This is a genomic window from Roseovarius sp. SK2 (assembly GCF_028807495.1).
Classification (GTDB): Bacteria; Pseudomonadota; Alphaproteobacteria; order Rhodobacterales; family Rhodobacteraceae; genus Roseovarius; species Roseovarius confluentis.
This window is the reverse complement of record NZ_JARAMK010000001.1, coordinates 223,897-339,239: the sequence shown is the minus strand read 5'-3', so window position 1 is coordinate 339,239 and position 115,343 is coordinate 223,897. Positions and strand designations below refer to the sequence as shown.

The following is a 115,343-nucleotide window of genomic DNA, read 5'->3' as shown; positions in this document are numbered from 1 at the left end:
CTTCACGCCGGGCATGTTCCGCGAGTTGTTCCGCCGTCCCGCACCGAGCCTGCCGCAATCGACGCGGCCCGCGCAGGGCGGTCCGGCGAACGAAGGCAGGCCACAGTCGCAAGCACCGCAGAGCAACTCGCGCGTGCGCGACTTCGACAATCGTGAAAACGGCCGATGAAGCTGTCGGATTTCGATTTCGACCTGCCCGAGGCGCTGATTGCGACCCGGCCCGCAAGGCCGAGACCGTCGGCGCGGTTGCTGGTGGCGCAGGGGGACAGGATCACCGATGCGCGGGTCTATGACCTCGGTCAGTACCTTCGGTCCGGCGACCGGTTGATCCTGAACAACACCAAGGTCATCCCGGCGCGGCTGTCCGGAGTGCGGCGGCGCGAGAGTGCCCAGGGAAACACCGAGGCGCGGATCGAGGTGACGCTGCTGGACGCCACGCCCGAGGGTGACTGGCAGGCCATGATCAAGCCGCTGAAGAAGCTGCGGATCGGCGAGACCGTGCGGTTCGACGCGGGGTTGGAGGCGACGCTGCTGGACAAGGAGGACGGGCAGGGCGTGCTGCGCTTCAACCTGTCCGGCGACGATTTCGACGTGGCACTGAACGCGGCGGGCGCGATGCCGTTGCCGCCCTACATCGCCAGCAAACGCGCCGCCGATGACCGCGACCGGGACGATTATCAGACCGTCTTCGCCAAGGAGACCGGCGCGGTGGCGGCCCCCACCGCAAGCCTGCATTTCGACGATGACCTTCTGGCCGGGCTGGCAGCGCAAGGTGTGGCGTTCACCGAAGTCACCCTGCATGTCGGCGCGGGAACCTTTTTGCCGGTCAAGGTCGAGGATGTGACGACGCACCGCATGCATGCCGAGTGGGGCGAGGTCAGCGAGGCCGCTGCCGCCGAAATTGCCGCCACCAAAGCGGAGGGCGGGCGGGTCATTCCGGTCGGTACCACGGCACTGCGCCTGATCGAGAGCGCCGCCCGCAATGGGACGATCACGCCCTGGCGGGGCGAGACCGATATCTTCATCTATCCCGGTTTCGAGTTTCAGGTCACCGATGCGCTGATGACAAATTTCCACCTGCCCAAAAGCACGCTGATGATGCTGGTCAGCGCCCTGATGGGGCCGGGCCGGATTAAGGATATATACACTCACGCGATCCAGAATGAGTATCGATTCTTCTCCTACGGGGATTCGTCTCTGCTGGTGCCGCAGGACGGGAGGAGGACAGAATGAAACTCAACAAGGTGCCGGGATTCGTCAGCCGCGTCATGTGGGTGGGGTTGATTACCAGCGCGGCGCTGTTGATCCTGAACTACGTGATCGCGGGGCTTGTCTGTGCATCCATCGTCTTTGCCGCCAACCTTGCTCTCAAGCGCGAGCCGGTCAAGCTATGGGTGTTTCGCGTGCTTACAGGCATGTCGAAGGAAGAGCTGGAACGCGCGACATTGGCCGATGCTCAGGCCGGAGGATCCGCCTGGGACCGTGGCACGCGCGACCCCGACGACCCGCCCGCCAGCTGAAAACCCGGCCGGGACGCGCCGCCGCGCGGGGTTTCGCGCAGGGGCGTCGTCGGTCGGCGCGGGCGCTGTTGAAACCTCCGGAAAACACTGGCAAGGCCTGCATCAGCGACGGATCGAGTCGCGATTGAGGCAGACCCGTTGTGTAACGCCCCGCTAGACGGGCACAAAGTTATTGGAGCATCCGCATGTTTTCCGTTCTTTCCAGCGCCTGGGCCCTGCTCCTGGGCATGATGCTCTTGCAGGTCGGCAACGGCATGCAAGGCACGCTTCTGGGTGTGCGCGGCCAGATGGAAGGCTTTTCCACGCTGGAAATGTCGCTGGTGATGTCGGGCTATTTCCTGGGCTTCCTGTTCGGGTCGCGCAAGGCGCCGGACATGATCCGGCGGGTGGGGCACGTGCGGGTCTTCGCGGCTCTGGCCTCGATGATTTCGGCTGTGATGATACTTTATCCGGCCTTCGCCAACCCCTGGGCCTGGGGCGTGGGGCGCGTTCTGATCGGCTTTTGCTTTTCCGGCGTGTACGTGACGGCGGAAAGCTGGCTGAACAACGCTGCCACGAACGACAATCGCGGCAAGGCGCTGTCGCTGTACATGATCGTGCAGATGGTGGGCATCGTCAGCGCGCAGGCGCTGATGCTGACCGCCGATCCCGGCGGCTTTGTTTTGTTCATCATCCCGTCGGTACTGATCTCATTGTCCTTCGCGCCCATTCTGCTGTCGATCAGCCCGACACCGGCCTTCGACACCACCAAGCCGATGACCCTGCGCGAGATCATGAAGATCTCTCCGCTGGGCTGTGTCGGCATGTTCCTTTTGGGCGGGGTCTTTGCGGCGCAGTTCGGCATGGCGGCGGTCTACGGCGCCGAAGCTGGGCTGACCGTGGGGCAGATCTCGACCTTCGTCGCGACCTTCTATGTGGGCGCGATGCTGGTGCAGTACCCGCTGGGCTGGTTGTCGGACCGGATGGACCGGCGGTTGCTGATCCTGATCGCGGCGGCGATTGCGGCGCTTGGCGCGGTGATCGGCATGGCGCTGGGCAGCGTGTTCTGGCTGTTGCTGGTGGCGGCCTTCCTCGTGGGCGGGATGTCGAACCCGCTCTATTCGTTGCTCATTGCCTACACCAACGACTTTCTCGGCTCCGACGACATGGCGGCCGCAGCAGGGGGCATGGTGTTCATCAACGGGCTGGGCGCGGTGTTCGGACCCATCATCACCGGGTGGATCATGGGGGTGATCGGGCCGAGCGGATATTTCCTGCACATCGCGACCCTGTGCACGATGATGGCGGCCTATGCGGCCTACCGTATGACGCAAAGGGCCGCACCCTCGGCGGACGACACCGAAAGCTATACCGCCGTCATGCCGAGCGCGTCGCCCATGGCGGTGACCTATGCGCAGGAAGTTGCCATGGAGGCGGCGGAGGAAAACGACGTGGATGGACAGGCCGCGTGAGACTGCACATATGCACGGCACAGGCAGGCGAATGTCACGAAAGGTTGCCATTGTTGCAATTCTTTACTGTCCCTGGGGCCGGGGATGTCGTTAACCTGTTACATATGCGTGCTGCCCACTACGGGAGGATAGGATGACAGCGCCCGAAGATATATTGAGTTTCTGGCTCGACGAGGTCGGGCCGAAGGGCTGGTACGAGGCGTCCGACAAACTGGACAAGAGCGTGCGGGACAGGTTTCTCGATGCCTATCACCGCGCCTGCGACGGCACCAACGGGCTGTGGCTGACCTATCCCAACGGGACGTTGGCCTATATCATCCTGATGGACCAGTTCCCGCGCAACATGTTCCGCGATGACGCGCAGGCCTTTGCGACCGACAAGTTCGGGCTGGCCGCGGCCAAGGCGGCGATCAACAAGGGCTGGGACACGCGTATCGACGAACCGGCGCGGCAGTTCTTCTATCTTCCGTTGATGCATTCGGAAAACCTGTGCGACCAGGATCGTTGCGTGCGCCTGATCTGCGAGCGGATGCCCGAAGGCGGCGACGACAACCTGTTGCATGCGCGCGCGCATCGCGAAGTGATCCGCAGGTTCGGCCGCTTCCCGCACCGAAACGAGGCGCTGGGCCGCACGAGTTCGGACGCCGAGAAGGCCTTCATGAAAAAGGGCGGTTACGGCAGCGTGGTGCGCGAGTTGCAGGACGCTGACGCCGCCGCCTGACGTTCCATACGCGATACCCTGGAAAACATGGACAAACCGCGCTGGCCCGTGGCATCTTGTTGCGGGCAGGCTCTGCCGCGTTGTGGTGGGCCGCAAGATAGTTTAATATCAAACTATATTTTGAAACGGACCGGGAAACGGAGCATCGCATGGCCGCGCAATCCTTTGACATGATCGTAATCGGGGCAGGGCCGGGCGGCTATGTGGCCGCAATCCGCGGCGCGCAGCTGGGCCTGAAGGTGGCCGTGGTCGAGCGCGAGCACCTGGGCGGGATATGCCTGAACTGGGGCTGCATTCCGACCAAGGCGATGCTGCGCTCGTCCGAGGTGTTTCACCTGATGCACCGGGCCAAGGAATTCGGGTTGAAGGCCGAGAAGATCGATTACGATCTTGATGCGGTGGTCAAGCGGTCGCGCGACGTGGCCAAGCAGCTGACCTCGGGCGTGGGCCACCTGATGAAGAAGAACAAGATCACGACGATCATGGGCGAGGCCAGGCTGACGGGTAAGGACAAGGTCTCGGTCAAGACCGAGAAAGGCAGCGAGGAGCTGACCGCCAAGACCATCGTTCTGGCCACCGGTGCGCGGGCGCGGGAACTGCCCGGGCTGGAGGCCGATGGCGACCTCGTGTGGACCTACAAGCACGCGCTGAAGCCGCCCCGGATGCCCAAGAAGCTGCTGGTCATCGGCTCGGGCGCGATCGGGATCGAGTTCGCCAGCTTCTACAACACGCTGGGTGCCGAGACGACCGTGGTCGAGGTGATGGACCGCATCCTGCCGGTCGAAGATGCCGAGATCGCGAAATTCGCGAAAAAGGCGTTCGAAAAGCAGGGCATGAAGATCATGGAGAAATCCACGGTCAAGCAGCTGGACCGCGCCAAGGGCAAGGTCACCGCCCACGTGGAGAAAGGCGGCAAGACCGAGAAGCTGGAGTTCGACACGGTGATTTCCGCCGTGGGGATCGTCGGCAATACCGAGAACCTCGGGCTGGAAGAACTGGGGATCAAGGTGGACCGCACGCACGTGGTGGTGGACGAATACTGCCGCACCGGCGTCGAGGGGGTCTATGCCATCGGCGATCTGGCCGGGGCGCCCTGGCTGGCGCACAAGGCGAGCCACGAGGGCGTGATGGTGGCCGAACTGGCCGCGGGCGGGCACCCGCACCCGGTGGGCCCCGACAGCATTGCGGGCTGTACGTATTGCCACCCGCAGGTGGCCAGCGTGGGCCTGACCGAGGCCAAGGCCAAGGATGCGGGCTACGACGTGAAGATCGGCAACTTCCCATTCATCGGCAACGGCAAGGCCATTGCCCTGGGCGAGGCCGAGGGCATGATCAAGACCATCTTCGACGCCAAGACCGGCGAGCTTTTGGGCGCGCACATGGTCGGCGCGGAAGTCACCGAGCTGATCCAGGGATATGTCGTGGGCCGTCAACTTGAGACCACGGAAGAAGACCTGATGCACACGGTCTTCCCGCACCCGACGCTGAGCGAGATGATGCACGAAAGCGTGCTGGACGCTTACGGGCGGGCGGTGCATTACTGAAACGAGCGCCTGCGGCGCGCTGGTTTGGATCGCGTTCGGGCCACGCAGGCCAGTGGGGGACCAGTCCCCCACACCCCCTGGGATATTTCCGGCCAGAGGAAGCAGTGCAGGGCTTTCCGCATCGGATCGCATCTGAGATGGTGCGCTTGTCGGTGACGTTGAAAGTGTAGCGGAATGGCGAGCCTCAATCGTATCGTGATGTATCAAAGTTCCCGGAAATGGTTCGAGGATATGAACCTTTCCGAGATGGAGGCGGCCGAGGTGTCGGGCAAACATGGCCGGCGTTATGAGTTCAAGAGCTATGAACGCTTCCGCTTTCCGGCCTATGACATCTGCAAGGGGCCCTATGCCGACGAGGCGGGCACCGTGCGGCAGTTCGACATCGTGCTGGCCAACCAGGTATGGGAGCATCTGGACCGGCCCTATGCCGCGACGCGCAACGTGTTGGAGATGCTGCGGCCCGGCGGGTATTTCTGGGTCGCGGTGCCGTTTTTCATCCCCTATCACGGCGATCCGGTGGATTGCTCGCGCTGGACGGCGCGGGGGCTGAAGAACCTGTTGATCGAGGCCGGGTTCCCGGAGGACAAGATCCGGTCCGAGCAATGGGGCAACCGGCTGGCCGGACTGCGGAACCTGGGCGAGGACTGGCCGCCGGAATATGACCCGGAGCGCGACAATCTGGACAATGATCCGGCCTTTCCGATCTGTTCCTGGGCGCTGGCGCAAAAATAAACTGTGGATAAAGCAGGCGCTGCTGACAGCGGGTGACCCGTGTTCGCGCTATGTTCCGTTTTTCCCCTTGGAAGAATTGGCGGCGTAAACTATCTGTCAACGGGTGAGACACCGGGGGCAGTATGGCCGAGTTGAAGAACATCGAAGTACGGGGCGCGCGCGAGCATAACCTCAAGAACATCGACGTGGACATTCCGCGCAACGAACTTGTGGTGATCACCGGCCTGTCGGGGTCGGGCAAGTCGAGCCTGGCCTTTGACACGATCTATGCCGAGGGGCAGCGGCGCTATGTCGAAAGCCTGTCGGCCTATGCGCGGCAGTTCCTGGACATGATGGAAAAGCCGGACGTGGACCATATCAGCGGTCTTTCCCCGGCGATTTCGATTGAACAAAAGACGACGTCCAAGAATCCCCGCTCGACCGTCGGCACGGTGACGGAGATCTATGACTACCTGCGGCTGCTGTTTGCACGGGTCGGCACGCCCTATTCGCCGGCCACCGGCAAGCCGATCGAGGCGCAGCAGGTGCAGGACATGGTTGACCGCGTGCTGGCGATGGAGGAGGGCACGCGCGCCTTCCTGCTGGCGCCGATCGTGCGGGACCGCAAGGGCGAGTATCGCAAGGAATTCCTTGAGCTTCGCAAGCAGGGCTTTCAGCGGGTGAAGGTGGACGGCACGTTCTACGACCTCGACGAGCCGCCGACGCTGGACAAGAAGTTCCGCCATGACATCGACGTGGTGGTCGACCGGATCGTGGTGAAGGAAGGGATCGGCACGCGGCTGGCGGACAGTTTCCGCACGGCGCTGGACCTGGCCGACGGGATCGCGATTTTCGAGACGGCGCCGAAGGAAGGCGAGCCGGAGCGGACGACATTTTCCGAGAACTTCGCTTGCCCGGTCAGTGGCTTCACCATCCCCGAGATCGAGCCGCGGCTGTTCTCGTTCAACGCGCCGTTCGGGGCCTGTCCGGACTGCGACGGGTTGGGCATGGAGCTGTTTTTTGACGAGCAACTGGTGGTGCCGGACGCGGCGCTGAAATTATATGACGGGGCGCTGGCCCCGTGGCGGAAGGGCAAGTCGCCCTATTTCCTGCAGACCATCGAGGCCATCGCGCGGCATTACGAGTTCGACGCGAACACGCCTTGGCGCGACCTGCCAGCGCATGTGAAACAGGTGTTCCTGCACGGCTCGGGCGACGAGGAAATCCAGTTCCGCTATGACGAGGGCGGGCGGGTGTACCAGGTGTCGCGCGTGTTCGAAGGCGTGATCCCCAACATGGAGCGGCGCTATCGCGAGACCGACAGCAGCTGGATCCGGGAAGAGTTCGAGCGCTACCAGAACAATCGTCCTTGTGGCACCTGCGGCGGCTATCGCCTGCGGGAAGAGGCGCTGGCGGTGAAGATCGGCAAGCCCGACGACCTGCGCCATATCGGGCAGGTGGTGCAGATGTCGATCCGCGAGGCGTTCGACTGGTGCGAGACGGTGCCCGAGGCGTTGACCGCGCAGAAGAACGAGATCGCGCGGGCGATCCTGAAGGAGATTCGCGAGCGGCTGGGGTTCCTGAATAACGTGGGGTTGGAATACCTGACGCTGAGCCGCAATGCCGGCACGCTGTCGGGCGGGGAAAGCCAGCGGATCCGGCTGGCCAGCCAGATCGGCAGCGGTCTCACCGGCGTGCTGTACGTGCTGGATGAACCCTCGATCGGGCTGCACCAACGCGATAATGGACGGTTGCTGCAAACGCTTCAGAACCTGCGCGACCAGGGCAATACGGTGATCGTCGTGGAACATGACGAAGAGGCCATTCGGACCGCCGACTACGTCTTCGACATCGGCCCCGGGGCGGGCGTGCATGGCGGCGACGTGGTCAGCCACGGCAAGCCCGAGGCGGTGGCGGCGGATAAGAATTCGATCACCGGGCAATACCTGTCGGGTGTGCGCGAAATCGCCGTTCCGGCCGAGCGGCGGAAGGGCAATGGAAAGCAGGTCAAGATCGTCAAGGCGACGGGCAACAACCTGAAGGGCGTGGATGCCGAGTTTCCGCTGGGCAAGTTCGTCTGCGTGACCGGGGTGTCGGGTGGGGGCAAGTCCACCCTGACCATCGAGACGCTGTTCAAGACGGCCTCGATGCGGCTGAACGGGGCGCGGCAGACGCCCGCGCCGTGCGAAACGATCAAGGGGCTGGAGCATCTGGACAAGGTTATCGACATCGACCAGAGGCCCATCGGGCGCACGCCGCGCTCGAACCCGGCCACCTATACCGGGGCGTTCACGCCGATCCGCGACTGGTTCGCCGGTCTGCCCGAGGCCAAGGCGCGCGGCTACAAGCCGGGGCGGTTTTCCTTCAACGTCAAGGGCGGGCGCTGCGAGGCGTGCCAGGGTGACGGTGTGATCAAGATTGAGATGCACTTTCTGCCGGACGTCTACGTCACCTGCGAGACATGCAATGGTGCGCGCTACAATCGCGAGACTCTGGAAATCCAATGGAAAGGCAAAAGCATAGCGGACGTTCTTGATATGACGGTCGAGGACGCGCAGGAGTTCTTCAAGGCGGTGCCGTCGATCCGCGAGAAGATGGATGCGCTGATGCGCGTGGGCCTGGGCTACATCAAGGTGGGCCAGCAGGCGACGACGTTGTCAGGCGGCGAGGCGCAACGCGTGAAGCTTTCAAAGGAACTGGCCAAGCGGTCCACGGGCCGGACGCTTTATATCCTCGACGAGCCGACCACGGGGTTGCATTTCGAGGACGTGAAGAAACTCTTGGAAGTCCTTCATGAACTTGTAGAAAGCGGCAATACGGTCGTGGTGATCGAGCACAACCTGGACGTGGTGAAAACCGCTGACTGGATCGTCGATATCGGCCCCGAAGGCGGCGATGGCGGCGGCGAGATCGTGGCCGTGGGCACGCCCGAGGATGTGGCCGAGGTCGAGCGCAGCCATACCGGACGTTACCTCAAGGACATGCTGGCCGCCCGCAAGGTCGCCGCTGAATGAGGCTTGCCGCTGGTGTCCTGCTTGGGCTGATGCTGCCCTGCGGGGCATGGGCGCAAACCGGACCGGAGTGTGGATTTGCAGAAGAGCCGTGTTTCTGCGGTGGGCTTTATGCCGTGCTGGAGGTTGGCGACGGCGATGCCGCATTCGAGGCCGACTTGCGGGCCCGGGCCAACGAAATGCGAGCGCGTGTGCAGGCATTTCACGGGGAAACGGCTGGAAATATGCTTTTCGACGGCTGGGTGGCAGCGTGGCGCGACCTGCCTCAGGGCACTGATGGGCAGGTTCTGCTGGCGGAGGGGCTGGCGCGGTGCGAAGGGTATGTCACCGGCGTGAGCCGGCGACCGAGCGTGTCGGTCAGCCCGTAAAAACAAGTCTTCTGAAGGGCTTGATCAACGGTCCTAATTCAGAATACGGGCCGCTGCGCCGATAAGGTCAAGCACTTCCCGGGTGTCTCGGTCGACGCGAAGCACCTGGTCGCCGACCCGGTAATACGTACCGTAGGGGTCCAGCCCGTAGCGGCCCGGATCGCGGATGACGATATAGTCACCGCGGATCACGTCCCCCCGGCGATAACCGTCATAATAATCGCGGTCCCGGTCATAGCCGGAATGCTTCTTGGCCTGGCCCGGCGGCACGCAAGGCACGGCCTTTTTCGCTAGACCGGGCGGGCAGTTGGACTTGGCGGCCACGGGGCCGGCCAAAGACACGGCGACGACGGATGCGGTCAGGATGGGTTTCCACATTGGCGTTCTCCTTTTGCTTTAGCTGATAACACATGTGCAGAGGGAGCGTTCCTCACGATCAGGTGCGCTGGCGGTTTCGTGCCGGTTGGGCCAGAGCGTAGGTGCCGGGCCGGCGAAAGGGGCGCTGCCGTCGCACCGAAACGAGGTTTCGGCGCTCCCCCGGGATATTTTTGGCCAGAGGAAGAGGCGGCTTAGCCTTCGTGCCCGCGTTTCTCGAACCGGGGCAGCATCGCGCTGAAATCGCGGCCATTGCCGTCTTCGTCCTCGACGAAACGGCGATAGAGGTCGCGGGCGGCCTGGCCGATCGGCGTGTCGGCATCGGCGGTCTCGGCGGCCTGCATGGCCAGCGTCAGGTCCTTCAGCATCAGTTCGGCGGCGAAGCCGGGCTTGTAGTCGTTGTCGGATGGCGATTGCGGACCGATGCCGGGGGCCGGGCAATAGGTGTTCATCGACCACGACGAGCCCGAGGAGGTCGAGACCACGTCGAACATCGCCTGCCGGTCAAGGCCCAGCTTGTCGGCCAGCGCGAAGGCCTCGCAGGTGACGATCATCGTGGCGCCCAAAATCATGTTGTTGCAGATCTTGGCGGCCTGTCCGTTGCCCGAGGGGCCGCAATGCACGGCCTTCTGGCCCATGATGTCGAAGAGCGGCTTGGCGGTGGCAAAGGCGCTCTCGTCTCCGCCCACCATGAAGGTCAGCGTGCCGCCCTGCGCCCCGCCGATCCCGCCCGAGACCGGCGCGTCGAGCGCCCCGAGGCCCGCCGCGTTGGCCTGGTCGGCCACGGCGCGGGCGCTGTCAACGTCGACTGTCGAGCAATCAAGCAGGACCGCGCCGGGTTTCATGGCCGGGATCACCTGGTCGGCGACGGCGCGCAGGATCTGGCCATTGGGCAGCATGGTGATGACCACGTCCGCGTCGCTCGCGGCGTCGGTGGCGGACGTGGCGACGGACACGCCTTCGGCAGTTGTGCCCGCGGTATCAAAGCCCGCCACGTCATGGCCGGCGGCGGCGAGGTTCGCGGCCATCGGCGCGCCCATGTTGCCCAGCCCGATAAATCCGATCTTCATGTCAGTCCCCCCTGTTTCAGGCGTTGAATGTCATCTTGTGCTCGCCCAAAGGCAAGAGCATCTGAGTGGCCGCCATCGTGGGCGGTTTGTCCAGGGCATGCTGCCAGTTAGGGCTGCGGTCCTTGTCGATCACGGCGGCGCGGATGCCTTCCAGAAAATCGCCTTGTTCCATGGCGCGGAAGGTGAAGCGGTACTCCAATTCCAGCGCGCGGCGGATATCGGCTGCGGGCCCGCGCAAGCGGTGCAGGAGTTCCACGGCGCAGGCCATGGAGAGGGGCGAGTTGCGGCCCATGGCCTTGAGCGCGTCGGCGGCAAACGCGCTTTCGGACGCCTTGAGCGCATTGACGATGGATTGCAGGTCTTCGCCGGCGAAATGGGCGTCGATATCCGCTTGAAGCTCGCGCATCGCGCCTTGCGGGGGCGTCTCGCTGGCGGTGTCGATCTGGGCCGGATCGCCGGTTTCTTCCAACCGCTCGATGAGGGCAGGCCACGCGTCCTGCGGGATGAAGGTGTCGGCGAACCCTGCATAAATCGCGTCGGCAGGTCCCATGCGGGAGGTGGTCAGGCCAAGATATTCACCAAGCCGGCCCGGCGCGTTTGCCAGGATCAGCGAGCCGCCGACGTCGGGCACGAGGCCGATGCCGCATTCCGGCATGGCGATCTGGCTGCTGTCGCAGACGATCCGGTGCGACCCGTGGCAGGAAATGCCGACGCCGCCACCCATGGTGAAGCCCTGCATGAAGGCGACATAGGGCTTGGGATATTCGGCAACCTTGGCGTTCAGGCGGTATTCGTCGCGCCAGAAGGTCTGCCCATAGGCGAAATCACCCGCGCGTCCGGTGTCGTAAAGCTGCTGGATGTCGCCGCCCGCGCAGAAGGCCTTGTCGCCCTCCGCGTCGATGATCACGAGCGCGACGTCGTCATCGGAGGCCCAATTGTCCAGCGCCGCCTCGATGGCCAAGCACATGTCGTAGGACATGGCGTTGAGCGCCTTGGGGCGGGTGAGGGTGATGCGACCCGCGCGGCCTGTTTTGCGGATGGAGATGTCGGTCATTGTTCCGCCAGCATGTGCCGCGCCACGATCAGGCGCATGATCTCATTGGTGCCTTCGAGGATCTCGTGCACGCGCAGGTCGCGGACCAGCTTTTCGATGCCGTAATCGGCGAGGTAGCCGTAGCCGCCGTGCAGTTGCAGGCACTGGTTCACGATGCGGCTGCCGGCCTCGGTGACGAATTTCTTGGCCATCGCGCAGTATTTTGTCGCGTCGGGCGCCTTGGTGTCCAGCTTCCACGCGGCCTGGCGCAGGAAGACGCGGGCGGCCTGCAACTCGATCTCCAGGTCGGCGAGGCGGAATTGCAGGGCCTGGAACTGGTCGATACTTTGCCCGAAGGCCTTGCGCTCGCGCATGTAGGCCTTGGTCATGTCGAGCGCCTGTTGTGCAGCCCCCAATGAGCAGGCGGAAATGTTGAGGCGGCCGCCGTCAAGCCCGGCCATGGCATAGCTGAACCCTTTGCCTTCTTCGCCCACGAGGTTCTCGGCTGGGATGGTGCAATCGTCAAACTGCACCTGAGCCGTGGGTTGGCTGCGCCAGCCCATCTTGTCTTCCAGCCCGCCGAAAGAGAGGCCGGGCGTGCCGTCCTCGACATAGACGGTGGAGATGCCCCTGGGCCCATCCTCGCCGGTGCGGACCATGCAGACATAGGCATCAGAATAACCGCCGCCGGAGATGAACGCCTTGGTGCCGTTGAGCGTGTAGCCATCGTTGGTGCGTGCGGCGCGGGTTTTCAGCGCGGCGGCGTCCGAGCCGGAGCCGGGTTCGGTCAGGCAGTAGGAGAGCACCGTCTTCATCGGGATCACGTCGGGCAGGACGCGGGCCTTGAAGGCGTCGCTGGCGAAATTGTCGATCATCCGGGCGCACATGTTGTGGATCGACAGGAAGGCGGCGACGGAGGGACAGGCCATGCTGAGCGCCTCGAACACCAGCGTCGCGTCGAGACGGGAAAGGCCCGCGCCGCCGGACTCTTCGCTGACGTAAAGCCCGCCGAAGCCCAGCTCGCCCACCTGCGGCCACAGCTCTTTCGGGATGGTGCCCTGCGTCTCCCAGTCGCGGGCATGAGGCGCGATGGCGTCCTGTCCGAAGGCATGGGCCATGTCGAAAATGGCGGTCTGTTCCTCGCTGAGCGCGAAATCCATCGCGGGGTCCTCCTCGTCGTACCCGGTTGGGTAATTGAACGTGTGTTTAATTAACCTTTTCGCAGCGGCGTCGCAAGCCGCGATGACGGCCCGCACTCAGCTTGAAGAACCAGCGCCACCGATACAAGTGCGGATGCCCGAGGGATGTGCCGCGCAGTCCGCACCCCTAAAAAGAAAAAAGCGCCGCACCTTGGGTGCAGCGCCTTTGCGTTTAATCATGGGAGGGCCCGATCAGAGCACCAGCACCTTCGTGCCGACGGCTGTCTTGGCGAACAGCTCGGCAATATGCTCGTTGTACAGGCCGATGCAGCCCGAGGACGACCGGCGGCCGATCTTGCGCGTATCATGCGTACCGTGGATCAGGTAAGCGGGCCAGGCAAGGTACATTGCGTGGGTGCCCAAAGGGTTGCCCGGTCCGGCATCCATGAAATCGGGCAGGCTTGGGTCGCGCTCCTTCATGCTCTCGGTCGGCGTCCAGGTGGGCCCGACTTTCTTGCGCACGATCTCGGTATAGCCGCGGCGGGTCAGTTCGTCGGTCATCGGCACGGAGGACGGATAGAGCGAGTAAACGCCATCCGAGTTCCAGTGGTGCACGGCACGGCTGTTGATGTCGCAGACGATACGGCCCGCGCCGAGGCTGTCGAAATAGTCGTTCCAGTCGCGGGTGGTGAAAGACGACGCGTTGCGCTTGACCGAAGACGACAAAGGCGAATTGTCCTGCGCCAGCAGCAGGGACGGGGTGGCAAGGGTGGCGGCGGCGCCCAGAAGCGTGGCGCGGCGCGTGAAGCGTGTCTTTGACATTGGATTGCTCCGTGTACGAGAATTTTCGTTCTATTTAACTGGATCGACAGAAAGGTTAAGGGAAAACCCGCGCGATTTTGCCGCCTCACGCAGGTTTGAAGAGGCGGGCCGGCGATAAGGCGCCGATCCGTGCATTCGGGTCACAGGTCGGCGTGAAATTCTTCGACAAGGTGGCTGACGACGGCGCGAAGGGCGGCGTCCCGTTCGGCGCCGCCGTCCTTTGCCGTGTCGAAGGCCCGGCGCTGGCGAGTCGAGGAGGTGCCGGTGCGCATCACCTCGCGCATGGTCTCGACCTCCGTAATGCAGGCGAAATAGCGGGCGTCTTCCTCGATCAGTTCCAGCAGTTCCTCGGCCAGTTCCGCGACGGGCACGATCGCGCCGCGGCCGAAATCTATCAACCCTTCGCGCGTGCCGTAGCGTTGCGCGCGCCAGCGGTTTTCGTTCACCAGGAAAGGGTCATAGATGCGCCAGCGCTGGTTGCGCGTGGCCAGCCGCCACAGCATCCGCGTGATGCATTGCGTCAGCGCGGCCAGCATCAGCGTGTGTTCTAGCCGGGGTTGCACGTCGCAGATCCGGGACTCGATGGTGGGAAACTTTGACGACGGGCGCAGATCCCACCAGATCTTGCTGGCATCCTCGATCACGCCCAGATCGGTCAGCGACCCGACCGAGCGTTCGAATTCGGCGAAACTTTCCATGCGCGGGGGCAGGCCGGTGCGCGGCAGGTTGTCGAAGACCGTCAGGCGGTAGCTGTCCAGCCCGGTGTCATGTCCCTGCCAGAAGGGCGACGAGGTGGACAGCGCCAGCATGTGCGGCAGGAAATAGGTCAACTGGTTCATCAGGTCGACGCGGCGGTCCGGGTCCTCGATGCCGACATGGACGTGCATCCCGCAGATCAGCATCCGTTGAACGACGCCCGCGAGGTCGTTGCTCAGCGTGTTGTAGCGGTCCTTGTCGGTGTGCGGCTGGTTGCGCCAGTCGGAAAACGGGTGGCAGGAGGCGGCGATAGGCACCAGATTGTGCGTGGCGGCGTGTTTCGACACGGTACTGCGCAGGCGCTTGAGGTCCTCGCGCGCCTCGGAGACGTCCTTGCAGACCTTGGTGCCGATCTCGATCTGGCATTTCAGGAATTCGGGCGCGACCTGATCCTGCAATTCCTCGGCGCAGGCATCCATCATCTCGGACGGCGCCTCTGCCAGGTCGAGGCTGTCACGGTCCACCAGCAGGTATTCCTCCTCGATGCCGATGGTGAAATCGGGGCCGTCTGGGGTCATGGCTGCCCTCCCTGTGGGATAATACCAGCAGGAATGGGGCCGGTTTGGCAAGCTTTTGCTGCGCGCCGGTGCGGTGTCGGGCCCTGTCAGGCGTTCATCGCCTCCTTGGCCGAGGCAACCAGTGCCTTCAGCCTGGCCCCGGCATCGCCCGACGGCGCCATGGCCGCGCTTTGCCCGTAAAGGGAAAACTGATGTGCCGGGCCGTCCGCCTCCAGCAGCGGGCGGCTGTAATGGTACATCAGCGGGAAGGGCGCGGCGTCCACCTGCGCCATCGCGTCGATCCATTTCGTGCGGTGCGCCCGCGCAGGGCGGCCAGAGCCCGCCCGCGTGACCCGCGTGCTTTCATCGGTGCCCATCTCCACCGCCTCGGGGTGATAGGGCTTTCTGGTGGCCTCGTCCGCCGTGATGAAGGCGGTGCCGATCTGCACGCCCGATGCGCCGAGGGCAAAGGCGGCGGCAATGCCGCGCCCGTCTGCGATGCCGCCGGCCGCGATCACGGGCACGTCCACTGCGTCCACGACCTGCGGCAGCAGTGAGAAAAGTCCCACCTGCGCATCGTTCTCCAGTTCGAGGAACAGGCCCCGGTGCCCGCCCGATTCCCAGCCTTGCGCGATGATCGCATCCACGCCCCGGTCGGCCAGCCAGCGGGCCTCGGCCACGGTGGTGGCCGAACACAGGATCTTGCAGCCCTTGTCCTTCAGCGCCGCCACGGCCTCGACCACGGGCAGACCGAAGTGAAAGCTGACCACCGCCGGCGGCCGCGCCAACAGGCAGTCCAGCTGCGCTGCGCCGAAGGGCTGGAACGACGGGGTCGGCAAGCCTTCCGGCAGGGTCGCCCCGGTCGCCTCGTAATGGGGGCGCATGGCTTCGATCAGTGCAACGTGATGGTCCTCGGTGATGTCTTCGGGTTCGTGGCAGAAGAAATTCAGGTTCACCGACCGGTTCGTGGCGCCCGCCAACGCCTCCATATCCTCGGTCAGCTTTTCCGGTGACAGCGTCGCACAGCCGTGCGAGCCAAGCCCGCCCGCGTTCGACACCGCCGCCACCATGGCCGGGGTGGTGGTGCCCGCCATCGGGGCCTGGATGATGGGATGCTCTATCCCCAGAAGCTCGCAAAGCCGCGTGTCGGGCCACATCGGTCTATCCTCCATGAACGAAACCGGGCCGCAACGGTGTCCCGCGCGGCCCGGTCATCATCGCCCAAGGCAGATGGATCAGTCCATCGCCTTGAAGTTGAACTCGCCGCCTTCCTTGATGCCGCTCGGCCAGCGGGCCGTGACGGTCTTGGTGCGGGTGTAGAACTTGAAAGCGTCCGGGCCGTGCTGGTTGAGATCGCCAAAGGCCGACTTCTTCCAGCCGCCGAAGGTGTGATAGGCGAGCGGCACCGGGATGGGCACGTTGACGCCCACCATGCCGATGTTGATCCGGTTGGCGAAGTCACGCGCGGCGTCGCCGTCGCGGGTGAAGATCGCCGTGCCGTTGCCCATTTCATGGTCCATGGCAAGGCCAAGGGCCTCGTCATAGGAGCCGGCGCGGACGGTCGACAGGACCGGGCCGAAAATCTCTTGCCGGTAGATGTCCATGTCCGGCGTTACCTTGTCGAACAGGTGCGGGCCGACGAAGAACCCGTCCTCGTAGCCTTGCAATTGGAAATCGCGCCCGTCGACGACCAGCTCCGCGCCTTGTTCCACGCCGCTTTCGATCAGGCCCAGGATCTTTTCCTTGGCGGCGGCGGTCACGACGGGACCGTAATCCACGTCATCGCCCGCCGTGTAGGGGCCGACCTTAAGCTTCTCGATGCGGGGCACCAGCTTTTCGATCAGGCGATCCGCGGTCTCGTCGCCCACCGGCACGGCGACCGAGATGGCCATGCAGCGTTCACCGGCGGCGCCGTAGCCCGCGCCAATGAGCGCGTCGGCGGCTTGGTCCATGTCGGCGTCGGGCATGACGATCATGTGGTTCTTGGCACCGCCGAAGCATTGCACGCGCTTGCCGTTGGAGCAGCCGCGGCCATAGATGTACTCGGCGATCGGCGTCGAGCCGACGAAGCCGATGGATTGCACGGTCTCGTTGTCGATCATCGCGTCCACGGCTTCCTTGTCGCCGTTGACCACTTGCAGCAGACCCTTGGGCAATCCGGCCTCTTCCATCAGTTCGGCCAGCATGATCGGCACCGACGGGTCGCGCTCGGAGGGCTTGAGGATGAAGGCGTTACCGCAGGCCAGGGCCGGCGCGAACATCCACATCGGGATCATCGCCGGGAAGTTGAACGGCGTGATGCCGCCCGTGACGCCCAGCGGCTGGCGCATCGAATACATGTCGATGCCGGGGCCGGCGCTGTCGGTGAACTCGCCTTTCAGCAGTTGCGGCGCGCCGATGCAGTATTCCACCACTTCGAGGCCGCGCTGCACGTCGCCCTTGGCATCGGGAAAGGTCTTGCCGTGTTCCGAGGACAGCGTCTCGGCCAGCTTGTCCATGTCGCGGTTCAGCAGGCGGACGAATTCCATCATCACCCGTGCGCGGCGCTGCGGATTGGTCGCGCCCCATGCGGGCTGCGCCTTGGCGGCGATCTCGACGGCCTGGTCGAACTCTTCCTTGCTGGCCAGCGGGCAGCGGGCCTGAACCTCGCCGGTCGCCGGGTTGTAGACGTCGGAAAAACGGCCCGACTGGCCGGGCACGCGCGCGCCGTCGATATAATGCGTCAGGTCTTTCATGTCGGTACTCCTCGGATTTGCGCGCAGGTTAGCGTTGCGTTTTTAGCGGGAAAAGAGGCAATGTTTCAAAAAGGCTTTGCAGGAATGCAAAGCAACATACCGGATCAGAGGGCAGGGACATGGTATCGAACTGGGACGATCTGCGGGTATTCCTGGCGGTGGCGCGCACCGAAAGCCTGTCCGCCGCGGGCCGGGCGCTGAAACTCGACCCCGCCACGGTGGGCCGCCGCATCGCCCGGCTGGAGGCCGACACCGGCGCGCCGCTTTTTGCCAAGTCGCCCAGCGGCTATGCGCTGACGGATGCGGGACAGCGCCTGATGGGGCATGTGGGGCGTGCCGAGATGGCGATGCAGGATGCCGACGAGGAAATGGCCGGGCAGGCGGGGGGCCTCTCGGGGCAGATCCGTATCGGGGCGCCGGATGGTTGCGCCAATTTCATCCTGCCGCAGGTCTGTGCGCAGATGGCCAAGGACAATCCCGACCTCGACCTGCAGATCGTGGCGCTGCCGCGGGTCTTCAACCTCAGCCGGCGCGAGGCGGACATGGTCATCGCGGTCAGTCCGCCCTCGGCGGGACGCCTGAGCGTGCAGAAGATCACCGATTACAAGCTGCACCTTGCCGCGGTGCGCTGGTACCTGCGCCAGTCGCCGGATATCACGTCTTTGGCCGACCTCGCGGCGCATCGCATGGTCGGCTACATTCCCGACATGATCTTCGACAAGGAATTGGACTATCTCGGCGAAACTGGGGCGGAGCGGGTCGCGCTGGCCTCGAACTCGGTATCGGTGCAGGCCCATTGCATCCAGCAGGGCGGCGGCATCGGCATCGTGCACGACTTCGCGCTGCCGTTCTTTCGCCGCCTCGACAAGGTCCTGCCGGACGAGATCAGCCTGACGCGCAGCTTCTACCTGGTGCGGCATCAGGACGACCGGCGGCTGGACCGCATGAACCGTTTCGCGACCGCGCTTTGCGATGGCATTCGCGCCGAGGTGGCCCGGCTGGAGGCCGGCGCTTGACAGAAAAACGGTTCTGGGGGACGCTGACAGTCCGATTGAACGCCAAAGAACGAGGGTCCGGATGATCGTCCAGCAGATTTTGAAAGCGAAAGACAGTGACAAGTTGATCACCGTGACGCCCGATACGCAGGTATCCGACGCGGCGGCGATGCTGGCCAAGCACCGCATCGGCGGCCTGATCGTGTCGACCGATGGCACCTCGCCCGATGGCATCCTGTCGGAGCGGGACATCGTGCGCGGCCTCGCCACGTCGGGCTCGGGCTGTCTGAACGACAAGGTCGCGGACCTGATGACGCCGAAACCCGTCTGCTGCACCAAGCAGGACAGCGCCGACACGGTACTGGTGCGCATGACCGATGGACGGTTCCGCCATATGCCCGTGGTCGATGACGAACAGAAACTGGTGGGCATGGTCACCATCGGGGACGTGGTCAAGGCGCGGCTGCAAGAGTTGTCGATGGAAAAGGCGGCGCTCGAAAGCATGGTGATGGGCCACTGATCCTGACCGGCATGAATTGAGATTTTGCGAAACGCTGGAAGCCCAGGCGCTCATTTGGGTTTCATCGTTCGACAAATACTCATATTGGCGCAGTCGCTTGCATTCCTCCAACGTTTGTAGTTGCTTGCAGGTCGTCACGACACGAAGGAAGACCTCATGCGCATCGGACTTTATCCCGGTACTTTCGATCCGATCACCCTGGGTCATACCGACATCATCGCGCGCGCCGCCACCCTGGTCGACCGGCTGGTCATCGGCGTTGCGATCAACCGCGACAAGGGCCCGCTTTTCACGCTGGAAGAGCGCGTGGCCATGGTCGAGGCCGAATGCATCGGCATCAGCGCCGCCACCGGCACCGAGATCGTGGCACATCCGTTCGAGAACCTGCTGATCGACTGCGCCCGCGACGTGGGGGCCAGCGTGATCATCCGCGGTCTGCGCGCCGTGGCGGATTTCGAATACGAATTTCAGATGGTCGGGATGAACCGTGCCATGGACGACCGGATCGAGACGGTCTTTCTGATGGCCGATGCCCGCCGCCAGGCCATCGCCAGCAAGCTGGTCAAGGAGATCGCCCGCCACGGCGGCGACGTGACACGCTTTGTGACGCCGGCCGTCAAGGAGGCGCTGGAAGACCGGTTCAAGGCCTGACCGGCGCGGCCTAGCGCCAGAAGGCCAGCCACTCGATCAGGTCGACCGTCTTGCGGGCAAGGAAGAACGACGCGTTCATATCGTTGTAAAGATAATCCCAGCCAAGCCCCGCGATGATCAGCAGGGCAAGGAAAACCGCGATCTTGTTTGTCATGTGCTTACTATCGCCTGCCCGTTGTCGCACGTCCGCTTGCCTGCCGGGTATGCCGCAAGACACACGAACGGCGCAAGGAAATCACGAGGCCGCGCGCGTCTCTGGCGGCACCAGTGGCATATCGAGCAGGTCGCCCACCAAGAGGCCCAGCAAGGCGCCGCGCCCGGGCACCTCGGCCTTGCGGTAGACCGCGTTCAGCTGGGATTTCACGGTGCCTTCGGCGGCACCGCGCAGCTTTGCTGTTTCGGCCACTGAAAAGCCCTTGATCGCGAACATTGCCACGTCCCGTTCCGCCGGTGTGAGGGCCCATTCGTCGAAATGCGCCTCGATGATTTCCGCCATGGCGCCCGCGGCGATTGAAACCTGCGACTCGAGATGCGCCTGCCGCCGCAACAGGGCCATGAGATAGCGTGTCTCGAACACGATGGCCGACACCAGCGCCAGCGCGGCCAGCGCCTCGATCACGATATGCAGGTTGCTCAGCGCCCGCAGGTCCCAGGGGGCAAGATCGACCACCACGTCCCACAAGAAGAACGCGGCGCAAAGGCTCTGCACCGCGATCAGCGCGATGAGCGCGCCGGGTTTGTCCTGTCTGCGCGGGTTCATGACTCCAGTTTAACGTCATCGGGCACGGTCTTGCACCCTGTTATCATCGCGCGGGGCAGGTTGACTCCGGTGCGCAGGCTTTCCAGAACAACGGCCGCGACATGGGCCAGCACCGAAAGCTCGGCCCAGAGAACGAACGCCTCGTGCGCCTCTTCGACCCATTCGACGCCCCAGAAGGCATTGGTGGTCATCAGGTATCCGGTCGCGCCGATCGCCAGCATCGATAGCAGAAGGTTGCCGATCATCAACGCGCCGAGGGGCGAATGCCCCAGATGCGTCCGCCGGCGGCGCAGGGCCATGTCGGTGATCTGCCGTGTCACTCCGCCGGGGCCGGGAATGAAACTGGCGAACCGGGCATGGCGCGGGCCAATGAATCCCCACAGGATGCGCAGCCCGACCAGCGCCATGACGCCATAGCCGACCCATTCATGCAGCTTTGCGTCGTCGTCGATCAGAAAGGCGTTGGCGATGAACCCGGCGGCCAGCGCCCAGTGAAAGACCCGGATGGCCGGGTCCCAGACCTTGTAGCGTGTCATGGTATCTCTCCCGTCTGGGGCGGGGCCGGCGCGAGGACCGGCCCCTGTCACCGGTCAGTCGTCGCGCTTGGACTTGACGATGTTGAGGTCGGAATCAAGGTAGATCTCGTAGCGTTCGCCGTCTTTCATGGCGTAGGCCTCGTATAGGCCGTCTTCCATTTCGACCTTTCGCACCTCGTAGCCTTCAGCCGTCAATTGCGTCTTGATCTGGTCGGCCTTTGCCATGTCCAGCTTGCCGTCGTCGTCCGAGGCAGAGGCGATGCCGCCGGCAAAGATGGCGAGGGCAAGTGCGATGATACGTGTCATGTCTGTAGTTCCTTGTTCGTTGGATCAGGGCAGGGGCGTGATGCCGCCTGCCGATCACAGATGCACATTGCGGCGGGCTGACACTATCGACCGAAAGGGGCATTCACCGAGGTCTATAACCAATGTTTATGGCGGTAAGCCGCCGATAAACGCAAAAACCCCCGCCGCGGTCTGCGACGGGGGCCTTCGAAACGGTGTGGTGTCGGTTTAGCTCAGCCGTGCCATCGCCACGGCCACGTCGGCCATGCGGCACGAAAAGCCCCACTCGTTGTCGTACCACGCCAGCACGCGCACCAGCCGACCGCCGGTCACGCGGGTCTGGTCGGGGGCGAAGATCGAGCTTTCCTCGGTGTGGTTGAAATCGACCGACACCTTGGGCTCGGGATCGTAGCCCAGCACGCCCTTCATCGGACCTGCCGCCGCCTCGGCCATGATCGCGTTCACGTCGTCCGCGGTCACGTCCTTCTTGGCGAGGAAGGTCAGGTCCACCGCTGACACGTTCGGCGTGGGCACGCGAATGGCCGAGCCGTCGAGCTTGCCCTTGAGGTCGGGCAGCACCTCGCCCAATGCCTTGGCGGCGCCGGTGGAGGTTGGGATCATCGACATCGCGGCGGCGCGCGCGCGGTAAAGGTCCTTGTGGCGGCGGTCCAGCGTCGGTTGGTCGCCGGTATAGGCGTGGATCGTGGTCATGATGCCACTCTCGATGCCGATCGCCTCGTGCAGGACCTTGGCCACGGGTGCAAGGCAGTTGGTCGTGCAGGAGCCGTTCGAGATCATGCGTTCGCCGGCCTGCAACTCGCCGTCGTTGACGCCGAAGACCACGGTGCGGTCGACGTTCTTGCCGGGCGCCGAGAGCAGGACCTTGCCCGCACCACGCTCCAGGTGTTTCTTGGCCTTTTCGCCGTCATTGAATTGGCCGGTGCATTCCAGCACCACGTCGACGCCGGACCAGTCCAACTCGTCCATGTCGTAGGTCGAGAACATTTCCATCGGCCCACGGCCCAGATCCATCGTGCCGTCGCCCAGCGTGATGTCGCCCGGGAAGCGGCCATGCACGCTGTCGTATTTCATCAGGTGCGCCGCGGTTTCCAGCGGGCCGGTGGCGTTGACCTTGGCGACCTTGATGTCGTTGCGCGTGCTGGCCGCGATATGCGCCAGGGTGCAGCGGCCGATCCGGCCGAATCCGTTGATGCCGACGGTAACGGTCATTTTGTTCTCCTATTCGGGTGTCGGTGGCGATATAGACCCAAGGGTGCCGCGCTGAAACCCTTAAAGCGCAAGGGTTTGACGTGTTAGCGTTAACCGTTTGCGCAAACCTGCCGCGCCGGGGCATGATTGGGCCAATCAAAGCACACCAATGGTAACGAGGGGCAGAGGATGAGCGGATTACTGGCACTGCTGGACGATGTGGCGAGCCTGGTCAAGGTGGCGGCGGCGTCTATCGACGACGTGGCGGGGCAGGCGGCCAAGGCGGGGGCCAAGGCCGCGGGGGCCGCGATCGACGACGCGGCGGTGACACCGAAATACCTGACCGGCTTCGCGCCCGCCCGCGAGTTGCCGATCGTGTGGAAAATCGCGCGGGGGTCGCTGTTCAACAAGCTGGTGTTCCTGCTGCCGGCGGGGCTGGCCCTATCGAACTTCGCGCCGTGGCTGATCCCCCCCTTGCTGATGCTGGGGGGCGCGTATTTATGTTTTGAGGGGGCAGAGAAGGTGGCCCATGCGCTCGGGGTGGGCAAGCATCACGGCGGGCCGGATGGCAGCCACCAGACCAAGGACCCCGCGCATCTGGAAGAGAAACGCGTCGAGGGGGCGATCAAGACGGATTTCATCCTGTCTGCCGAGATCATGACCATCGCGCTTTCGAACATTCCGCCCAGCAATTTCTGGATGGAGGCCGCGACGCTGGCCGTGGTAGCGGTGGGAATCACCGTGGCCGTCTATGGCGCTGTGGCGCTGATCGTGAAGGCGGACGATGCGGGGCTTTTCATGGCGCAGAACGGCAACCTTGGTGTGACGCGCGGCCTGGGCCGAGGGATCGTCAAGGGAATGCCCTATTTCCTGAAACTTCTGATGATCGTCGGCACCGCGGCGATGCTGTGGGTCGGTGGCGCGATCATCCTGCACAGCCTGTTCGAAATGGGCTGGTCCATGCCCTATGACACGATCCACCATTGGGCCGAGGACGCCGCCCATGCGGTCGACCGGTTCCAGGGCTTCGTCGCCTGGGCTGTGCAGGCGGCGGCGGATGGCGTGTTCGGGCTGGTGCTGGGGACGCTGCTTATCCCGTTGGGGACCAAGGTCGTCGCGCCGGTATGGGCGTCGGTTTTCGGTAAAGGCGCGGCCCATTGAGCCGCGCCTGAAACCTTTGAGCCGTGGTAAGGCGGAGGTCCCGGATCAAGTCCGGGACGGGTGGGGGCAGCCTTAGCTGTCGTTGCCGTTTGTCGTGATCCGCACCAGGCGTCCGTCCGAATAATCGGTGATCGCCAGGATCGATCCGTCGCTGTCCACGTCCACGTCGCGTATGCGGCCCAGATCCATCGCCATGCGCTCTTCCGCGGCGACCTTGCCGTCGCTGTCCATTTCCAGCCGGACAATGCCGCCGGGATTCAGCGACCCGATCAGGAAATTTCCGTCCCAATCGCTGAACATATCGCCGTCATAGGTGGTCATGTCGCCGGGCGCGATCACGGGGTCCCAGAAATAGACCGGTTGTTCCATGCCGTCGCGCTGTGCCTCGCCCGACCCGATGGGCGAACCGCCATAGGTCTCGCCGTAGGAAATGACGGGCCAGCCGTAGTTCTTGCCGGGCTCGGGACGGTTCAACTCGTCACCGCCCTTGGGGCCGTGCTCGACCTCCCAAAGCACACCGTCGCGCATGGTTGCGCCCTGGATGTTGCGGTGACCGTAGGACCAGATGCTGTCGATGGCGTTCTCGTCGCCGACGAAGGGATTGTCGTCTGGCACCTCTCCGTCGAGGGTCATGCGGATGATGACGCCGTAGGTGTTGGACGTATCCTGAGCATACTCGCGGTACTTCATCGACGAGTGTTCGCCGGTGGTGATGAAAACATGCCCCGCGTCGTCAAAGACGATCCGCGAGCCGAAATGCTTGGCCACAGTGGCGCCCGGTTCCTGCACGAAGATGTCCGTCAGGTCGGCGATCTCGGTCATATCCTCGGTCAGCGTGCCGTAGGCGGCGGCCGTTGCCATCAGGCCATCTCCCACCGGTTTGGCATAGCTGATGTAGATCCGGCGGCTTTCAGCGAAGTCGGGCGACAGCACGACATCGAGCAGCCCGCCCTGGCCCTGCGCCGCCACCTCGGGCATGCCGGCAATCGGTTCGGACAGGGTTCCATCCTCTGCCACGTGGCGCAGGCGGCCCGGGCGTTCGGTCACGAGGTAGCCGTCGTCCTCGGGCAACAGCGCGAATCCCCAGGGATGTTCCAGCCCGGTCGCGATGTCGGTGACCTCAAGGGCCACGTCGCTGGTTTTCAGCGGGGCGCGAAACTGGCCCTCGAAGGCCGGCTCGAGGTCGGTATTGCGCGGCGCGCGCTCGAAATTCTGCCCATAAGCGGGCAGGGCGACGAGCAGGGCTGTTCCGGTCAGGATCGGGCGAAAATTCATTTGGGGTTTCTCCTGTGATGCATCAAAGCAGAAACCCGGTGTCGCGCGCGCGGTTCCCGCGCGCGCGATCACAGATGCGTCAGAGCAGCGACTTGGCTTTCTCGGCCACGGCCTCGGCGGTGATGCCGAACTGCTCGTAGAGGACCTCTGCCGGGGCCGATGCACCGAAGCCGTGCATGCCGATAAAGCCCGATTTCTCGCGCTTGCCGCGCTCGCCGTAAAGCCAGCGGTCCCAGCCAAAGCGTATCGCCGCCTCGACCGCCACGCGCACGGGGCCCGCGGGCAGGACCTTGCGGCGGTAGGCCTCGTCCTGTTCCTCGAAAAGCTCCCAGCAGGGCATCGAAACGACGCGCGTCCCGATACCTTCGGCCTGCAGCAGATCCCGCGCGGCCATGGCAATCGCCACTTCCGAGCCGGTCGCCATCAACAGCGCCTGCCGCTTGCCCTCGGCATCGGCCAGAACATAGGCGCCCTGGGCGGTCAGGTTCTTCTGCTTGTGCTCGGTGCGCAGCGTCGGCACGCCCTGGCGGGTCAACGACAGGACCGACGGCGTGGATTTCGAGGTCAGCGCCAGTTCCCACGCCTCGGCGGTTTCCACCGTGTCGCAAGGGCGGAAAACGTTGGTGTTGGGCGTGGCACGGCTGATTGCCAGGTGCTCGATCGGCTGGTGCGTCGGGCCATCCTCGCCCAGGCCGATGCTGTCATGGGTCATGACGAAGACGCTGGGCACCTTCATCAGCGCCGCAAGCCGCATCGCGGGGCGGGCATAGTCGGTGAAGCACATGAACGTGCCGCCATAGGGCCGAATGCCGCCATGCAGGGCCATGCCGTTCATCGCCGCGGCCATGCCGTGCTCGCGAATGCCGTAATGGATGTAGCGACCCTTGCGGTTGCCCTCGTCGAAGACGCTCATGTCGCCCGACTTGGTGTTGTTCGAGCCCGACAGGTCGGCCGAGCCGCCGATGGTTTCCTGCATGACCGGGTTCACGACCTCCAGCACCATCTCGCTCGACTTGCGGGTGGCGACCTTGGGGCATTCCTCGGAAATCTGCTTTTTCAGCGCCCGGATGCGCGAGGCCAGCGATTTCGGCACGTCGCCGTCCATGACGCGGGTGAACTCGGCCTGGCGGCGGTCGCTCAGCTCGCCCATGCGGGTCTTCCATTCGGCATGGGCGTCGGCGCCGCGTTTGCCGATGGCTTCCCAGGCCTTCTTGATGTCTGCGGGCACTTCGAACGGGCCAGTGGTCCAGCCATAGGCTTCTTTCGCCGCCGCCATCTGGTCGGCGTCGGTCAACGCGCCGTGACCTTTCGAGGTGTCCTGCGCGGCGTGGCCCAAAGCGATATGCGTCTTGCAGGCGATCATGGTCGGGCGGCGGCCGGTCTTGGCTTTGGTCAGCGCCGCGTCGATCTCTTCCGGGTCGTGCCCGTCGATCTCGATCACCTGCCAGCCTTCGGCGCGGAAACGCTTCACCTGGTCGGTGCGGCTGGCCAGATCGACCTTGCCGTCGATGGTGATGTTGTTGTTGTCCCAAAGCACGATCAGCTTGCCGAGACCCAGCCGCCCGGCAAGGCCGATCGCCTCGTGGCTGACGCCCTCCATCAGGCAGCCGTCACCGGCGATGACATACGTGTGGTGATCCACTGCCTTTTTGCCGAACCGCGCACGCAGCGCCTCTTCGGCAATCGCGAAGCCGACAGCGTTCGAGATGCCCTGACCCAGCGGGCCGGTGGTGGTTTCGATCCCGTCATGCAGGAAGTTTTCCGGGTGGCCCGCGGTGATCGCGCCCCATTGGCGGAAATTCTTGATCTGGTCGAGCGTCATGCCCTCGTAGCCCGTCAGGTAAAGCAGAGAGTAAAGCAGCATCGAGCCGTGGCCCGCGGACAGGATGAACCGGTCCCGGTCGGGCCAGTTGGGGGCGCTCGCGTCGAATTTCAGGTGCTTTTCGTAAAGCACCGTGGCCACGTCGGCCATGCCCATGGGCATGCCGGAATGACCCGAATTGGCCGCGTGCACCGCGTCGAGCGTCAGCGCGCGAATGGCGGCGGCCTTGTTCCAGTGATCGGGATGAGCAGAGCGCAGGGCAGCGATATCCACGGGGCAGCGTCCTTTTGGAAATGGCGTTCGGGGCCGTGCATACCAGCCCCGAAGCAAAGATCAAGCGCCCCTGCGCCGGCCAAGTTGCAGTATCACGTTAATGGAAGCAATTTGTGCAACCATTGGGTAGAGTTGCAGCACATGCTTAACGCAGGCGATTCGCGGGCCGCCCGGTACAGGAATGCAGTGGGCCGGATCGGATCGCACCACGATGACGACAGGCAACGCGAGACGGGGACCGAGGACATGAGCGAAATAGAGGAACTGCAGCGGCGCATCAACGCCGCGCTGGACCGCATCGGCAGCGGGCTGGAGGCGGGCACTGGCGCGGTCGCGGACCCGGCCGAACTGGCGGAGGCCAAGCAGGCGCTGGAAGACGAGAAGCTGGCCAACGAACAGCTCGAAGAGCGGGTGAAGACCCTGCGCGACAAGCGCAACGCGCTGGAAGAGGAACTGGAGGCGCTGCGCGAGCAGAACTCGCAATCCCTGTCGCGGCTGGATGGTGAGTTGCAGTCCCTGCGCCGCGCCAACCAGCAGCTGCGCGACAACAACGTCGCCCTGCGCGAGGCCAATGCCGCCGGCGTGGGCGAGGCGCACCTGATCAACAAGTCGATGATGGCCGAACTGGAAAGCCTGCGCGCCAACCGCGCCGCCGACCGCGCCGAAACCAGCGCGATCCTGTCAGAGCTGACCGCAGTGCTGGAAGGCGCGGAGACACCTGATACCCCCAAATCGGAGGACGCCTGATGCCCGAAGTCGAGATCGAGATCGGTGGCCGCACCTTCGAGGTCGCCTGCCAGGAAGGCGAGGAACACTACCTGCATGCCGCCGCGAAGATGCTGGACGAAGAGGCCAGCGTATTGTCGGCCCAGATCGGCCGCATCCCCGAGTCCCGCATGTTGCTCATGGCTGGCCTTATGTTGGCCGACAAGACCGCCGGCGTGCAGGACAAGCTGCGCGAGGCGGAGGACAAGATGGCCGAGAAAGAGGCCGAGCTGGACCAGTTGCGCAATGCGCCCCAGCCCGAACCGGAGAGGGTCGAGGTGGCGGTGATACCCGATCGGGTCACGGAATCGCTGGCCGAGATCGCCGCGCGCGCCGAAAGCCTCGCCGACCAGATCGAACGCTGACGCTGACGAGCTTTGGCTTGTAAGCTGTTGAAAAGACGAAGCCCCGGCATGTGACATGCCGGGGCTTCTTGATGGCCCAGGTTCGGCGCAACGCTTGGGAGAGTGCGCGCCGCCCTGACGTGGGTCAGGCCACCATTTTCTCGACCACCTCGCCAAAGGACGAGGGCGTGGGCACGATGGTCACGCCGGCTTGCTTGAGAATGTCGACCTTTTCCTGCGCCGACTCGCCGAAGGCCGATACGATGGCGCCCGCGTGGCCCATGCGCCGTCCCTTGGGGGCCGACAGGCCCGCGATATAGGCCGCCACCGGCTTGGTCATGTGATCGCGGATATACTCCGCCGCCTCGGCTTCCTGCGGGCCGCCGATCTCGCCCACCAGAACCACGGCATCGGTGTCCGGGTCGGCCTCGAACAGCTCCAGGATGTCTTTGAAGCTGGATCCGTTGATCGGATCGCCGCCGATCCCGATCGAGGAACTGACGCCGATGCCATGCGCACTCATCTGGCTGGCCGCTTCATAGCCCAGCGTGCCCGAGCGCCCGACGATGCCAACGCGCCCCGGCTTGTAGATCGACGGCGGCATCAGCCCGGCAAAGGCCTGCCCCGGCGTGATGATCCCCGCACAGTTCGGGCCGATAAGGCGCATGCGTTTGTCGGCCTTGTACCGGCGCATGTAGCGTTTGACGTCGATCATGTCCTGCGCGGGCACACCGTCGGCGATGCAGACGCAGGTCTTGATGCCCGCATCCGCCGCTTCCATGATCGAATCGGCGGCAAACGGCGGCGGGACGAAGCTGACGACCAGCTCGGCATCGGTTTCCGCGACTGCACCCTTGACCGTGTTGAAGACCGGCAGGCCAAGATGCTTGGTGCCGCCTTTGCCGGGGGTGACGCCGCCCACCACGTTCGTGCCGTGGCTGATCATGTCCTGGGCGTGAAAACTGCCGATCCGGCCGGTGATCCCGGTGACCAGAACGCGGGTATCCTTGTCGATGATGATCGCCATCAGCTTGCCTCCGCATATGCGCTGTCGGTGGAGCGCCACGCGGCCACCACTTTTTCCGCCGCTTCCGCAAGGGAAGAGGCCGTTTCGATTTCCAGCCCGCTGTCGGCCAGAAGTTTCATGCCTTCGTCCACGTTCGTTCCCGACAGGCGCACCACCAGCGGGATCTTCAGGTCCAGCTCCTTGACCGCAAGGATGACGCCCTCGGCGATCCAGTCGCAGCGATTGATGCCGGCGAAGATGTTGACGAGGATCGCCTCGACATTGGGATCGTTCAGCACCGACTTGAAGGATTGCAGCACCCGTTCGGGGCTGGCCCCGCCGCCCACGTCGAGAAAGTTGGCAGGCTCGCCACCGGCCATCTTGATCATGTCCAGCGTGGCCATGGCCAGGCCCGCGCCGTTGACGATACAGCCGATCTTGCCGTCCAGGCCGATGTAGTTCAGTCCGCGGTCGCCCGCGTATGTCTCGCGTGGGTCTTCCTGGCTCTTGTCGCGCAGTTCCGAGATGTGGGGGTGCCGGAACAGCGCGTTCTCGTCAAAGCTGACCTTGGCGTCCAGCGCGACGATCTCGTTCGAGGCGGTCACCACCAGCGGGTTGATCTCGACCATGTTCGCGTCGGTTTCCCACATCATGCGGTAGCAGCCCATGATCGTCTTGGCCGCCTGGTTGATCAGTGCGGGATCAAGGCCCAGCGAGAACGCGATCTCGCGCGCCTGGAAGTTCTGCATGCCCACGGCGGGGTCCACCACCGAGCGGATGATCGAGTCGGGTTCGCTTTCCGAGATCTCCTCGATCTCCATCCCGCCCTGGGCCGAGGCCACGACCACGACGCGCTCCAGCTTGCGGTCCATCACGAAGCCCAGGTAGATCTCCTGTGCTATGTCGGTGGCTTCCTCGACATAAAGCCGGCCCACGAGCTTGCCCTGCGGGCCGGTCTGGTGGGTCACCAGCTTGCGGCCCAGCATCCATGAGGCCGCATCCCAGACCTCCTCCTCGGACTTGCAGACGCGGACGCCGCCGGCCTTGCCGCGTGCGCCGGAATGGATCTGCGCCTTGACGACCCAGCTTTTGCCCGAAAGTTCCGAACAGCGATAGACTGCCTGCTCGGGGCTGTAGGCGATGCCGCCGCGCGGTATGTTCACGCCAAAGCCGCTCAACAACTCCTTGGCCTGGAATTCATGGATGTCCATGCACATGCCCTCCTCGCATCATGTTGTCTCATCCTGTCCGGAATGCGGTCTGCGCGATACTTTCGCCCGGGTAGCAATGCACGCCCCGGGTTGGGGTTCGGGCCGGAACGGGTAGCCGATCCTACCCGTGGCGGGCGCTGCGGAATGCGGCGGGATGCCGTCAGGGCGCACGTGCGAGGGTCACGGTGACCGGAATTTTCGAAAATTCCGGTCTGGAAAATTGCAATTTTCCATTCCGATTTCTTGCAAGAAATCGGCTCAGAGCACCCGGCGAAGCGGTTCTCTGTTGCAGAAGATCACAAGCTGCCCGGCGTTTTCCACCGCCTGGAAACCTCGTCTTTCGAGTTCGGAAAGAAATGCCGCGCGACCTACATATCGGTCGATATCGCGCAGACGCCGGCGGATGATGCATCCGTCTCTGGCGGCTTTTGCGCGAAAGACATCCGCCATCCACGCATCGGGGGTGATCGGGCCATTCTGACTCATGGCCCGATCATTGGCGCAGCTTGGTTAAGACCCGGTGAACATCACTTCGGCGTCACGAGGTCGCCGGGCGTGTCACCCTTTAGAAACGCTTCGAGGTTGTCGATCGCGCGGAAACCCATGGCCTCGCGCGTGCCATCGGTGGCGCTGCCCAGGTGCGGAGCCAGAACAATATTCTCGTAGGCCAGGAACCGCGGGTCGAGTGCCGGCTCGTTGTGATAAACGTCCAGCCCAGCCGCGCTCAGCTGGCCCGAATCGAGCGCGTCAAAGAGCGCGTCCTCGTCCACCACGTCACCGCGGGCCGAGTTCACAAGGATCGCGCCGGGTTTCATGGCGTTGAAGATAATGGCGTTGATCATCTTGTAGGTGTCTGCGCCACCGGGGCAATGCAGCGACAGGAAGTCGGCCTCTGCCGCGACCTCGACCATGCTCGGCAGTTGTTCGGCATTGCCGTTGGCGGCCTTGATGTCCTCGGGCACCTCCCAGGCGTCCTGGAACACCACGCGCATGCCGAACCCGTTATGGGCCCGGCGCGCCATCGCCTGACCGATGCGGCCAAAGCCGATGATTCCCAGCGTCGCGCCCGAGACTTTCTTGCCGATCATGTGGGTGGGCCGCCAGCCTTCCCAGCCGCCCGCGCGGGTTTCGCGCTCGCCTTCGCCGATGCGGCGCGCCGCGGCCAGCAAGAGGCCCATCGCCAGGTCGGCGGTGCAATCGGTCAGAACGTCCGGCGTGTTCGTCACGGTGATGTCGTTGGCCGCCGCCGCGTCGATGTTGATATGGTTGAAGCCGACGCCATAGTTGGCGAAGATCTTCACCTTGCCCTTGGCCGCCGGGTAAAACTCGGCCGGGATCTTGTCCGACACGGTGGGCATGATGACGTCGTAGGTCTTGGCCGCGTCCATCCATTCGTCATGGCTCATCGGTGTGTCGGGATGGCGCAGCGTCACGTCGCCCAGCCCGGCATTGGTCAAACGGTCCTCGGTCGCCTTCGGCCAGGCGCGCGTTACCAGAATTTTCATGATGTCTCTTCCCTTGTCGTGATCCGCCCTCGGCGCAGAATGCGCCAAGGGCGGGGCACTTGCAATCAACCCGTTGGGATCAGGCCGCCTTGGCGGTGCTGCCCTTGGCGTTGTCGGGTGTCGTGTCGCGGTAATGGGCCTGTGCGGCGGCCACGCCAGAGCCGGGTTCGATCTTGGCCCCGGCATCCACCAGCGCCATTTCCGCGGCCGAAATCGCGCCACACAGCATCACCGGGTTCAGCGAGCCTAGGTGGCCGATGCGGAACGCCTTGCCCGCCAGCTTGTTGAGCCCGGTGCCCAGCGAGGTCTGGTACTTGTTGTAGGCGGTCGAGATCACGTCGCGCGCATCCACGCCCTCGGGCGAATAGATGGCCGACACCGTGTCGGATTCCCATTCCGGCCCGCGCGCCACCAGTTCGCAGCCGTCCCACGCCTCGACCGCGGCGCGCACGCCTTGGGCCAGCCGCTTGTGACGCGCCCAGATGCTTTCCATCCCGGTGTCCAGGATCATGTCCAGCGAACAGCGCAGCCCGCGCAGAAGCTGCGTGGCAGGCGTGTAGGGGAAGTAGCCGGTGTCGTTCAGCTTGATCATGTCCTCGAAGCTGAAATAGCAGCGCGACATACCGGAATTGGCCAGCCGCTTGTTGGCCTCCAGCGCCTTGTCGCTGACGCCGAGGAAGCCAAGACCCGCAGGCAGCATGAAGCCCTTCTGCGAGCCGGACACGGCCAGATCGACACCCCATTTCTCCATCTCGAACTCGATCGACGCGATCGAACTGACCCCGTCGACGAAGAGCATCGCGGGATGGCCCGCATCGTCCAGGATCTTGCGCACGCCCTCGATATCCGAGGTCACGCCTGTCGCGGTTTCGTTATGCGTGGCGAAAACTGCCTTGATCTCGTGGTTGGTGTCGGCCTTCAGGTGCTTGGCGTAGTCCTCCAGCGGCACGCCCTTGCCCCATTCGACCTCACACAGCACCACGTCGAGGCCCAGTCGCTCGGCCATGTCGACCCAGAGCAGCGAAAACTGCCCGAAGCGCGACATCAGAACCTTGTCACCGGGTTGCAGCGTGTTCTGGATGGCGCTTTCCCATGCTCCGGTGCCGGAGGACGGGAAAATGAAGACCCGACCGTTCTCCAACCGATAGGCTTTCTTCATGTCGGCCAGCAGGCCAGTCACCAGATCGGGGAAATCCGGGGCGCGCATGTCCTCCATGGGGACGTTCATGGCCTGACGCACGGGTTCCGGCACATTGGTGGGGCCGGGGATGTAAAGATGCTGGTAACCATTCATGATGTTCTCGCTCCCTGTCACATGACTTGACGCAGGGTCCTAGCACGCAAATCGGCCCTGTGAAGCCTTGTTCGCGGCAAAACCGGGGTGAAACCGCCCGATGGGTGGGTAATTCCTACCCGCCCGGGTGACATATCGCGTCCCAACCCGCCTCGGCATACACAGGCATACAGAAAATTCCTTTGATTTCAGTCATTTCTGCTGGTGTTATGGCTGAACGAGAGCCGTCTGTCGGGGAGCTGACGGTGAGGAGGAACAAGGAGCCGGCGCATGAAAGCTGCCCCCGGAACGATCATGACATCAGCTGAAAAAACGAGTGGTAGCACGGGCTTGCCGCAGGTCATCGTGGCCGACCGGCAGTTGATTGTCTGCCAGGGAATCGGCTCGCTGGTGACGCAGATTCCCGAGGTCGAACTCGGCCATTACGCCACCGACAAGGCCAGCCTGCGCAAGCACCTGGCCCATGCGAGGGGCAAAACCATCCTGATCCTCGGGGTGCGCCTGGCCGATGGCGATTTGACGCAGGTCCTGTCGATCGTGCGCAAGGATTACCCCGACGTGATGGTCGTCGTCGTGGCCGAGGAAACAGAGTTCGCCTTCATCCGCACGGCGATCAAGGCCGGGGCCAACTCGGTCTGCATGATGGGCCAGATCCTGACCAGCCTGCCGCGGATACTGGGCAAGCTGATCGAGGGCCATTCCATTGTCCCGACCGAGATCCTGCGGCGTCTGACGTCCGAGAATACCGACGCGCTGTCCCGACGCGAACACGAGATCCTCGCACTTCTGGGCGACGGGCTGACCAATTTCCAGATCTCCGCCCGGCTGGGGCTGAGCGAGAACACTGTGAAATATTACCTGAAAGCCATCTATCAGAAACTGTCAGTGAATTCCCGCGGGGCGGCCATCGCCAAGTACGTGGCCGGCAATTACTGAGGCCGACCCTGATGAAACCTTGCGAGCCTCCGCGCGCCGTATGATCTGGGCGTGTCGCGGATGATCCGCGACCAGGGACATTGGGCCGCATCGCCGGGGATCCAACACGGCGATCAAGGCGGTCTGTCGCTCAGGCGCTCGCAGCCGCGGTCACCAACTGCCCAAAATCCGGGCTAACAGGGCTTCCGGCTTGAACAAACTGCGTTGTCCGGCTTTCATCGTACCGACTGATATGGTCAATACGGGGCGGATCGGGTCCGATATCGCCGGGCCCGCGGGACAAGGTCAGGGGAACATCCGCTCGTGCACCAGGAACACAAATTGCTGAACGCGCGCCTGCGCGAACTGCTCTCCCGGATCTATCCCGACGAATCCGCGTCCGATCTTGCCCGCGCGATCATCGCGGCGTTCTGGCCCGAAGGCTCGGTGCCCCGCAAACGTGCCCGCACGCCCAGCAACCGGCTCTGGTCGGAAAAGGATGCCTTTCTCATCACCTATGGCGACACCATCCTCGACGGGGTGCACAAGCCGCTGGACCTGCTCGAAGACTTCCTGTCGCGCTACATGGGGGGTGTGGTGGACGGCGTGCATGTCCTGCCGTTCTTCCCGTTCAGCTCGGATGACGGATTCGCCGTGACAGATTACTGCGCCGTCAACCCCCGTCTGGGCGAATGGAGCGACATCAGCCGCATCGCCTCGAACTTCCATCTCGTGTCGGACCTCGTGCTGAACCACGTGTCCAGCCAGGGCAACTGGTTCAACCAGTACCGGCAGGGCAAGGCGCCCTATGACAGGTTCTTCTACGAGGCCGACCCCGACCAGGACCTCAGCGCAGTCGTGCGCCCGCGCACCACGCCGCTTTTGCAAAAGATCGAGACGCGGAACGGCGACCGCCACGTCTGGTGCACTTTCAGCCATGACCAGATCGATCTGAATTTTTCCAATCCCGAGGTGCTGCTGGAGATGCTGCGCATCATCCGGATGCATATCGACAAGGGCGTGCGGACCCTGCGGCTGGATGCCGTGGCCTTCATCTGGAAGGAACCGGGCACGTCCTGCATCCACCTGCCGCAGACCCACGCCATCGTGCAGCTGATCCGCCTGCTGGTAGATTACACGTTCGAGACCGTGGTGCTGCTGACCGAGACCAACGTGCCGCGCAGCGAGAATCTCAGCTATTTCGGCAACCGCAACGAGGCGCACGCGGTCTACAACTTTCCGCTGCCGCCGCTGATCCTGCACGCGATGCAGTCGGGCTCGGCCGAATATCTCAACCGCTGGCAGGCCACCATGCCGCCCGCGCAGCTGGGCTGCGCCTACCTCAACTTTACCGCCAGCCATGACGGGATCGGAATGCGCCCCGCCGAGGGCGTGCTGCCCCCTGACGAGAAAAACCGCATGATCGAGACGGCGCAGCAGGCCGGCGCGCTGGTGTCGATGCGCACCATGCCCGACGGCACCGAACAGGCCTACGAGTTGAACTGCTCTCTGTTCGACGTGATGCGCACGACCTTCAAGGGCGAGGACGACCACCACTTCGACCGCTTCATCTGTTCCCAGACCATTCCGATGTCGCTCGAGGGGATTCCGGCCTTCTACATCCATTCCTTCCTCGCCACGCCCAGCGATCACGAGGCGGTGGAACGCCGCGGGATGAACCGGGCGATCAACCGTCACCGCTGGCACTACCCGGACTTGTTGGAGCGGATGGAGGACGAAGGCTCGGACCAGGCGCGCGTGATGAAGACCTTGTCTGAACGCCTGCGCATTCGTGCCCGCCAGCCGGGGTTTCATCCAAACGCCACGCAGTTCACCCTGCGCCTCGATCCGCGGCTTTTCGGGGTCTGGCGCCAGAGCCTCGATCGCTACCAGTCGATCTTTGCCATCCACAATGTCAGCGACCAGACGGTCACCGTGTCGCCCGATCAACTGAACATGATCGAGGACGACAACTGGCGCGACTTGCTGTCGGGCGAAGAGATCGACGCGGCGGCAGAGGCGATTACGCTGGCCCCGTACCAGAGCCGCTGGATCGCCAATCGCGCAAGCGCGGCACCCGGCGACCGGCCTTAAGCGTTTTGCCTTTAACCTGAACCGACAGCTAAAGGCGAACCGCGTGCAACGACTGGGTATTGCACCGCGTTTCACGACAAGCTTTGATACAGGTTTATCGCGAAACGCTTTAGCTGAACTCCTCGGCGTCCTTCAGCGCCGCCGATTTCAGATCCGACAGGAACTCCGGGTCGGCGGCATGTACGCGGCTCCACGTGGGGATGAAGGGCGTCGCTTGCGGGTTTTCCAGGAAAACCGTGCCCGCGCGAATGATGTTCTCGGCAAAAAGTTCGACCGACTTTTCCTCCTTGTGGCGGTCCACGGTCAGCCCGTTCATCTTGGCATCGGCGTAGTAGCTTTCCAGCAGGTCCAGCGCGATACGGTAATAGGTGGCCTTGAGCGACCGGAACAGGTTGGGCGTGAACACCGTGCCGTCCGACGCGAGCTTGCGGAAAATCGCCTTGCAGATATCCGTGGACATCCGGCTGAGGCCCTGGCTGGCGTCCTCGGGTGACAGGTCCTGGTGCTTGTGGTCGTAGGCGTCGGAAATCTCGACCTGGCAGACCGATTGCGGCGCCAGGTTACGCCACGCCTCGGACAGCACGCCGATTTCCAGCCCCCAGTCAGAGGGCACGCGCAGGTCGGGCAGCATTGGTGTGCGCATGGCGAACTCGCCCGACAGCGGATAGCGAAAGCTGCGCAGGTAATCGAGGTAGTCGCGATCCCCGATCACCCGTTTCAGCGCGATCAGCAGCGGACTGACCAGCAATCGCGTGACCCGGCCATTCAGCTTGGTGCCGTCGACGCGTGGGTAGTATCCTTTGACCATCTGGTAGCGAAAGCCGGGATGCGCCGCCGGGTAGATCAGCCGCGCCAGCAATTCGCGGTCATAGGTCAGGATATCGCAATCATGCAGCGCCATGACGGACGTGTCGGCACAGGCGATGAGATACCCCATGCAGGTCCAGACGTTCTTGCCCTTGCCCGGCTCCTCGGGGGCGATGCCCTTTTCCTCCAGCCGGGCGCCGAGGGCCTTCATCCGGGGGCTGTCGTTCCACAGCACCATGTGCTGCTGCGGCAGGCGGCTGAAGAATTCGATGGCGTGCCGGTATTGCGCCTCGTCGGCCTGATCCAGGCCGATGATGATCCGGTGCAGGTAGGGCACTTGGGTCAGCTCGTCGACGATGTGTTCCAGCGCGGGGCCTTCCAGTTCGGAATACAGGCTGGGCAGGATCAGCGAAATCTTCCGCGTCTCGGCAAAGGCCGTCAATTCGTAGGTCAGGTCATCCAGGCTGCGGGTGCGCAGGTTGTGCAGCGTCGTGATATTTCCGTTCTGGTGAAAATCGGCCATGTGCTCAGGGGTCTTTCGTCGTTGCTAAATCGTCCAGGATCGCGTTCACCGCCTCGGCCCATCCGGCGGGGCCTTCCGCATGTGTCCGAATGATGCGTCCGCGCGTCTTGCCATAACTGTTCTCGCCCGCAAGCGGCGGGATACCGGGCGAGGCGGAATTGGCCACCACCACGCCGATCTCGGCCCGTTCCAGCATGGCCACGTCGTTCGGCGCATCGCCCAACGCCAGCGTATGCTCGGGGCGGTAGCGGTCGATCACTTCGTCCATGCGGTCCGCCTTGGTGCCGCCAAAGGACAGGGTCAGAAACCGCCCGCCCTCCTGAACCGTCAGCCCGGCGCCTTGTGCGGCGGCGACAAAGGCATCTCGCTCCGCCCCCGGTCCGGTCCAGAGACCGGGTTCGCTGAATCGCCGCGCCTGCGCGCGTATCGCGTCATCAGGCGACAGGCCGGTATGCTCTGCGATATCCTGATGCGTCATGTCGCCAAACCCGGTAAAACCTTTTGGCAAACGTGCGATTGCAGCGCGAAGTTCCCGGTAGGTCTGCGCGCCTTCGGTGCCGTCCGCGCCCGGCTCCAGCAGGCCGCCGCCATTTTCGACGATGGCGGGCCAGTCAGACAGCCCCATCGCGTCTCGCAGGGGCGCGATCTCGGCGGCGGTCTTGCTGCTGGCCAGCACCACACGGCAGCCCGCCAGTCTCAGCCGTTCCAACGCCGGCGCGGCAGGCTGCCACGCATATGTGCGGTGGTCCAGCAACGTGCCGTCAAGATCGGAAAACACAAGGAGGCGCGGGCCAAGGGTCATATGTCGACACTAGACGACAACTTGCGGCAAGGCGACCGGGGAACGCACCTTGCGGCCCGCAAAATCTTGCCGCGCCCCATTTCCGGGCGCCACGGCACGGCCCTTCTATTGAAGCGGCGGAGATTGCGCTACAACATCCGGGAAAGACGGAAAAAAACGAAGGCTGACCATGGCGGGCGAAAACACAGTGAAAATCGCCGTTGTCGGCTTTGGCCCACGGGGGCTCGGCGCACTCGAGGCGCTGGCCGAGCGGGCAGGCGCCGCCGCAAGGGCGCTGCATGTCGATCTGTTCGAGCCCTCCAGCACCCCCGGCGCCGGCCCCAATTTCGACCCTGGCGAAAGCCCGGTCTGTCAGTTGAACACCCCGATGCGCGATATCGACATTCGTCCTCCGCGCGGTTCGCGCTGCGGCGCCTTCGCCGATTGGCAGGATGCCGGGTTGGCGCCCGATGCGTTCCCCCGCCGCCGCGATCTTGGGCGCTATCTCGAAACGCGCTATGCCGAGCTGCGCCGCCATGGTGGCCTTTCCCTGCGCCATGACACCGCCGTGATCGACGGGCTGGAACATGGTGACGGCGGCTGGATGCTGCGCGCCGGTCCGGACATCTGGCACGGCCCCTATGCAGAGGTCCTGCTGACCCTTGGCCAGCCCGAGGTCAGCCCCGACGAGCAGCTTGACGACTGGCAGACCCACGCCGCCAATACCGGCGCGGTGCTGCGCCAGGCTTATCCTGCCTGGAAACTGCAACGCGACGCCGACCGCTGGACCGGACAGACCGTTGCGATCCGGGGGCTCGCGCTGTCGGCCTTCGACGTGATCCGGGTGCTGACATTGGGGCAGGGCGGTCGGTTCGAGAACGGGCGTTATGTCCCCTCGGGCACCGAGCCGGGCCTGCTGGTGCCGTTCTCACTGGACGGCTTGCCACCCTTCCCCAAGCCAGAGACTGCGGCGCTCGATGCACGGTTCGACCCGACCGAGGCGGAAACGCAAGGCTTCGCCGCTGCCATATCCTCCGCGGCCGAAGCGCAGCCAGACGTGGCGCGCAGGCAGGTGTCTGATGCCCTCCTGGCCGCCGTCTGCCGCGTGCTGGATCAGCTGGACGGAGCCTCCGGGGATGCCGCCAATTGGCTGGCCCGGGAATGGCAGAAACCCGGATCGCAGGAAACCGGCCCCGCCATCTCTGCTCTCCAGGCCGGGATTTCCATGGCCGACGGCAGCCTCGCGCCCTCGACGGGCTTCGTCTTTGGGCAGGTCTGGCGCAAGTGGCAGGACACGTTGCGCCGGGGCTACAACCCCGCGACCACACCGCCCGAAACGGCGAGCCTGCTGGTAGGATTCGACGAGGGGCTGAAACGCTATTCCTATGGCCCTCCCGTTTCGGCCTGCCGGGAAGTTGCGGCCCTGGTCGCAGCCGGTGTGGTGACGCTCGACCTGACGGTAGATCCCGACATCACGCTCACCGGGGCGGGCTGGACGCTGGCATCGGAGGATCACCGGGCCGAAGCCACCGTCATGGTCGACGGTGTCCTGCCGTCGCCCGACCTGTCAAAACTGCGCGCGCCGCTCGTCACCGCGCTCACCCGGCAAGGCAGGCTCTGCGCCATGGCCGAAGGCCCTGCGGCAAACGTGGCCGCGGACGGGCAGATGCTGGACCGTCACGGTGCCATCGTTCCGGGCCTGGCATTTCTGGGCCGCCTCGCACTGGGCAGCGTGATCGCCGCGGATTCAATCCACGATTGTTTCGGCCAGGCCTCGGTCCGCTGGGCGAGAGGGGTGCTTGCACGAAACACACCGCGCCCGAAATAAAGGCATAAGCACCAGCATCACTGGCGGATCGCTGCTTATCCTGTTAAAATCGGTTGATCATGGTGTGTGGCGCCCTACGCTTCACATGCATGGGTGTGTTTGCAAAAGTGCTTGCGCACAGAGGTGAACAATTAACGAGGCGAATGATAAGAAGAAATTCCTAGCAACGACCTGCGCGGTCGCCTTCGGGGCGATCATGCCGATCCAGGCAGCGGCACAGGCGGCACAGACCTTGCCGGTTCAAGACGGTCCGCCGGTTGCCGCGGGCGAAACCGCGGAAGCTTACGCAATGCGCGTGAACGCTTGTGGCGGAGCGACCCTGGTGGGCGCGACGTTCACCCCTGGCGGTGACTTGGTTCAGGCACGCTGTGCCAGCGCCGGTCTCGGCATGGGGACGGGCCCGGCCGCAGCGGCTGCCGCCGCTGCCGGTGCAGGTGCACTGCTGATTATCGGCCTTGACGGGTCGAGCAGCACCACGACCTCGAACTAAGGCGATCTTATGCAATGCAAAGGCCGGCACCTCTGCCCGAGGTGCCGGCCTTTTTTAATCCATTGTACTGCGATGATGGCTATTCGTTAACAGAATGCGACGCGGCGGGTGGTGACAGGCACATATGCGGCCTGTCACCGCCGTTTCTTGCTACTCGGCCGCTTCGACCGGCGTGTCGTCCGTCACCGGCAGCGACGGCTCGCCATGGTTGCCGCTCTCCAGCGCCGTTCGTACACCCGCCTCGTAGTCGGGATGCACCTTTTTCAAAACCGCGAGCCAGCGTTCCTTAACATCCTCCGACACAGGTGCCATGCCGCCCGCCATGTTCTTGTGCAGGCGGTCGCGCTCGGCATCGTTCAGCACCTCGGCATAAAGCTTTCGAGGCTGCACGTAGTCGACGTCGCTTTCTTCCTGCTTGAACCGGCCCACGACGGCCTCGGGGTCGATCCGCAGGGGCGGCTCCTCGGCGCTTTGGTCGGCCACGGGGCCGTCATACTGGTTCGGCTCGTAATAGGCGTTCGGATTGCCGAAATCGTTGGTGAAGAACCGCATCGCGCCGTCCTTGTGATAATGCCGCACCTCGGCATTTTTCGGCGCGTTGGCGGGCAGCGCCTCGTAATGCGTGCCAAGGCGATAGCGGTGCGCATCGGCGTAGGCAAAGAGCCGCGCCTGCAACATCTTGTCAGGCGAAAAGCCGATGCCGGGCACGACGTTGTTCGGGCTGTAGGCGGCGTTCTCGACCAGCTGGAAATAGTTCTCTGGAAAGGTGTGCATTTCCAACTCGCCCACCTCGGTCAGCGGAAACTCGTCATGCGGCCAGACCTTGGTCAGGTCGAACGGGTTGAACTCCGTTTCCAGCGCCTGTTCTTCGGTCATGACCTGGATGAACAGCGTCCACTTGGGATGGTTGCCCTCCTCGATCATGTGCCACAGTTCTTCCTGGTAGCTTTCGCGCGTGTGGCCGATGATCTCGGCCGCCTTGTCGTCGGACAGCGTCTCGTGGCCTTGGTGGGTGCGGAAATGGAACTTCACCCAATGCCGCTCGCCCTTGTCATTCCACATCGAGAACGTGTGGCTGCCATAGCCGTTCATATGCGCCGGGCTGCGCGGGATACCGCGATCCGACATCAGGATCGTCACCTGGTGCACGCTTTCGGGCTGGGCCGACCAGAAGTCGAACATCGCCTCGGGCGAGCGCAGGTTGGTCTTGGGGTGGCGTTTCTGGGTGCGGATGAAGTCGGGAAACTTGTAGCCGTCGCGGATAAAGAAAATGGGGGTGTTGTTGCCCACCATGTCCCAGTTTCCATCCTCGGTATAGAACTTCAGCGAGAATCCCCGCACGTCACGCTCGGCATCCGCAGCGCCACTTTCGCCCGCCACGGTGGACCAGCGCGACAGCACCTCGGTCTGCTTGCCGACCTCGGAAAAGAGCTTGGCGCACGTGTATTCGGAAATATCCTTGGTCACGGTGAACGTGCCCTGAAGGCCCCAGCCCTTGGCGTGCACGACCCGCTCTGGGATGCGTTCACGGTTCTGGTGCGCCAGCTTTTCAATTAGCTGATGGTCCTCCAGCATAACGGGACCCCGCGCACCGGCGGTGCGTGAGGTCTCGTTCGTTGTGTACGGGCTGCCTGACGTGGTGGTCAGTGTTTTTCGCTTGGTCATCGTTACTCTCCTTTTCTCATTCCGGCAGGCGCGAGGGCGGCTGGATCAATCCAGCCAGATGCCCTTGATGTTCACGAACTCCCGCACGCCAAAGCCGCCATGTTCGCGGCCATAGCCCGAGTCCTTGACGCCGCCGAAGGGCATGTTCGGGTGTGCCGCGCCAAAGCTGTTGATCCGCACCATGCCGGTGTCGAAATACTTCTTCGCCATCTCCGCCGCGCGCTCGGTGTCTTTCGAAAAGATGCCACCGCCCAGGCCGTACCGGCTGTCATTGGCGATGCGCATCGCGTCCTCGTCGTCCTTGGCGCGGATGACCGAGGCCACGGGGCCGAAGATCTCGTCGTCATAAGCCGGCATGCCGGGGGTGACGTCCCCCAGCACGGTCGCGGGGTAATAGGCACCGTCCCGATCCAGTTTCTTTCCACCGGCGAGGATCTTCGCGCCTTTCTTCACGCTCTCTTCGACCTGCTCCATGACGGTCTCAAGCTGTTCCTGGCTGCTCAGCGGGCCAAGCTCGGTCTCGTCGTCATCGGGAGCGCCCACCTTGATCTTGGACATCGCATCGGCATAGGCATCGACGAATTGATCATAGACCTTGTCGGTCACGATGAACCGCTTCGCGTTCACGCAGGTCTGACCGTTGTTGTAAAGCCGACCCTGAACCGACAATTTCACGGCCAATTCAACGTCCGCATCCTCCAGGACGAGAAACGCATCGTTCGACCCAAGCTCCAGCACGGTCTTCTTCAATGCCTTACTTGCGACAGAACCGATATGGCTCCCGGCACCGTCTGAGCCGGTCATGGTCACGCCGCGCACCTTGTCATGTTCGATCACCTTGTCCGACGTGTCGTGATCGATCAGAAGAACCCGGAAGATATCCTTGGGCAACCCTGCCGTGATGCAGATTTCCCGCAGGCGCAGCGCACTGCCGGTGCAGATCTCGGCATGTTTCAGGACACAGCCATTGCCTGCCATCAGCGCAGCAGCCAGCACGCGGACCGGCTGATACATCGGAAAGTTCCACGGCTGGATCGAGTAGACCACGCCGATCGGCTGATACGTCACCAGCCCCTTGTTGCCGTCGCCCAAGTCTCGGGTTTCGTCCTTCAGCTGGCCCGGCCCATGCTCGGCCGTATACTCGAAAATCTGAGCGCACAGCTCGATTTCGTCCTTGCCGTCCTTCGGCAACTTGCCCATCTCGCGGGTCATCAGCTGCGACAGCTCGGCAGTGTTGTCGCGCAGTTCGTGGGCAATCGCCTTCAGCACAGCGCCGCGCTCGTCATGGCTCTTTTCACGCCACTCGACAAAGGCCGCGTGGCACGCCTCAACCGCCTCGATAGCCTCGGCTTCGCTCATGGTCTGGTAGTCTGCGATCTTTTCCGCCGTTGCGGGATTGATTGTCTCGATCTTGGACATGCTGAACTCTCTCTCGTTACGTGATGAACTTGTTGGCTCAACCCCAGCCGGTCGCCACATGTTCCGCCCCCTGTGCGCGGATGCCGCGCCCGAGGCGGACACGCGCCGAATAGTCCGCGCCGGCTCATTAACCTTCTTGCATTTCCGTTCGCATGTTCTACTTTCGTTCACATGCGTAAAACCCTTTCAGACAAACTGGCCATCCTGGCCGACGCCGCGAAATACGACGCCTCTTGCGCGTCGTCCGGCACGACCCGCCGCGACAGCCGCAATGGCGGCATCGGCAGCGCGGGCGGCAGCGGGATCTGTCACGCCTACACGCCCGACGGGCGCTGCATCAGCCTGCTCAAGATCCTGATGACGAATTTCTGCATCTACGACTGTGCCTACTGCATCAACCGCGTCAGCAGCGGGGTGGAGCGGGCACGTTTCACCCCCGAAGAAGTCGTGACCCTGACGCTGGAATTCTACCGCCGCAACTACATCGAGGGCCTGTTCCTCAGCTCCGGCATCATCAAGAGCCCGGACGACACCATGGCCGACATCACGCGCATCGCCCGGATGCTGCGCGAGGATCATGGTTTCAAGGGCTACATTCACCTCAAAACCATCCCCGAGGCCAGCCAGGAGCTGATCGACGAGGCAGGGCGTTATGCCGACCGCCTGTCGGTCAATATTGAACTGCCCAAGGATGACAGCACCCGCACCCTCGCACCGCAAAAGCGCCCCGAAACGATCCGCGCCGCGATGGCCTCCGTCCGGCTGAAACAGCAGGCCAGCAAGGAACGGTCCCACACAGGGAAACGCGCGCCGAAATTCGCGCCCGCCGGCCAGTCCACCCAGATGATCGTCGGCGCGGATGGCTCGAACGACAAGGCGATCCTGACGACATCTTCGCGGCTTTACACCGGTTACAAGCTGCGCCGTGTCTATTACTCGGCCTTCTCGCCCATCCCCGACAGTTCCGCGATGCTGCCTTTGATCAAGCCGCCCCTGGTGCGCGAACACCGGCTCTACCAGGCCGACTGGCTGTTACGCTTCTACGGCTTCGACGTGGACGAGATCACCGATGTGGCGGCCTCGGGCAATCTCGACCTCGACATCGACCCGAAACTGGCCTGGGCGCTGGCGCATCGCGGGCAGTTCCCCGTCGACGTGAACCGCGCGGGGCGCGACGTGCTGCTGCGCGTCCCGGGCTTCGGCACCAAGACCGTCAACCGCATCCTGACCGCCCGCCGTTCGGGCGTTTTGCGCTACGCCGACCTTTTGCGCATCGGGGCTCGGATGAGCATGGCGAAATCCTTTGTTACCACGCCGGACTGGTCCCCAGCCGGACTGACCGACAGCGCCGATCTGCGCGCCCGCTTCGCGCCCGCGCCGGAACAGCTGAGCCTCTTCTGATGTACCGCGTCTCGCTGCCGGAACTCGGTTTCTTCGAGGCATGGCGCGACGCCGCCCGCCGCCTTCTGAGCCATGCCATCCCGCCGGACGAGGTCGAATGGGGCAGGGGAGAGGACACCAGCCTGTTCCCCGCCGACCCGTTGCCCGAGGCGGACGGCCCCCACGCGGTGACCACGACCAAGGAGTTCCTGTCGCTGGCGAGGACCGCCCTTTGCCACTCCGGCACCGAGGCGCCGACGCTGCTCTACCAGGCGCTTCACCGCCACCAGACCCACCGCCGCGCGCTCGCCAATCCCGCCGATCCGATCGCCCGCAAGCTCTCGGTCCTGCAAAAGGCCGTGCGCCGCGACATCCACAAGATGCACGCCTTCGTCCGGTTCCGCGAGTTGCCCACCGAGGGCGATCGCCGCAGCTTTGGCGCATGGTTCGAGCCCGATCACCATATACTGGAAACCGGCACGCCCTTTTTCGCCAAGCGTTTCGCCGACATGGACTGGATGATCGCCACGCCGCAGGGCGTCGCCCGGTTCGAGGATGGCAAACTTACCTTCCATCCCCCGGCGGACCGCCCCGACCTGCCGGAAGACGCCTCCGAGGCGCTGTGGGGCACCTATTTCGCCAACATCTTCAATCCCGCGCGCCTGCATCTTCAGGCCATGCGCTCGGAGATGCCGCTGAAATACTGGAAGAACCTGCCCGAGACCGACCTCATCCCCGGGATGCTCGCCGACGCCGAGGCGCGGGTGGAAAAGATGCGCGCCGCCATGCCGACCGAGACGCCCGCTCATGCCGAACGAATCCTCAGCCGACTGCCGCAACCCAAGATGACGGACATGCCCGACAGCATGGAAGAGGCCCGCGCCGCCGCCATGCAGTGCCAGCGCTGCGGTCTGTGCGAGGCCGCCACGCAGACCTTTTGGGGCAGGGGGCACGCGTGCGCCGACCTGATGATCGTCGGCGAGCAGCCCGGCGATGTCGAGGATCTCGCCGGCAAGCCCTTTGTGGGTCCGGCGGGTCAATTGCTGACCACGCTCATGCAAGAGGCCGAGGTCGGCGACAGCTGGATGACCAATGCGGTCAAGCACTTCAAGTTCCGCCCCACCGGCAAGCGCCGGATGCACCAGAACCCCGACCGGCACGAGATCGACCATTGCCGCTGGTGGCTCGACCTCGAACGCCGGTTCGTGCAGCCGACGCTGACGGTCGCGCTTGGCGGCTCGGCGGCCTATGCCCTGACCGGCAACGATGCGCCAATGAATGCCCGCCGTGGCCAGGTTGAGACCGCCCATGACGGCGGCGCTGTGCTGGTGACGTGGCACCCCAGCTATGTCCTGCGCCTTGACGGCCCTGCGGCGACGGCGGCGCGCACGGAATTGCGGCACGACCTTGCCGCCGCCGCCAAGGTGCTTCAATCAGACGTTACGGAACACGTGCCCGGCGCGGTGCAATAGCTACCGGCGAGGGCACTGGACCACGCCAGCCTCACCCCTCCAGGCGAAGACGCCAAGCATTCGTTCCGACGTCGCAAGGCGTCGCCCTGCGCCAGCTCGGATCGACGCCTTCCAGGAGCGACTCGCATCTGAGTTTATGCCGGGCGCAGCCCCAGCATGTCGCGGGTCTGGGCGATGCTCGCCACCGGGCGATCGTATTTCGCGCAAATCTCGGCGGCCCGCGCGATCAACGCCGCGTTGGACGGGGCCAGCGTGTCGCGATCCAGACGCACGTTGTCTTCCAGTCCCGCGCGGGTATGTCCGCCCGCGGCAATGGCCCACTCGTTGACCACCACCTGGTTGGCGCCGATCCCCGCGGCGCACCACGCGGCATCGGGCGCACGCTCCCGCATCGTTTTCACGTAGAAGTCGAACACCTCGCGATCCGCGGGCATGGCGTTCTTCACGCCCATGACGAACTGAACGTAAAGCTGGCCCGGCACAATGCCCGCGTCATGCAAGGCGATGGCCTGCAGGATATGCGACAGGTCGAACGCCTCGATCTCGGGGGTGATCTCAAAGCGGGTCATCTCCCCCGCGAGCCACGCAACAAGGTCCGGCGGGTTTTCGTAGACTCTCGTGGGAAAGTTGTTCGACCCCACCGACAGCGACGCCATGTCGGGCCGCAGCGAAAGCATCCCGCCACGCGCCTTGCCCGCGCCCGAGCGTCCGCCGGTCGAGAACTGGATCACCACGCCGGGACAGTGCTTTTCGAGCCCTTCCTTCAGCGCCGCGAACCGGTCGGGGTCCGAGGAGGGCGTCTCGTCCTCGTTGCGCACATGCGCGTGGATGATGCTCGCCCCCGCCTCGACGGCGGCGTGGCTGCTTTCGACCTGCTCGGTCACGCTGATCGGGACCGCCGGATTGTCGGCCTTGCGCGGCACCGACCCGGTGATCGCGCAACACAGGATGCAAGGCTTGCCAGCTACGTCAGACATCGAAGAATACCTTTTCCTTATTGTCCTGAGAGTGGATAACATGGCGCAGTACGAAACGGGCGCCGCGCTGACCTGTTTTCCTTGGATGCGCGTCTGAAAGCGAACGAAGGTCCTTCAACCGGGCGAGAACTTCAGCAGCACCAGCGCGCCGGACTTGCTGCCTGCGGTGTGCATGGCACCCGGTGCGCGGATGATGAAGTCGCCCGGCTCATAGCTGTTCTCGTCGTCGAAGAAAGACCCCTCCAGCACGTAGATTTCCTCGACCGTTTCATGTGCGTGGGCCTCGGAAAACGCCCCGGGCGCGATCTTCATCAGCATGGTCATCTCGCCCGATGCCGCCTCGTATAGAGGTTTCGTCTCGAAGCCCGGGATACCCGTATCCTGCCAGTCCACGGCAGACTGGTTCAGATGGACCGTCCCGGACGCAGGGCGGGCCAGTGTCGCGGTTTCCCGAGTCGGCTGAAATTGGTCTGCCATGCGCATATCCTCTTGCCTGTCTTTTAGTGAACGGTATTGAAACGTGTTCGGAACATCAATGTCGCGGTAGGTTTCCGCCTGTCTTGACCCAGCTTCAGCTGGCCTGTGCGAGCTGTGCATCTCATGGGCAAAATGTTGTTTTCGTTCGTCTGGCGCCGCCGGTGATATGGAAAAACCAACGTTGTTCGACGCAACTTCTTTGGAGGATCACGCCCCCAGGACCAACATCTTCGAACCAATTACCGGGTCGTAGACCTGGGCAGCGTCACTTTCTGAATATCCGTGTCGAGCGGAACATGCCCTCGAGTTCCTCGATCCGGTCGCGCGCCTTTTCAAGGCGTTGGGTCTGGATGGCGGCGATAAGCGCCTCGACGATCAGGTTGATCCCAAGGGTCGAGTCCCAGCTCGAGGGCACCTCGACCAGCGCGTTGATGACGTGATCGGCCGTTTGCGAGATCGGCGAGCCCCATTGATCGGTGAAAAGCACGATGACCACGCCGCGTTCCTTGGCCAGGCTTGCGAGCCGGGCCAGATCCGCCTCGTAGCGGCGAATGTCGAAAATCACGAGGACGGAGCGCGGCCCCATGTCGATCAGGTATTGCGGCCAGACGTTGGGGGATTGCGACAACAGCGTCACGCCGGGGCGGACGATCTGGAGGTGGTTGAAGAAATAATCCGCGTTCGAGCGCGTGATGCGCCCGCCCAGCAGAAAGATGTTGCGCCGTGTATCGGCCAGAACCTTGGCCAGCGCGTCGAACGTGGCGGGGTCGAGCCGCTCGATCGTCTGGTTGAGATTTTCGAACACGGCTTCCGCGAAATTGCGGAAGGCGGGGGAATCCTTGCGGCCCTGCGGCCAGCCCTCGCTCTTGAGGATCGGCTTCTTGATCTGGGCCGACGCTTCTTCGCGCAGGGCGGCCTGCATTTCCGGGAACCCGTCAAAACCCAGCTTTCGCGCCAGACGGATCACCGTCGGTGTCGACACGCCCGCGGCCTCGGCCAGCTTGGTGATCGATTGCAGCCCGGACATGGGGTAATCCCGCAAAAGGACGTCCGACAAAAGGCGCTCGGCCGGGGTCAACGCGCCGGCCTTGTCCTTCAGCTTGTCCTTTACGATGCCGGTCCGTGTCACCTGCGACGCCTTTTGAAGCAATTGCTACAAGATAATATATGGCCGTAGTTTCGTCTACGAAAAATTCTTGACAGTTTTCGGGTCCCTCCCACTAATGGGCCGTGTGAATGGATCGAACACATACCGGATTCTTTCGCCCGAAGACGGGCACCCGTCGCAGGTTGTCAACCGCGGTGGGCAGGCGCCCGTCTGCCTTGTCTGTGAACATGCCAGCGCGGTGATCCCTGCCACGCTCGGCACGCTTGGCCTGGCCGAGGAGGACCGGTTTTCCCATGCGGTGTGGGATATCGGTGCCGAGGCGCTGGCCCGCGAGTTGTCGGCACGGCTCGATGCGCCGCTGGTCCTCGCCCGGGTGTCGCGGCTGGTCTATGATCTGAACCGTCCGCCCCAGGCGCCCGACGCGATGCCCGTCCAGAGCGGTGATGTCCTGGTGCCGGGAAATCGCGACCTGACCCAGGATGAAAAGGACGCGCGCACGGCGGAGGTCTATGACCCCTTCCATGCAACATTGTCCGAGGTGCTCGATGGCTTTGACGCGCCGCCGGCCCTGGTCACGATCCACAGTTTCGCACCTATCTGGGACGGCAAGCCGCGCCTGACGCAGTTGGGCCTCTTGCACGACGCGGATGCTGGACTTGCGACGACAATGCTTCAGGTCGCGGACACCACGCTGGTGACCCATCTGAACGAGCCCTATTCGGCGCGTGACGGGGTGACCCATACGCTTGAACGACACGCAATCGCACGCGGGCTGAAAAACGTGATGATCGAAGTGCGCAACGACTTGCTGACCGCAGAGGCGGACGTGGCCCGGATCGCAACAGAACTGGCGGGTATGCTGATCGCTGCGCTGGATCTGCAGGGCGCGCCGGCATGACCGCGGCAATGCTGAAATACGTCGCGGTCATCGACCGCTTGAACCGCTGGATCGGGCGGATCGTGATGTACGGGATCTTCGTGATGATGGCGATCCTGCTGTGGTCGTCCTTTACCAAGCTGGGCAGCGATATCGGGCTCGATATCAACCCATCGCTCTGGACGCTGGAAATGGCACAGTTCGCGATGGTCGCCTATTACATCCTCGGCGGACCGTACTCGATCCAGATGGGCTCGAACGTGCGCATGGACCTGCTCTATGGCGAGTGGAGCGACCGGCGCAAGGCGCAGGTCGATGCCTTCACCGTGCTCTTCCTGATCGTCTACCTGGGATTTTTGCTTTGGGGCGGCTGGGACAGCCTGATGTATTCCTTCCAGTATGGCGGCGAGCGCAGCAACAGTGTCTGGCGGCCTTACCTCTGGCCGATCAAGCTGATCATGGTCGTGGGCATCTTCCTGATGCTGCTTCAGGCCATCAGCGAATTCTTCAAGGATATCCTGCGTCTGAAGGGGTACGACATGGGTCCCAAGGATCAAGACAGTTCTGACGCCCGGCCCGAGGGGACCCGCACCTGATGCCGTATGAAGCCATCGCCGCGCTGATGTTCGCCTCCATGATGCTGATGCTGCTGACCGGCCAGCGGGTCTTTGGCGCTATCGGGTTCGTGGCCGTCGTCGCGGCGTTCTTCCTGTGGGGCGACCGGGGCGGCTATGACCTCGGCTTTGCCGCCGCGATCAAGCTGATGAAATGGTATCCGCTGCTGACGCTGCCGATGTTCATCTTCATGGGCTACGTCCTGTCGGAAAGCCGCATCGCGGATGATCTATACCGCATGTTCCACGTCTGGATGGGCGGGCTGTCGGGCGGGTTGGCCGTGGGCACGATCGGGCTGATGGTGCTGATCTCGGCCATGAACGGGCTTTCGGTGGCGGGCATGGCCATTGGCGCCACCATCGCGCTGCCCGAGCTGTTGAAGCGAGGGTACGACAAGCGGATGGTCACCGGGGTGATACAGGCAGGCTCGTCGCTGGGCATCCTCGTGCCACCCTCGGTCGTGCTGGTGCTGTATGCCATGATCGCCCGTCAGCCGGTGGGGCAGTTGTGGCTGGCAGGCGTGTTGCCGGGGCTGATGATGGCAGGGATGTTTGTCCTTTACATCGTGATCCGCTGCCGCCTGAACCCGACGCTTGGCCCGATCCTGCCCAAGGAAGAGCGCAACATCCCGATGGCCGAGAAAATCCGCCTGCTGGGCGCGGGCCTGCTGCCGCTTTTCATCTTCTTCACCATGATGGTGCCCTTCGTGAACGGCTGGACCAGCCTCGTGGAATCCTCGGCCATTGGCGCCATCGCCGCCTTCCTGGCCGCCGTGGTCAAGGGCCGCATGACGCGGCAGGTGTTCGAGACCTCGGTGCGCAAGACGCTTGGCATCTCCTGCATGTTCATGTGGATCATCCTGGCCGCGCTGGCCTTCGGCTCGGTCTTCGACGGGCTGGGCGCGGTCAAGGCGATCGAGAGCCTCTTCACCGAACAGCTGGGCCTCAGCCCCTGGATGATCCTGATCCTGATGCAGCTGTCGTTCATCGTGATGGGCACGTTCCTCGACGACACCGCGATGCTGGTGATCGTGGCTCCGCTCTACGTGCCGCTGGTCGGCGCGCTCGGCTTCGACCTGATCTGGTACGGCGTGCTCTACACGATCACCACGCAAATCGCCTACATGACGCCGCCCTTCGGCTATAACCTGTTCCTGATGCGCGCGATGGCGCCGCCCCAGATCACGCTGAAGGACATCTACACCTCCATCCTGCCCTTCGTGCTGGTGATGGTGGTGGCGCTGTCGACGATCATGATCTTCCCCGAAATCGCGCTTTGGCTGCCGGGGTATGTCTATGGAAATTAAACAAAAGACCTTGGTCACAAGGCGTTCGAGCAACTGAACCTAACAGAGAGGGTATAACAATGACGACAAGACGTAATTTCCTGAGAGCGGCCGGTGCGGCCGTACCGGCGACGCTTGCAACCCCTGCGATCGTCAAGGCGCAATCCGCGATCAAGTGGCGCTTCCAGACCTATGCCGGCAGCGCGCTTGGCGAGCAGGTGACCAAACCGGCCATCGATTACATCAATGCGAACGCCAATGGCGAGCTGGAGATCGAGCTGTTCTATGCCGACCAGATCGTGCCCACCGGCGAGCTTTTCCAGGCGCTTCAGCGCGGCACGATCGACGGTGTTCATTCGGACGACGACTCGATGGCCTCGCCCACGCCGCTGCGCATGTTCGGCGGGTATTTCCCGTTTGCGACCAAGCACATCCTCGACGTGCCGGTGCTCTTCAACCAGTACGGCCTCGCCGATATCTGGCGCGAGGAATACGGCAAGGTCGGCGTGCAATGGCTGTCTGCGGCGGGGCAGGACCCGTGCAACTTCAACACCAAGAAGGAAATCACCTCGGTCGACGACCTCGACGGGCTGAAGCTCTATACCTTCCCCACGGCGGGCCGGTTCCTGGCCAAGTTCGGCGTCGTGCCGGTGAACATCCCCTACGAGGATGCCGAGGTTGCCGTGCAAACGGGCGAGCTCGACGGCATGGCCTGGTCGGGCATCACCGAGGACTACACCGTGGGCTGGGCCGACGTGACCGACTACTTCCTGACCAACAACATCTCGGGCGCGTGGATCGGCTCTTGGTTCGCCAACCAGGAACGCTGGGCCGAATTGCCCGATCACCTGAAATCGGTCGTCATGGCCGGGGTCGAGGCCGGGCACACCTATCGCAACCAGTGGTACTGGGGCGGCGAGGCTGCGCTGCGCGCCAATGGAGACAAGTTGGAACTGCGCTCTGTGCCCGCGTCCGAATGGGCCGAGGTCGAGAACGCCGCCAAGGAATTCTGGGACGAAGTCGCCCAGGAAGGCGAGGTTCACGAGAAGATCGTCGGCATCTTCCGCGAGTACAACTCGGTCATCAACCAGGCCGGCGCGCCCTACAACTTCGAGTAAGCCAGCCCAAAGACCCGGAGCGCCTTTTCCCAAGGCGCTCCGTTCATTTCAAGGAGAACACACATGACCGCCAATCTGAGCTTCGACGCGCTAAAGAAGCTTGCCTCGAAAGGCGAGATCGACACGGTCCTCGTCTGCCTTGTGGACATGCAGGGGCGGCTCATGGGCAAACGGTTCCATGTCTCGAACTTCCTCGACTCCGCGTACGAGGAAACCCATTGCTGCAATTACCTGCTGGCCACGGACCTCGAGATGGCCACGCCCGAGGGCTACGAGGCGACCTCGTGGGAGAAGGGCTATGGCGATTACGTGATGAAGCCGGACCTCGGGACGCTGCGCCGGCTGCCGTGGCTTGAGGGCACCGCGCTGGTGCTGTGCGATATTATCGACCACCACACGCACGAGCCTGTCCCGCATACCCCGCGCCAGATCCTCAAGGCCCAGATCGCGCGGGCCGAGGCGATGGGCTTTACCCCGATGATGGCGACCGAACTGGAGTTCTTCCTGTTCGAGAAATCCTTTGACGAGATCCGCAAGGAGGGCTTCCGCAGCCTGACTCCGATCAGCGGCTACAACGAGGACTACAATATCTTCCAGACCACGAAGGAAGAGCATGTCATGCGCCCGATCCGCAACCTGCTGTTCGAGGCGGGCGTGCCGGTCGAGAACACCAAGGGCGAGGCCGAGACCGGGCAAGAGGAACTGAACATCCGCTACGCCGAGGCCATGCTCTGCGCCGATCACCACACGATCGCCAAGCAGGCCGTGAAGGAGATCGCGAACCAGCACGGCCACGCCGCCAGCTTCCTGCCCAAGTGGCACGCCGACAAGGTGGGTTCCGCCGCGCATATCCACCAGTCGCTGTTCAAAGGCGACACGCCGGCGTTTTACGATGCGGATGCGGAGCTGACCATGTCCGACACGCTGAAAAGCTATGTTGCGGGCCTGCTGAAATATTCCACCGACATCACCTATTTCCTCGCGCCCTACATCAACAGCTACAAACGCTTGATGCCGGGCACCTTCGCCCCCACCAAGATCGCGTGGAGCATCGACAACCGCACCGCCTGTTACCGGCTGGTGGGCGACGGCACGAAAGGCGTGCGCATCGAATGCCGGACGCCGGGTTCGGACATCAACCCGTACCTCGCCTGTGCCGCGCAACTGGCCGCCGGGCTGTGCGGGATCGAAGAGGGGCTGGAGCTGTCGCCCCCCGTCACCGGTGACGTCTACAAGATGGACGATGTGCCGATGCTGCCCCACACCCTGCGGGCCGCGACGGAAACCCTGCGCAGCTCCGACATGCTGCGCCGCGTGATGGGCGACGCCGTGGTCGATCACTACACCCGCGCCGCCGAGGTCGAGCAGGAAACGTTTGATGCCGTCGTGACCGACTGGGAAATCGCGCGCGGATTTGAAAGGGCATGAGCATGAGCAAGACGGTTGACCTGATCTCGCCGATTGATGGATCGGTTTATATCACGCGCGATGTGCTGCCGCGCGATGCGGCGGTGGCGGCCACCGACAAGGCCCGCGCGGCGCAGGCGGACTGGGCCGCAAAACCATTGGCCGAGCGTGTCGCCGCCCTGCGCAAAGCTGATGAGATCATCGGGGCCGACACCGATCGCATGGCGCTTGAACTGGCGCATCAAATGGGGCGTCCGGTCCGCTATGGCGGCGAATATGGCGGCTTCAGCGAACGCCTGAGTTACATGGCCGAGATCGCCGCCGAGGGGCTGGCCGAGGACGTGATCGAGGACAGCGACACCGCCCGCCGCGTCATCAAGCGCGTGCCATGGGGTGTCGTCCTGGTCGTGGCGCCGTGGAACTATCCCTACATGACGGCGATCAACACGGTCGCACCTGCGCTGATCGCGGGCAACTCCGTCATCCTCAAACATGCCAGCCAGACCTTGCAGGTGGGCGAGCACCTGGCCGAGGCGCTGCACGCGGCGGGTGTGCCAAAGGACGTGTTCCAGAACGTGGTCATCGACCACGACACGACCGACGCCCTGATCGCGGGCCGCCACGTGGATTTCGTGAACTTCACCGGCTCGGTCGGGGGCGGGCAGGCGATGGAACGGGCCGCCGCGGGGACGTTCACGCCGGTCTCGACCGAACTTGGTGGCAAGGACCCCGGATATGTGCGCGCCGACGCGGATCTCGACGCGGCCGTCGACGGGCTGATGGATGGTGCGATGTTCAACGCGGGCCAATGCTGCTGCGGGATCGAGCGGATTTACGTCGCCGAACCCCTGTTCGATGCCTTTGTCGAAAAGGCCGTCGCCTGGGTCAAGGCGCAGAAGCTGGGTAACCCGCTTGAGGCCGAGACGACGCTTGGCCCGATGGCCAATGTCCGCTTTGCCAAGGAAGTCCGCGCACAGATTGCCGAGGCGCTGGAGGACGGGGCCACCGCCCATATCGACCGGATGCAGGCGGATGACGGCGCCAACACCTATGTCACCCCGCAGGTCCTGACCAATGTCACTCACGACATGCGGGTGATGCGCGACGAATCCTTCGGCCCCGTAGTCGGCATCATGCCCGTGGCCGATGATGACACCGCGATCCGCCTGATGAATGACAGCCGCTTTGGCCTCACGGCCTCGGTCTGGACAAGCGACATTGCAGCGGCGGAACGCATCGGCGACCGGATCGAGACCGGCACCGTCTTCATGAACCGCTGCGACTACCTCGACCCCGCCTTGTGCTGGACCGGCTGCAAGGATACCGGCCACGGCGCGGGGCTGTCGAAACTCGCCTACCAGGCCCTGACGCGGCCCAAATCCTATCACTTGAGAAAGTTCTGACATGGCTCTTACCGGAAACTGGTCCTATCCCACGAACATGCGCTTCGGTGCCGGACGCATTGCCGAGATCGGCGAGGCGTGCCGCTCCGCGGGCATGAGCAAACCGCTTCTGGTCACCGACCGGGGGCTGAAATCCATGGATATCACCACCAAGACGCTCGACCTGATGGAGGCCGCCGGGCTGGGCCGGGAGATCTTCGCCGAGGTCGATCCCAACCCCTCGGACGCGAATGTCGAGGAAGGGCTGAAATTCTACCGCGAGGGCGGCTTCGACGGCGTCATCGCCTTTGGCGGCGGCTCGGGGCTCGATCTGGCCAAGACGCTGGCCTTCATGGCCGGACAGACGCGACCGGTCTGGGATTTCGAGGATATCGGCGACTGGTGGACCCGCGCCGACCCCGACGGCATCCACCCCATCGTCGCCGTGCCCACAACCGCCGGGACCGGCTCGGAAGTGGGGCGCGCCTCGGTCATCACCAATTCGGCCACGCATGAGAAAAAGATCATCTTCCACCCCAAGATGCTGCCGGCAATCGTCATCTGCGACCCCGAACTGACGGTGGGCATGCCCAAGCACATCACGGCGGGCACCGGCCTCGATGCCTTCGCCCATTGCGTCGAGGCCTATTCCAGCCCGCACTACCACCCGATGAGCCAGGGAATCGCGCTCGAAGGGATGCGGCTGGTCAAGGACTACCTGCCACGCGCCAATGCCGACGGCACCGATATCGAGGCACGCGCCAACATGATGAGTGCCGCCGCCATGGGCGCCACGGCCTTTCAAAAGGGCCTTGGCGCGATCCATGCACTCAGCCACCCCATCGGCGCGCATCACCATACCCACCACGGCACGACCAACGCCGTCTGCATGCCCGCCGTCCTGCAATTCAACGAACCCGCGATCCGCGAGCGTTTCGGTCCGGCGGCGGCCTATCTTGGCATCGAGGGCGGCTTTGACGGGTTCTGCGCCTTCGTGGACCAGCTGAACGACAGCCTTGGCATCCCCAAGACGCTGACCGAACTGGGCGTGACCGACCCCGACCTCGACACGCTTGTGGATGCGGCGCTGAGGGATCCGTCGACAGGCGGCAACCCGATCGAGATGACGGCCGAGAATACGCGAAAGCTTTTCGAGGCTTGTCTCTGACGCAAAAGGAAAAAAGTGACCGGGCAGGGGGCCTGACAAGAAACTGTCAAGAAACTCAGGCAAAAGGCACGGACTCGTCAAAGAGTTTGACCAAATGGTCAATGCTGATCATCCTGCACGTAAATAATCATCCACCAGAGGGGGACACCCATGAAAAAGACACTGCTCACGACAACCTGCCTGGCCGTGTTCGGCCTGTCGCAGGCCGCCACCGCCGACACGCTGCGCCTGCTGACCTGGGGCGGCTACGCGCCCGACGAGGTCGTCGAGATGTTCGAGGAACAGACCGGCCACACCGTCGAGGTCACCAAGTCCAACAACGAGGAAATGATCGCCAAGCTGCGCGCCACGGGCGGCGGCGGCTTCGACCTCGCCCAGCCCTCGCAGGACCGAATCATGGGCCCGCAGATGGAGTTCGGCATCTACAAACCCATGGACCTGTCGAAGATCGACGAGTCGCTCTTCATCCCTTCCATGCTGGAAGCGACCAAGGGCAACACCACCGTGAATGGCGAAGTCTACGGCGTGCCGCATGTCTGGGGCACCTCCGGCCTGGTGATGAACACCGCCGAGGCGGGCGATGTGGTCAAGGACTACACCGACCTCTGCGATCCCGCGCTGGAAGGCAAGGTCTCTTACCGCCTGAAGCGCCCCACCCTGATCGGCTTTGCCTTCGCGATGGGCGAGGACCCGTTCGCCGCCTATGGCGACGAGGCCAAGTACAAAGAGATCATGGAAAAGGTCGAAGCCAAGCTGACCGAGTGCAAGTCCAACGTGAAAGCCTATTGGAGCGGCGGCGACGAGCTGATGAACCTGCTGCGCTCGGGCGAGGTCACGGCGTCGATGGCGTGGGATACCGGCGGCTGGAAGCTGAACGAGGACAATTCCGACATCACCTTCGTCGCCCCGGCCTCGGGTGCGCTTGGCTGGATCGACACGTTCGTTCTGCCCGCCAAGGGACAGGCCGACGACGTGGCCTACGAGTGGATCAACTTCGTGATGCAGCCCGAGGTTTCGGCCAAGATCACCGCGGCGGCGGGCAATTTCACCGCGTCTGCCGGGGCTGATGAGTATGCCGAGGACGCGCTCAAGGCCAAGTACCAGGACAGCTTCCCGCCGGAAGCGGTCGACAACATCAAGTGGTACCCGCCGGTTCCCGCCGGTCTGGAGGCCATCGAAGGCGAAGTCCTGGACCGCGTTCAGGCTGCCAACTGATCGCCCATGAAAACGCGGCACCCTTTCGCAGGGTGCCGCCCTGTGAACGGCCCCCTGCATGACCCCTGATCTTGAATGCGTCGACCTGGTAAAGCGTTTCGGCGACACGACCGCCGTCGACAACGTGTCGTTTTCCGTGCCGCCGGGCAGTTTCTTTTCCATCCTCGGCCCGTCGGGCTGTGGCAAGACGACGATCATGCGCATGATCGCGGGGTTTCTGGAACCCACGTCGGGTGACATCCGCATCAAGGGTGGCACGGTTCTGGACACGCCACCCAACAAGCGCCCGGTGAACATGGTGTTCCAGCACCTCGCGCTGTTCCCGATGATGACCATCGCCGACAATATCGGCTACGGTCTGCGGCGGCAGGGCATGGCCAAGGCCCAGATCGCCCGTAAGGTGGACGAGGCGCTGGACCGCATTGGCCTGCCCGGCATCGGCGCGCGCAAGGTCGACGAGCTGTCAGGCGGGCAAAAGCAACGCGTGGCCATCGCCCGCTGCATGGTGCTGGAACCCGATGTGCTGCTCTTGGACGAGCCCCTGGGGGCGCTTGACCTCAAGCTGCGCGAGCACATGAAGATCGAGCTGAAGGCGCTTCAGGCGGCCTTCGACACCACCTTCGTCTACATCACCCACGACCAGTCCGAGGCGCTGGTCATGTCTGACCAGATCGCCGTCATGAACGCCGGGCGGTTCGAGCAGGTCGGCACGGGCCAGGACCTCTATTACAGGCCCGACACGCCCTTCGTTGCCGGCTTCATCGGTGAGGCCAACCGCTGGATAGGGCGCATCGACCGCGTCGAAGGCTCAATGCTGGAGATGCGGACGGATTCCGGCCTTGCCATGCGCGCGACGGCGGCCCAGGCGCTGGCCAAGGGCGACGCCGCGGAAATCTTTGTCCGGCCCGAGTCAGTCCACCTCGCCGCCAGTGCCGAGGCGTTGTCGCAATTCGACAACCGTTTGCAGGGAACCGTGACAAGCATTTTGTTCAACGGCGCCGCCTCGCGTGTGCTGGTCGAAGATGACGCCGGCGAAACGCTCGAAGTCACGCTGCCCCAGACCGGGGAATTCGCCAGCCTGAAACGTGGTGACATGGTGCATATCGGCTGGGGCGCGGCGCAGGCGACCTGCTTTGCCGGGGCCGCCTGATGCGTGCCGAGGCCCGGATCGGGTTCATCCTGCTGCTGACGCCGCTTTTGCTGTGGCTGGGGCTGCTGATCGTCATCCCGCATATCGACATGCTGATGATCTCGCTGCGCGAACGCATCAGTTTCGGCGTCTACGAGCCTAGCCTGACGCAATACGACAAGGCCCTGACCGAACCGCTTTACCTGCGCACCTTCTGGCGCACGGCGGTGATGTCGGTGCTGGCCACGGCCATCACCCTGCTGATCGCCTTTCCGGTGGCCTACTACATCGCCAAGATGGCACGGGGTCGGTTGCAACAGGTGTTGTTCATGCTCTGCCTGATCCCGTTCTACGTCTCGGAACTGGTACGCACCTTCGGCTGGATGATCCTGCTGCGGGAAACCGGCCTCGTGTCCAACCTGCTGCAATGGACGGGGCTGGCCGATCAACCGGTCGAGATGCTTTACAACGACGCGGCCATGATGGTGGGCCTCGTCTATACCTCGATGCTGTTCATGGTGGTCCCGCTGGTCACGACGCTGGAAAGCCTCGACGACAGCGTGGTCGAGGCAGGCTACGACCTCGGCGGCAGCGGCCTGTCGGTCCTGCGCGAGATCATCATCCCGCACGCCATGCCGGGGATCGTCTCGGGTTGCATCGTGGTGTTCATGCTCAGCTTGGGCAACTACCTCACGCCGACCATGCTGGGCGGCAAGGACAGCCTGTGGTTCACCGAGATGATCTATAACCAGTTCATCGTCCGCTCCAACTGGGAGCTTGGCGCGGCCTTCGGCTTCATGCTGCTGGTGCTGTCATCGGTGATCGTCTGGGGCATGCTGCGCCTGACGGGCCGCACCCTGCAGGAAACGATGGGGTAGCCCATGATCCCGACCATTCCACGTTCCCGCAGCTTTCGCGTCCTTTACGGCGGTTATGTCCTGCTGTTCTTCCTCTATCTCGCGCTGCCCCTGACCGTCGTCGCCGTCTTCGCCTTCAACGACAGCCAGTTTCCGTCGCTGCCGTGGGAAGGCTTCACCTGGAACTGGTTCTTCGGAGAGGACCGTCCCCAGATCGGCGTCTTCCACGAACGCGGCATCCTGCGCGCGGTGGGTACCTCGGCCTTCGTCGCCACCTGCGTCGCGGTCCTGTCGGTGAGTGTCGGGACCACGAACGCCTTCCTGTTCAACCGCTACGAATTCCGCGGCAAGGGCGCGCTTTATGTCCTGATGCTGCTGCCGCTGGTCATTCCCGGGATCGTGCTCGGTATATCTATCCTCGTCTTCTCCTCGACGCTGGCGAACGGGATCTGGAACGCGGCGGAAGTGGATATCCAGGCGCTGCGCCCCGGATTGCTGCTGGTGATCCTTGGGCAGTTCTCCTTTATCACCACCATCGCGACGCTGGTCATCACCGCCCGGCTGCAGAAATTCGACCGCACGCTGGAAGAGGCCGCGCTGAACCTCGGCGCCACGCGCCTGACGGCCGTGCGCACGATCACCATCCCGTTCCTGATGCCGGCGATGATCGGCGCGCTGGTGGTGGCGTTCCTGATGAGTTTCGAGAACTTCAACACCACGCTCATGCTGGTCGGCTCCGACGCGCCCCTGACCATCGCCATGTTCGACCGCCTGAATGAAGGTTCGACGCCGCTTCTGAACGCGGTTTCCCTTCTATTGATGCTGGGTTCGTCGCTCCTGGCGCTTCTCGTGATCCTGTTCCAGCGCCGATAGGGATCCTACCGCCGCGGCGTCCCCGGCTTCTCGGACGACGCTCTCTTCTGCGCCGCGCGCGCCCGGTTCTTCTTGCTGTTGGGCTTGCCCTTCGGCGGTGGCGGCCCCTTGCCAGCCCGCTTGGAGGCAGGTTTTCCACCGGCTTTGGCCTTACCGGCCTTACCGGCCTTGCCTGCGTCTTTCGGCATGTCATTGTCGCCCCGCGCCCCGTGCCGGGGTTTGCCCAAGGGGGCATGCACCGCCGGATCGGGCGCCTTCGTCTCGCGCTGTCGCGCCGGGGGTGTCGCGTCCCTGCGGTCCTCGGGCTTGGGCTTGCGGCGGCGCGGCGCGGGCGTGTCATTCCAATCGACGGGCGTCGTGTCCCCCTTGGACGACCCCGGTTTTGCCTTGGGGCCGCGCTCTGGTTTGCCGGGCCGGAAGGGCGGCAGGTCCGGTGCCGCGTCAAGGCGGCGAAGCTTCTTGCTGCCCTCGATCGTCATCCCTGGACCGATAGTGTCGAGGAAACCGGGCACGCTGGCCTCGCGGATCTCGATATAGGACAGGTCATCGGCCACGCGGATCGCGCCGATATCGTCCTTGCTCAGCCCGCCCGCCTTGCAAACCATCGGCAGCAGGTGTCGGGGCGAGGCCGCCTGGTTGCGCCCTTCGGACAGCGAGAACCAGACGCTGGGGCCGAACGCGGCGCGCGGTTTCGGCTTGTCGGGCTTGCCCGGTTTGACGGGGCTCAAATCCTCGGGCGCGGAATGGCGCAGCTTGTACTGACGCAGGTAGGCGGCGGCGATCTGCTCGGGCGTGAAGCGTTCCAGCAGTTGGTCCACCGACGCGCGCTCGCCTTCGGTGATCTCCGCCTGCCAGTCATCGGCATCCAGCATGCGCACCTGATCCTGCGCATCCACCTCCGCCGCCGACGGCGCGGCGGTCCATTCCGCTGTCAGCTTGGCGAACTTCAGGATGCGCTCCGCCTTCTTGCGGGCCGAGGGCACGACGATCAGCGCGCTGACCCCCTTGCGTCCCGCGCGGCCGGTGCGGCCCGAGCGGTGCAAAAGCGTCTCGTGGCTGCTGGGCAGTTCGGCATGCACCACCAGGTCCAGCTTGGGCAGGTCGATGCCCCGTGCGGCCACATCGGTCGCCACGCAAACCCGCGCCCGCCCGTCGCGCATGGATTGCAGCGCGTTGGAGCGTTCGCTCTGCGTCAACTCCCCCGACAAGGCCACGACCGAAAATCCCCGGTTCGACAGCCGCGTCGTCAGCCGCGCGACCATGGCCCGCGTGTTGCAAAAGACGATGGCATTCGGGGCCTCGTAATAGCGCAGAACATTGATCACCGCGTTCTCGTTGTCATGCGCCGCCACCGTCATCGCGCGGTACGCGATATCCGAATGCTGCGCCTGTTCCCCGACGGTCGAGATCCGCTCGGCCTCCCGCTGGTAACTTTGCGCCAGCCTGGCAATGGCGGCGGGAACCGTGGCCGAGAACAACAGCGTCTGCCGCGCCTCCGGCGTTTGCTCCAGGATAAACTCCAGGTCCTCGCGAAAGCCGAGGTCCAGCATCTCGTCCGCCTCGTCCAGCACCGCTGCCCGTACCGCCGACAGGTCGATGGACCCGCGCATGATATGATCCCGCAACCGCCCGGGCGTGGCGACGACGATATGGGCGCCGCGTGCCAGCGTCCGCCGTTCATCCCGCATGTCCATGCCGCCGACGCAAGAGGCCAGCACCGCGCCCGCATCGGCGTAAAGCCAGCCAAGCTCGCGTTTGACCTGCATCGCAAGCTCGCGGGTCGGTGCCACGATCAACGCCAGGGGCGCGTCAGCCTGCTCGAAGGTATCCGCGTCACCCAGCAACGTGGAGGCGATCGCCAGCCCGAAACCGATCGTCTTGCCGGATCCTGTCTGCGCCGAGACCAACAGGTCACGGCCCTCCAGTTCAGGTTGGGTGACAGCCTGCTGGACAGGGGTCAGGACGTCATAGCCTTTACGGGCCAGCGCATTCGCAAGGGTGTGTTTCAAGGGCCTGGTGCTTTTCCTGGGAAAGACGTGTCAGCCGGGCGGCGCTTGGACCGCCGGCAAGTGCCCGGCAATACCCCCTCGGGACGTCTTTGTATAGGCACTAATCGACGATTGATGAATAGCTCTGCTCTTTGACGCACCGGTAGACCCACGTGGCGCATCCCGCCTTTCACATTCGCCGAAACATGCAGGTTCTTGCGGGGGGCAAAGAGCCGACATATGGCTTTCCATGAATTCGATAGGGGGTAAAATCCCCGCCTTGACGGGCGTGCCGGATCAGGTCCGGCCTTGGGGTGCCAATGATTTCCTGGATTGATGTGGGGCCATCTGTCCCGGCCTGCAATGAGACCGGGAGCGTGGCGGCCCAGTCTCAAGGGCCGCCAGTTTGACTCGGTTCGCTTACTTCGACTCGTCTTCGTCGCGGAACATGTCAGCCATGTCCATCTCGGGGTTGTTCTCGCACTCTTCTTTCAGCACGACCATCAGTTCCTCGTCCGACCCGGTCGCAGCAGCGCGCGCGGCAGCGCGGCCGCCGATGTCATCGTCGGGGTCGCCGAGTTCGTCCGTGGCGCTCGACGCGTCCGTGTCGGCTTCTTCGTCTGCACCGACCGCTTCGTCACGAATGTTCTCGCGGCCGCCCATGGTCTCGAATGCCTCCATTTGACCTGCGTCGTCCATCTCGCTGAATTCGGCGCAAGTCACCGCGTAGGCGGGTTGCGAAAGGGCAATGAAGAGGCCGAGGACCGAGGTGGTTTTCAGAAACGTGTTGCTCAAAGTCATGTAAAACTCCCATTCTTAGGTTTAACCGCCCCATGCACCATGCACTCAAAACGTAAACCTTCAGGCTCGAAACGCGCCGGGGTGTGAACATGTTCCGGCCACGTACCGCCGAATTCCGAATGTGCGATCCATCCTGTCGCGGCTCGTGCGGCGTCTTGAACGATTCGACCGCCTCATTTGAATTAAATTTTGCGTCGATTCGCTCAAATTGTGGCGTCACCGTTTCCGGATCGTGGATATTCGTCGTTTCTGAAGGCGATTGACGCTAGGTCAACAAACAGCCACGCGTTTGTTTCACCCAAGTCTCGACACAATCCGACCATGGTTGCCTTTCGTCCGATTTGGAAACGGCGATCTACCTTTGATTGTTTTTCGCGTCGGCGGAAAAAGGCCGAGCCCTTGTTTTTAGGGCTGTTGCGCGGATACCCGCCGAAGGGTGCGCGGAAACAATAACTAGAACGTGTTTTGCAGGCTGCCTTAATTCGCCGCTTCGTCGTGGTTTTTTGCAAATTGCTCGGACAGTTTTCTGACAAATTTCACTTTGTGGCGCACATCACATCTCGTAAAACGAACTCAGCCCAACTGGGGGGCGATGTCTGTAGGTCACGGGGGCGACCGCACGAAACGCATCATATTAGGTGCGGAAAGGTGCGATCGTCGGGCTGCTTTGGCAGCAGACTGGTAGCGAATGTATGCGGAGTGCGAAATCCGCGACGTTCCCGCGTGATATGCGGGTCTTTCCCTCCTGATAATCGAGGTCCGTGCAGGTTGCCCCTGGCCGTCACGTCGCTGGCTTTGGGAATGGTTTTGGTCTGGCGTCGCCGCATGTGCGGTGATGCCGAATGGAGAAGACGATGTCGAATTTTGATCCAAGCTCGGTCACTGGCCTGATTGGCCTGTGGGATTTTAAAAGTGGTGCTGAAAAGAAAGATACCGGCCTGGACGACGGTGTTGCCCAGAACGCGACACACGGCGATGGCAACGCCATCAACGTCAGCTTTTCCAACGACCAGCTGATCGTGGGCGCGGGGAGCAACTCGCACCCCACCGTGCTCGATGTCAAAGCCGACCCGTACTCCTCCGCGGATGACGAACAGTTCAACCTGGATCGTGGCACCATCGAGACGCAATTCACGCAGGACGCGCACTCGGGCAGCTCGGAAGACGTGATCCTGTCGCGCGGCGAAAAGAACATCGACAATCATGACGAGGGCTTCTTCGAAATCCGCGTCACCAACGATGGCAAGGTTCAGACCTACCACAACACCAACGACGGCGACGCGGTCGCCACCCTGTCCACCTCGAAGGACTTTTTTGAACCGGGCGACCTGGTCAACGTGAAATATTCCTTCGATGTCGATACAGGCGCCACTCTGACGGTCGAGAACCTGACAACCGGCAAGACCGAGACAATCGAGAGCGACGAGAAGGGCCTGACCTTCGACCTGACCGACAATGACGACGAGGAATTCAGCTTCGGCGCGCGCGAAGTGGACGACGGACATTACGACAAGGAATTCCAGGGCGCGATCGACTACGTGGCGCTCTACGAGGAATCCAAGGCAAGCCCCGATGGCGCTGTCGACGGCGAGGAGTTCGGCGAGGACATGGACCTCGGCTATGATGACTCCAACGCGCCCACCGACCAGGGCGGCGACAAGATCACCGATGGCGCCGACCTGATCTATGGCAATGGCGGCGACGACACGATCAACGGTGCTGGCGGCGATGACACCATCTATGGCGGCACCGGCGGCGAGAAGGGCTTCAACGGACCGCGCGAAAGCTTCAACTGGGACAAGGTCTCGGGCGCTCAGGCGGACAGCACCGTCACCCAGGACACCGGCAGTGTGGATGTGACCTATACCCGCATCGCGGATACGGGGAACCACGTAAGCGATGTCGACAACCACACCAACCTGAACACCGCCGGCATCGACACGGGCGGCGAGTCGATCGACACCGACAGCTCGCTGCTCTCGGAAACCGGCGGCAAGGGCAATACCGGCAAGTTCCAATGGGAGTTTTCGGAAGTTGTCGGAAACGTTGAATTCAACATCAATGACCTCGACGGTGACGGCCTTGTGACCGTGAAAGCCTACGACGCCGACAACAACCCGATCGAGGTTGTCCTGACCGGTGGCAAGGACATCAATATCACCGGCAACGTCGCCGACGCGGATGGCCCGTACCAGAACGTCAACGACCCCGACACGACCGTCAATGTCTCGATCGCGGGGCCGGTATCGCGCGTGGTGGTCGAGCATACGCAGAACGGCTACGACAATTCCGGCATCCACATCACCGACATGTATTTCGACACCGGCTATAGCCTGGGTGACGATGGCAACGACGTGATCACCGGCGGCGCCGGCGCGGACGAGATGTACGGCGAGGGCGGCGACGACACCTTCATCGTCTCCAGCGGTGCGGACGGCGACGGCGACAAGGTGGTCGGCGGCAACGGCCCGGATGACACCAAGGACAACGACACGCTGGACCTGCGCGGCGCGGGCCAGGTGACGATCGTCGACTCTGCCGACTCCAGCGATGCCGGCGCCCGGAAAGGCACCGTGACCTTCGAGGACGGCTCGGTGCTGGAATTCAGCCAGATCGAGACGATCCTGACTGATCCGCAGCGCGACGGTGTCGTCGACGGCGAGGAAACCGGCGAGGTCATGAACCCCGGCTACGACGACAGCAATGGCCCGACCGACGGCGGCGGCGATATCATCGACGGTCCCGACGGGCTGGATGACGTCATCGAGGGCAATGGCGGCGACGACACGATCAATGCCGGCCTGGGCGACGACACGGTCGACGGCGGCACCGGCGCGGACGTGATAGTCGGCGGTGCGGGTACAGACTCGATCACCGGCGGCCAGGGCGATGACGACATCGCCGTGGGCGGCAATGACAGCGCCTGGGGCGGCACCGGCGACGACGAGTTCACTGTCGACGCCACCGATCCGGCGGCAGATATCGACGCCACCATCGACGGCGGCTCGGACGGCACCGACGGCAACCCCGACGGCCCGGAAAACGGCAACGAGGGCGACATCCTGAACCTCGGCGACCAGACCGACGATCTGACCGTCACCCTGGAAGACGCCGATCCCGAGAACGGCACGGTCAACGGCCTAGATGCCGACGAAACGCCCGACATCACCTTCGAAGAGATCGAGCGGATCATCACCGGCAGCGGCAATGACACCATCGATGCCGAGGATGCCGACGGCCCGATCGACGTGGAAACCGGCGCAGGCGACGACAGCGTCGACGGCGGCAACGGCGACGACAAGATCGACACCGGCGACGGCAACGACACGGTCTATTCCGGCGACGGTTCGGACACGGTCGATGGCGGCCACGGGGACAACTACATCGACACATCGCTCAACAGCGGCCTGCCGCTGCCCGATGACGGCTTCCCGTCCTACGGTCCGTTCCCGGCCGTCCCGGCGGATGCCGATCCCAACGACGACCGCGATCTAGTCAATACCGGCAACGGCAACGACACGATCTATACCGGCGATGATAACGACACGATCAATGCCGGCGCGGGCGACAACTATGTCGACGGCGGCCTTGACGACGACGAGATCACCACGCTCTGGGGCGCCGACACCATCGTCGGCGGCGAAGGCGACGACACGATCTCGTCCGGCGCGGGCGACGACCTCATCTATGGCGGTCTCGACCCCAATGTCGTGCCCTTCGACCAGGTCAACATCCCCGACGCGCCCGATGGCGGCAGCTACGGCCCCGACCCGGACGAAAGCAACGGCAAGGATCTGATCAATGCCGGGGCTGGCAACGACACGGTCTATGGTCAGGACGATGACGACACCATCTTCGGTGGCGGCGGCAGCGACCTGCTCTATGGCGGTACCGACGACGACCTGATCTATGGCGAAAACGGCCGGGACACCATCTACGGTGGCCAGGGCGCAGACACCATGTACGGTGACGCCGGCTCGGACGAGTTCCGCTTCGATGCCCGCGAGGAAGCCTTCGGCGACGAAATCGACGGCGGCACCGAGGATGGCGACAACGACCCGACGACAGACAACGAGAACGACCAGCTTTACCTGCAAGGGATGGGCCGGTTCGAGATCGTCCAGAGCGACGGCGTCACCCCGCTGGACCTCACCACGCCGAACGACCCGGACGGCAACAGCTTTACCGGCCAGGTCAACTTCCTCGATGCCAGCGGCAATGTTGAAGGCACGCTGAAGTTCACCGAGATCGAGGACATCATTCCCTGCTTCACGCCGGGAACGGTCATCGCAACGCCGAAAGGTGAGCGTCTGGTCGAAGACCTGCGCGAAGGCGACAAGATCATCACCCGCGACAACGGTCTGCAAGAGATCCGTTGGGTGGGCCGCCGCGATCTGTCGGGGCAGGAACTGGTCAGCGCGCCGCACCTGCAGCCGGTCCTGATCCGTGCCGGTTCGCTGGGCCACGGCCTGCCGGAACGTGACATGATGGTCTCGCCGCAGCACCGCCTGCTGATCAACAACGAGAAGTCGGCGCTCTACTTCGAGGACCGCGAGGTTCTGGCAGCCGCCAAGCACCTCACCGGCATGGAAGGTGTGACCTCGGTCGAGGCCAGCTCCGTCAGCTACATCCACTTCATGTTCGACCAACACGAGGTGGTGCTGTCCAATGGCGCCTGGACCGAAAGCTTCCAGCCCGGCGACACGGTGCTCGACGCGATGGGCAACGACCAGCGCAACGAGATCTTCGAGCTCTTCCCCGAATTGTCGGAGGCAGAGGGCCTGAAGGCCTACACCGCCGCACGCCGGTCGCTGAAAAAGCACGAAGCCCGGCTTCTGGTCAAGTAACAGCTTTGCAGCCGACCGGTCCTTTCGGGGGCCGGTCACATGGAATCGGTTGCGGGGGCTGACTCGAGTTCCAGTAAACAATCCCGGCCATTGGTCGGGATTGTTTCGTTATGGCGCGGCACAGGAAAGCCGGGACAAAATCCTGGCGCTCTTTCCCGAAGTCGCCATGCCGGCGGGACTGGAAAGCTACCAGGCGGCCCGCCTGTCGCTCAAGCCGCACGAGGCGAAGCTGCTGGTCGAACAGTCCCTGCGCTAAAGCGTTTCGCGGTGAACCTGACGTGCAGCTTATCGCGAAATGCAGCAGAACAGCCAATCGTTGCACGCGTTTCGCCTTTCGCGGATGGCTCAGGTCAAAGGCGAAACGCTTTAGCCTTTCGCCGCCCGCCAGTCCGCCCAGGCTTCGGGCGTATCCAGATCCAGCGTGGCCCTGGTCCCGCCAAGGCGACAGGGCCGTATCTTTTCCGGCCCGATCACTTCCCGCGCGCCGGTATCGCCGCTCAATGTGACCAGCGCCGGCAATAGCCGGGCGGGCAGGAGGGTCGGATGCCCGAAACGCCCCTCCGCGTCCGTGGCGCGGATCACGTCGCCGGGATGGTCCGCGTGCAGTGCCGCCACCGCGCGCATGTCATCCGCATCCAGGTCGGGCATGTCGGGCAGTACGATCATCAGCCCGCTCATGTCCCGTTCCATGGCCCAGCCCGCCGCCACGCGCAGCGACGCACTGAGGCCGCTGGCAGCATCGGGGACTGGCCGCCTCTCCAGTCCCGCGTTCGCCGCGACGTCAAGGCTGGTAGCGCGCGCCCCGGAGACGGTGGGCAGGGTAACAAGAACAGGTAAACCGAGGCTTAAGGCCCGCCGGGTTTGCCGCAGCAAAATCGGCACAGCGTCGACTTCCTCCAACAGCTTGTCGCGCCCCCGCATCCGCGAGGACGCGCCCGCTGCGGGCAGAACGATCCCCAGTGTCACCGCTGCCAAACCCCTAGCAATTGATCCCGTCTTACCCTCGCATCCGGGTCATGTCGGGGTCAAACAGATGCTCGGTCAACAGCTTTGCGGCGCACATCTCGCCCAGGATCTCGATCTCGGCCTCCAGCCCCGGCTTGGCGTTTTCAGCGGGGATCAGCGCCAGGGCGATGGATTTCTCCGCGTGGTGCGAATAGCCGCCCGAGGTGCAGAACCCCTGCACACTGCCGTCGATCCAGACAGGCTCGTAGCCGTTCACATCCGCATCCGTCGCATCCACCTCGAACGCGACCAGCGCCCGCTTCGCGCCTTCGGCCCGCTCTGTCTCGGCCGCCGCACGCCCGATGAAATCGGCGTTTTTCCCGAAGCTGATGAAGCGGTCCATGCCCGTCTCGCCCGGCGTGTAATCCGGCGAAAACTCCGACAGCCAGGACCCAAAGAACCGATCGAGCCGCAGCGACATCATCGCCCGCATCCCGAAGGGCTTCAGGTCGAAGTCTTTGCCTTTACTCCACAACTCGTCCCAAAGCGCCCGTTGCGCCATCGGATCGCAATAGATCTCGAAACCGAGGTCGCCGGTATAGCTGACCCGCTGCACCAGGCAGTCGACCATGCCCACGGAAATATGCCGCAGATCCATGAACGCCATGTCGGAAATATCCGCCCGCGTGCAGGCCGCAAGCAGATCCCGCGATTTCGGGCCCGCGATCTGAAACCCGTTCAGGCGGTCCGAGATATTCTCGACCGTCACGCCCGTTTCCGCGTTCTGCTCGAACCAGCGCATGTGATAGGCCTGTGCGCCGTAGGACGCGGTCAGCTGGAACGCCTCGTCCGACAGGCAGGACACCGTGAAATCCCCGATCAACCGCCCCGCATGCGACAGCATCGGCGTCAGGCTGATGCGTCCCGGCTTCGGGATGCGCCCCGCCATGATACGGTCCAGCCAGTCACGCGCGCCGGGGCCGGTCACCAGGTATTTGCCAAAGTTGTGAACCTCATTGATTCCAACGCCTTGCCGGACGGCCTTCACCTCGCGCGCCGTGGCGTCCCATGCGTTCGAGCGGCGGAAACTGGGCGTCTCGAATCGAGGCTCGTCGCCTTGGGCGAAATAGTTCACGACCTCCAGCCCGAACTGGTGCCCCCAGACCGCGCCCATACCGTCAAAGATGTCGTACATCGGCGTCGTGCGGAAGGGGCGCGCGGCGGGCAGTTCCTCGTTCGGATAACTGACGGAAAACCGCTTCTGATAGTTCTCGATCACCTTGGGCAGGGTATAACCGGGCGTGATCCAGTCGCCATATCGGGCCACGTCCATCGCGCTCACGTCGCGCTCGCATTCCCCCTCGACCATCCACTGCGCCAGCATCAGGCCCACACCGCCGCCCTGGCTGAACCCGGCCATCACGCCACAGGCCGACCAGTAGTTGCGCAGGCCCGGCACAGGCCCCACCAGCGGGTTGCCATCGGGGGCAAAGGTGAACGGCCCGTGAATGACCGACTTTACCCCGGCGCGTTCCAGCGCGGGGAATCGTTTGTACGCGAAATCAATGGATTGCTCGATCTTGTCAAAGTCATCGGGCAGCAGCTCGTGCCCGAATTCCCACGGCGTGCCGTCCACCGCCCAGGCGCGGCAGGGCTGCTCGTAGAACCCGATGCACAGGCCACGCCCTTCCTGCCGCAGGTAGCTTTCACCTGCCGGGTCCATGACATGCGGGTGCTCGCCCCCCGCGTCGATGATCGCGGCAATCTCGGGCACTTCCTCGGTCACGAGGTACTGGTGCTCCATCGGGTAGATCGGCACATAGACCCCCGCCATGGCGCCCACTTCGCGCGCCCAGAGGCCCGCTGCGTTGACGATGTGCTCGGCCAGGATCGTGCCCTTGTCGGTCACCACTTCCCACGTGCCGTCCGGTTTCGGTTTTGTTTCCAGAACCTTGCAATGCGTCTCGATGGTGGCGCCGCCCATCCGCGCGGCCTTGGCATAGGCGTGGGTGGTGCCCGACGGGTCAAGGTGACCGTCCAATGGATCGTAGAGCGCGCCGATGATACCGTCGGTGTTGGTGACGGGGGCGATCTTGCGGATTTCCTCGGGCCCGACCAGCTCCGTCTCGAGCCCCATGTAGCGGTGCTTGGCCCGTTCCGCCAACAGCATGTCAAACCGGTCGCGGTTGTCGGCAAGGGTAACACCGCCCACGTGGTGCAACCCGCAGGACATGCCGGTGATTTCCTCCAACTCCTTGTAAAGCTTGATCGTGTAGCCCTGAAGCGCCGCCATGTTGGTGTCGCCGTTCAGCGTGTGAAAGCCCCCCGCGGCGTGCCACGTGGACCCCGAGGTCAGGTCCGAGCGCTCGATCAGCATCACGTCCGACCAGCCCAGTTTCGTCAGGTGGTAAAGCACGCTGCATCCGACAACGCCGCCGCCGATCACGGCCACTCGGGTGGTGGTTTTCATGGGGTGTTCCTTTCGGTCTGCCGTTGCGTCCAGACTGTCTGATTGCGGACGGGTGGCATGTCCGTTTGCGACAGGTATTGTCGCTAAAGACGGGTCGGGCGATTGTGCGAAGCAGGGTGAATGCGTCACCGCGCATTTCCGCCCGCTGCCGCAAACCGTAACCCCTTGTCGGAAACGGCATGACAAAAAGCCATCACACGACCGATGATGTCGGGAACCGACAAACGCGGGCCGTCCCGGTGGGGCAGTGTGCCGCCAAACAGTCAGATAGGAAGACGAGATGAAGACTCATGCACAGGCCGTTGTCATCGGAGGGGGCGTCATCGGATGCTCGGTGCTCTACCACCTGACAAAGCTTGGATGGACAGACGTGGTGCTGCTGGAGCGCGACGAACTTACCTCCGGCTCCACCTGGCACGCGGCGGCCAACATCCACGGCCTTCACGACAGCGCCAATATCAGCCGGCTTCAGCACTACACGATGAACCTCTACAACAGTCTTGAGGAGGAAACCGGCCAAAGCTGCGGCGTCTTCCAGCCCGGCTCGCTCTACCTCGCGCAGACCGAAAACCGCGAGCACCAGCTGAAGCTTCAGGCCGCCAAGGCCGAACTCTACGGCATGAACTTCTACGAGATCACCCGCGAAGAGGCCGAGGAAAAGCACCCGCTGGTCAATTTCGACGGCATCCGCTGCATCATGTGGGAGCCTGACGGCGGCAACGTGGACCCGTCCGGCGTGACCAACGCCTATGCCGTGGGCGCCCGCCAGCGCGGCGCGGAAATTCACCGTTTCACGCCGGTCACGGCCACCACGCAGAAGCCCGACGGTACCTGGATCGTCGAGACGCCCAAGGGCAATATCGAAACCGAATGGGTCATCAACTGCGCCGGTCTCTGGGGCCGCGAAGTGGCCAAGATGGCGGGCATCGAGGTGCCGCTACAACCGACCGAGCACCAGTATTTCGTGACTGAAACCATCGCGGATATCGACGGCATGGACCGCCGCCTGCCGTCGGTCGCCGACCGCGACGGCGAATACTACCTGCGGCAAGAGGGCAAGGGCCTGCTGATCGGCGCTTACGAGCGTGACATGCGCTTCTGGGCCGAGGATGGCACGCCGCTCGATTTTGCGCATGACCTTTTCCCCGACGACCTGGAACGCATCATGGAAAACGTGATGCGCGCGATGGACCGCGTGCCGGTCGCCGCCGAGGCCGGGATCAAGCGGGTCATCAACGGCCCGATGATCTGGTCGCCCGACAGCAACGTGATCCTTGGCCCCGTGCCGGAGCTCAAGAACTACTTCATGGTCGGCGGCATCATTCCCGGGTTCAGCCAATCCGCCGGCATGGGCCTGATGGTCAGCCAGTGGATCGTCGAGGGCGAGATGAAATACGACATGTTCGCCTGGGACATCGCGCGCTTCGGCCTCTGGGCCAACGACCGCAAGTTCGTCAAGGCGAAGGTCGAGGATGTCTATGCCCACCGCTTCGCCATCCATTACCCCAACGAGGAACGCGCCGCGGGCCGCCCCCTGCGCACGCGCCCCGTCTATGAAATGCAGAAAGAAATGGGCGCGGTCTTTGGCCTGAACTACGGCTGGGAACACCCGCAATGGTTCGCCGATGAACCCGGCACGAAAGACACCAACGGTTTCATCCGCCAGAACTGGTGGGCACCCGTGGGCGAGGAATGCAAGATGCTGCGGGACCGGGCGGGTATCATCGATATCTCCAACTTCGCCAAGTACCACGTCAAGGGGCCGGGGGCCGAGGATTGGCTGAATGCCGTGTTCGCCAACCGGATGCCCAAATCCGTGGGCCGGTCGTGCCTGACGCCGCTGATCGGCGTGCGCGGCGGCATCGCGGGCGACGCCACGGTGACGCGCGTGGCCGAGGATGAATTCTGGGTCGTCTCCTCGGGTATGGCCGAACGCTATCACAAGCGGTTCTTCGACATGGTCCCGCTGCCCGAGGGCACCACCTTCGAAACCAAGACCGAGGCCATGTGCGGCTTCAACGTCGCCGGGCCGAAATCGCGCGAGATGCTGCAACGCCTGACCAACGAAAGCCTCGCTACCGAGGATTTCCCCTTCATGCGCTCCAAGATGATCGACATCGCGGGCGTCGAATGCCTCGCCCTGCGGGTCAGTTTCACCGGCGATCTGGGGTGGGAGCTGCACTGCAAGACCGAGGACCAGGAGAAGCTCTACAAGGCCCTTCTGGAAGCGGGCAAGGAATTCGGCGCAGGCCCCGTGGGCGCGCGCGCGCTCATGTCCATGCGGGTCGAAAAGGGCTATGGCTCGTGGAGCCGCGAATACTCGCCCGAATACTTCCCGCACGAGGTCGGCTTTGCGCCGCTCTGCAAAATGGACAAGGACTTCCTCAACAAGGCCGCGGCGGAAAAGGCCATGGCCGAGCCCACGCGCGAGGAACTGGTGCTGATCCATATCGACGAGGAAGACGTCACCGCCTCCAACGCCGACGCCACGGGTGGCGAGCCAATCCGCGATGCTAATGGCACCCCCGTTGGCCGCGTCACCTCGGGCACCTATGGCTACACCGTCGGCATGAGCCTCGCCCTGGGTTACGTCAAGTCCGGCACGGTCAAACCCGGCGATGACGTTCAGGTCATGGTGCTGGGCCGCCCGCACAAGGCGCGCATCCTGCACGAGCCGCCATTTGACCCCAAGGGCGAAAAGCTGCGCTCCTGAGTCAAGTATCGTCTACGCCGGTCAGGGGTATTGAATCCCTGACTGGGCGCAGGCGGCTCACGCCGATATCGGTATGGCGAAAGAACTGGTTCGGACGCCATGCGTATCGGTTTGACGGTTTTTTGAACGCGCTCCGCTCGGTTCTTTCCGCACCGGGGCCGGCAGTGCGCGTTGTCGCGGTGCCGAGCCTGGTGCGACCTCGAAGGGCGGTTTACCTACAGCGTAGGAAAGCGTGGGTTGTCACCCCCCCTACGCCTGTGAGGCCTCGAACCGCTCATGTGCCCGGGCAACCACGTCCCGATCCAGGCTCAGGCCCAGCCCCGGTTTGCCTTCCAGCGCCAGCTGTCCCTTGACGGGGGCCACCTCCGGGCCCTCCAGCACGTTATCTTCCAGTAACTGCCACATGATCTGGTTGCCATCGTCGAGGTTCGGAATTGCGCGGCCCACGTGATGCTCGGCCACGGTGGTGATGCCGGTGGTCATCGAGGAATGGATGCAGATCTTCAGCCCCGCCGCCTCGGCAATCGCGGCGGCCTGCATCATCGGGCGCAAGCCGCCGATCTCGCGTGGGCCGACCGCGATCATGTGCGCATGTCCGCCGCTGGTCGCACGGTACACCTCGTTCAGCGTGAAAACCGACTGGTCCGCGCCGATGGCGATCGGGCTTTGCCGCGCGACCTGTCCCAGCGCCTCCAGCGCGGTCGAGGGCGTGGGCTGCTCGATATACTCGATGTCGAACTCGGCAAGCCGGGTAATCATCCGCAGCGCCAGCGCCGGATCCCACGCCTCGTTCGCGTCCAGCCGCAGGCGCGTGTCGCCGATGGCCGCGCGCACCGCCCGCGTGGCGGCGATATCGCGCTCCGGCTCAATCCCGACCTTGAGATAGATAACCGGATGGCCCGCCGCCACCGCGGCCCGGGCATCGGCGGCCAGCTCCTCGACCGTCTCGCCCTGCAGGAAATGGAAGTACCCCACGTCGGCGCGCACCGCGCCGCCCAGCAGGTCCCACACCGGGCGGTCCGTGGCCTGTCCCTGCAAGTCCAGCGCGGCCATGTCGAACCCGCTCATCAGCTGGTTGGCGTAGCGGGGCATGTTGCCGCCAAAGGCCAGGAAATTGGCGCGGTACGCCTCGGCCATGATCTGCCGGGTCTCGAAAACCGTGCGGCCGATGAAATGCCGCGCCAGCTTGCGCAAGACCATCGCCTGTGCCGCGGCATCGGGCGCGGTCGTGGTCTCGCCCACGCCAACCGCGCCGTCCTCTCCGATCAGTTCGACAAGGTTGACGTGAAACCGCGTCTCGACGCCCTGCGACCAGACATAAAGGCGCTTCAGCGGCAGCGCCAACGGGGTGACGCGGATATCCGTGATCAGCATGTCGTGTCCTTACGGCAGGGCAGGTGCGGCGCAGTCTTGCCCACCTATCTGTCGGCTGTCCAGTGCCCGAGACCGGGCGCCGCCAGCATTCCCGACCGCCGTTGCCGGGTCTCAGACGCGAGGGCAGGGTCCGCGCGTCAGCCGCGCCGCCGCCGGTTGCGTCGCGTTGGCTGGGGCGTGTCGCCGCTGTTGTCCTCGGTGCCGTCCACCGCCGAGGAAAACGGCCCCAGCGCATTGGTGATCTGGTCCAGCGTCGGGCGGTCGCCACGCGGCCGCGTCTCAAGCGCCTCGCGCATTTTCGACAGGTGTTCGGGCATGGTGCCGCAGCAGCCGCCGATAATCGTCGCACCGGCATCACGCGCCAGCACGGCGTAGTCGGCCATCAGGTCGGGCGTGCCATTGTAATGGATATGCCCGTCCACGTATTTCGGGATGCCCGCGTTGCCCTTGGCCACGATCGCACGCTCGGTGCCTTGTGCCACGAATCCCAGCACGGTGCGCATCAGGTCCGACGCGCCGACGCCGCAATTCGCGCCAAAGGCCAGCGGTTTGTGATCCAGTTTTTCCACCATCACCGCCATGTCGGCCGAGGTCAGGCCCATCATCGTGCGCCCGGCGGTGTCGAAACTCATCGTGCCGCACCACGGCATGTCGGCCAGCTTGAACGCCTCGGCGGCGGCCTTGTATTCCTCGGGGGCGCTGATCGTCTCCAGCCACAGCACGTCCGCGCCGCCTTCCTTCAGCCCCTCGGCTTGCTCGTGAAAGATTTCCACCGCCAGCTCGTGGGTCAGGCTGCCCATCGGTGCCATGATCTCGCCGGTGGGGCCGACGGACCCGGCCACAACCACGGGGCGGTCGCGACGGTCGGCCACCTCGCGCCCTATCTCCGCCGAGATCCGGCTCAGTTCACGCGCCCGCTTCTGCGCGCCGTGCAGCTTCAGCCGCGCGGCATTGCCGCCGAACGAGTTCGTCAGGAACAGGTCGCTGCCCGCGTCCACGGCCATGGCGTACAGCTTCTCGATCCGGTCCGGATGCTCGACATTCCACATTTCCGGCGCGTCGCCCGAACTCAGCCCCATGTTGAAGAGGTTGGTGCCCGTGGCTCCGTCCGCGAGGATCCAGTCCCGCTCGGCCATCATTTTGCTCAATGCGTTGGTCATGCGCAGCCCTTTGCGATGTTGGTCAGGAAATCTCATACATTCCGCGCGCGCGCAAACCCATAATCGTCATCATCTTCCTGAACCGGGGTATCATCCGCCGCCGTGGCACCGCGCTCACCTGCGCGTGCGGCGGGGCGGCGGATCGCCAGCCACAGGTCCAGCAGGCCCAGCCACAGCCCGATTCGGCTTCGGGCCAGCGCATAGCGGGGCACACGCCGGGCGGCAAAGCTGCTCTTGAATTGCGCCAGGCCCGACGCGGGCGCGAAGCGCTCCGCCAACTTTGCCAGTGGGCCGTGCGCCGGGGGCAGGGCGGCCAGCGACAGATGGGCGATCCCCGCCTGCCGGGCTTCGGCCACGGCCGTGGCGACCAGGGCATGCATCGTTCCTTCCGGTGCGCCATCGCCCGCCCGCATCAGGTCCAGACACCAGTCGCGTCGCCCGATGTGAAAGCTGGCGAACCCGACGACGCGGCCGTCGAGGCGGGCCAGAAACACCGCCTGATGGCTCAAGTACCCCGGGCAGAACCGGCCCATGGTCATGCCCCGCGCCGTGCCTTGCCGCGCCTGCCACGCGGCATCTATGTCACGCAGAGCGCCCCAGGGCAGGATTGTTTCCCGCGCCACCGTCACGCCGGACTGCGCAGCGCGGCGCAGCTTGCGCCTGAGCTGGCGAAAGGCGCTGCCCTCGGTGCTGAAATCGGTCGGGCGCAGGACCATGTCGTCGGCCACGTGCAGCGCATGCCAGCACTGCCGTCGCGCGGTCGCGGCGAGCCGCGCGTCGGCCTTGTAGACCAGCGGGATCAGCGATTCGCGCGTGGCATGGCCCTGCATCAGCGCCAGCGCGTTGCGCGGCCCCGCCGCGCCGGGCGCGGACAGTGGGCCGAAGAGCATACACAGCGTCTGCCCGGGCCGGATCACCGGCAGGCGCAGCGTGCCCAGCGCCAGCACTTCCGCGCCGCTCTGGCGGCACAGACCCGCTTCGGCCTGCGCCGGCCCGGCAAGGTCGCTTTCATGCAGTGACCGCTTGATCGTGCCGGGGCGCATGCCGTCGGGCAGGGGCCGGATCAGCAAGATCCCGGCCAGCACCGCGGGCAGGGCGTAATAGACCAGCCGGAACCCCACGATGGCGCATAAAAGCTCGGTATCGGGCACCTGCGGCAACAAGGCGACCAGCACCAGCTCGAACGGCCCCAGCCCGCCCGGCGTCCCGCTCAGAAGCGCCGCGCCAAGCGCGATCATGTAAACCGGCACGAGCGCGCCCGCAGACATCGCGACCGTCTCGGGCAGCAGGCACCACAGCGCGATCCCTGCAAAAACCGTGTCGATCAGCGTCAGCCCCGCGATGGCTCCCAGCGCACAAAGGCTCGGCATCCGCAAGGTGAGGGCCCGCAGGTGGATGCGGGGGTGAAGAAATACGAGTATCGCGCGGACACCAAACAGCAAAAGCAGGAACAGGGGCAGGACGGCCGGCAGCAGGTCCGACGGCGACAGCAGCGTGGCAAGGCCCAGCGCGAAACTCAGCCCGATCAGGAAGGTCACCGCCAGGCCGGTGGCCAGTTTCAAAGCCTGCACGAGGCTCAGTCCCGGCAGCAAACGCCAGCGCACCAGCGCGCCCGAGATCACGCCCATCCCCACGGTCTGCCCGATCGCGATGGCCGCCGCTCCGCTCAGCCGCGCCTGTCGCGCGGGGATATCGGTGCGCAGGTGCTTGTGCAGGATCACGTCATACTGGCCCAGCGCGGCAAAGCTGACGGCAGTGGCCGGTACCGCGCCCGCCCATTGCCAGGCCGACAGCTGCGCCATGACCTCGCCCAACCCGGCAAAAGCGCCCTCGTCGACCTGCCGCATCAGGACCCAGATGCAAACCAAGCCAAAACATAACGGCAGGGCAAGACGCACCCAGCCCGCCGCGCCCGGCCACGCGACGCGCAACACCCGTGATGACATGCAGCACCGTCCTTCCCTAGACCATATCGGCCCAAGGCTAGAGGCACGGCGTTACCGGCGGCTTAACAGATCAAATTGTCGAAAGATTACCGGGGGCAAATCGCCCCCGCGCACCTGTAGGGTGGGTGAAAACCCACGCGCCCTCAAGTTTCCTTCATCAGCTGTTCCTGCGCCACGCGCAGCAACTCGTCCATCTTCGAGCGGATCGTGTCCGCGTCCGCCATGTCGCCCAGGTCGCCCGCGACCTTGCGCACCACGTCCTCGTGCCCGGCTTCCTCGAAATCCGACAGCACGACCTCTTTCGCATAGGCGTCCGCATCTTCACCGGTCTTGCCCAGGATCTCCGCCGCCCACAGGCCCAACAGCTTGTTGCGCCGCGCCTCGGCCTTGAATTTCATTTCCTCGTCGTGGGCATACTTGTTCTCAAATGCGGTTTCACGATCGTCGAAGGTGCTCATCAGGCTCTCCCCGGGCAGGTATTTCGGTCTTCCCAGATATGGCCGCAAGCCCGCGAGGACGCAAGTCCATAAGGCCGCCTTGCCCCATTTCGCCGCATAGACTATGAGAACGCCACACGCCGCGAGTCCCTTACCGCGGCCCCAGATGAAAGAGAGCCCATGGCGCGGCGCAAGAAAATCTACGAAGGCAAGGCGAAAACCCTGTTCGAGGGCCCCGAACCGGGCACCATCGTGCAGTATTTCAAGGACGACGCCACCGCTTTCAACGCGGAAAAGAAGGACGTCATCGAAGGCAAGGGCGTGCTGAACAACATGCTCAGCGAATACTTCATGACGGGCCTCACGAATGTCGGCATCCCCAACCACTTCATGAAGCGGATCAACATGCGCGAACAACTTGTCCGCGCCTGCGAGATCATTCCGCTGGAAGTGATCGTGCGCAACTATGCCGCCGGGTCGATGGCCAAGCGGCTGGGCATGGACGAGGGCACGCAGTTGCCGCGCCCGATCGTGGAATACTGCCTGAAGGACGACGCCCTGGGTGATCCGCTGGTCACCGAGGAGCATATCGCCGCCTTCGGCTGGGCCACGCAGCAGGACATGGACGACATCCTGTCGCTCGCCCTGCGCGTCAACGACTTCCTCGCCGGGGTGATGTACGGCGTCGGAATCAAGCTGGTGGATTTCAAGATCGAGATCGGCCGCGTCTATGACGGTGATTTCATGCGTCTGATCGTGGCCGACGAGATCTCGCCCGACAGCTGCCGCCTGTGGGACATCGAGACCGGCCAGAAGCTCGACAAGGACGTGTTCCGCCGCGACCTTGGCAGCCTCACCGACGCCTATACCGAGGTCGCCAAGCGCCTGGGCGTCATGCCCAAGACCAACCCACCGGTGACCAAACCGACGCTGATCAACTAGGGGATCCGATCACATGAAAGCACGCGTACACGTCATGCTGAAAAACGGGGTGCTCGACCCGCAGGGCGAGGCCGTGCGTCACGCGCTGGGGTCGCTGGGCTTCGACGGGGTCGAGGGCGTGCGCCAGGGCAAGATCATCGAGCTGGACCTGACCGAGACCGATCCGGGCAAGGCCAGGGAGACCGTCACGGCCATGTGCGAAAAGCTGCTGGCGAACACCGTGATCGAATCCTATTCGGTGGAGATCGCCTGATGCACGCCGCCGTCATCGTCTTTCCCGGCTCCAACTGCGACCGTGACATGAAGGTCGCGTTCGAGAACGCGGGCGCAAAGGTCTCGATGGTCTGGCACAAGGACACCGAGATGCCGGCCGGGGTCGACGTGATCGGCGTACCGGGCGGCTTTTCCTTCGGCGACTACCTGCGCTGCGGCGCGATTGCCGCCAACTCGCCCATCTGCCAGTCGGTCAAGGCTCACGCGGACAAGGGCGGTTACGTGCTGGGCATCTGCAACGGCTTCCAGGTGCTTACGGAAACCGGCCTTCTGCCGGGCGTACTGCTGCGTAACTCGGGCCTGAAATATGTCTGCAAAGCCCTTGATCTGAAAGTGGAAACCTCGAATTCTGCCTACACGTCGGGCTACAACGCGGGCACCACGATCACGATTCCCATCGCGCATCACGACGGCAACTACTACGCCGATGACGACACGCTTGCGCGGCTCAATGACGAAGACCGCGTTGCCTTCCGCTACGTGGAAAACCCGAACGGCTCGCAGCAGGACATCGCCGGCATCCTGTCGGAAAACCGCCGCGTGCTGGGCATGATGCCCCATCCCGAGCGCATGGCCGAGGAAACCCACGGCAATACCGAAGGCGCGACGCTCTTCACCAGCCTTGTCGGCAGCCTGGAAACCGCCTGATCCGCGCCCCGGCGGCAAACCGCCGGGGGCCACTATGGGCGGCTCTTGTTCCGCCCCCGGCGACGGCGTAATCTGAAGCATGGCCAGGGGGTTCTTCTCAAGCGAGGACAGGAACGGGCGCACGCTGGGCTGGCGGGCGCGGCTGGCGCTTTTGACGCTGGTGGCGCTGGCCATCGGGGTCGTCGCCGTCACCAACAGCCTTCTGACCGACCGCTTTACCGAAAACACCCGCAACCGGGCCGAACTGCGCTTGGCGCTCTATTCCGGCAACCTGCTGTCCGAATTGCGCCAGAACGCCATCGTGCCACAACTTCTGGCGCGCGACCCCGCGCTGATCAGCGCGCTTGACGCGGGTAATTTCACCCAGTCTTCCCAACGCCTTATCACCTTCAACGAAGAGATCGAGGCTGCCTCGCTCACGCTTCTGGACGCCGACGGCCGGGTCGTGGCCGCCACCGACCGCGCCCGCATCGGACAGACCGCCCGCGACGCGCCCTATTTCGTCGACACCCTGCGCAGCCGCGATAACGTCTTCACCATCGTGCAGGACGAAACCGGCGCCTTCCGCTTCTTCTATTCGCGCCGCGTGGACAGCAACCAGACGCTGGCCGGCATGATCGTCGTCGAGATCAACCTGCAGAAATTCGAACGCGCCTGGGCCGGCATTTCCGATGCCGTGCTGGTCACCGACTCGCAGGGCCGCATCATCCTGGCGACAGAGCCGCGCTGGCGCGGCCTGACCGAGGAGGCCGCGCTCACCCGCGAGCCGCCCAGTTCCGCCATCTTCCGCGCCATCCAGGCCACCACCGACTGGTCCAGCCTGCCGCCCGACGCCTATGTCGAAGGCGAGGCGGTGATGCGGGTGCAGGGCAGGGTGGCCTTCCGCGGCTGGCGCATCGCGTCCTTCACCACCTACGCCTCGGTGCGCGACAAGGTGAACGGCGTCTTGGCGCTGGAAATCATGATCTTCGCCATCCTGCTGGCGCTGGCCTTCTATTTCCTCAACCGCAAGACGGCGGCGCGGGCCTCCCTCTTCCAGCGCGAGTCGGCGGAGCTTCGCGCATTGAACGCGCGCCTGCAGCGGGAAATCGCCGAACGCCAAAGGGTGCAAGAGAACCTCGCGGTGGCCGAACAGACGCTTCAGCAAAGCTCCAAGCTGGCCGTCCTGGGCGAGATGTCGGCGGCCGTCAGCCACGAGCTGAACCAGCCACTTGCGGCGATGAAAACCTACCTTGCCGGCGCCCGTCTTCTGCTGTCGCGCAACCGCCCAGACGAGGCCGTCAGCTCGTTCCAGCGCATCGACGACCTGATCGAGCGGATGGGCGCGATCACCAAGCAGCTGAAATCCTACGCGCGCCAGGACGGCAACCGCTTTCAGCCTGTAAACATGGGCGATGCGATCTATTCGGCGCTGGCGTTGATGGAACCACAGCTGCGCGAGCGGAAGGTCGACATCACCCGCACCTTGCCCGAGGATGCGGTCTGGGTCATGGGCGACCGGGTGCGCATCGAACAGGTCATCATCAACCTTCTGCGCAACGCCATGGACGCCACGCAAAACGAGGCCGAGGCGCGTATCGACATACTTCTGGCCGCGGGCGAGACGGCCGTTCTCACCGTGCGCGACAACGGCTCGGGCATCGCCGATATCGACAACCTGTTCGAGCCTTTCTATACCACCAAGCAGCCCGGCGACGGTGTCGGCTTGGGACTTGCCATTTCCTCGGGTATCGTTAACGACCTCGGCGGCCGTCTGACGGCGCGCAACGCCGCCAACGGGGGGGCTGTATTCGAAATGCAGCTGCCCATATTGACCGAAGACGCCCAACCGGACGCGACAAGAGCAGCGGAGTAAAAGGACATGCCGACCGCCATGAAAATCGCCATCATCGACGACGAAAAGGATATGCGCCAGTCGATCAGCCAATGGCTGGCCCTGTCGGGATACGACACCGAGGCGTTCCCCTCCGCGGAAGAGGCGCTCAAGGTGCTGGGGCCGGATTATCCCGGCATCGTCGTCACCGACATCAAGATGCCCGGCATGGACGGGATGCAGTTCCTGAAGAAGCTGATGGGCAGCGACAGCTCTCTGCCCGTGATCATGATCACCGGCCACGGCGACGTGCCCATGGCGGTCGAGGCGATGCGGGTCGGGGCTTATGACTTCCTCGAAAAGCCATTCAATCCCGACCGGATGAACGAGCTGGCCAAACGCGCCACGAACGCTCGCCGCATGGTGCTAGACAGCCGCGCGTTGCGGCGCGAGCTTTCCGATGGCGGTCAGCTGATGAAGAAACTCATCGGCGCCTCGCCGGTGATGGAGCGCCTCAAGGAAGACATCCTCGACCTCGGGCAGGCCGACGGCCATGTCCTGATCGAGGGCGAGACCGGCACCGGCAAGACCCTCGTGGCCCACGCCCTGCACGCCGTTGGCGCCCGCGCGGGCAAGAAATTCGTCCTTATCTCCTGCTCGGGCATCGAGGAAGACGCCCTGATGAAGCGCCTCTTCGGCCCGATGCAGCCCGAGGACACGCGCCTGCCTGCGGTGGAAGAGGCTCGCGGCGGTACGCTCGTGCTGGAAGATATCGAGAAACTCAGCGATGCCGCGCAGGCCAAGCTGCTGTCCTTCGTCAACGAGGAAGGCACCCCGCCGGAAACCCGGGTCGTGGCGATCTCCAACATGCAGGAACAGGACCGCACCTGCGAGGATGCGCTGCGCTCGGACCTGTTCTATCGCCTCGGCGCGCTGCGTATCACGGTGCCGCCCCTGCGCCAGCGCGGTGAGGATATCCTGACGCTCTTCACCCGCTTCTCGGATGCCTTCGCCGATGATTACGGCTGCGAGGCGCCACAGGTCTCCGCCCAGGAAGCCGCGCAACTCTTGCAGGCCCCGTGGCCCGGCAACGTGCGCCAGCTGATCAACATCGCCGAACGCGCCGTGCTGCAATCGCGCCGCGGCTCGGGCACCATCGCCTCGCTGCTGATGTCCGACCATCAGGACATGCAGCCGGTGATGACGACCGAGGGCAAGCCGCTCAAGGAATATGTCGAGGCGTTCGAGCGCATGCTGATCGACAACACCATGCGCCGCCACAAGGGCTCGATCGCCTCGGTGATGGACGAGCTTTGCTTGCCGCGCCGCACCCTGAACGAGAAGATGGCAAAATACGGCCTGCAACGCTCGGACTACCTCTAACCGGCTGGAACCGGGTCAAAGCCCGCGCGTTTCTCCTGCGACACACAAAGGAGAGCAGCATGACCCGTACAGCAATCATCACCGGCGCCGGCTCGGGCATCGGCGCCGCCACCGCCAAACGCTTTGCCGATGACGGCTGGAATGTCGTCCTGAACGGCCGCACCCGAGACAAGCTTGACGCCGTCGCGGCCGAACTGCCGGAAATGGGCGTCCGGGTCGTCGACGGCGACGTCTCCAAACCCGACGATGCCGAGCGGCTGGTCACCGAAGCCGTCGAAAGCTTCGGCGGCCTCACCTGCGTCGTCAACAACGCCGGCATCGCGCGTGGCGGGGCGCCCGGCGACCTCAGCTTCGAGGATTTCAACGCCCAGATGAACATCAATGCCGGCGGCGTCTTCAACTGCGTGACCGCGGCCCTGCCGGAACTGAAAAAGGCCGATGGCGCGTGCATCGTCAACACGTCCTCGGTGTCCGGCCTTGGCGGCGACTGGACGATGTTCGGCTACAATGCCTCCAAGGGCGCGGTCAGCAACATGACCCGCGCCATGGCTCTGGACCTCGCGCCGGACATCCGCGTCAACGCCGTGGCCCCGTCGCTGACCCGCACGGACATGTCCTCGGGCATCCGCGACGACGAGAGTCTGATGGCGCGCTTCAAGGACCGCATCCCGATGGGCCGCGCCGCCGAACCCGAAGATGTCGCAAGCGTCATCGCCTTTCTGGCCTCGCATGACGCGGGCTTCGTGAACGGCGTGGTGCTGCCCGTGGATGGCGGGCTATCGGCCTCGAACGGTCAGCCGAACTTCGCTGCCTGACCGGCTACCACCCACGCGCCCCTTGCGCCGCGTGGGTGGTGTTTTCCTGTGGATGCTTTCCTCCCGCGCGCCGTAGCGCCGGCCCGAATTGCAACGCAGGCACGATTACCCATTGTCTTTTACCGTCTTCCGCCCTTAATTAGGAGATATGCTCCACCAATTGTGGACCATTCCAGAGTTTCGCTGCTTCAGGCCCAGGAACGGGTGGTGAGGCAACCGATTGGGTCCCCCGAGGGACCACGAGACGCCGGCACATCTCAAGGGATGATGCGGCACATGAACGGGGGCAGGGGGCCGAGGTCCCGCAGCCCTGGAGAAGAACCGCGATGACGCGCGCGAGAACATCGACGTTCCAGTGCAAGACCCGATCCGGTCGGGCCTTCCGCGCGTCGCATATCGCTCGAAAAAGACACGACCAACGCACGCTCGCTCCCCCCGGGGGCTGGCGGCCTTTGTCGTGCAACGGACATACATGGCCAAGAAAATGCTTATCGATGCCACCCACGCGGAGGAAACCCGCGTCGTGGTGGTCGACGGAAACAAGGTCGAGGAATTCGACTTTGAATCGGAAAACAAGCGCCAGCTAGCTGGCAACATCTATCTCGCAAAGGTCACAAGGGTCGAACCGTCACTTCAGGCGGCCTTCGTCGATTACGGCGGCAACCGCCACGGTTTCCTCGCCTTTTCGGAGATCCACCCCGATTACTACCAGATCCCCGTGGCCGACCGCGAGGCGCTGCTGGAAGAGGAGCGCGCCTACGCCGAGGCGATGAAGGCGCGAGACGAGGAAGAGGACAAACCCAAGCCCAAGCGCAGCCGCCGGCGGCGCTCGTCCAAGGCGGCCGAGGCCGACAACGGCGATTCCGTCGCCAAGTCGGATATCGACGGCATGGAAACCATCGACCTTGACGACGAGGCGGCGAATGACGACGAAGGTCTGTCGCCGATGGAAACCGTGGCCGAAACCCCGGTCGAGGAACCGCAGGACGACGACACCACCGAGGCCGCCACGAAAGAGGCGGACGAGGGCAAGGACGACGCTGACGACCACGGCGAGGATGACGACGACACGTCCAAACGCTCCGATGCGTCCTCCAAGGACGAGTCCATCGAGTCGGTCGCCGATGACGACGACCACGAGGATATCCGCCCGCCGCGCAAACCGCGCCCGCGCCGCTACAAGATCCAGGAAGTCATCAAGGTCCGCCAGATCCTGCTGGTGCAGGTCGTCAAGGAAGAGCGCGGCAACAAGGGCGCGGCGCTGACCACGTATCTCTCGCTCGCCGGCCGCTACTGCGTGTTGATGCCCAACACCGCCCGTGGCGGCGGCATCAGCCGCAAGATCACCAACGCCACGGACCGCAAGAAACTGAAAGAGATCGCCAACGAGATCGACGTGCCCCAGGGCGCGGGCCTGATCGTGCGCACGGCGGGCGCCAAGCGCACCAAGTCCGAGATCAAGCGCGACTACGAGTACCTGCAACGCCTGTGGGAGCAGATCCGCGAACTGACGCTGAAATCCATCGCGCCGGCCAAGATCTACGAAGAGGGCGACCTGATCAAACGCTCGATCCGCGACCTCTACAACCGCGAGATCGACGAGGTCCATGTCGAGGGCGAGCGCGGCTACCGCATCGCCAAGGACTTCATGAAGATGATCATGCCGTCCCACGCCAAGAACGTGAAGCAGTACACCGATACCCTGCCGCTCTTCGCGCGCTACCAGGTGGAATCGTACCTCGCGGGCATGTTCAACCCCACGGTCCAGCTCAAATCCGGCGGCTACATCGTGATCGGCGTGACCGAGGCGCTGGTGGCCATCGACGTCAACTCCGGCCGCGCCACCAAGGAAGGCTCGATCGAGGACACCGCGCTCAAGACCAACCTGGAGGCCGCCGACGAAGTCGCCCGCCAGCTGCGCCTGCGCGACCTTGCGGGCCTGATCGTGATCGACTTCATCGACATGGACGAGCGCAAGAACAACGCCGCCGTCGAGAAGCGCATGAAGGACCGGCTCAAGACCGACCGCGCCCGCATCCAGGTGGGCCGCATCTCGGGCTTCGGCCTGATGGAAATGTCGCGCCAGCGCCTGCGCCCCGGCATGCTCGAGGCCACGACCCAGCCGTGCCCCTCCTGCCACGGCACCGGCCTGATCCGCTCGGACGACAGCATGGCGCTCTCCATCCTGCGCCAGATCGAAGAGGAAGGCACCCGCGGACGCTCCCGCGAGGTGCTGGTGAAATGCCCCGTGGCCATCGCCAACTTCCTGATCAACCAGAAACGCGAGCACGTCGCACAGATCGAGGGCCGCTACGGTTTGTCGGTGCGGATCGAGGGCGACCCGACGCTGGTCAGCCCCGACTTCACGCTCGAAAAGTTCAAGACAGCCTCCCGCGTGGTGAAACAGACCTCCGCCGCCGTGGTGTCGGTCGACAGCTCGCTGATGGACGATATCGACGACGCTGCCGACGCCGAGACGCCCGATCCCGCCGAGGCCCCGCCCGCGCCCGAGAACGAGGGCAATGACGGGGGCAACAACGGCGGCAATGACGGGGGCGACGGCCAACCCAAGAAAAAGCGCCGCCGCCGGCGTCGCCGCTCGCGCTCGAAATCCGGGAATGGCGAGAACGGCCAGAACCAGAACGGCGATCAGCAGGAGAACGGTCAGCCCTCCGGCGACGGCCCGTCCGACCAAAAGAACGAGACGCCGAAGGACGACACACCGGCAGAACCCGTTGCAGCAGAGTCCCAAAACGTCTCCGAAGAGGCGCCGAAAGAGGACAAGCCCAAGCGCGTCAGCCGCTCGCGCAAGAAAAAGACCGACGACGCGCCCAAGGAAGAGGCAGCCGCCGAGACCCCGTCCGAGACGGCCGAGGCCACGCCGGAGGACAAACCTGCGGAGAAGCCGAAGCCCAAGCCGCGCTCGCGCAAGAAAAAGGAAGAGCCCGCGCCAGAGGCGGCCGCAGAGGCAGCGCCCGAACCCGCGGCGGAGCCCGCACCCGAGGCTGCCGAAGCCGCACCCGAGCCAGAGGCCAAACCGGCCCGCAAACGCGCTCCGCGCAAGAAGCCCGAGCCGGTCGCCGCCGAGGCCACCGACACGGCCGAGACCGCTACGCCCGAGCCGGCCGAGGACAAGCCCAAGCGCAAGGGCTGGTGGTCGTTCGGCAGCTAGGTCGCTCTGACATAAACATGAAACGCCGGGGCAGGACCCCGGCGTTTTTGGTTTCATTCTCACGCATCCAGTAGCGATCACGCGACTTTGCACACGCTGTCCCGGGCTTGACCCGGGACCTCGAACCGTAGAGATCCCGGATCAGGTCCGGGATGAGCGCCGGCAGATCCCGGCGCTCACTCCTCCGCCTCATCCACCGGCACGTACAAATCCCCGCCTTCGCGGAACTTGGCGGCCATCTTCTCCATCCCTTCCTTCTGCGCCTCGGCGCGGATGTCATGGCTGATCCGCATCGAGCAGAATTTCGGCCCGCACATCGAACAGAAATGCGCCACCTTGTGCGCTTCCTTGGGCAAGGTCTGGTCGTGGAACTCCCGCGCGGTTTCCGGGTCCAGCGACAGGTTGAACTGGTCCTCCCAGCGGAACTCGAACCGCGCGCGGCTCAGCGCATCGTCGCGCCGCTGCGCGCCGGGCAGGCCCTTGGCGAGGTCGGCGGCATGGGCCGCGATCTTGTAGGTGATCACCCCTGTTTTCACGTCGTCCCGGTCGGGCAGGCCCAGGTGCTCCTTGGGCGTCACGTAGCACAGCATCGCGCAGCCGAACCACCCGATCATCGCCGCCCCGATCCCGCTGGTGATATGGTCATACCCCGGCGCGATATCCGTGGTCAGCGGTCCAAGCGTATAGAACGGCGCCTCGTGGCAGCACTCCAATTGCTTGTCCATGTTCTCCTTGATCTTGTGCATGGCCACGTGGCCCGGCCCCTCGATCATCACCTGGCAATCCTTGGCCCAGGCGATCTTGGTCAGTTCCCCCAGAGTCTCCAGCTCGACGAACTGCGCCTCGTCATTGGCATCCGCGATGGACCCGGGCCGCAGCCCGTCACCAAGGCTGAACGACACGTCATAGGCCCGGCAAATGTCGCAGATCTCCTCGAAATGCTCATACAGGAACGACTCGCGGTGATGATGCAGGCACCACTTGGCCATGATCGACCCGCCGCGCGACACGATGCCTGTCACCCGGTCCACCGTCATCGGCACCATGTGCAGGCGCACGCCGGCGTGGATGGTAAAGTAATCCACGCCCTGTTCCGCCTGCTCGATCAGCGTGTCGCGAAACACCTCCCAGGTCAGGTCCTCGGCGATGCCGTTCACCTTCTCCAGCGCCTGGTAAATCGGCACGGTCCCGATCGGCACGGGGGAATTGCGGATGATCCATTCGCGCGTGTTGTGGATGTTGCGGCCCGTGGAAAGGTCCATGACCGTGTCCGCGCCCCAGCGGATCGCCCAAACCAGCTTGTCCACTTCCTCTTCCATCGAGGAGGTCACGGCGGAGGTGCCCATGTTGGCGTTGATCTTCACCAGGAAATTGCGCCCGATGATCATCGGCTCGGATTCGGGGTGGTTGATGTTGGCCGGGATGATCGCCCGGCCCGCCGCCACCTCGTCGCGCACGAATTCCGGCGTCACATAGTCGGGGATATTGGCGCCCCAGTCATTGCCGTCGCGCGCCTCGGCCACGGCCTCGCGCATCTGGTTCTCGCGAATGGCGATGAACTCCATCTCCGGCGTCACCACGCCCGCCCGCGCATAGGCCAGCTGCGTGACCGCCTTGCCATCTTTTGCCCGCATCGGTGCGGCGATATTGGGAAATTCTGGCGTCAGGCGGTCGCCTTCGACGAAACCGTTATCCTCGGGCTTTACATGACGGCCCTCGTATTCCTCGACATCGCCGCGAGCCTCGATCCACTCGCGGCGCAGGCGGAGCAGGCCCTCGCGGATATCGGTCAACACGTTCGGGTCGGTATAGGGCCCTGAACTGTCATAGACGGGCAGGGGCTCTTCGCCGGACGTGGGATGCACGGAAATCTCGCGCATCGGCACGCGGATATCGGGGTGTTGCGTGCCTTTCACGTAGATCTTGCGTGACGCGGGCAGCTCGCCCGTGGTGATCTTGGGATTGGGTACGTTCATTTTGGCGCTCCTCAAGCGGTTACTCGAAAAGACACCAGATGAGGCGTGGCTTGAGGGAAACGCGGGGGCGATGCGCCCCGTCTTCGGAAAACAGTGCCCGGACGTCCGGGAATGCGATCCTAGCTTCCTACGCCAGTGTCAACTGGGTCAGGTTCAAAGGGTCGCGTCACCGGGCATATGCCCTGTCAGCCTCTCAGTCCCCTGGGCGGGACCCCCCTGCGTAAGCGCAGGCTAGCGAAGCGCCGCCGTCATTTCAACGGCCAATCGGGAAAAGTCTCGGGCGGTGCGGATCAGACCGGCACATCGTCGTAATTGCGCCGGGTCGTCGGGGCGGTGTCCTTGATATCCACCTTCATCGCAACGCCCATCATCTCCATCATCCGCCGCGTTTCTTCGGTATAGTCCGTGAACGCCTTCTTCATGAAATCGCTTTGAACCTGCATCAGCTCCTGCGGCGTTTTGCAGGCCAGCATCGCGCGCTGCGCCTCCAGATCCTTCTCCAGCCGTTCGGACATGAAGCGCATGCTTTCCTGAACCATGTCGAACCATGCGGTCATCGCCACAGGGCTGAACGCCGCCATCGCGGCCACCATGCCGGCATTGGCCTGGTAGGTCGTGTCCGGGGTTTCGGTTGTTTTCTTCGTAGATCTGGCCATCTGCGCCACTCCTTCCGAGCTTCGGCAAAGCCCGCGGCGGGGCGGTCTTTGCGGGAACGTCTTCCGATCTGGCACTACACACCGAAACACGCGCCTTGCGCCATTCGGGACGGTAACAATTATATGACGTGGCTCATCCGAGGTACAGCGCAACCGGCCTGCTGCCCCTCGCGCCGTTGTCGCACCCCCGTGCGCCTCAGCCCTTGCGCACCCGGTAAAGCGTCACCACCCCGTCCTCGACCGTCTCGATCAGTTCGTGCCCCGCCTCGGCACAGAAATGCGGCACGTCGATCACCGCCGCCGGGTCATCCGCCCGCAGCACGATCACATCACCACTGGCCAGCGGCTTCATCCGCTTGCGCAGCTTCAGCACGGGCAGGGGGCACAAGAGCCCCACGGCGTCGATGGTCTCAGGTTCGCTCATGCGACCGGAGGTAGTCCAACCGTTACAGCCTGTCCACCGAGATGTGACCGCGCTGTGACGCCGCGCCGCGTGACGCCCTCCGCGTTTTGCACTAGACGAAAGGCATGTTCGGAATCGATCTCATAGACGCCACCCTGATCCCCGCCATGGCCATCGCGCTCGTGGCCGGCGTTTTCTCGTTTCTCAGCCCCTGCGTGCTGCCCATCGTGCCGCCCTACCTGGCCTACATGAGCGGCGTCACCGTGACCGACCTCCAGTCCGAGCGCCGCACGCGCAACAAGGCGATCCTGCCCGCGCTTTTCTTCGTGCTGGGCCTGTCGACCGTTTTCCTGTTCCTCGGCTTTGCGGCCTCGACCTTTGGCCGCGCCTTCCTGCAATACCAGGATTACTTCAACACCGCCGCCGGCCTCATCGTCATGATCTTCGGCCTGCATTTCCTCGGGATCTTCCGCATCGGCATCATGGACCGCGAGGCGCGCCTCGACGTGGGCGACAAGGGCGGCACCACGTTCGGGGCCTATATCCTCGGCCTCGCCTTTGCCTTCGGCTGGACGCCCTGCATAGGGCCGCAGCTGGGCGCGATCCTGTCTCTGGCGGCGTCCGAAGCCTCCGTCACGCGCGGCACGCTTCTTCTGGCGGTCTACGCGGCGGGGCTCGGCATCCCCTTCCTTCTGGTCGCCGCGTTCCTGCCGCGCCTGACCGGGCTGATGAACTGGATGAAACGCCACATGGACCAGATCGAGCGCATCATGGGCCTGCTCCTCTGGACCATTGGCCTGCTGATGCTGACGGGTGGTTTCGCCGCCTTCTCCTACTGGCTGCTCGAGATGTTCCCGGCCCTCGCGCTGGTCGGCTAAAGTCTTACTCTCGCCCCAATAATGGGCTACGCTCTTGCAAAGAAGAGGCCAAGACAGGTCTGGCATGAGCAGCCCCACCCACGCCCCCGTCACCCGTCGCCGGGTGTTCTACATTCCGGGATACGATCCCATTCATCCCCGCCGCTACCGCGAGCTCTACCGCAAGGAGGGCGCGGAGCAGGCGGGCCTCTCGGGCTATGACCTCGCCCTGTCGGCCCGCAAAACTCAAGGCCGCTACGGCTGGCAGGTAGACGCGACCATAGAGGGCCAGGCAGTCCATACCGAGTTCGACGTGCTGGTCTGGTCCGACATCGTCCGCGACAGCATGGAGCGCGGCATCGCCGGGACCTACCTGCAACTCATCCGCACCGCCTGGACCTATATCGCCTCGGGCGCGCTGTTCCGCCTGATGCGCCTGCGCAAGGGGCCGGTCATTGCCGCGCTCTACCCGGTGGGCTTCCTGGTCGTGCAACTGGTGCTGGCCCTCGCGCTGGCCTTTGGCCTGTGGTCCGCCATCGTCTGGACATGGGAAACGCTCTTTCGGCCTCCGGACCAGTTGTTCTCCGATGCCTTCGTCTATGTCCTTTACGGCAGCATTCCGGTCGCGCTTCTGGCAGGCTACGCGCTGCTGCGCTGGTTCAAGGCCCGCGACAACAAGCTTTTCGCCTATTACCTCATGCACGACTACGCCTATTCGGCCCAGTCCAAGGGCGCCAACCCGCCCAAGTTGGAGGCGCGGATGGCCCAGTTCACCGACGAGATCGCCGCCGCATTGACCCGCGACGTGGACGAGGTCCTCGTCGTCGGCCACTCCTCCGGCGCCCATCTCGGCGTCTCCATCCTCGCAGATCTCATCCGGGCAGGCCGCGTGCCGGAAAACGGCCCGACACTCTCGTTCCTCACGCTGGGGCAGGTCGTCCCGATGGTGTCCTTTCTCAAGGAGGCCCACCGCCTCCGCGCCGACCTGCACTACCTCTCGACCCGCGAGGAACTCGCCTGGGTCGACGTCACCGCCCCCGGCGACGGCTGCGCCTTCGCGCTTTGCGATCCGGTCGCCGTCTCCGGCGTCGCCCCCAAGAATCAGCGCTGGCCCCTGATCCTCTCGGCCGCCTTCACCCAAACCCTCAGCCCGGCACGTTGGAAGGCCCTGCGCTGGCGCTTCTTTCGGCTGCATTTCCAGTATCTCTGCGCCTTCGACCGCCCCGGCGACTACGATTATTTCCAGATCACCGCCGGCCCGCAGACCTTGGGCCACCGCTACACCGACCGCGCCCCGTCGCCCAGCCGCATCACCCGCGCCACCTCCCGCTTCACGAGCATGGCGGCATGAGCCAACCGCCCAAGCCGCCCGCGCGCGAGGGCCGCGTTTCGCTCTGGCGCTACATGCGGCTTTTCCGGGCCGACATCCTCTCGGCCCAGCCCGCGCGGCTGTACCGCGCCTGGATGGCCGAATTCCGCACGCCGTTCTTCCGCTCCTACCTCTGCAACCAGCCCGAGCTTGTCGACCTTGTGCTCAAGGAACGCCCCGACGATTTCCCGAAATCCGACCGCGTGCGCGAAGGCCTCACGCCGCTCCTGGGCAATTCCGTCTTCGTCACCAACGGCGAGACATGGAAACGCCAGCGCCGCATCATCGACCCGGCCTTCGAGGGAGGGCGCCTGCGCGATACCTTCCCCGCCATGCTGGCGGCGGGGCAGGGCGCCGTGGCGCGCCTCGCCGATCACGCCACCGGCCAGCCCGTTGAGATCGAGGCCGAAACCAGCCACGTCGCCGCCGACGTAATCTTCCGCACGCTCTTCTCGATCCCGATCGAGGACGAGATCGCCACCCGTGTCTTCAACGAGTTCCGCGAACACCAGCGCACCCAGCCGATGCTGAACCTGGCCGCCTTCCTGCCACTGCCGCGCTGGTTCCCGCGCTTTCACCGCCGCCGGACCAAGGCGACGGCGCGCACGATCCGCGACCTGATCACCCGCCTGACAACCCGCCGGATGGACGAGATTGCGGCGGGCACCGCGCCCGACGATCTTGCCACCAAGATCATGACCACCACCGACCCCGAAACCGGCGGCCGCTTCGACACGCCCGAGATGGTCGACCAGGTGGCGATCTTCTTTCTCGCCGGGCACGAGACGTCGGCCTCGGCCCTTGCCTGGGCGCTCTATCTATTGGCGATGCACCCCGACTGGCAGGAACGTCTGGCGTCGGAGGCGCAAGAGGTTCTGACAGAGGGCAGCATGGCGTTCTCGGACATGGGCAAACTGCGCCTCTCGCGCGATGTCTTTCGCGAAACCCTGCGCCTGTATCCGCCCGTGCCGATGATGGTCCGTGAGGCCGCCTGTCCTGAAACCTTCCGCGACCGGCAGGTCCCGAAAGGCAGCCAGATCGTCCTCAGCCCGTGGCACCAGCACCGCCACGAACGGCTCTGGGACCGCCCGGACGACTTCGACCCTGCGCGCTTTGGCACCGAGAACGGACGGGCCTGTCTGCGCAACGCCTACATGCCGTTCTCTGCCGGACAGCGCGTCTGCACCGGCGCCGGGTTCGCCATGATCGAGGGGCCGCTGCTCCTGTCGATGATGGTTGCCGTTTACCGGTTCGAACTCGTTCCGGAGCGTCCCGCCATGCCGGTGGCGCACCTGACGGTGCGCGGCAAGGACGGCATCTGGCTCAAGGTCACGCCGCGCTAGGGGCCGGGGCAAATCTTTTCAAAAAAGATTTGCCAAAAGCTTTCTCAAAGCTTTTGGCGCTCAACACCAAACCGACACCCGCTCGTTATTGCAGAAGATGACAACCTGTCCCGCGTTCTCGACCGCATGGTATCCCCGCCGCCCGATCTCGCGCCGGAATCGGTCTCTGCCCACGATCCTCTCGATGTCGCGAACGCTGCGCCGGACGACACCGCCTTCCCGAGCGGCTTTCGCGTCGAAGATTTTGCGCATCCAAATGTCGGCGGGCAGGAGAAAGCGAAGCTCTGACATGGGCTCATGCTGGCCCAAACATAGTTAATACTGGGTAAAAAAGGCGCGGTCTCTTAATCCGGTCTCTTGCAAGAAACGACACCGACGCGATGCCACCCGGATACCGACGCAATACCGACGCGCCATTTTGGGCTGCGGGGCCGGGTTAACTTTTGTCCCGGTAATGCCGCAGCACGTATAGCCGGATCGCAGAGGCCAGCCCCATGTCCACGCCCCGCGCCTCGTCGATCCGCGCGGCCAACACGTTGACGGGCACATCTTCTTTCGCCGCTATCTCTCTGAAACACTTCCAGAATTCGTCTTCCAGCGAGACGCTGGTCCGATGCCCGCGCAGCGTGAGCGACCGTTTGACCGGCCGGCTCACTCTTCGTCCAGGCGATGCTGCCGCAGCGCGTCCCGCGCCTTTTCCGCCCGCGCTGCGTCGATCTCTCTCTCGACCTTCGTGCGTCCGAATTTCACAGCGTTTTCATCAGCTTGTGATCGCTTCTTCGCGTTATTCTTCGCCTTCCGAATGCGGTTGAGATTGACGATCTCGCTCATGCGTCTTTCGGGCCTATCATTTCCTCGGGCCGAACCACCTCGTCAAAGGTCTTCTCATCCACGAACCCAAGGGAAATTGCCTCTTCTTTCAAGGTGGTACCGTTCTTGTGCGCCGTCTTGGCGACCTTGGTGGCGTTGTCATATCCAATGGTCGGCGCCAGTGCGGTCACGAGCATCAGGCTTTCCTTCATCAGCTTGTCGATCCGAGGCTCATTGGCCTCGATGCCCAGCAGCATACGTTCCGTGAAGCTGTCCGCGGCGTCACCCAAAAGCTGTATGGATTGCAACAGGTTATAGGACATCATCGGGTTGTAGACATTGAGCTCGAAATGCCCCTGGCTCCCGGCGAACTTGATCGCGGCGTCGTTGCCCATCACGTGGGCCGCCACCTGCGTCAACGCCTCGGCCTGTGTCGGGTTCACCTTGCCCGGCATGATCGACGAGCCGGGCTCATTCTCCGGCAGGATCAACTCTCCCAGGCCAGATCGCGGACCTGAGCCCAAGAACCGGATATCATTGGCAATTTTGTAGCAGCTTCCCGCAACGGTCGCGATTGCTCCGGACAGGAACACCATCGCATCATGCGCGGCCAGCGCCTCGAACTTGTTGGGCGCGGTGACAAAGGGCAGACCTGTGATCTCGGCCATATTCGCCGCCACCGCTTCACCCCAGCCCTTGCGGGTGTTGAGCCCGGTTCCCACGGCGGTGCCACCCTGGGCAAGTTCGTGGATGCCCGGAAGGCCGGACTCGATGCGCTGGATCCCCATGCGGATTTGATGCGCGTAGCCTGAGAATTCCTGACCCAGTGTCAGTGGCGTCGCATCCTGCGTATGGGTGCGACCGATCTTGATGATGTCTTTGAATTCATTAGACTTCTGTTCTAGCGCTTCTGCCAGCTTTAGAAGCCCCGGAAGCAGGACGTCACGCACCGACATGGCTGTCGCGATATGCATCGCGGTCGGGAAGGTGTCGTTCGAGGATTGCCCCATATTGCAATGATCGTTGGGGTGCACCGGGTCCTTGCTGCCTATCTCGCCACCGAGGATCTCGATGGCGCGATTGGCGATTACCTCGTTGGAATTCATGTTCGACTGTGTGCCGGATCCCGTCTGCCATACCGCCAGCGGGAAATGGTCGTCCAGCTTGCCCTCGACCACTTCGCCCGCCGCCTCGATGATCGCGTCGGCCAGCTTCGCGTCCAGCACGCCCGCCTCCTTGTTGGCCATGGCGCAGGCCTTCTTGATCACTCCCAGCGCACGGACGATTGCCACCGGCTGTTTTTCCCAGCCAATGGGGAAGTTCATCAACGAGCGCTGCGTCTGCGCGCCCCAATATTTGTCTGCCGGAACCTCCAGCGGGCCGAAACTGTCGGATTCTGTACGAGTGGCGGTCATTGCGGAGTCTCCTGGAAGTTCGTTTGGCGCTTCATATCCGACCGGGTGGAAATATCAACGCTGCATACAGCAGAATACCGTACGCACGTGTCAGCCGACGTTACTTGCGGAAACTATCGAGGCTGACCACGTCGGCATCGCGCGGCTTGGTCGTGTCCTCGGCCTCGATGTCATGCTCATCCAGCGCCGCCTCGTCGCTGGCCTCTTCCTCGTCATCCTCCTCGGCCTCGTCCTGCGATTCGAAGCGCAGGCCGAACTCCACCGAAGGATCGACGAAGGTCTGGATCGCATCGTAGGGGATGTAGAGCGTCTCGGGGCTGTCGCCGAAGTTGAGCGTAACGGTGAATCCCTCGTCGGTGACGTCGAGATTGTCGAACCAGTGTTGCATCACGACCGTCATCTCGTTCGGGTAGCGTTCGCGCAGCCAATCGGCCAACTCAGCCTCCGGGTGGGTCGTTTCGAAAGTGATGAAGAAATGATGTGCGCCCGGCAGCCCGTTGTCGCGCACATCGCACAATACTTCCTGGATCAGGCCGCGCATGGCCCGGTGCATCAGTTTTCCGTAATCGATTGAATGCGGCATCTTCATCCCCGAACCTTTCGATTTTCACAATAAGGGATTCGAAGCAAAACAAAAGAGGCCGCGCAGCTTAGACCAGCAAATCGATGCCCCACGCCAGCAGCGCCATGACGGCAAGCCCGGAGACCATGGGCACACGCAATCCTACGTAGATGAAAACGGCAAGCAGAACGAGCGAGGCGTTCTGCACTGAGAAACTGTCGAGGCGCAGCGCCGGCGCTATGGCTCCCTTGCCGACATCGGTGAACAATACGTGCAGGGTAAACCAGACGGCAAGATTGAGGATCACGCCCGCCACGCTGGCTGAAATGGCGTCAAAAGCCCCTTTAAGCCGGGGCCGGGCCAGCAGCGCCTCGACATAGGGCGCGGCGGCGAAGATCCACAAAAAGCACGGTACGAAAGTGACCCAAAGCGTGACCGACGCCGCGACCATTGCAAAGCCCGGACCACCTTGCAAGAAACCCGTCATGAAACCCGCGAACTGAGTCACAAGGATCAATGGTCCCGGCGTCGTTTCCGCAAGGCCAAGCGCGTCGATCATCTGGTCTGTGTCGAGCCAGCCATAGGACTGGACAATTTCCTGCGTCATGTAGGCCAGAACGGCATAGGCGCCGCCGAAGGTGACCACCGCGAGCTTGGAAAAGAACAGACCGAGCTGCAACAGCAGGGTCGCGTCGAGCGCCCAGAGAGTCAGCAAAGGGGCGGCCCAAATCGCGCCCCATGTCACCACCGTGCGCACCGTGCCAGCCCGCGTTACGACCGGCACGGGCGGGTCATCTGTGGCGCCGGTCCGCACCGAGACCAGCCCTATGACGGCGGCCACCCCGATGATGGCAGGGAAGGGCACCGAGAAGAGAAAGATCGCCATGAAAGACCCCAGCGCGAGCGTCAGGGCCAGTCCGCCCCGAAGCGCACGGCGTGCGAGCTTGTAGAGCGCTTGGAACACGATCACCACCACCGCCGCCTTAATTCCCGCGAACACGGTCTGAACCACTGGCATCTGGCCGAAATAGGCGTACCCGAACGCCAGCGCAAAGATCACCACTGCACCGGGCAGTACGAAAAGCAGTCCGGCCAAAAGGCCGCCTCTGACGCCGCGCAGCTTCCATCCGGCATAGGTGGCAAGCTGCATCGCCTCGGGACCGGGCAGAAGCATGCAAAAGGACAGCGCCTGAAGGAATTGGCTTTCGGTCAGCCATTTGTGCCGGTCCACCAACTCGGTCTGCATCAGGGAGATCTGCGCGGCAGGGCCGCCGAAGGACAGTATCCCGATCCGCCCGAACACGCGGAACATCTTGTTAAGCGATACCGTCATCGCGCATCCCGCGTCACTGTCCAGTCATGGCCTCCGTCATACCCGCCCCGGGCCCATCGGTACAGCGCATCATACGCCGCTGTCCCGGCCCTCAACTGTCCATGATAGTTGCGAAACTGACGTGACAGTCCTGCGTTCCGATCAGGCGGTCGAGTTGGGGTACGATTATTCCGTCGGGTGGGGGTATGGCACATCCTTTGCTGACAGCGTTGCCGAGATTGCGCAACGTCCAGTGGATGCGACTTTGGGCCAAAACATCACGGAGTGGTCGCACATTCGCCCATACCTATGCGTGTCCAGCCTTGTGCCGTCTGTCAATGCGCATTGGAACAGCACGTGCCGTTCGCGCGTTAAACACTGTTCAAGGAGTTTATTTTATGACGCTCACCACGTCTGCCGAATATCGCGACGCACTGGCCAAACTTCAGGTGCGGATCAAGGACACGCTGGCAGGATATGATGAGATACTCGAGAGGGCCGAGCCCGGTGTTCGTCCGCTCATGGAGAAATTCAGTGCCGCTCACACGGCGCACGAGGCAGAACTAGCCGCGCGGCTGCGAAAACACGGATGCGTCCCGGATGAGGATGGCAGTTTCTTTTCCACAGTGCAGCGCATTGTCATCAAGACCCGTGCGGTCTTTGATGACTTGGACGAAGACGTTCTTAATTCTGTGATCAAGGGCGAGGAACGCATCCTGTCACTGTATGACGCGGCCATCACGGCTGCGCGGGACGAAGGCGAGATAGCACTTCTGAGCAGGCAACGTGGGGAACTTCATGAACTCGTTCAGACGGCGCATCGAGAGTTCGATTAAACGGCACACTTCGTACGTTTCCTTGGCGCCGATGGCACCTTTTCTACTTACCCGGTAAAATGAAAGTGCAGGCTTCTGTTGCCAGGTGCCTGCGAACCCCGCCTGACCTTGCTAGAGGCCAGGGCTTAAGAGTCGGCTACTCCGACCGCTTACGCGGCCATTGCTGCCGGAGCATTATTGTCGTTGGCAATTATGCTTAGTGAACCGATAACGGTGGTATCTCACCGGGACAAAGCTAACCCCTTTAGACGTTCGTCGATCCTGTTTCGGCCCCATATCCCTCCAACGACGGGTGATTGGTGGAGCCGCCGGGTACCGCCCCCGGGTCCGATCCGCTTATTACGAGCGCGTTTATGTCCATAGTCCCGAAGGACACCTCAAATATAAGTGAGGCTCCGAAAATTGCAATGGGATCAAGTCTCGGCACGGCCAGTAAATTATGCGAATCTCCGGCGAAACCGGCTGTGAAACAGGCAGTTTTTGCAAGGTTTGACGCGTTGATCGCCAGCCTTACGCCCCGTCGCGCAACGTCTGGATGTCGTTTGCGCTCGGAATTCAGCCGCATTTCATTGAAGCCCGGGGTCCAAACGCGTTAGGCTGAAGCACACGGGGGGATTTAGACGGGTAATCCGTGGCCCCCTCAAACCCGGCGCGTGGCCAAAAAGAGCCATCAAATGGCGCGCTACAGGAGGGACTGACATGTTCAACAAGATCATGGCCCCGGTTGACTTGGCTCACAAGGATCGTCTTGAAAAGGCGCTCAAGTGTACAGGCGACCTGGCCAAATATTATAACGCCGAAGTGGTCTATGTCGGGGTTACCACGACTACGCCCAGTTCAACCGCGCATACGCCGGAGGAATACGGGAAAAAGCTCGATGCATTCGCAAAAGAGCAGGGCGAGGCTTACGGTATCAGCGCTTCGGGTGATTCTCTGGTCAGCCACGACCCGAGTTCCGATGTCGACGATATCCTGCTCAAGGCCGTAAGCGAAACCGGATCCGACCTCGTCATCATGGCCAGCCACGTACCCAACGTCATGGATTACGTGTGGCCGTCGAATGGCGGCAAGATTGCCGAACACGCCAAATGTTCCGTGATGGTGGTCCGGACCTGAGCCAACCGCTCAATTCCGATCGACACTAAAAGACTTCATATAGGGAGGCCGTGCATGGCCGATGAAACAACAAACCAGGGTATCCCGGAGCCGGAAGGCACCTCGGATATCATCCAGACCGATTATCAGATCGGTCAGGACAACATTGAAACCAAGATCGGGCCGTTCGGCCTGGATATCCATAATCCGGTCTTTCTGATTTCCGGACTCTCCATCGTGGCGTTCGTATTTTATGCGCTGGCGCTGCCAGAGCAGGCCTCGGGCTTGTTCGACTGGCTCTTCAGCGCCGTAACCAAGGGGTTCGACTGGTTCTTCTTGGGGGCGGCCAACATTTTCGTGCTTTTCTGCCTGCTTCTGATCGTGACGCCCTATGGTTCCGTCAGGTTGGGCGGGACAGATGCAACGCCGGACTACTCCTACATAGGCTGGTTCGCGATGCTGTTCGCTGCCGGCATGGGCATCGGACTGCTGTTCTTTGGTGTGTCCGAACCCATGAGCCACTTCTCAAGCTCGCTGGGCGGCACCTCGATGGAAGAGGGGGCTCGAACCGACTGGGCGCCACTTGGGGCTGCGGGCGGTGACCAGGCGGCGGCACAGCGCCTTGGTATGGCAGCGACGATTTTCCACTGGGGTTTGCACCCTTGGGCGATCTACGCGGTTGTGGCGCTGGCACTGGCGCTTTTCTCTTACAACAAGGGCTTGCCGTTGACACTGCGCTCGGCCTTTTACCCGATCTTCGGTGACCGGGTGTGGGGTTGGACGGGCCACATCATCGACACGCTGGCTGTGTTCGCAACACTCTTCGGCCTTGCCACCTCGCTTGGCTTCGGCGCCGAGCAGACGGCATCGGGCCTGACCTACCTCTTCGGCAGCGGTGACGCGGCAGAGGGCACGCGGTCGTTCCTGGGCATTGCCTATGGCAACAGCGAGGAAAGCGGCGTCGAGAACAATCCGCTTTTGCTGGTGATTCTGATTTCGGCCATTACCGCGGTCGCTCTGGTCTCGGTGATTAGGGGGCTCGATGGCGGCGTGAAGGTCCTATCCGAGATCAACATGGGTCTTGCGGCCCTGTTGCTGCTGTTCGTGTTCTTCGTTGGCGGTCCGATCTTCCTGATCACTTTGTTCTTCGACAGCATCTGGGCTTATCTGACGAACATCTTCGCCCTGTCCAACCCTGTTGGGCGTGAGGACGTGAACTTCAGCCAGGGCTGGACGTCGTTCTACTGGGCCTGGTGGATCAGCTGGTCACCGTTCGTCGGCATGTTCATCGCCCGCGTCAGCCGCGGCCGCACCGTGCGTGAGTTCGTGACCTGCGTGCTGATTATTCCGACGATCGTTTGCGTCCTCTGGATGACCGTGTTCGGCGGAACGGCGCTGAACCAGGTGGTCAGCGACGGCTATACCGGTGCACAGGATGCGGCCCTGGAACTGAAGCTGTTCTACATGCTGGACCAATTGCCTCTGGCGACGATCACCTCGGTGATCGGCATCGTCCTGGTGATCGTGTTCTTCGTCACCTCGTCGGACTCGGGCTCGCTGGTGATCGACACGATCACCGCAGGCGGGAAGGTCGACGCGCCGGTCGCACAGCGCGTGTTCTGGTGCATCTTTGAAGGCGCCGTGGCGATCGTGTTGCTGATTGGCGGGGGCTTGGCTTCGCTACAATCGGCGGTGATCTCCACCGGCCTGCCGTTCACGCTGGTGTTGCTGGTCATGTGCTACGCGATCTGGCGTGGCCTGGCGTCGGAAAAACGCGCCTGAAGGCAGCGACAAACCTGAAACAATGAAGCCCCCCGGGTTCTTGCACCCCGGGGGGCTTTGCTGTTTGGTGCCCGCGAACGAAAGGGAGAGCCGGAATGAGCGGGGCATTGGACATCGATTTCGTGCGGGCGCAGTTTCCCGCCTTCGCGGAACCCAGCCTGAAAGGAAAGGCATTCTTCGAAAATGCGGGCGGGTCATACACGTGCGCCCCGGTGATCGACCGGCTGACGCGCTTCTACCACCAGCGCAAGGTTCAGCCCTACGGTCCGTATGAAGCCAGCCGCCTTGGTGGCGAGGAGATGGACGAGGCCCGCACCCGCCTGGCCGCGATGCTTGCAGTTGAGACCGACGAACTGAGTTTCGGGCCCTCCACGACGCAGAACACCTATGTCCTGGCGCAGGCGTTTCGCCAATGGATGAAACCGGGCGATGCGATCATCGTCACTGACCAGGATCACGAGGCCAATTCCGGCCCCTGGCGGCGGTTGGCGGACGCGGGGATCGAAGTGCGTGAGTGGCGGATTGATCCCGAGACGGGCCTTCTGCGCCTTGATGACCTGGAAGACCTTCTGGACGAGCGCGTGCGTCTGGTCTGTTTTCCGCATTGTTCCAACATCGTGGGGGCGGTCAATCCGGTGGTCGAGATCACCGCCGCCGCCCATGCTGCCGGAGCGTTCGTTTGTGTTGATGGGGTGTCATATGCGCCGCACGGCTTCGTCAACGTTGGCGATCTTGGGGCAGATATTTACCTCTTCTCGGCCTACAAGACCTATGGCCCACACCAGGGCGTGATGGTCATCCGCCGCGAGCTTGGGCAGATATTGCCGAACCAGGCGCATTGGTTCAACGCCGATAGCCTTTACAAGCGGTTAACACCCGCTGGTCCGGATCACGCGCAAGTGGCCGCCTGCGCGGGGATGGCGGACTATTACGATGCGCTTGCAGAGCATCACGGGATCACAGGCAGTGCGGCCGGGCGGACAAGCGGTGTGCATGACCTGATGCGCGGCCACGAGACCGAACTGCTGCAACCTTTGCTCGATTACCTGGCCGAAAAGAACACCCTGCGCCTGATCGGCCCACGCGATGCCTCCCTAAAGGCACCCACCGTGGCCGTGGAACTGCCCGGAGCGGGGGCCGAGATGGCGGCGCGGCTGGCCGAACACGGGATCATGGCGGGCGGTGGTGATTTCTACGGTGCGCGCCCCTTGCAGGCGATGGGGATTGATCTGGACAAGGGCGTGCTGCGGCTTAGCTTCGTCCACTACACGAACAAGACCGAGGTCGACTCCGTTCTGGAAGCCTTGGAAACTTGTCTTTGATCCACGGGGACTTGCAGGCCGTATAGCCCCTTGAAGACCGGGGGCATCGAGCACATGACCGACACCACACCGACCATCCTTTGGCTGCGCCGTGACCTGCGGCTGTCGGACCATCCGGCCCTGACTGCCGCGATCGAGCGCGGCGGTCCCGTGATCCCGGTTTTCATACGGGACAAGCTGGTCGATGATTTGGGCGCCGCGCCGAAATGGCGGTTGGGACTGTCGTTGGCCGATCTCGACAAAAGGTTGCGCGACAAGGGCAGCCGGATCGTGTTCCGTTCAGGCAATCCTGCCGATATTCTGCTGGATCTTGCGCGCAAGACCGGGGCAGGGGCGGTGTTTTGGTCCCGCGCCTATGACCCGGATTCGATCGAGCGCGACAAACACGTGAAAACGGCGCTGAAAGATGTCGATATCGAGGCCGAAAGCCACACCGGCCACCTGCTCTTCGAGCCGTGGACGGTCGAAACCAAGGCGGGTGGGTTCTACAAGGTCTATACCCCGATGTGGCGCGCCGTGCGCGACCGCGATGTCGCCGCGCCTTTGTCGGCCCCCTCGAATATACCGGCGCCGGAGAGTTGGCCCGACAGTGAGGCCTTGGACGACTGGAAGATGGGCGCGGCGATGGACCGTGGTGCAGAGGTCTGCCTGCCGCACCAGCGCGTGGGCGAGAAGGCGGCACATGGCCGTCTGGGCTGGTTCACCGGTCATGCCATTGGCGACTACAAGAAGAACCGTGATTTTCCCGCCGAGGATGGCACCTCGGGCCTGTCCGAGAACCTGACCTATGGAGAAATTTCCCCGGCTCAATGCTGGCACGCCGGGCAACGCGCGCTTCACGAAGGGGGCGGCAAGAGTGCCGAGACATGGTTGCAGGAACTGGTCTGGCGCGAGTTCGCCTACCACCTGATCTATCACACGCCACGCATCAAGGACGACAACTGGCGCGAGGAGTGGGATTCGTTCCCCTGGAACGAAGACGAGCGCCGCGCCGAGGTCAAGGCATGGAAGCAGGGCCGCACCGGCGAGCCCTTCGTCGATGCTGCCATGCGCGAGATGTACGTGACCGGCAAGATGCACAACCGGGCCCGGATGATCGTCGCCAGTTACCTGACCAAGCATCTGATGACTCACTGGAAAGTAGGACAGGCCTGGTTTGATGACTGCCTGACCGACTGGGACGTCGCGTCGAACGCCATGGGGTGGCAATGGGCAGCAGGCAGCGGCCCGGACGCCACCCCCTATTTCCGCGTCTTCAACCCCGAGACACAGCTGGACAAGTTCGACCCCGATGGCGCCTATCGGCGCCGCTGGATCGCCGAGGGGTACAGTCGGCCCACCAAGACCGCGCTGAGCTATTTCAAGGCAATACCGCGCAGTTGGACCATTCAACCCGATAACGAGTATCCTGAGCGTGTGATCGGCCTTTCCGAAGGCCGGCATCGCGCATTGGAAGCGTATGAAGCGAGACCGTTTTGAAAGCAATGAGAACACCTTTGGGCACCGCCCGCGTCACAGCTCCGGATGGCGGCACCACGATGTCTGCTGTTACCGAGAGCGTTCTGACTGACACTGACGGCCAAACCGGGCTTCCGCGCTATTTCTCCCGGATGTTCGCGGTGGCCCGGACGCTTCAGCATGGCCGGTTGGACATCGGGTTGGACGATGGCCGGGTGTTCCGCGCCGAGGGGGCGGCCCCGGGGCCGGTGGCGCGCATCGACATTCACAATGACGAACTGTTCTCGCGGATGCTGCGTGAGGGGTATCTTGGCTTTTGTGACGCCTACCTCGACAAATGGTGGACCACGCCGGATCTTCAGGCCTTCATGGACCTCGTCAACAGCGACAATGACGACATGTACAACGGCTATCCGGGGCAGAAGCTGGTCGAGCTTTACGAAAAGCTGCGCTTCTGGTTCCAGCGCAACACGCGCAAGCAGGCACGGCGCAATATCAGCTATCACTACGATCTGGGCAACGATTTTTACCGGCTTTGGCTGGACGACACCATGACCTATTCCAGCGCCATCTTTGAGACAGGACAGGAGAGTCTGGAGGCGGCGCAGACGGCGAAATACGCTTCGATGGTCGATCAGATGGGTGCGACGGCGGGCGACCATGTGCTGGAGATCGGCTGCGGATGGGGTGGGTTCGCAGAATATGCGGCGGGCCAGCGAGGGCTAAGGGTCACCTGCCTGACCATAAGCGAGGAGCAGTTCAAGTATGCCCAGGAGCGCATTGAAAAGGCGGGGCTTTCCGAACTCGTGACATTCAAGCTTCAGGATTATCGTGACGAGAATGGGCTGTATGACGGCATCGCCAGTATCGAGATGTTCGAGGCTGTGGGCGAACGGTATTGGCCGGTCTACTTTGACACGGTGCATGACCGCCTGAAGCCCGGCGCGCAAGCGACGCTTCAGATCATCACCGTGGGTGACGAGCGTTTCGAGACGTATCGCAGGGATGTCGACTTTATCCAGAAGTACATTTTCCCGGGAGGCATGCTGCCCAGCCCCGCAGCCCTCAGGGCACAAGTCGAGAGAGCCGGCCTTCTCGTCCGGCAATCCATCGAGTTCGGTGAAAGCTACAGCCAGACACTGCGCCGCTGGCACGACACGTTCAACGAAAAGTGGGAGCAGATTGCCGAGATGGGCTTTGACGAACGCTTTCGACGGATGTGGAATTTTTACCTGACCTCTTGTGCGGCAGCGTTTCATGCGGGTAACTGCGATGTGACGCAGATCACAATCGCGAGGCCCGCAGAGGAATGCCCGTAACCGACAGTATGCCGACAACCGGTCGAGGTGTCGCCGCCATATTGATGGCGATCCTTGCCTGGTACGCCTCCGAGATGTTTCGCCCATTGATGCCCGAAGGCACCGGGTTCGGCTGGTTCAACGAGGTGAATGTGGCCCTTGGCCTGCTGATGGGCTGGGTGGTCATCGGCTCAAGGCTGAACCACGGGTACAGCAACGCCATCGGTGCGGGCTTGACCGGCGTTGGTGCGATGGTGTTCTGGGCGCTTTTTCTGCAAAGCTTCAACGAGATGCTGCGCCACGCGCTGGAAAACCGCTATGACGGGCCGGTCGAAGGGATCATCGCGATTTTCGAGCTTGGTATCGATTACTTGTTCACCATGTGGCACATCCCGCTGATCGTGCTGCTTGTGGGCGGAGGGGTCGTGATCGGCCTCGTGTCGGAATGGGTCGCGCGGCGCTGGCGCTGATCGTATGGGACGCGTTACGCTGAAAGGTCCGATCTGGACGAACGGCCTGTTGCGATGTCTCGGGGCCGGGGATGTTACCTCGGGCAATCTGGAAGGGCAGGCAGCGGCGCGGGCTTTGTTCTTCGCGACGGTTGTCGGCTTGCCGTGCAAGACGACGGAACATGACACCGTACTTTGCTCCGGTGCGCAGTCGGATGTGGCGCTTTATGAACACGCCGCGAGCGAGATCATGGGATACTTCGGGAGGCTTTCGGCGCAGGATCTGGAGCCCCGCCGTCAGATGATCCTGTCGAGGGCCGCCGCGCGTTCGGCGGCCGCCCGCAATCCGGCCCCGGCGACCCGGCGCAGCCCGATGCGGTCCAGCGAGGTCGAGATCTTGTCGCGCCAAACACCGCACGAAGGTTTCTTCCTGACGCACAGCTATCGTTTACGCCATCCGCAGTTCGACGGAACAATGAGTGCCGCGCTTTCGCGCGAGGTTTTCGTCGCGACAGATGCGGCTATCGTGCTGCCCTATGATCCCGTGCGCGACCGTATCCTGTTGATCGAGCAGTTCCGCATGGGGCCATTTGGACGCGGCGATCCATACCCCTGGGTCTTGGAACCCGTGGCGGGCCGCGTGGATGCGGGTGAGACACCGGAAGAGACCGCGCGCCGCGAATGCAGCGAGGAGGCCGATCTTGCTCTTTCGCAGCTTGAGCATGTCTCTTCGCACTATTGCTCGCCCGGTTGTTCGACCGAAATGTATCATTGCTATGTCGGTGTGTGCGATCTGCCCGACAGCGGGCAAAGCCATGGCGGTCTGGATGTCGAGCACGAAGATCTGCGCCGCCACGTCATTCGCTTTGATCAGGCGATGGATATGGTCCGCACGGGCGAAGTCAACATCGGCCCGCTGCTTGCATTGTTGCTCTGGCTTGAACGGGAACGCCCACGGCTGACCGCATCCGCTTGAGTTCATGGCGTTTCCGTCTTAATCAGATTCCGAATGCTGATTTAAGGAGCCTCAGCGATGCGGATCGCCAAGGATCTGGCCGACGCGGTCGGAAACACCCCCCTCATCAAACTGCGTAAAGCCAGCGAAGAGACTGGCTGTGATATCTATGGCAAGGCCGAGTTCCTTAATCCTGGCCAATCGGTCAAGGACCGTGCCGCGTTGGCGATCATCACAGATGCAGTGGCGCGTGGCGATCTGAAGCCGGGCGGTACGATTGTCGAGGGAACGGCCGGGAACACTGGCATCGGCCTCGCGTTGGTGGGAGCCTCGATGGGTTTCAAGACGGTGATCGTGATCCCGGAAACGCAAAGCCAGGAAAAGAAGGACATGCTAACGCTTGCGGGCGCCGAGTTGGTTCAGGTTCCGGCTGCCCCTTACAGCAATCCCAATAATTTTGTGCGGTACTCCGAACGCCTGGCCAAGAAGCTTGCCGAGACCTCGGAGAAAGGCGTGATCTGGGCCAACCAGTTCGACAACACCGCCAACCGCCAGGCCCATGTCGAGACAACCGGCCCCGAGATATGGGAACAAACAGGCGGCAAGGTGGACGGATTTATCTGCGCCTGCGGCTCGGGCGGCACTCTGGCCGGCGTGGCGATGGCGTTGCAACCCAAGGGCGTGAAGATGGGCATTGCCGACCCGATGGGCGCAAAGCTCTATTCATATTACACGACAGGTGAGCTCGAGGCCGAGGGCAGTTCCATCGCCGAAGGAATCGGCCAGGCTCGGATCACCGCCAACCTGGAAGGCTTCACGCCCGATTTCGCCTACCAGATTCCGGATGAGGAAGCGCTCCCGATCGTGTTCGACCTTCTGGCGCACGAGGGCCTCTGCATGGGCGCATCCACCGGCGTGAACATCGCTGGTGCAATCCGAATGGCCCGCGACATGGGGCCGGGGCATACCATCGTGACGGTGCTTTGCGACTATGGCACGCGATACCAGTCGAAACTGTTCAATCCAGAGTTCCTGCGCGAGAAGAACCTTCCGACGCCCGATTGGCTGTCAGAGGCGCCGCGCAGCATACCCGGGGTGTTTGTCGAATGACCAGAGTGCTGCGCTGCCTGGCCGTACTGGTTCTCTTGATGGCCGGCTACGGGGCAGGGCTGACGACGGCACTCGTATCGACCGCTTCGCCTGCAACAGCACAATCGCGGGCTTCCGACAACTTGCCGGATTACGAAACCTGGACGCGCGTGGCGACAAGGGCCGATGAAGCCATTGAAACCGGCCGCGCCTCGACCAACGCACTGGAAGCGTTGCGCCTCGAACTGGCCGACTGGCGGCAACGGCCTCCTCGAGGCCCAGGACATCAATCGAAACGCGATTGAGACGGCACAGCGCCAACTGGAAGCGATTGGTCCGGCGCCGGAAGAGGGCGAGGCCGAGCCCGCCGCGATCGCGGCGGAGCGCTCCCTTCTGGAAGACCGGATTGCACGTCTGCGAGAGCCGGTACGCCAAGCTGAACTGTCCTTCACCCGGGCCGATGGGCTGATCCAGGGGATCGACACCATCATCCGCGAGCGACAGACCCGGGAAATCCTGGAGTTTGGCGCGTCACCGCTTAATCCGGTTCACTGGCCCGAAGGTTTCGCCGCGCTCGCCCGGACCGCTTCGACTCTGCGCTCAGAGGTGATGACCGCTTGGGCCAACCCTGTCCAGCGCGAAGAGACCATGCAAGATATTCCCGCCTTGTTGGTGATGGCTGTGATCGGACTGGTGCTGCTGGCGCGAGGTCGCAAGTGGACCCACAAGCTGAACCGCAGGATACTGGGCGAAAACCCGGGCGCGGCGCGATGGATCATAGGCTTCATCGTGTCGATGGGCAGCCTGTTCCTACCGCTTTTTGGTGTTTATTTCCTCATCGAGGCGGTTTCGAGCACCGGCTTGATCGGTTTGCGCGGCAGTCAGATACTGGACGTTCTCGGCCCGCTGGTCTTTACCTTTCTGCTGGCACGCTGGCTGGCCACGCGCGTGTTCCCCGGAAAAGAGGCCCGCACGCTGCCACTGAACCTGTCGCCCGAGAGTCGCCGCAAAGGACGGGTCTATGGCATGCTTCTGGGCGCAGTTGCATCGGGCAGCTTTTTTCTGCAGCAGGTCGGCGACATCTCGCAGTGGAGCCAATCCGCGTCTGTTGTCATCCTGTTTCCCCTGATGGTGCTTTGCAGCCTTCTGCTGTTGCGTATCTCGAGGCTTTTGCGGGAACATGTACGTACCGACGTGGAGGACGATGGCGAGGAAACCTATCGCTCTCGCATGACCGGAATACTGGCCTTTCTGATGGCTGCGCTGGCCATTGTGGTGCCGGTATTGGGCGCGGTCGGATACTTCAGGCTTGCGCAGGCGCTGCTCTATCCCTCGCTGGGCTCGATCGAGCTGCTGGCGATGCTGTTGGTGCTGCAAAGGGTGGTGGTCGAAGTCTACGTGCTTGTCACACGCAACCGCGCGGGCGCGGCCGAATCCCTGATCCCTATCCTGATCGGAGTGGTTCTCGTCCTTCTTTCCTTACCGGTCTTCGCCCTGATCTGGGGGGCGCGCGTCGCGGATTTGACCGAGCTTTACGCCCGCGCGGCGGAAGGTTTCATGATCGGCGAGACGCGCATCTCGCCCATGATCTTCCTCACGCTCGCCTTTGTGTTCGTCCTGGGATACACCGCGACACGGCTTCTTCAGGGTGCTCTCAAGAACACGATCCTGCCGAAGACCAAGATCGATCCGGGAGGTCGCAACGCGATCCTGTCGGGTGTCGGATATATCGGGATATTTCTGGCCGCGGTCATTGCCATCACCAGCGCGGGCATCGACCTCACGGCGTTGGGCTATGTTGCGGGCGCGCTTTCGGTCGGTATCGGTTTCGGCCTTCAAAACGTGGTGTCGAACTTCGTCAGCGGCATCATCCTTCTGGTCGAACGGCCCATCTCCGAAGGCGACTGGATCGAGGTGGGCGGCGTGCACGGCAACGTCAAGGACATCTCGGTGCGTTCGACCATCATCCAGACCTTCGACCGCTCCGACGTGATTGTGCCCAATGCCGATCTCGTTTCGGGACGGGTCACGAACTATACCCGCGGCAATACCGTGGGCCGCCTTATCGTTCCGGTAGGTGTGGCTTACGGTACGGATACGAAAATGGTCGAGGGAATCCTGCAAGAGGTTGCCGAGGCACATCCGCTCGTCCTGCTGAATCCGCCACCGGCGGTGGTGTTCCGCGGTTTCGGGGCGGATGCGCTGGATTTCGAGATCCGGGCGATACTGCGAGACGTGAACTACGTTCTGTCGGTGCATTCGGAAATGAACCACGAGATCGCCGCTCGATTTGCCGCGGCCGGGATCGAAATACCTTTCGCGCAGCGCGATATCTGGATTCGCAACGCCGAGGTGCTGGGAGGTGGCGGCACCGAAACCGGGGCCAAGGCCGCCACGGCGCCCGTCTCCATGTCTGTTCCCGAAACTAAGCCGCGCCAGCTTGATGAACCGCCGGACATGGACGGCGACGCCGACGGAGGTGATGGCGGGGGGGCCGGCGATGGCCGCTGAGCCGTGCGCAAGAAAGCTCTTGAACTGGCATGATCGCTAGCGATAAAGAGGCCAGACCGGAGAGGTGGCCGAGTGGTCGAAGGCGCACGCCTGGAACGCGTGTAGGCGGGAAACCGTCTCCAGGGTTCGAATCCCTGTCTCTCCGCCACTTGCCCTTTAGAAATTGTTTTCTAGGTCCGGGTTCGGTCGGACTTTTCCTTTGTTTGCGAGGGTTCTGCGGGAGGGGCTGAACGCTGCGCCGCTGGCAAGCTTGGCGAAATCTTATTCCGGGGGGCGCTATTCTTTAAACCTCATGACTGTTCCAAACTGGCGAAGTTTTCCAAAGCTGTGAAAGCTTGCTCTTTTTTCGCTGGGAATAGCTTTGCACGTCGACGCCAGTGTCCGCCGGCTCTCTTTTGATGAAGCGCGCATCGGCCTTGGGGTGTTTCGGCGGCACCAGCCGGTTCATTTGGCGAAAGTCGCCACCGCGCGGACGTTCAGAACGAAGTCGCGCAAGCTGCGGTCGCGGTTGACTACCGGCTTTGCCGCCAGAGCGTAAAGCCGGGCTGGGGCAGAACGTCACCGTCGGTGACATCGCCGACTTCGCCCCGGGCATCGGCTGAGACCAAGTGGATCGTCCGGAACGAGCGCATGTCAGAGTGCCTTGCACAGGCGCAAGGCGTCGTAAATCGCGGCGTGGGTGTTGCGCGACGCCACCGCGTCACCAATCCGAAAGAGTTGATAAGTGCCACCATCGTTGCTCCGCAATTCCTGCGTGCGCCCCTCGATCAGCGCATCATAGTCGACCTCTCCCAGGTTGGAGGATCCCGGACGGAGGTCAAAATACAGATCGTCGAGCGGCAGGGTGCCGTGGTTCACGACCACCTGATCGACATGTCGATGCCGTGTCACGCCGCCGTAATCGCTGTCGATGGTGGCCAGAAGAGCGTTGCCTTCGCGCTCGACCGCGGCCAGCTTCCAGGTTACCGTCAACCTGACGTCGCACTTTTGCAGTTCTCGCATCGCAGGGGTCAGGGACATGCCCATGACCTCGGGCGCAAAACTGCGATCGCGGGTCATGATCTCGACCTTTGCGCCGGTGGCGGCGATCTTTTCGGCGGCCTGAAGCGCGGCAAAGTCACCGGCCTCGTCATAGATAAGCACATCTGCACCCGGCTGGGTGTCTCCCGAGAGGATATCCCAGCTGGAAACGACAAGCTCCTCGCCCCCGCCCGGAACCTCGACCTGCGGCAGGCCGCCGGTGGCGACGATAACCACGTCCGGGTCTTCTGCCAAAACGGTCCGGTCATCGGCGAAGGCGTTGAAGTGGAAGGCCACTCCCATGCGCGTACATTCCTCGAAACGCCACTGTATCAGCTGGAGCATCTCCTTGCGGCGGTCCGTCTGCGCGGTCAGGCGCACCTGACCACCGGGGTCGTTCGCGGCCTCGTATACGATCACCTCGTGACCGCGTTCCGCCGAAACGCGGGCGGCCTCCAGCCCTGCAGGCCCGGCGCCGATGATCACCACACGGCGGTGGGTGTCGGTCTTTTCTATCTCGTGCGGCTGCTCGGTCTCGCGCCCGGTGGCCGGATTGTGCAGGCAAAGCGCCATACCCCCTTGGTAGATCCGGTCCAGACAGTAGTTGGCCCCGACGCAGGGGCGGATGCGATCTTCCTCGCCCCGCATGATCTTGGCCACGATATGCGGCTCCGCGATATGGGCGCGGGTCATGCCGACCATGTCCAACTTGCCCGAGGCGATGGCATGGCGGGCGGTCGCCACGTCCTGGATCTTGGCGGCATGGAACGTGGGAATCTGCGTCTCGGCCCGGATCTCGCCGGCGAAATCTAGATGTGGGCTTGATCGCATGCCCTGCACAGGAATCACGTCCGTCAAAGCGGCATCCGTTGCCACGTAACCCCGGATAATGTTCAGGAAATCGACCATCCCGCAGGATTTCAGGCGCCTGGTGATCTCGATTCCGTCTTCCCGGGTGATCCCGCCCGGCTTGTCCTCGTCCGCGACATATCGGATGCCCACGATGAAGCGCTCGCCCACGCGGGCGCGGATCGCCGTCAGCACCTCCATCGTGAAGCGCAAGCGGCTGTCGTGGTCACTCGCACCGAAAGGGCCGTCAAGTTGGTTGAGCTGCGGCGACCAGAACGCATCCATCAGGTGGCCATAGGCCTCGAGCTCGATCCCGTCGAGACCGGCGGCCTGCATCCGTTCGGCGGCGTCGGCGTAATCCTCGATGATGCGCGCGATATCCCAGTCCTCCATCTTCTTGGGATAGGCGCGGTGTGCCGGCTCGCGCGCATGGCCAGGCGCAAGGCTGGGCAACCAGTCACCGCGGTCCCAGCGGGTACGCCAGCCCAGATGGGTCAGTTGGATCATCACCGCGCAACCATGCTCGTGACACGCGTCGGTCAGCGCCTTCATGTGCGGCACGACCTCGTCGCGGTAGGCGAGGATATTGTTGAAGGCTGGCGGACTGTCGCGTGACACCACCGCCGAGCCGGCGGTCATGGTAAGCGCAACGCCGCCGCGGGCCCGTTCCGCGTGGTAGGCCCGGTAGCGATCGGTCGGGAGGCCATTCTCTGGGTAGGCGGGCTCGTGACTGGTGATCATCAGCCGGTTTTTCAGTGTCAAATGTTTGAGCTGGAACGGTTGAAGTAGGGGGTCGCTGGTCACGGGCTGGCTCCTGTGCTGACACTGGGACACTCGAAAAAATGTGCATTTGTGTCAATATCGAGTTCACTGTTGTATATTTTCATTTGAGGATCGGCAACTTGCCCCTTATTTATGAACATGCGTATGGATGACATCTCTGTAGATGAACCTGAAAAGACGTCGGGGTGGCGCGGCTCGCGCGAGCTTTGGCTCACGGCGGCCAAGCAGGCCTTGTTGGA

At 63.5% G+C, this 115,343-nt stretch carries 100 protein-coding genes, 1 tRNA gene and 1 other RNA gene (2 of these 102 only partly in view); 57 read left to right on the top strand and 45 right to left on the bottom strand.

All coding sequences use genetic code 11. From position 1 onward, the window contains the following. From PVV74_RS01645 to PVV74_RS01605, 9 genes are all read left to right on the top strand, one after another. A protein-coding gene (locus tag PVV74_RS01645; RefSeq protein WP_274592005.1) for a YhdP family protein crosses the window boundary here: on the top strand, positions 1-169 show its 3' end. 3,224 nt of this gene lie to the left of the window's left edge; 169 of the gene's 3,393 nt are visible here — the last part of the coding sequence; the start codon falls outside the window, past its left edge; its stop codon occupies positions 167-169. After that, positions 166-1,233: a tRNA preQ1(34) S-adenosylmethionine ribosyltransferase-isomerase QueA gene (queA, locus tag PVV74_RS01640; protein ID WP_274592004.1), complete on the top strand. Its 1,068-nt coding sequence runs from the start codon at positions 166-168 to the stop codon at positions 1,231-1,233. The genes PVV74_RS01645 and queA overlap by 4 nt, the downstream gene beginning before the upstream one ends. Next, positions 1,230-1,520 (top strand): hypothetical protein, encoded by a 291-nt coding sequence (locus PVV74_RS01635; RefSeq protein ID WP_274592003.1) that lies wholly within the window; start codon positions 1,230-1,232, stop codon positions 1,518-1,520. The genes queA and PVV74_RS01635 overlap by 4 nt, the downstream gene beginning before the upstream one ends. Positions 1,521-1,705: 185 nt before the next feature. Next, positions 1,706-2,971, top strand: a complete 1,266-nt coding sequence (locus tag PVV74_RS01630; protein ID WP_103761457.1) for an MFS transporter — start codon at positions 1,706-1,708, stop codon at positions 2,969-2,971. A gap of 133 nt (positions 2,972-3,104) precedes the next feature. After that, the gene (locus tag PVV74_RS01625) at positions 3,105-3,692 is read left to right on the top strand and encodes a DUF924 family protein (protein ID WP_103761456.1); all 588 of its coding nucleotides are present in this window, start codon (positions 3,105-3,107) and stop codon (positions 3,690-3,692) included. 149 nt (positions 3,693-3,841) lie between these two features. After that, positions 3,842-5,236: a dihydrolipoyl dehydrogenase gene (gene lpdA / locus PVV74_RS01620; RefSeq protein WP_274592002.1), complete on the top strand. Its 1,395-nt coding sequence runs from the start codon at positions 3,842-3,844 to the stop codon at positions 5,234-5,236. A gap of 174 nt (positions 5,237-5,410) precedes the next feature. Then, positions 5,411-5,968, top strand: a complete 558-nt coding sequence (locus PVV74_RS01615) for a class I SAM-dependent methyltransferase (protein ID WP_274592001.1) — start codon at positions 5,411-5,413, stop codon at positions 5,966-5,968. A gap of 122 nt (positions 5,969-6,090) precedes the next feature. Beyond that, positions 6,091-8,961, top strand: coding sequence for an excinuclease ABC subunit UvrA (gene uvrA, locus PVV74_RS01610; RefSeq protein WP_103761453.1), 2,871 nt, complete (start codon positions 6,091-6,093; stop codon positions 8,959-8,961). Next, positions 8,958-9,326, top strand: a complete 369-nt coding sequence (locus tag PVV74_RS01605; protein ID WP_274592000.1) for a hypothetical protein — start codon at positions 8,958-8,960, stop codon at positions 9,324-9,326. The genes uvrA and PVV74_RS01605 overlap by 4 nt, the downstream gene beginning before the upstream one ends. Before the next feature lie 33 nt (positions 9,327-9,359). Here the strand turns inward: PVV74_RS01605 and PVV74_RS01600 are convergent, their stop codons facing one another. The 8 genes from PVV74_RS01600 to PVV74_RS01565 all read right to left on the bottom strand — a co-directional run bounded on the left by PVV74_RS01600 (position 9,360) and on the right by PVV74_RS01565 (position 17,753). Then, the gene (locus tag PVV74_RS01600; protein WP_103761451.1) at positions 9,360-9,704 is read right to left on the bottom strand and encodes an excinuclease ABC subunit A; all 345 of its coding nucleotides are present in this window, start codon (positions 9,702-9,704) and stop codon (positions 9,360-9,362) included. 191 nt (positions 9,705-9,895) lie between these two features. After that, positions 9,896-10,771 carry a 3-hydroxyisobutyrate dehydrogenase gene (gene mmsB, locus PVV74_RS01595; RefSeq protein ID WP_274591999.1) on the bottom strand — a complete coding sequence of 292 codons (876 nt, stop codon included), beginning with the start codon at positions 10,769-10,771 and terminating at the stop codon, positions 9,896-9,898. A gap of 16 nt (positions 10,772-10,787) precedes the next feature. After that, a complete protein-coding gene (locus PVV74_RS01590) occupies positions 10,788-11,825 on the bottom strand; it encodes an enoyl-CoA hydratase/isomerase family protein (RefSeq protein ID WP_274591998.1) in 1,038 nt (345 codons plus the stop codon). Beyond that, complete coding sequence (locus PVV74_RS01585) at positions 11,822-12,964, bottom strand: acyl-CoA dehydrogenase family protein (RefSeq protein WP_103761448.1); 1,143 nt, start codon at positions 12,962-12,964, stop codon at positions 11,822-11,824. The genes PVV74_RS01590 and PVV74_RS01585 overlap by 4 nt, the downstream gene beginning before the upstream one ends. 231 nt (positions 12,965-13,195) lie before the next feature. Then, entirely contained in the window at positions 13,196-13,765 is a 570-nt protein-coding gene (locus tag PVV74_RS01580; protein ID WP_103761447.1) for a L,D-transpeptidase, read from the bottom strand. Between the two features lie 140 nt (positions 13,766-13,905). Continuing rightward, on the bottom strand, positions 13,906-15,039 hold the full coding sequence (locus tag PVV74_RS01575) for a carboxylate-amine ligase (protein WP_274591997.1): 1,134 nt from the start codon (positions 15,037-15,039) through the stop codon (positions 13,906-13,908). An 86-nt stretch (positions 15,040-15,125) separates the two neighbouring features. Further along, on the bottom strand, positions 15,126-16,175 hold the full coding sequence (locus PVV74_RS01570; RefSeq protein ID WP_274591996.1) for an NAD(P)H-dependent flavin oxidoreductase: 1,050 nt from the start codon (positions 16,173-16,175) through the stop codon (positions 15,126-15,128). Between the two features lie 78 nt (positions 16,176-16,253). Beyond that, on the bottom strand, positions 16,254-17,753 hold the full coding sequence (locus tag PVV74_RS01565; protein WP_274591995.1) for a CoA-acylating methylmalonate-semialdehyde dehydrogenase: 1,500 nt from the start codon (positions 17,751-17,753) through the stop codon (positions 16,254-16,256). A gap of 119 nt (positions 17,754-17,872) precedes the next feature. Here PVV74_RS01565 and PVV74_RS01560 point away from each other — a divergent pair, with 119 nt between their 5' ends. The 3 genes from PVV74_RS01560 (at position 17,873) to coaD (ending at position 19,919) form a co-directional block, all read left to right on the top strand. Further along, positions 17,873-18,769, top strand: a complete 897-nt coding sequence (locus tag PVV74_RS01560) for a LysR family transcriptional regulator (protein ID WP_103761443.1) — start codon at positions 17,873-17,875, stop codon at positions 18,767-18,769. 61 nt (positions 18,770-18,830) lie between these two features. Continuing rightward, positions 18,831-19,268 carry a CBS domain-containing protein gene (locus tag PVV74_RS01555; protein WP_274591994.1) on the top strand — a complete coding sequence of 146 codons (438 nt, stop codon included), beginning with the start codon at positions 18,831-18,833 and terminating at the stop codon, positions 19,266-19,268. A gap of 156 nt (positions 19,269-19,424) precedes the next feature. Further along, positions 19,425-19,919 (top strand): pantetheine-phosphate adenylyltransferase, encoded by a 495-nt coding sequence (gene coaD, locus PVV74_RS01550; RefSeq protein ID WP_103761876.1) that lies wholly within the window; start codon positions 19,425-19,427, stop codon positions 19,917-19,919. 10 nt (positions 19,920-19,929) lie between these two features. Here coaD and PVV74_RS01545 read toward each other — a convergent pair whose 3' ends face one another. The 5 genes from PVV74_RS01545 to gap form a co-directional block, all read right to left on the bottom strand. Then, positions 19,930-20,073 (bottom strand): glyceraldehyde-3-phosphate dehydrogenase, encoded by a 144-nt coding sequence (locus tag PVV74_RS01545; protein WP_103761441.1) that lies wholly within the window; start codon positions 20,071-20,073, stop codon positions 19,930-19,932. An 81-nt stretch (positions 20,074-20,154) separates the two neighbouring features. After that, a complete protein-coding gene (locus PVV74_RS01540; protein ID WP_274591993.1) occupies positions 20,155-20,679 on the bottom strand; it encodes a helix-turn-helix transcriptional regulator in 525 nt (174 codons plus the stop codon). Then, positions 20,676-21,215: a cytochrome b/b6 domain-containing protein gene (locus PVV74_RS01535; protein ID WP_274591992.1), complete on the bottom strand. Its 540-nt coding sequence runs from the start codon at positions 21,213-21,215 to the stop codon at positions 20,676-20,678. The genes PVV74_RS01540 and PVV74_RS01535 overlap by 4 nt, the downstream gene beginning before the upstream one ends. A 54-nt stretch (positions 21,216-21,269) precedes the next feature. Beyond that, positions 21,270-21,521 carry a PepSY domain-containing protein gene (locus PVV74_RS01530; protein WP_274591991.1) on the bottom strand — a complete coding sequence of 84 codons (252 nt, stop codon included), beginning with the start codon at positions 21,519-21,521 and terminating at the stop codon, positions 21,270-21,272. 207 nt (positions 21,522-21,728) lie between these two features. Beyond that, entirely contained in the window at positions 21,729-22,730 is a 1,002-nt protein-coding gene (gene gap, locus PVV74_RS01525) for a type I glyceraldehyde-3-phosphate dehydrogenase (RefSeq protein WP_103761437.1), read from the bottom strand. Positions 22,731-22,898: 168 nt separating this feature from the next. Here gap and PVV74_RS01520 point away from each other — a divergent pair, with 168 nt between their 5' ends. Then, the gene (locus PVV74_RS01520; RefSeq protein ID WP_274591990.1) at positions 22,899-23,870 is read left to right on the top strand and encodes a DUF808 domain-containing protein; all 972 of its coding nucleotides are present in this window, start codon (positions 22,899-22,901) and stop codon (positions 23,868-23,870) included. 72 nt (positions 23,871-23,942) lie between these two features. On the opposite strand, the gene PVV74_RS01515 is transcribed toward PVV74_RS01520, so the two are convergent. Together PVV74_RS01515 and tkt are read right to left on the bottom strand one after the other, a co-directional pair. Further along, positions 23,943-25,145 carry a PQQ-dependent sugar dehydrogenase gene (locus PVV74_RS01515; protein ID WP_274591989.1) on the bottom strand — a complete coding sequence of 401 codons (1,203 nt, stop codon included), beginning with the start codon at positions 25,143-25,145 and terminating at the stop codon, positions 23,943-23,945. A gap of 79 nt (positions 25,146-25,224) precedes the next feature. After that, positions 25,225-27,240 carry a transketolase gene (gene tkt / locus PVV74_RS01510; RefSeq protein ID WP_103761434.1) on the bottom strand — a complete coding sequence of 672 codons (2,016 nt, stop codon included), beginning with the start codon at positions 27,238-27,240 and terminating at the stop codon, positions 25,225-25,227. 246 nt (positions 27,241-27,486) lie between these two features. Here tkt and PVV74_RS01505 point away from each other — a divergent pair, with 246 nt between their 5' ends. Together PVV74_RS01505 and PVV74_RS01500 are read left to right on the top strand one after the other, a co-directional pair. Continuing rightward, on the top strand, positions 27,487-27,987 hold the full coding sequence (locus tag PVV74_RS01505; RefSeq protein ID WP_103761875.1) for a hypothetical protein: 501 nt from the start codon (positions 27,487-27,489) through the stop codon (positions 27,985-27,987). Next, positions 27,987-28,370: a cell division protein ZapA gene (locus PVV74_RS01500; protein ID WP_103761433.1), complete on the top strand. Its 384-nt coding sequence runs from the start codon at positions 27,987-27,989 to the stop codon at positions 28,368-28,370. Before PVV74_RS01505 ends, PVV74_RS01500 begins: the two co-directional genes overlap by 1 nt. A gap of 124 nt (positions 28,371-28,494) precedes the next feature. Here the strand turns inward: PVV74_RS01500 and sucD are convergent, their stop codons facing one another. The 5 genes from sucD to PVV74_RS01475 all read right to left on the bottom strand — a co-directional run bounded on the left by sucD (position 28,495) and on the right by PVV74_RS01475 (position 33,365). Continuing rightward, the gene (gene sucD, locus PVV74_RS01495) at positions 28,495-29,376 is read right to left on the bottom strand and encodes a succinate--CoA ligase subunit alpha (RefSeq protein WP_103761432.1); all 882 of its coding nucleotides are present in this window, start codon (positions 29,374-29,376) and stop codon (positions 28,495-28,497) included. Beyond that, positions 29,376-30,566 carry a malate--CoA ligase subunit beta gene (locus PVV74_RS01490; protein WP_103761874.1) on the bottom strand — a complete coding sequence of 397 codons (1,191 nt, stop codon included), beginning with the start codon at positions 30,564-30,566 and terminating at the stop codon, positions 29,376-29,378. The genes sucD and PVV74_RS01490 overlap by 1 nt, the downstream gene beginning before the upstream one ends. Positions 30,567-30,824: 258 nt before the next feature. After that, positions 30,825-31,052 (bottom strand): N-(5'-phosphoribosyl)anthranilate isomerase, encoded by a 228-nt coding sequence (locus PVV74_RS01485; RefSeq protein ID WP_103761431.1) that lies wholly within the window; start codon positions 31,050-31,052, stop codon positions 30,825-30,827. A 41-nt stretch (positions 31,053-31,093) separates the two neighbouring features. Then, the gene (locus PVV74_RS01480) at positions 31,094-32,071 is read right to left on the bottom strand and encodes a 2-hydroxyacid dehydrogenase (protein ID WP_274591988.1); all 978 of its coding nucleotides are present in this window, start codon (positions 32,069-32,071) and stop codon (positions 31,094-31,096) included. A 79-nt stretch (positions 32,072-32,150) separates the two neighbouring features. Then, positions 32,151-33,365, bottom strand: coding sequence for a pyridoxal-phosphate-dependent aminotransferase family protein (locus PVV74_RS01475; protein WP_274591987.1), 1,215 nt, complete (start codon positions 33,363-33,365; stop codon positions 32,151-32,153). A gap of 270 nt (positions 33,366-33,635) precedes the next feature. Here PVV74_RS01475 and PVV74_RS01470 point away from each other — a divergent pair, with 270 nt between their 5' ends. Further along, the gene (locus PVV74_RS01470) at positions 33,636-34,301 is read left to right on the top strand and encodes a helix-turn-helix transcriptional regulator (RefSeq protein WP_245890369.1); all 666 of its coding nucleotides are present in this window, start codon (positions 33,636-33,638) and stop codon (positions 34,299-34,301) included. 321 nt (positions 34,302-34,622) lie between these two features. After that, on the top strand, positions 34,623-36,374 hold the full coding sequence (locus PVV74_RS01465; protein WP_274591986.1) for an alpha-amylase family glycosyl hydrolase: 1,752 nt from the start codon (positions 34,623-34,625) through the stop codon (positions 36,372-36,374). Positions 36,375-36,483: 109 nt separating this feature from the next. Here the strand turns inward: PVV74_RS01465 and PVV74_RS01460 are convergent, their stop codons facing one another. Together PVV74_RS01460 and PVV74_RS01455 are read right to left on the bottom strand one after the other, a co-directional pair. After that, positions 36,484-37,704 carry a glycosyl transferase gene (locus tag PVV74_RS01460; protein ID WP_103761427.1) on the bottom strand — a complete coding sequence of 407 codons (1,221 nt, stop codon included), beginning with the start codon at positions 37,702-37,704 and terminating at the stop codon, positions 36,484-36,486. A gap of 4 nt (positions 37,705-37,708) precedes the next feature. After that, positions 37,709-38,506, bottom strand: coding sequence for an HAD-IIB family hydrolase (locus PVV74_RS01455; RefSeq protein ID WP_274591985.1), 798 nt, complete (start codon positions 38,504-38,506; stop codon positions 37,709-37,711). Between the two features lie 169 nt (positions 38,507-38,675). On the opposite strand from PVV74_RS01455, the gene PVV74_RS01450 reads away from it, so the two are divergent. After that, positions 38,676-40,313, top strand: a complete 1,638-nt coding sequence (locus tag PVV74_RS01450) for an FAD/NAD(P)-binding protein (RefSeq protein ID WP_274591984.1) — start codon at positions 38,676-38,678, stop codon at positions 40,311-40,313. Positions 40,314-40,509: 196 nt separating this feature from the next. Beyond that, entirely contained in the window at positions 40,510-40,803 is a 294-nt protein-coding gene (locus tag PVV74_RS01445; protein ID WP_274591983.1) for a hypothetical protein, read from the top strand. Between the two features lie 150 nt (positions 40,804-40,953). On the opposite strand, the gene PVV74_RS01440 is transcribed toward PVV74_RS01445, so the two are convergent. Together PVV74_RS01440 and PVV74_RS01435 are read right to left on the bottom strand one after the other, a co-directional pair. Continuing rightward, positions 40,954-42,468: a catalase gene (locus PVV74_RS01440; protein WP_274591982.1), complete on the bottom strand. Its 1,515-nt coding sequence runs from the start codon at positions 42,466-42,468 to the stop codon at positions 40,954-40,956. A 45-nt stretch (positions 42,469-42,513) separates the two neighbouring features. Beyond that, positions 42,514-43,887 (bottom strand): NAD-dependent succinate-semialdehyde dehydrogenase, encoded by a 1,374-nt coding sequence (locus PVV74_RS01435; protein ID WP_274591981.1) that lies wholly within the window; start codon positions 43,885-43,887, stop codon positions 42,514-42,516. A 171-nt stretch (positions 43,888-44,058) separates the two neighbouring features. On the opposite strand from PVV74_RS01435, the gene PVV74_RS01430 reads away from it, so the two are divergent. Both PVV74_RS01430 and PVV74_RS01425 read left to right on the top strand, forming a co-directional pair. Beyond that, positions 44,059-45,288, top strand: coding sequence for a putative DNA modification/repair radical SAM protein (locus tag PVV74_RS01430; protein WP_274591980.1), 1,230 nt, complete (start codon positions 44,059-44,061; stop codon positions 45,286-45,288). Further along, a complete protein-coding gene (locus tag PVV74_RS01425; protein ID WP_274591979.1) occupies positions 45,288-46,739 on the top strand; it encodes a UdgX family uracil-DNA binding protein in 1,452 nt (483 codons plus the stop codon). The genes PVV74_RS01430 and PVV74_RS01425 overlap by 1 nt, the downstream gene beginning before the upstream one ends. A 134-nt stretch (positions 46,740-46,873) precedes the next feature. Here the strand turns inward: PVV74_RS01425 and PVV74_RS01420 are convergent, their stop codons facing one another. From PVV74_RS01420 to PVV74_RS01410, 3 genes are all read right to left on the bottom strand, one after another. Then, the gene (locus PVV74_RS01420) at positions 46,874-47,716 is read right to left on the bottom strand and encodes a 3-keto-5-aminohexanoate cleavage protein (protein WP_274591978.1); all 843 of its coding nucleotides are present in this window, start codon (positions 47,714-47,716) and stop codon (positions 46,874-46,876) included. Between the two features lie 114 nt (positions 47,717-47,830). Further along, the gene (locus PVV74_RS01415) at positions 47,831-48,193 is read right to left on the bottom strand and encodes a cupin domain-containing protein (protein ID WP_274591977.1); all 363 of its coding nucleotides are present in this window, start codon (positions 48,191-48,193) and stop codon (positions 47,831-47,833) included. Between the two features lie 265 nt (positions 48,194-48,458). Then, a complete protein-coding gene (locus PVV74_RS01410) occupies positions 48,459-49,322 on the bottom strand; it encodes a MurR/RpiR family transcriptional regulator (protein WP_103761872.1) in 864 nt (287 codons plus the stop codon). 94 nt (positions 49,323-49,416) lie between these two features. Between PVV74_RS01410 and PVV74_RS01405 the strand changes: the two genes are divergently transcribed. From PVV74_RS01405 to PVV74_RS01355, 11 genes are all read left to right on the top strand, one after another. Continuing rightward, complete coding sequence (locus tag PVV74_RS01405) at positions 49,417-50,199, top strand: N-formylglutamate amidohydrolase (protein ID WP_274591976.1); 783 nt, start codon at positions 49,417-49,419, stop codon at positions 50,197-50,199. Further along, a complete protein-coding gene (locus PVV74_RS01400) occupies positions 50,196-50,774 on the top strand; it encodes a TRAP transporter small permease subunit (RefSeq protein ID WP_274591975.1) in 579 nt (192 codons plus the stop codon). Before PVV74_RS01405 ends, PVV74_RS01400 begins: the two co-directional genes overlap by 4 nt. Further along, positions 50,774-52,099, top strand: coding sequence for a TRAP transporter large permease (locus tag PVV74_RS01395; protein WP_274591974.1), 1,326 nt, complete (start codon positions 50,774-50,776; stop codon positions 52,097-52,099). The genes PVV74_RS01400 and PVV74_RS01395 overlap by 1 nt, the downstream gene beginning before the upstream one ends. A gap of 59 nt (positions 52,100-52,158) precedes the next feature. Further along, on the top strand, positions 52,159-53,196 hold the full coding sequence (locus PVV74_RS01390; protein WP_274591973.1) for a TRAP transporter substrate-binding protein: 1,038 nt from the start codon (positions 52,159-52,161) through the stop codon (positions 53,194-53,196). A 63-nt stretch (positions 53,197-53,259) separates the two neighbouring features. After that, entirely contained in the window at positions 53,260-54,624 is a 1,365-nt protein-coding gene (locus PVV74_RS01385) for a glutamine synthetase family protein (RefSeq protein ID WP_274591972.1), read from the top strand. Positions 54,625-54,626: 2 nt separating this feature from the next. Then, positions 54,627-56,006, top strand: coding sequence for an aldehyde dehydrogenase family protein (locus PVV74_RS01380; RefSeq protein ID WP_274591971.1), 1,380 nt, complete (start codon positions 54,627-54,629; stop codon positions 56,004-56,006). A gap of 1 nt (position 56,007) precedes the next feature. Further along, positions 56,008-57,153, top strand: a complete 1,146-nt coding sequence (locus PVV74_RS01375; RefSeq protein WP_274591970.1) for an iron-containing alcohol dehydrogenase — start codon at positions 56,008-56,010, stop codon at positions 57,151-57,153. A gap of 150 nt (positions 57,154-57,303) precedes the next feature. Beyond that, positions 57,304-58,368: an extracellular solute-binding protein gene (locus PVV74_RS01370; RefSeq protein WP_103761410.1), complete on the top strand. Its 1,065-nt coding sequence runs from the start codon at positions 57,304-57,306 to the stop codon at positions 58,366-58,368. Positions 58,369-58,426: 58 nt separating this feature from the next. Continuing rightward, the gene (locus PVV74_RS01365; protein ID WP_103761409.1) at positions 58,427-59,518 is read left to right on the top strand and encodes an ABC transporter ATP-binding protein; all 1,092 of its coding nucleotides are present in this window, start codon (positions 58,427-58,429) and stop codon (positions 59,516-59,518) included. Further along, positions 59,518-60,375, top strand: a complete 858-nt coding sequence (locus PVV74_RS01360; RefSeq protein ID WP_103761408.1) for an ABC transporter permease — start codon at positions 59,518-59,520, stop codon at positions 60,373-60,375. Before PVV74_RS01365 ends, PVV74_RS01360 begins: the two co-directional genes overlap by 1 nt. Positions 60,376-60,378: 3 nt before the next feature. Beyond that, positions 60,379-61,227 (top strand): ABC transporter permease, encoded by an 849-nt coding sequence (locus tag PVV74_RS01355; RefSeq protein ID WP_274591969.1) that lies wholly within the window; start codon positions 60,379-60,381, stop codon positions 61,225-61,227. A 5-nt stretch (positions 61,228-61,232) separates the two neighbouring features. Here the strand turns inward: PVV74_RS01355 and PVV74_RS01350 are convergent, their stop codons facing one another. Together PVV74_RS01350 and PVV74_RS01345 are read right to left on the bottom strand one after the other, a co-directional pair. After that, complete coding sequence (locus PVV74_RS01350) at positions 61,233-63,236, bottom strand: DEAD/DEAH box helicase (RefSeq protein ID WP_274591968.1); 2,004 nt, start codon at positions 63,234-63,236, stop codon at positions 61,233-61,235. A 399-nt stretch (positions 63,237-63,635) separates the two neighbouring features. After that, the gene (locus PVV74_RS01345) at positions 63,636-64,016 is read right to left on the bottom strand and encodes a hypothetical protein (protein ID WP_274591967.1); all 381 of its coding nucleotides are present in this window, start codon (positions 64,014-64,016) and stop codon (positions 63,636-63,638) included. Positions 64,017-64,870: 854 nt separating this feature from the next. Between PVV74_RS01345 and PVV74_RS01340 the strand changes: the two genes are divergently transcribed. Continuing rightward, a complete protein-coding gene (locus PVV74_RS01340) occupies positions 64,871-68,863 on the top strand; it encodes a Hint domain-containing protein (protein WP_274591966.1) in 3,993 nt (1,330 codons plus the stop codon). Positions 68,864-68,963: 100 nt separating this feature from the next. Next, entirely contained in the window at positions 68,964-69,119 is a 156-nt protein-coding gene (locus PVV74_RS01335) for a hypothetical protein (protein ID WP_274591965.1), read from the top strand. Positions 69,120-69,229: 110 nt separating this feature from the next. Here PVV74_RS01335 and PVV74_RS01330 read toward each other — a convergent pair whose 3' ends face one another. Together PVV74_RS01330 and PVV74_RS01325 are read right to left on the bottom strand one after the other, a co-directional pair. Continuing rightward, complete coding sequence (locus PVV74_RS01330) at positions 69,230-69,829, bottom strand: nucleotidyltransferase family protein (protein WP_274591964.1); 600 nt, start codon at positions 69,827-69,829, stop codon at positions 69,230-69,232. A 31-nt stretch (positions 69,830-69,860) separates the two neighbouring features. Next, positions 69,861-72,278, bottom strand: a complete 2,418-nt coding sequence (locus PVV74_RS01325; RefSeq protein WP_274591963.1) for a GcvT family protein — start codon at positions 72,276-72,278, stop codon at positions 69,861-69,863. A 280-nt stretch (positions 72,279-72,558) separates the two neighbouring features. Between PVV74_RS01325 and PVV74_RS01320 the strand changes: the two genes are divergently transcribed. Continuing rightward, positions 72,559-74,991 (top strand): GcvT family protein, encoded by a 2,433-nt coding sequence (locus PVV74_RS01320; RefSeq protein WP_274591962.1) that lies wholly within the window; start codon positions 72,559-72,561, stop codon positions 74,989-74,991. A 249-nt stretch (positions 74,992-75,240) separates the two neighbouring features. On the opposite strand, the gene PVV74_RS01315 is transcribed toward PVV74_RS01320, so the two are convergent. The 4 genes from PVV74_RS01315 to PVV74_RS01300 form a co-directional block, all read right to left on the bottom strand. Then, entirely contained in the window at positions 75,241-76,365 is a 1,125-nt protein-coding gene (locus PVV74_RS01315; protein ID WP_274591961.1) for a mandelate racemase/muconate lactonizing enzyme family protein, read from the bottom strand. 137 nt (positions 76,366-76,502) lie between these two features. Continuing rightward, positions 76,503-77,525 (bottom strand): betaine--homocysteine S-methyltransferase, encoded by a 1,023-nt coding sequence (gene bmt, locus PVV74_RS01310; protein ID WP_103761398.1) that lies wholly within the window; start codon positions 77,523-77,525, stop codon positions 76,503-76,505. A 32-nt stretch (positions 77,526-77,557) separates the two neighbouring features. Further along, entirely contained in the window at positions 77,558-79,471 is a 1,914-nt protein-coding gene (locus tag PVV74_RS01305; protein ID WP_274591960.1) for a phosphatidylglycerol lysyltransferase domain-containing protein, read from the bottom strand. 143 nt (positions 79,472-79,614) lie between these two features. Further along, positions 79,615-79,929, bottom strand: coding sequence for a DUF1476 domain-containing protein (locus PVV74_RS01300; protein ID WP_103761396.1), 315 nt, complete (start codon positions 79,927-79,929; stop codon positions 79,615-79,617). 159 nt (positions 79,930-80,088) lie between these two features. Between PVV74_RS01300 and purC the strand changes: the two genes are divergently transcribed. The 7 genes from purC to PVV74_RS01265 all read left to right on the top strand — a co-directional run bounded on the left by purC (position 80,089) and on the right by PVV74_RS01265 (position 88,954). Next, on the top strand, positions 80,089-80,850 hold the full coding sequence (gene purC / locus PVV74_RS01295; protein ID WP_103761395.1) for a phosphoribosylaminoimidazolesuccinocarboxamide synthase: 762 nt from the start codon (positions 80,089-80,091) through the stop codon (positions 80,848-80,850). Between the two features lie 13 nt (positions 80,851-80,863). Continuing rightward, positions 80,864-81,103 carry a phosphoribosylformylglycinamidine synthase subunit PurS gene (gene purS, locus PVV74_RS01290; RefSeq protein ID WP_274591959.1) on the top strand — a complete coding sequence of 80 codons (240 nt, stop codon included), beginning with the start codon at positions 80,864-80,866 and terminating at the stop codon, positions 81,101-81,103. After that, positions 81,103-81,771, top strand: coding sequence for a phosphoribosylformylglycinamidine synthase subunit PurQ (purQ, locus tag PVV74_RS01285; RefSeq protein ID WP_274591958.1), 669 nt, complete (start codon positions 81,103-81,105; stop codon positions 81,769-81,771). The genes purS and purQ overlap by 1 nt, the downstream gene beginning before the upstream one ends. A gap of 79 nt (positions 81,772-81,850) precedes the next feature. Further along, entirely contained in the window at positions 81,851-83,626 is a 1,776-nt protein-coding gene (locus PVV74_RS01280; protein ID WP_103761392.1) for a sensor histidine kinase, read from the top strand. Positions 83,627-83,632: 6 nt separating this feature from the next. Beyond that, entirely contained in the window at positions 83,633-84,967 is a 1,335-nt protein-coding gene (locus PVV74_RS01275; protein ID WP_103761391.1) for a sigma-54-dependent transcriptional regulator, read from the top strand. A 59-nt stretch (positions 84,968-85,026) separates the two neighbouring features. Further along, entirely contained in the window at positions 85,027-85,782 is a 756-nt protein-coding gene (locus PVV74_RS01270; RefSeq protein ID WP_274591957.1) for an SDR family NAD(P)-dependent oxidoreductase, read from the top strand. A 472-nt stretch (positions 85,783-86,254) separates the two neighbouring features. Further along, positions 86,255-88,954 (top strand): Rne/Rng family ribonuclease, encoded by a 2,700-nt coding sequence (locus tag PVV74_RS01265; protein ID WP_274591956.1) that lies wholly within the window; start codon positions 86,255-86,257, stop codon positions 88,952-88,954. 176 nt (positions 88,955-89,130) lie between these two features. Here PVV74_RS01265 and thiC read toward each other — a convergent pair whose 3' ends face one another. From thiC to PVV74_RS01250, 3 genes are all read right to left on the bottom strand, one after another. After that, positions 89,131-90,930 (bottom strand): phosphomethylpyrimidine synthase ThiC, encoded by a 1,800-nt coding sequence (gene thiC, locus PVV74_RS01260; protein ID WP_274591955.1) that lies wholly within the window; start codon positions 90,928-90,930, stop codon positions 89,131-89,133. 290 nt (positions 90,931-91,220) lie between these two features. Then, entirely contained in the window at positions 91,221-91,586 is a 366-nt protein-coding gene (locus PVV74_RS01255; protein WP_274591954.1) for a phasin family protein, read from the bottom strand. Positions 91,587-91,782: 196 nt separating this feature from the next. After that, positions 91,783-92,010 (bottom strand): sulfurtransferase TusA family protein, encoded by a 228-nt coding sequence (locus PVV74_RS01250; protein WP_103761386.1) that lies wholly within the window; start codon positions 92,008-92,010, stop codon positions 91,783-91,785. A 104-nt stretch (positions 92,011-92,114) separates the two neighbouring features. Between PVV74_RS01250 and PVV74_RS01245 the strand changes: the two genes are divergently transcribed. The 3 genes from PVV74_RS01245 (at position 92,115) to PVV74_RS01235 (ending at position 95,558) form a co-directional block, all read left to right on the top strand. Next, positions 92,115-92,867, top strand: coding sequence for a cytochrome c biogenesis CcdA family protein (locus PVV74_RS01245; protein WP_103761385.1), 753 nt, complete (start codon positions 92,115-92,117; stop codon positions 92,865-92,867). A gap of 64 nt (positions 92,868-92,931) precedes the next feature. Then, a complete protein-coding gene (locus PVV74_RS01240; RefSeq protein ID WP_274591953.1) occupies positions 92,932-94,197 on the top strand; it encodes a hypothetical protein in 1,266 nt (421 codons plus the stop codon). Beyond that, positions 94,194-95,558, top strand: a complete 1,365-nt coding sequence (locus tag PVV74_RS01235; protein WP_274591952.1) for a cytochrome P450 — start codon at positions 94,194-94,196, stop codon at positions 95,556-95,558. The genes PVV74_RS01240 and PVV74_RS01235 overlap by 4 nt, the downstream gene beginning before the upstream one ends. A 436-nt stretch (positions 95,559-95,994) precedes the next feature. Here the strand turns inward: PVV74_RS01235 and PVV74_RS01225 are convergent, their stop codons facing one another. The 5 genes from PVV74_RS01225 to chrA all read right to left on the bottom strand — a co-directional run bounded on the left by PVV74_RS01225 (position 95,995) and on the right by chrA (position 99,678). After that, positions 95,995-96,213, bottom strand: a complete 219-nt coding sequence (locus PVV74_RS01225; protein ID WP_274591950.1) for a ribbon-helix-helix domain-containing protein — start codon at positions 96,211-96,213, stop codon at positions 95,995-95,997. Continuing rightward, positions 96,210-96,389, bottom strand: a complete 180-nt coding sequence (locus PVV74_RS01220; RefSeq protein WP_274591949.1) for a DUF4169 family protein — start codon at positions 96,387-96,389, stop codon at positions 96,210-96,212. Before PVV74_RS01220 ends, PVV74_RS01225 begins: the two co-directional genes overlap by 4 nt. Continuing rightward, a complete protein-coding gene (gene fumC / locus PVV74_RS01215; protein ID WP_274591948.1) occupies positions 96,386-97,783 on the bottom strand; it encodes a class II fumarate hydratase in 1,398 nt (465 codons plus the stop codon). The genes PVV74_RS01220 and fumC overlap by 4 nt, the downstream gene beginning before the upstream one ends. A gap of 100 nt (positions 97,784-97,883) precedes the next feature. Further along, positions 97,884-98,366 carry an SspB family protein gene (locus tag PVV74_RS01210; protein ID WP_103761870.1) on the bottom strand — a complete coding sequence of 161 codons (483 nt, stop codon included), beginning with the start codon at positions 98,364-98,366 and terminating at the stop codon, positions 97,884-97,886. Positions 98,367-98,433: 67 nt separating this feature from the next. After that, a complete protein-coding gene (gene chrA / locus PVV74_RS01205; protein ID WP_274591947.1) occupies positions 98,434-99,678 on the bottom strand; it encodes a chromate efflux transporter in 1,245 nt (414 codons plus the stop codon). 377 nt (positions 99,679-100,055) lie between these two features. On the opposite strand from chrA, the gene PVV74_RS01200 reads away from it, so the two are divergent. Next, on the top strand, positions 100,056-100,493 hold the full coding sequence (locus tag PVV74_RS01200; RefSeq protein WP_170067096.1) for a DUF2383 domain-containing protein: 438 nt from the start codon (positions 100,056-100,058) through the stop codon (positions 100,491-100,493). A gap of 64 nt (positions 100,494-100,557) precedes the next feature. Here the strand turns inward: PVV74_RS01200 and ssrA are convergent. Next, positions 100,558-100,905: a transfer-messenger RNA gene (ssrA, locus tag PVV74_RS01195) on the bottom strand. A 287-nt stretch (positions 100,906-101,192) separates the two neighbouring features. Here ssrA and PVV74_RS01190 point away from each other — a divergent pair. The 10 genes from PVV74_RS01190 (at position 101,193) to PVV74_RS01145 (ending at position 112,600) form a co-directional block, all read left to right on the top strand. Continuing rightward, complete coding sequence (locus tag PVV74_RS01190) at positions 101,193-101,609, top strand: universal stress protein (protein WP_103761376.1); 417 nt, start codon at positions 101,193-101,195, stop codon at positions 101,607-101,609. A 54-nt stretch (positions 101,610-101,663) separates the two neighbouring features. After that, positions 101,664-103,370, top strand: a complete 1,707-nt coding sequence (locus PVV74_RS01185; protein ID WP_103761375.1) for a BCCT family transporter — start codon at positions 101,664-101,666, stop codon at positions 103,368-103,370. A 95-nt stretch (positions 103,371-103,465) separates the two neighbouring features. After that, positions 103,466-104,692 carry an aminotransferase class V-fold PLP-dependent enzyme gene (locus tag PVV74_RS01180; RefSeq protein WP_274591946.1) on the top strand — a complete coding sequence of 409 codons (1,227 nt, stop codon included), beginning with the start codon at positions 103,466-103,468 and terminating at the stop codon, positions 104,690-104,692. A gap of 54 nt (positions 104,693-104,746) precedes the next feature. Beyond that, positions 104,747-106,171, top strand: coding sequence for a cryptochrome/photolyase family protein (locus PVV74_RS01175; RefSeq protein WP_274591945.1), 1,425 nt, complete (start codon positions 104,747-104,749; stop codon positions 106,169-106,171). Positions 106,172-106,230: 59 nt separating this feature from the next. Continuing rightward, positions 106,231-107,469: an SAM-dependent methyltransferase gene (locus PVV74_RS01170; RefSeq protein ID WP_274592350.1), complete on the top strand. Its 1,239-nt coding sequence runs from the start codon at positions 106,231-106,233 to the stop codon at positions 107,467-107,469. After that, complete coding sequence (locus PVV74_RS01165; RefSeq protein WP_211286099.1) at positions 107,460-107,918, top strand: TrgA family protein; 459 nt, start codon at positions 107,460-107,462, stop codon at positions 107,916-107,918. Before PVV74_RS01170 ends, PVV74_RS01165 begins: the two co-directional genes overlap by 10 nt. A gap of 4 nt (positions 107,919-107,922) precedes the next feature. Continuing rightward, a complete protein-coding gene (locus tag PVV74_RS01160) occupies positions 107,923-108,873 on the top strand; it encodes an NUDIX domain-containing protein (protein ID WP_274591944.1) in 951 nt (316 codons plus the stop codon). A gap of 57 nt (positions 108,874-108,930) precedes the next feature. After that, entirely contained in the window at positions 108,931-109,962 is a 1,032-nt protein-coding gene (locus tag PVV74_RS01155) for a cysteine synthase A (protein WP_274591943.1), read from the top strand. A 165-nt stretch (positions 109,963-110,127) separates the two neighbouring features. After that, positions 110,128-112,452 carry a DUF3772 domain-containing protein gene (locus PVV74_RS01150; RefSeq protein WP_274591942.1) on the top strand — a complete coding sequence of 775 codons (2,325 nt, stop codon included), beginning with the start codon at positions 110,128-110,130 and terminating at the stop codon, positions 112,450-112,452. Positions 112,453-112,510: 58 nt separating this feature from the next. After that, positions 112,511-112,600 (top strand) — tRNA-Ser (locus PVV74_RS01145). 485 nt (positions 112,601-113,085) lie between these two features. Here PVV74_RS01145 and PVV74_RS01135 read toward each other — a convergent pair. Then, positions 113,086-115,125: an NADH:flavin oxidoreductase gene (locus PVV74_RS01135; protein ID WP_274591941.1), complete on the bottom strand. Its 2,040-nt coding sequence runs from the start codon at positions 115,123-115,125 to the stop codon at positions 113,086-113,088. A 123-nt stretch (positions 115,126-115,248) separates the two neighbouring features. On the opposite strand from PVV74_RS01135, the gene PVV74_RS01130 reads away from it, so the two are divergent. Then, positions 115,249-115,343 carry the 5' portion of a TetR/AcrR family transcriptional regulator gene (locus PVV74_RS01130; RefSeq protein ID WP_274591940.1) on the top strand. The gene runs 568 nt beyond the window's last position, so the window shows 95 of its 663 coding nt (coding positions 1-95); its start codon is at positions 115,249-115,251; its stop codon lies beyond the right edge, outside the window.

What these genes read in the sequence shown, in the direction of transcription:
- queA (WP_274592004.1), top strand. Translation starts at nt 166, where the DNA reads ATGAAGCTGTCGGATTTCGATTTCGACCTGCCCGAGGCGCTGATTGCG.
- PVV74_RS01635 (WP_274592003.1), top strand. Translation starts at nt 1,230, where the DNA reads ATGAAACTCAACAAGGTGCCGGGATTCGTCAGCCGCGTCATGTGGGTG.
- PVV74_RS01630 (WP_103761457.1), top strand. Translation starts at nt 1,706, where the DNA reads ATGTTTTCCGTTCTTTCCAGCGCCTGGGCCCTGCTCCTGGGCATGATG.
- PVV74_RS01625 (WP_103761456.1), top strand. Translation starts at nt 3,105, where the DNA reads ATGACAGCGCCCGAAGATATATTGAGTTTCTGGCTCGACGAGGTCGGG.
- lpdA (WP_274592002.1), top strand. Translation starts at nt 3,842, where the DNA reads ATGGCCGCGCAATCCTTTGACATGATCGTAATCGGGGCAGGGCCGGGC.
- PVV74_RS01615 (WP_274592001.1), top strand. Translation starts at nt 5,411, where the DNA reads ATGGCGAGCCTCAATCGTATCGTGATGTATCAAAGTTCCCGGAAATGG.
- uvrA (WP_103761453.1), top strand. Translation starts at nt 6,091, where the DNA reads ATGGCCGAGTTGAAGAACATCGAAGTACGGGGCGCGCGCGAGCATAAC.
- PVV74_RS01605 (WP_274592000.1), top strand. Translation starts at nt 8,958, where the DNA reads ATGAGGCTTGCCGCTGGTGTCCTGCTTGGGCTGATGCTGCCCTGCGGG.
- PVV74_RS01600 (WP_103761451.1), bottom strand. Translation starts at nt 9,704, where the DNA reads ATGTGGAAACCCATCCTGACCGCATCCGTCGTCGCCGTGTCTTTGGCC.
- mmsB (WP_274591999.1), bottom strand. Translation starts at nt 10,771, where the DNA reads ATGAAGATCGGATTTATCGGGCTGGGCAACATGGGCGCGCCGATGGCC.
- PVV74_RS01590 (WP_274591998.1), bottom strand. Translation starts at nt 11,825, where the DNA reads ATGACCGACATCTCCATCCGCAAAACAGGCCGCGCGGGTCGCATCACC.
- PVV74_RS01585 (WP_103761448.1), bottom strand. Translation starts at nt 12,964, where the DNA reads ATGGATTTCGCGCTCAGCGAGGAACAGACCGCCATTTTCGACATGGCC.
- PVV74_RS01580 (WP_103761447.1), bottom strand. Translation starts at nt 13,765, where the DNA reads ATGTCAAAGACACGCTTCACGCGCCGCGCCACGCTTCTGGGCGCCGCC.
- PVV74_RS01575 (WP_274591997.1), bottom strand. Translation starts at nt 15,039, where the DNA reads ATGACCCCAGACGGCCCCGATTTCACCATCGGCATCGAGGAGGAATAC.
- PVV74_RS01570 (WP_274591996.1), bottom strand. Translation starts at nt 16,175, where the DNA reads ATGTGGCCCGACACGCGGCTTTGCGAGCTTCTGGGGATAGAGCATCCC.
- PVV74_RS01565 (WP_274591995.1), bottom strand. Translation starts at nt 17,753, where the DNA reads ATGAAAGACCTGACGCATTATATCGACGGCGCGCGCGTGCCCGGCCAG.
- PVV74_RS01560 (WP_103761443.1), top strand. Translation starts at nt 17,873, where the DNA reads ATGGTATCGAACTGGGACGATCTGCGGGTATTCCTGGCGGTGGCGCGC.
- PVV74_RS01555 (WP_274591994.1), top strand. Translation starts at nt 18,831, where the DNA reads ATGATCGTCCAGCAGATTTTGAAAGCGAAAGACAGTGACAAGTTGATC.
- coaD (WP_103761876.1), top strand. Translation starts at nt 19,425, where the DNA reads ATGCGCATCGGACTTTATCCCGGTACTTTCGATCCGATCACCCTGGGT.
- PVV74_RS01545 (WP_103761441.1), bottom strand. Translation starts at nt 20,073, where the DNA reads ATGACAAACAAGATCGCGGTTTTCCTTGCCCTGCTGATCATCGCGGGG.
- PVV74_RS01540 (WP_274591993.1), bottom strand. Translation starts at nt 20,679, where the DNA reads ATGAACCCGCGCAGACAGGACAAACCCGGCGCGCTCATCGCGCTGATC.
- PVV74_RS01535 (WP_274591992.1), bottom strand. Translation starts at nt 21,215, where the DNA reads ATGACACGCTACAAGGTCTGGGACCCGGCCATCCGGGTCTTTCACTGG.
- PVV74_RS01530 (WP_274591991.1), bottom strand. Translation starts at nt 21,521, where the DNA reads ATGACACGTATCATCGCACTTGCCCTCGCCATCTTTGCCGGCGGCATC.
- gap (WP_103761437.1), bottom strand. Translation starts at nt 22,730, where the DNA reads ATGACCGTTACCGTCGGCATCAACGGATTCGGCCGGATCGGCCGCTGC.
- PVV74_RS01520 (WP_274591990.1), top strand. Translation starts at nt 22,899, where the DNA reads ATGAGCGGATTACTGGCACTGCTGGACGATGTGGCGAGCCTGGTCAAG.
- PVV74_RS01515 (WP_274591989.1), bottom strand. Translation starts at nt 25,145, where the DNA reads ATGAATTTTCGCCCGATCCTGACCGGAACAGCCCTGCTCGTCGCCCTG.
- PVV74_RS01505 (WP_103761875.1), top strand. Translation starts at nt 27,487, where the DNA reads ATGAGCGAAATAGAGGAACTGCAGCGGCGCATCAACGCCGCGCTGGAC.
- PVV74_RS01500 (WP_103761433.1), top strand. Translation starts at nt 27,987, where the DNA reads ATGCCCGAAGTCGAGATCGAGATCGGTGGCCGCACCTTCGAGGTCGCC.
- sucD (WP_103761432.1), bottom strand. Translation starts at nt 29,376, where the DNA reads ATGGCGATCATCATCGACAAGGATACCCGCGTTCTGGTCACCGGGATC.
- PVV74_RS01490 (WP_103761874.1), bottom strand. Translation starts at nt 30,566, where the DNA reads ATGGACATCCATGAATTCCAGGCCAAGGAGTTGTTGAGCGGCTTTGGC.
- PVV74_RS01485 (WP_103761431.1), bottom strand. Translation starts at nt 31,052, where the DNA reads ATGAGTCAGAATGGCCCGATCACCCCCGATGCGTGGATGGCGGATGTC.
- PVV74_RS01480 (WP_274591988.1), bottom strand. Translation starts at nt 32,071, where the DNA reads ATGAAAATTCTGGTAACGCGCGCCTGGCCGAAGGCGACCGAGGACCGT.
- PVV74_RS01475 (WP_274591987.1), bottom strand. Translation starts at nt 33,365, where the DNA reads ATGAATGGTTACCAGCATCTTTACATCCCCGGCCCCACCAATGTGCCG.
- PVV74_RS01470 (WP_245890369.1), top strand. Translation starts at nt 33,636, where the DNA reads ATGAAAGCTGCCCCCGGAACGATCATGACATCAGCTGAAAAAACGAGT.
- PVV74_RS01460 (WP_103761427.1), bottom strand. Translation starts at nt 37,704, where the DNA reads ATGGCCGATTTTCACCAGAACGGAAATATCACGACGCTGCACAACCTG.
- PVV74_RS01455 (WP_274591985.1), bottom strand. Translation starts at nt 38,506, where the DNA reads ATGACCCTTGGCCCGCGCCTCCTTGTGTTTTCCGATCTTGACGGCACG.
- PVV74_RS01450 (WP_274591984.1), top strand. Translation starts at nt 38,676, where the DNA reads ATGGCGGGCGAAAACACAGTGAAAATCGCCGTTGTCGGCTTTGGCCCA.
- PVV74_RS01445 (WP_274591983.1), top strand. Translation starts at nt 40,510, where the DNA reads ATGCCGATCCAGGCAGCGGCACAGGCGGCACAGACCTTGCCGGTTCAA.
- PVV74_RS01440 (WP_274591982.1), bottom strand. Translation starts at nt 42,468, where the DNA reads ATGACCAAGCGAAAAACACTGACCACCACGTCAGGCAGCCCGTACACA.
- PVV74_RS01435 (WP_274591981.1), bottom strand. Translation starts at nt 43,887, where the DNA reads ATGTCCAAGATCGAGACAATCAATCCCGCAACGGCGGAAAAGATCGCA.
- PVV74_RS01430 (WP_274591980.1), top strand. Translation starts at nt 44,059, where the DNA reads ATGCGTAAAACCCTTTCAGACAAACTGGCCATCCTGGCCGACGCCGCG.
- PVV74_RS01425 (WP_274591979.1), top strand. Translation starts at nt 45,288, where the DNA reads ATGTACCGCGTCTCGCTGCCGGAACTCGGTTTCTTCGAGGCATGGCGC.
- PVV74_RS01420 (WP_274591978.1), bottom strand. Translation starts at nt 47,716, where the DNA reads ATGTCTGACGTAGCTGGCAAGCCTTGCATCCTGTGTTGCGCGATCACC.
- PVV74_RS01415 (WP_274591977.1), bottom strand. Translation starts at nt 48,193, where the DNA reads ATGGCAGACCAATTTCAGCCGACTCGGGAAACCGCGACACTGGCCCGC.
- PVV74_RS01405 (WP_274591976.1), top strand. Translation starts at nt 49,417, where the DNA reads ATGGGCCGTGTGAATGGATCGAACACATACCGGATTCTTTCGCCCGAA.
- PVV74_RS01400 (WP_274591975.1), top strand. Translation starts at nt 50,196, where the DNA reads ATGACCGCGGCAATGCTGAAATACGTCGCGGTCATCGACCGCTTGAAC.
- PVV74_RS01395 (WP_274591974.1), top strand. Translation starts at nt 50,774, where the DNA reads ATGCCGTATGAAGCCATCGCCGCGCTGATGTTCGCCTCCATGATGCTG.
- PVV74_RS01390 (WP_274591973.1), top strand. Translation starts at nt 52,159, where the DNA reads ATGACGACAAGACGTAATTTCCTGAGAGCGGCCGGTGCGGCCGTACCG.
- PVV74_RS01385 (WP_274591972.1), top strand. Translation starts at nt 53,260, where the DNA reads ATGACCGCCAATCTGAGCTTCGACGCGCTAAAGAAGCTTGCCTCGAAA.
- PVV74_RS01380 (WP_274591971.1), top strand. Translation starts at nt 54,627, where the DNA reads ATGAGCAAGACGGTTGACCTGATCTCGCCGATTGATGGATCGGTTTAT.
- PVV74_RS01375 (WP_274591970.1), top strand. Translation starts at nt 56,008, where the DNA reads ATGGCTCTTACCGGAAACTGGTCCTATCCCACGAACATGCGCTTCGGT.
- PVV74_RS01370 (WP_103761410.1), top strand. Translation starts at nt 57,304, where the DNA reads ATGAAAAAGACACTGCTCACGACAACCTGCCTGGCCGTGTTCGGCCTG.
- PVV74_RS01365 (WP_103761409.1), top strand. Translation starts at nt 58,427, where the DNA reads ATGACCCCTGATCTTGAATGCGTCGACCTGGTAAAGCGTTTCGGCGAC.
- PVV74_RS01360 (WP_103761408.1), top strand. Translation starts at nt 59,518, where the DNA reads ATGCGTGCCGAGGCCCGGATCGGGTTCATCCTGCTGCTGACGCCGCTT.
- PVV74_RS01355 (WP_274591969.1), top strand. Translation starts at nt 60,379, where the DNA reads ATGATCCCGACCATTCCACGTTCCCGCAGCTTTCGCGTCCTTTACGGC.
- PVV74_RS01345 (WP_274591967.1), bottom strand. Translation starts at nt 64,016, where the DNA reads ATGACTTTGAGCAACACGTTTCTGAAAACCACCTCGGTCCTCGGCCTC.
- PVV74_RS01340 (WP_274591966.1), top strand. Translation starts at nt 64,871, where the DNA reads ATGTCGAATTTTGATCCAAGCTCGGTCACTGGCCTGATTGGCCTGTGG.
- PVV74_RS01325 (WP_274591963.1), bottom strand. Translation starts at nt 72,278, where the DNA reads ATGAAAACCACCACCCGAGTGGCCGTGATCGGCGGCGGCGTTGTCGGA.
- PVV74_RS01320 (WP_274591962.1), top strand. Translation starts at nt 72,559, where the DNA reads ATGAAGACTCATGCACAGGCCGTTGTCATCGGAGGGGGCGTCATCGGA.
- PVV74_RS01315 (WP_274591961.1), bottom strand. Translation starts at nt 76,365, where the DNA reads ATGCTGATCACGGATATCCGCGTCACCCCGTTGGCGCTGCCGCTGAAG.
- bmt (WP_103761398.1), bottom strand. Translation starts at nt 77,525, where the DNA reads ATGACCAACGCATTGAGCAAAATGATGGCCGAGCGGGACTGGATCCTC.
- PVV74_RS01305 (WP_274591960.1), bottom strand. Translation starts at nt 79,471, where the DNA reads ATGTCATCACGGGTGTTGCGCGTCGCGTGGCCGGGCGCGGCGGGCTGG.
- PVV74_RS01300 (WP_103761396.1), bottom strand. Translation starts at nt 79,929, where the DNA reads ATGAGCACCTTCGACGATCGTGAAACCGCATTTGAGAACAAGTATGCC.
- purC (WP_103761395.1), top strand. Translation starts at nt 80,089, where the DNA reads ATGGCGCGGCGCAAGAAAATCTACGAAGGCAAGGCGAAAACCCTGTTC.
- purS (WP_274591959.1), top strand. Translation starts at nt 80,864, where the DNA reads ATGAAAGCACGCGTACACGTCATGCTGAAAAACGGGGTGCTCGACCCG.
- purQ (WP_274591958.1), top strand. Translation starts at nt 81,103, where the DNA reads ATGCACGCCGCCGTCATCGTCTTTCCCGGCTCCAACTGCGACCGTGAC.
- PVV74_RS01280 (WP_103761392.1), top strand. Translation starts at nt 81,851, where the DNA reads ATGGCCAGGGGGTTCTTCTCAAGCGAGGACAGGAACGGGCGCACGCTG.
- PVV74_RS01275 (WP_103761391.1), top strand. Translation starts at nt 83,633, where the DNA reads ATGCCGACCGCCATGAAAATCGCCATCATCGACGACGAAAAGGATATG.
- PVV74_RS01270 (WP_274591957.1), top strand. Translation starts at nt 85,027, where the DNA reads ATGACCCGTACAGCAATCATCACCGGCGCCGGCTCGGGCATCGGCGCC.
- PVV74_RS01265 (WP_274591956.1), top strand. Translation starts at nt 86,255, where the DNA reads ATGGCCAAGAAAATGCTTATCGATGCCACCCACGCGGAGGAAACCCGC.
- thiC (WP_274591955.1), bottom strand. Translation starts at nt 90,930, where the DNA reads ATGAACGTACCCAATCCCAAGATCACCACGGGCGAGCTGCCCGCGTCA.
- PVV74_RS01255 (WP_274591954.1), bottom strand. Translation starts at nt 91,586, where the DNA reads ATGGCCAGATCTACGAAGAAAACAACCGAAACCCCGGACACGACCTAC.
- PVV74_RS01250 (WP_103761386.1), bottom strand. Translation starts at nt 92,010, where the DNA reads ATGAGCGAACCTGAGACCATCGACGCCGTGGGGCTCTTGTGCCCCCTG.
- PVV74_RS01245 (WP_103761385.1), top strand. Translation starts at nt 92,115, where the DNA reads ATGTTCGGAATCGATCTCATAGACGCCACCCTGATCCCCGCCATGGCC.
- PVV74_RS01240 (WP_274591953.1), top strand. Translation starts at nt 92,932, where the DNA reads ATGAGCAGCCCCACCCACGCCCCCGTCACCCGTCGCCGGGTGTTCTAC.
- PVV74_RS01235 (WP_274591952.1), top strand. Translation starts at nt 94,194, where the DNA reads ATGAGCCAACCGCCCAAGCCGCCCGCGCGCGAGGGCCGCGTTTCGCTC.
- PVV74_RS01220 (WP_274591949.1), bottom strand. Translation starts at nt 96,389, where the DNA reads ATGAGCGAGATCGTCAATCTCAACCGCATTCGGAAGGCGAAGAATAAC.
- fumC (WP_274591948.1), bottom strand. Translation starts at nt 97,783, where the DNA reads ATGACCGCCACTCGTACAGAATCCGACAGTTTCGGCCCGCTGGAGGTT.
- PVV74_RS01210 (WP_103761870.1), bottom strand. Translation starts at nt 98,366, where the DNA reads ATGCCGCATTCAATCGATTACGGAAAACTGATGCACCGGGCCATGCGC.
- chrA (WP_274591947.1), bottom strand. Translation starts at nt 99,678, where the DNA reads ATGACGGTATCGCTTAACAAGATGTTCCGCGTGTTCGGGCGGATCGGG.
- PVV74_RS01200 (WP_170067096.1), top strand. Translation starts at nt 100,056, where the DNA reads ATGACGCTCACCACGTCTGCCGAATATCGCGACGCACTGGCCAAACTT.
- PVV74_RS01190 (WP_103761376.1), top strand. Translation starts at nt 101,193, where the DNA reads ATGTTCAACAAGATCATGGCCCCGGTTGACTTGGCTCACAAGGATCGT.
- PVV74_RS01185 (WP_103761375.1), top strand. Translation starts at nt 101,664, where the DNA reads ATGGCCGATGAAACAACAAACCAGGGTATCCCGGAGCCGGAAGGCACC.
- PVV74_RS01180 (WP_274591946.1), top strand. Translation starts at nt 103,466, where the DNA reads ATGAGCGGGGCATTGGACATCGATTTCGTGCGGGCGCAGTTTCCCGCC.
- PVV74_RS01175 (WP_274591945.1), top strand. Translation starts at nt 104,747, where the DNA reads ATGACCGACACCACACCGACCATCCTTTGGCTGCGCCGTGACCTGCGG.
- PVV74_RS01170 (WP_274592350.1), top strand. Translation starts at nt 106,231, where the DNA reads ATGTCTGCTGTTACCGAGAGCGTTCTGACTGACACTGACGGCCAAACC.
- PVV74_RS01165 (WP_211286099.1), top strand. Translation starts at nt 107,460, where the DNA reads ATGCCCGTAACCGACAGTATGCCGACAACCGGTCGAGGTGTCGCCGCC.
- PVV74_RS01160 (WP_274591944.1), top strand. Translation starts at nt 107,923, where the DNA reads ATGGGACGCGTTACGCTGAAAGGTCCGATCTGGACGAACGGCCTGTTG.
- PVV74_RS01155 (WP_274591943.1), top strand. Translation starts at nt 108,931, where the DNA reads ATGCGGATCGCCAAGGATCTGGCCGACGCGGTCGGAAACACCCCCCTC.
- PVV74_RS01150 (WP_274591942.1), top strand. Translation starts at nt 110,128, where the DNA reads ATGAAGCCATTGAAACCGGCCGCGCCTCGACCAACGCACTGGAAGCGT.